This window comes from Akkermansia sp. JRP_AM1 (assembly GCF_049262625.1).
In the GTDB taxonomy this organism is placed as follows: domain Bacteria; phylum Verrucomicrobiota; class Verrucomicrobiia; order Verrucomicrobiales; family Akkermansiaceae; genus Akkermansia; species Akkermansia massiliensis.
The window spans coordinates 2,864,068-2,976,577 of the sequence record NZ_CP118234.1 but is presented as its reverse complement, the minus strand read 5'-3'; the positions used below and the strand labels follow the sequence as shown (position 1 = coordinate 2,976,577).

At 58.6% G+C, this 112,510-nt stretch carries 106 protein-coding genes, 1 tRNA gene, 1 other RNA gene, 3 pseudogenes and 1 riboswitch (1 of these 112 cut by a window edge); of the genes and pseudogenes, 41 read left to right on the top strand and 70 right to left on the bottom strand.

What is annotated here, in order from left to right; genetic code table 11:
- Together PVA48_RS14360 and PVA48_RS14355 are read right to left on the bottom strand one after the other, a co-directional pair.
- Positions 1–216, bottom strand: partial view of a PA14 domain-containing protein gene (locus PVA48_RS14360; protein ID WP_423231940.1) — the 5' portion only. 174 nt of this gene lie to the left of the window's left edge; 216 of the gene's 390 nt are visible here — the first part of the coding sequence; its start codon is at positions 214–216; its stop codon lies beyond the left edge, outside the window.
- A 72-nt stretch (positions 217–288) separates the two neighbouring features.
- Positions 289–561, bottom strand: coding sequence for a hypothetical protein (locus tag PVA48_RS14355; RefSeq protein ID WP_102728837.1), 273 nt, complete (start codon positions 559–561; stop codon positions 289–291).
- Between the two features lie 220 nt (positions 562–781).
- Here PVA48_RS14355 and PVA48_RS14350 point away from each other — a divergent pair.
- A tRNA-Ala gene (locus PVA48_RS14350) sits at positions 782–857 on the top strand.
- 223 nt (positions 858–1,080) lie between these two features.
- On the opposite strand, the gene PVA48_RS14345 is transcribed toward PVA48_RS14350, so the two are convergent.
- From PVA48_RS14345 to PVA48_RS14325, 5 genes are all read right to left on the bottom strand, one after another.
- Complete coding sequence (locus PVA48_RS14345; protein ID WP_102728836.1) at positions 1,081–1,587, bottom strand: hypothetical protein; 507 nt, start codon at positions 1,585–1,587, stop codon at positions 1,081–1,083.
- 420 nt (positions 1,588–2,007) lie between these two features.
- A complete protein-coding gene (locus PVA48_RS14340; RefSeq protein ID WP_102728835.1) occupies positions 2,008–2,445 on the bottom strand; it encodes a pyrimidine dimer DNA glycosylase/endonuclease V in 438 nt (145 codons plus the stop codon).
- 355 nt (positions 2,446–2,800) lie between these two features.
- Entirely contained in the window at positions 2,801–3,460 is a 660-nt protein-coding gene (locus PVA48_RS14335; RefSeq protein WP_249853088.1) for a GDSL-type esterase/lipase family protein, read from the bottom strand.
- 483 nt (positions 3,461–3,943) lie between these two features.
- Entirely contained in the window at positions 3,944–4,576 is a 633-nt protein-coding gene (locus PVA48_RS14330; RefSeq protein WP_423231939.1) for an AAA family ATPase, read from the bottom strand.
- Positions 4,573–5,364: a YczE/YyaS/YitT family protein gene (locus tag PVA48_RS14325; RefSeq protein WP_423231938.1), complete on the bottom strand. Its 792-nt coding sequence runs from the start codon at positions 5,362–5,364 to the stop codon at positions 4,573–4,575. The genes PVA48_RS14330 and PVA48_RS14325 overlap by 4 nt, the downstream gene beginning before the upstream one ends.
- A gap of 244 nt (positions 5,365–5,608) precedes the next feature.
- Between PVA48_RS14325 and PVA48_RS14320 the strand changes: the two genes are divergently transcribed.
- The 4 genes from PVA48_RS14320 to PVA48_RS14305 all read left to right on the top strand — a co-directional run bounded on the left by PVA48_RS14320 (position 5,609) and on the right by PVA48_RS14305 (position 8,115).
- A complete protein-coding gene (locus PVA48_RS14320) occupies positions 5,609–6,112 on the top strand; it encodes an aminoacyl-tRNA deacylase (RefSeq protein ID WP_102728833.1) in 504 nt (167 codons plus the stop codon).
- 96 nt (positions 6,113–6,208) lie between these two features.
- Positions 6,209–6,925 carry a glutamine amidotransferase gene (locus PVA48_RS14315; protein ID WP_102728847.1) on the top strand — a complete coding sequence of 239 codons (717 nt, stop codon included), beginning with the start codon at positions 6,209–6,211 and terminating at the stop codon, positions 6,923–6,925.
- Positions 6,922–7,413, top strand: coding sequence for a pyridoxamine 5'-phosphate oxidase family protein (locus PVA48_RS14310; protein ID WP_180975238.1), 492 nt, complete (start codon positions 6,922–6,924; stop codon positions 7,411–7,413). Before PVA48_RS14315 ends, PVA48_RS14310 begins: the two co-directional genes overlap by 4 nt.
- Before the next feature lie 123 nt (positions 7,414–7,536).
- On the top strand, positions 7,537–8,115 hold the full coding sequence (locus PVA48_RS14305; RefSeq protein WP_423231937.1) for a TIGR02206 family membrane protein: 579 nt from the start codon (positions 7,537–7,539) through the stop codon (positions 8,113–8,115).
- Positions 8,116–8,162: 47 nt separating this feature from the next.
- Here the strand turns inward: PVA48_RS14305 and PVA48_RS14300 are convergent, their stop codons facing one another.
- Positions 8,163–9,299: an NADH:flavin oxidoreductase gene (locus PVA48_RS14300; RefSeq protein ID WP_022398252.1), complete on the bottom strand. Its 1,137-nt coding sequence runs from the start codon at positions 9,297–9,299 to the stop codon at positions 8,163–8,165.
- An 84-nt stretch (positions 9,300–9,383) separates the two neighbouring features.
- The gene (locus PVA48_RS14295) at positions 9,384–10,034 is read right to left on the bottom strand and encodes an anthranilate synthase component II (RefSeq protein WP_022398253.1); all 651 of its coding nucleotides are present in this window, start codon (positions 10,032–10,034) and stop codon (positions 9,384–9,386) included.
- Positions 10,035–10,064: 30 nt separating this feature from the next.
- On the opposite strand from PVA48_RS14295, the gene PVA48_RS14290 reads away from it, so the two are divergent.
- From PVA48_RS14290 to PVA48_RS14280, 3 genes are read left to right on the top strand one after another with little or no spacing between them, the layout of a single operon-like run.
- On the top strand, positions 10,065–10,361 hold the full coding sequence (locus PVA48_RS14290) for a hypothetical protein (RefSeq protein WP_423231936.1): 297 nt from the start codon (positions 10,065–10,067) through the stop codon (positions 10,359–10,361).
- An 8-nt stretch (positions 10,362–10,369) separates the two neighbouring features.
- Positions 10,370–11,080: an aminodeoxychorismate synthase component I gene (locus PVA48_RS14285; protein WP_423231935.1), complete on the top strand. Its 711-nt coding sequence runs from the start codon at positions 10,370–10,372 to the stop codon at positions 11,078–11,080.
- Positions 11,061–11,675: an aminotransferase class IV gene (locus PVA48_RS14280; protein ID WP_180975236.1), complete on the top strand. Its 615-nt coding sequence runs from the start codon at positions 11,061–11,063 to the stop codon at positions 11,673–11,675. Before PVA48_RS14285 ends, PVA48_RS14280 begins: the two co-directional genes overlap by 20 nt.
- A gap of 36 nt (positions 11,676–11,711) precedes the next feature.
- Here the strand turns inward: PVA48_RS14280 and PVA48_RS14275 are convergent, their stop codons facing one another.
- The 10 genes from PVA48_RS14275 to PVA48_RS14230 form a co-directional block, all read right to left on the bottom strand.
- Positions 11,712–13,523, bottom strand: a complete 1,812-nt coding sequence (locus PVA48_RS14275) for a GmrSD restriction endonuclease domain-containing protein (protein ID WP_423231934.1) — start codon at positions 13,521–13,523, stop codon at positions 11,712–11,714.
- Positions 13,524–13,860: 337 nt separating this feature from the next.
- On the bottom strand, positions 13,861–15,042 hold the full coding sequence (locus tag PVA48_RS14270) for an AGE family epimerase/isomerase (RefSeq protein ID WP_022398257.1): 1,182 nt from the start codon (positions 15,040–15,042) through the stop codon (positions 13,861–13,863).
- Positions 15,043–15,057: 15 nt separating this feature from the next.
- Positions 15,058–15,975, bottom strand: coding sequence for a dihydrodipicolinate synthase family protein (locus PVA48_RS14265; protein ID WP_022398258.1), 918 nt, complete (start codon positions 15,973–15,975; stop codon positions 15,058–15,060).
- A gap of 154 nt (positions 15,976–16,129) precedes the next feature.
- Entirely contained in the window at positions 16,130–17,572 is a 1,443-nt protein-coding gene (locus PVA48_RS14260; protein ID WP_102722277.1) for a glycosyl hydrolase family 18 protein, read from the bottom strand.
- Between the two features lie 23 nt (positions 17,573–17,595).
- Positions 17,596–20,973 carry a beta strand repeat-containing protein gene (locus tag PVA48_RS14255; protein WP_102728828.1) on the bottom strand — a complete coding sequence of 1,126 codons (3,378 nt, stop codon included), beginning with the start codon at positions 20,971–20,973 and terminating at the stop codon, positions 17,596–17,598.
- Positions 20,974–21,057: 84 nt separating this feature from the next.
- Entirely contained in the window at positions 21,058–21,672 is a 615-nt protein-coding gene (locus tag PVA48_RS14250; protein ID WP_146019589.1) for a PEP-CTERM sorting domain-containing protein, read from the bottom strand.
- Between the two features lie 564 nt (positions 21,673–22,236).
- Entirely contained in the window at positions 22,237–23,787 is a 1,551-nt protein-coding gene (locus PVA48_RS14245) for a hypothetical protein (RefSeq protein WP_102728231.1), read from the bottom strand.
- 13 nt (positions 23,788–23,800) lie between these two features.
- Complete coding sequence (locus PVA48_RS14240; RefSeq protein ID WP_309557376.1) at positions 23,801–24,172, bottom strand: NAD-binding protein; 372 nt, start codon at positions 24,170–24,172, stop codon at positions 23,801–23,803.
- Positions 24,169–24,633 (bottom strand): NAD(P)-dependent oxidoreductase, encoded by a 465-nt coding sequence (locus PVA48_RS14235; RefSeq protein WP_309557099.1) that lies wholly within the window; start codon positions 24,631–24,633, stop codon positions 24,169–24,171. Before PVA48_RS14235 ends, PVA48_RS14240 begins: the two co-directional genes overlap by 4 nt.
- A gap of 36 nt (positions 24,634–24,669) precedes the next feature.
- Positions 24,670–27,426, bottom strand: coding sequence for a tetratricopeptide repeat protein (locus tag PVA48_RS14230; RefSeq protein WP_423231933.1), 2,757 nt, complete (start codon positions 27,424–27,426; stop codon positions 24,670–24,672).
- Between the two features lie 116 nt (positions 27,427–27,542).
- Between PVA48_RS14230 and pepT the strand changes: the two genes are divergently transcribed.
- The 5 genes from pepT (at position 27,543) to PVA48_RS14205 (ending at position 32,373) form a co-directional block, all read left to right on the top strand.
- The gene (gene pepT / locus PVA48_RS14225; protein ID WP_102722094.1) at positions 27,543–28,796 is read left to right on the top strand and encodes a peptidase T; all 1,254 of its coding nucleotides are present in this window, start codon (positions 27,543–27,545) and stop codon (positions 28,794–28,796) included.
- A gap of 338 nt (positions 28,797–29,134) precedes the next feature.
- The gene (gene purB / locus PVA48_RS14220) at positions 29,135–30,559 is read left to right on the top strand and encodes an adenylosuccinate lyase (protein ID WP_102728227.1); all 1,425 of its coding nucleotides are present in this window, start codon (positions 29,135–29,137) and stop codon (positions 30,557–30,559) included.
- A 222-nt stretch (positions 30,560–30,781) separates the two neighbouring features.
- Entirely contained in the window at positions 30,782–31,237 is a 456-nt protein-coding gene (locus PVA48_RS14215; RefSeq protein ID WP_022398267.1) for a YbjN domain-containing protein, read from the top strand.
- Between the two features lie 27 nt (positions 31,238–31,264).
- Complete coding sequence (locus tag PVA48_RS14210; protein ID WP_423231932.1) at positions 31,265–31,558, top strand: hypothetical protein; 294 nt, start codon at positions 31,265–31,267, stop codon at positions 31,556–31,558.
- Positions 31,522–32,373 (top strand): efflux RND transporter periplasmic adaptor subunit, encoded by an 852-nt coding sequence (locus PVA48_RS14205; protein ID WP_423231931.1) that lies wholly within the window; start codon positions 31,522–31,524, stop codon positions 32,371–32,373. The genes PVA48_RS14210 and PVA48_RS14205 overlap by 37 nt, the downstream gene beginning before the upstream one ends.
- 151 nt (positions 32,374–32,524) lie before the next feature.
- Here the strand turns inward: PVA48_RS14205 and PVA48_RS14200 are convergent, their stop codons facing one another.
- From PVA48_RS14200 to PVA48_RS14190, 3 genes are all read right to left on the bottom strand, one after another.
- Positions 32,525–34,567: an alpha-galactosidase gene (locus PVA48_RS14200; RefSeq protein WP_180975161.1), complete on the bottom strand. Its 2,043-nt coding sequence runs from the start codon at positions 34,565–34,567 to the stop codon at positions 32,525–32,527.
- Positions 34,568–34,660: 93 nt separating this feature from the next.
- Positions 34,661–36,568 carry a DNA polymerase gene (locus tag PVA48_RS14195; RefSeq protein WP_423231930.1) on the bottom strand — a complete coding sequence of 636 codons (1,908 nt, stop codon included), beginning with the start codon at positions 36,566–36,568 and terminating at the stop codon, positions 34,661–34,663.
- Positions 36,454–37,494, bottom strand: a complete 1,041-nt coding sequence (locus tag PVA48_RS14190; protein ID WP_423231929.1) for a 5'-3' exonuclease — start codon at positions 37,492–37,494, stop codon at positions 36,454–36,456. Before PVA48_RS14190 ends, PVA48_RS14195 begins: the two co-directional genes overlap by 115 nt.
- Positions 37,495–38,018: 524 nt before the next feature.
- Between PVA48_RS14190 and PVA48_RS14185 the strand changes: the two genes are divergently transcribed.
- On the top strand, positions 38,019–38,336 hold the full coding sequence (locus tag PVA48_RS14185; protein WP_423231928.1) for a hypothetical protein: 318 nt from the start codon (positions 38,019–38,021) through the stop codon (positions 38,334–38,336).
- Here PVA48_RS14185 and PVA48_RS14180 read toward each other — a convergent pair.
- Positions 38,293–38,859, bottom strand: coding sequence for a hypothetical protein (locus tag PVA48_RS14180; RefSeq protein ID WP_102728222.1), 567 nt, complete (start codon positions 38,857–38,859; stop codon positions 38,293–38,295). The genes PVA48_RS14185 and PVA48_RS14180 overlap by 44 nt on opposite strands.
- A gap of 96 nt (positions 38,860–38,955) precedes the next feature.
- Between PVA48_RS14180 and PVA48_RS14175 the strand changes: the two genes are divergently transcribed.
- The 6 genes from PVA48_RS14175 (at position 38,956) to PVA48_RS14150 (ending at position 43,129) form a co-directional block, all read left to right on the top strand.
- Positions 38,956–39,477 (top strand): phosphoribosyltransferase, encoded by a 522-nt coding sequence (locus PVA48_RS14175; protein ID WP_146018197.1) that lies wholly within the window; start codon positions 38,956–38,958, stop codon positions 39,475–39,477.
- A gap of 117 nt (positions 39,478–39,594) precedes the next feature.
- A complete protein-coding gene (locus tag PVA48_RS14170) occupies positions 39,595–40,026 on the top strand; it encodes a hypothetical protein (protein ID WP_022398274.1) in 432 nt (143 codons plus the stop codon).
- Between the two features lie 222 nt (positions 40,027–40,248).
- Entirely contained in the window at positions 40,249–40,716 is a 468-nt protein-coding gene (locus PVA48_RS14165) for a GyrI-like domain-containing protein (protein WP_102728221.1), read from the top strand.
- Between the two features lie 164 nt (positions 40,717–40,880).
- Positions 40,881–41,480 (top strand): GNAT family N-acetyltransferase, encoded by a 600-nt coding sequence (locus PVA48_RS14160; protein ID WP_102728220.1) that lies wholly within the window; start codon positions 40,881–40,883, stop codon positions 41,478–41,480.
- An 83-nt stretch (positions 41,481–41,563) separates the two neighbouring features.
- The gene (locus PVA48_RS14155) at positions 41,564–42,007 is read left to right on the top strand and encodes a GNAT family N-acetyltransferase (protein ID WP_102728219.1); all 444 of its coding nucleotides are present in this window, start codon (positions 41,564–41,566) and stop codon (positions 42,005–42,007) included.
- Positions 42,008–42,172: 165 nt separating this feature from the next.
- Positions 42,173–43,129 carry an acyltransferase family protein gene (locus PVA48_RS14150; protein ID WP_180975160.1) on the top strand — a complete coding sequence of 319 codons (957 nt, stop codon included), beginning with the start codon at positions 42,173–42,175 and terminating at the stop codon, positions 43,127–43,129.
- Between the two features lie 39 nt (positions 43,130–43,168).
- On the opposite strand, the gene PVA48_RS14145 is transcribed toward PVA48_RS14150, so the two are convergent.
- The 5 genes from PVA48_RS14145 to PVA48_RS14125 form a co-directional block, all read right to left on the bottom strand.
- Positions 43,169–45,217 carry a sulfatase-like hydrolase/transferase gene (locus tag PVA48_RS14145; RefSeq protein WP_102728217.1) on the bottom strand — a complete coding sequence of 683 codons (2,049 nt, stop codon included), beginning with the start codon at positions 45,215–45,217 and terminating at the stop codon, positions 43,169–43,171.
- Between the two features lie 19 nt (positions 45,218–45,236).
- The gene (locus PVA48_RS14140) at positions 45,237–47,165 is read right to left on the bottom strand and encodes a family 20 glycosylhydrolase (protein ID WP_215709535.1); all 1,929 of its coding nucleotides are present in this window, start codon (positions 47,163–47,165) and stop codon (positions 45,237–45,239) included.
- A gap of 133 nt (positions 47,166–47,298) precedes the next feature.
- Positions 47,299–48,051, bottom strand: coding sequence for a PEP-CTERM sorting domain-containing protein (locus PVA48_RS14135; protein WP_102726304.1), 753 nt, complete (start codon positions 48,049–48,051; stop codon positions 47,299–47,301).
- 350 nt (positions 48,052–48,401) lie between these two features.
- The gene (locus PVA48_RS14130; RefSeq protein ID WP_102728215.1) at positions 48,402–48,845 is read right to left on the bottom strand and encodes a DciA family protein; all 444 of its coding nucleotides are present in this window, start codon (positions 48,843–48,845) and stop codon (positions 48,402–48,404) included.
- 73 nt (positions 48,846–48,918) lie between these two features.
- The gene (locus PVA48_RS14125) at positions 48,919–49,152 is read right to left on the bottom strand and encodes a ferredoxin (RefSeq protein WP_022398284.1); all 234 of its coding nucleotides are present in this window, start codon (positions 49,150–49,152) and stop codon (positions 48,919–48,921) included.
- A 76-nt stretch (positions 49,153–49,228) separates the two neighbouring features.
- On the opposite strand from PVA48_RS14125, the pseudogene PVA48_RS14120 reads away from it, so the two are divergent.
- Both PVA48_RS14120 and lnt read left to right on the top strand, forming a co-directional pair.
- Positions 49,229–49,624, top strand: a pseudogene (locus tag PVA48_RS14120) (hypothetical protein); the annotation flags it as partial.
- Positions 49,625–49,781: 157 nt separating this feature from the next.
- Positions 49,782–51,170 (top strand): apolipoprotein N-acyltransferase, encoded by a 1,389-nt coding sequence (gene lnt / locus PVA48_RS14115; protein ID WP_423231927.1) that lies wholly within the window; start codon positions 49,782–49,784, stop codon positions 51,168–51,170.
- On the opposite strand, the gene PVA48_RS14110 is transcribed toward lnt, so the two are convergent.
- Together PVA48_RS14110 and PVA48_RS14105 are read right to left on the bottom strand one after the other, a co-directional pair.
- Positions 51,143–51,886 carry a phosphodiester glycosidase family protein gene (locus tag PVA48_RS14110; RefSeq protein ID WP_102728213.1) on the bottom strand — a complete coding sequence of 248 codons (744 nt, stop codon included), beginning with the start codon at positions 51,884–51,886 and terminating at the stop codon, positions 51,143–51,145. The two genes, lnt and PVA48_RS14110, sit on opposite strands and share 28 nt — an antisense overlap.
- Positions 51,887–51,895: 9 nt before the next feature.
- Complete coding sequence (locus PVA48_RS14105) at positions 51,896–52,798, bottom strand: nucleotidyltransferase family protein (RefSeq protein ID WP_102728212.1); 903 nt, start codon at positions 52,796–52,798, stop codon at positions 51,896–51,898.
- Positions 52,799–52,954: 156 nt separating this feature from the next.
- Between PVA48_RS14105 and PVA48_RS14100 the strand changes: the two genes are divergently transcribed.
- Entirely contained in the window at positions 52,955–54,271 is a 1,317-nt protein-coding gene (locus PVA48_RS14100; protein ID WP_022398288.1) for a bifunctional UDP-3-O-[3-hydroxymyristoyl] N-acetylglucosamine deacetylase/3-hydroxyacyl-ACP dehydratase, read from the top strand.
- 289 nt (positions 54,272–54,560) lie between these two features.
- Here the strand turns inward: PVA48_RS14100 and PVA48_RS14095 are convergent, their stop codons facing one another.
- Positions 54,561–55,505 carry a PfkB family carbohydrate kinase gene (locus PVA48_RS14095; protein WP_102728211.1) on the bottom strand — a complete coding sequence of 315 codons (945 nt, stop codon included), beginning with the start codon at positions 55,503–55,505 and terminating at the stop codon, positions 54,561–54,563.
- Positions 55,506–55,589: 84 nt separating this feature from the next.
- A riboswitch (Fluoride riboswitch) is annotated at positions 55,590–55,669 on the top strand.
- Between the two features lie 169 nt (positions 55,670–55,838).
- On the opposite strand from PVA48_RS14095, the gene crcB reads away from it, so the two are divergent.
- Both crcB and PVA48_RS14085 read left to right on the top strand, forming a co-directional pair.
- Positions 55,839–56,207, top strand: coding sequence for a fluoride efflux transporter CrcB (crcB, locus tag PVA48_RS14090; protein ID WP_102728250.1), 369 nt, complete (start codon positions 55,839–55,841; stop codon positions 56,205–56,207).
- A gap of 9 nt (positions 56,208–56,216) precedes the next feature.
- A complete protein-coding gene (locus PVA48_RS14085) occupies positions 56,217–56,567 on the top strand; it encodes a DUF190 domain-containing protein (RefSeq protein ID WP_102728210.1) in 351 nt (116 codons plus the stop codon).
- Here the strand turns inward: PVA48_RS14085 and PVA48_RS14080 are convergent.
- The 4 genes from PVA48_RS14080 to PVA48_RS14065 all read right to left on the bottom strand — a co-directional run bounded on the left by PVA48_RS14080 (position 56,564) and on the right by PVA48_RS14065 (position 61,775).
- Complete coding sequence (locus tag PVA48_RS14080) at positions 56,564–57,724, bottom strand: iron-containing alcohol dehydrogenase (RefSeq protein ID WP_102722066.1); 1,161 nt, start codon at positions 57,722–57,724, stop codon at positions 56,564–56,566. The genes PVA48_RS14085 and PVA48_RS14080 overlap by 4 nt on opposite strands.
- A 101-nt stretch (positions 57,725–57,825) precedes the next feature.
- Positions 57,826–59,121: a hypothetical protein gene (locus tag PVA48_RS14075; protein WP_022398293.1), complete on the bottom strand. Its 1,296-nt coding sequence runs from the start codon at positions 59,119–59,121 to the stop codon at positions 57,826–57,828.
- A 651-nt stretch (positions 59,122–59,772) separates the two neighbouring features.
- Entirely contained in the window at positions 59,773–60,660 is an 888-nt protein-coding gene (locus tag PVA48_RS14070; RefSeq protein WP_102726310.1) for a tyrosine recombinase, read from the bottom strand.
- A 20-nt stretch (positions 60,661–60,680) separates the two neighbouring features.
- Positions 60,681–61,775 (bottom strand): DNA adenine methylase, encoded by a 1,095-nt coding sequence (locus PVA48_RS14065; protein ID WP_102726311.1) that lies wholly within the window; start codon positions 61,773–61,775, stop codon positions 60,681–60,683.
- A 721-nt stretch (positions 61,776–62,496) separates the two neighbouring features.
- On the opposite strand from PVA48_RS14065, the gene PVA48_RS14060 reads away from it, so the two are divergent.
- Entirely contained in the window at positions 62,497–63,087 is a 591-nt protein-coding gene (locus tag PVA48_RS14060; RefSeq protein WP_102749299.1) for a hypothetical protein, read from the top strand.
- Between the two features lie 125 nt (positions 63,088–63,212).
- Here PVA48_RS14060 and PVA48_RS14055 read toward each other — a convergent pair whose 3' ends face one another.
- On the bottom strand, positions 63,213–64,220 hold the full coding sequence (locus PVA48_RS14055; protein WP_022398298.1) for a GGGtGRT protein: 1,008 nt from the start codon (positions 64,218–64,220) through the stop codon (positions 63,213–63,215).
- Between the two features lie 45 nt (positions 64,221–64,265).
- Positions 64,266–64,958 (bottom strand): iron-sulfur cluster assembly scaffold protein, encoded by a 693-nt coding sequence (locus PVA48_RS14050; RefSeq protein ID WP_022398299.1) that lies wholly within the window; start codon positions 64,956–64,958, stop codon positions 64,266–64,268.
- Between the two features lie 215 nt (positions 64,959–65,173).
- Here PVA48_RS14050 and PVA48_RS14045 point away from each other — a divergent pair, with 215 nt between their 5' ends.
- From PVA48_RS14045 to PVA48_RS14035, 3 genes are all read left to right on the top strand, one after another.
- Positions 65,174–65,968 (top strand): metallophosphoesterase, encoded by a 795-nt coding sequence (locus tag PVA48_RS14045; RefSeq protein ID WP_180972834.1) that lies wholly within the window; start codon positions 65,174–65,176, stop codon positions 65,966–65,968.
- A 32-nt stretch (positions 65,969–66,000) separates the two neighbouring features.
- The gene (locus PVA48_RS14040; protein WP_146021097.1) at positions 66,001–66,555 is read left to right on the top strand and encodes a hypothetical protein; all 555 of its coding nucleotides are present in this window, start codon (positions 66,001–66,003) and stop codon (positions 66,553–66,555) included.
- Positions 66,556–66,801: 246 nt separating this feature from the next.
- Positions 66,802–67,236, top strand: coding sequence for a flavodoxin domain-containing protein (locus PVA48_RS14035; protein ID WP_102728207.1), 435 nt, complete (start codon positions 66,802–66,804; stop codon positions 67,234–67,236).
- Between the two features lie 305 nt (positions 67,237–67,541).
- On the opposite strand, the gene PVA48_RS14030 is transcribed toward PVA48_RS14035, so the two are convergent.
- From PVA48_RS14030 to PVA48_RS14000, 7 genes and pseudogenes are all read right to left on the bottom strand, one after another.
- Complete coding sequence (locus PVA48_RS14030) at positions 67,542–69,566, bottom strand: tetratricopeptide repeat protein (RefSeq protein ID WP_102728206.1); 2,025 nt, start codon at positions 69,564–69,566, stop codon at positions 67,542–67,544.
- Positions 69,567–69,668: 102 nt separating this feature from the next.
- Positions 69,669–70,271 carry a hypothetical protein gene (locus PVA48_RS14025; RefSeq protein WP_309557106.1) on the bottom strand — a complete coding sequence of 201 codons (603 nt, stop codon included), beginning with the start codon at positions 70,269–70,271 and terminating at the stop codon, positions 69,669–69,671.
- Between the two features lie 314 nt (positions 70,272–70,585).
- Positions 70,586–71,671, bottom strand: a complete 1,086-nt coding sequence (gene aroC / locus PVA48_RS14020) for a chorismate synthase (RefSeq protein ID WP_102728204.1) — start codon at positions 71,669–71,671, stop codon at positions 70,586–70,588.
- A gap of 131 nt (positions 71,672–71,802) precedes the next feature.
- Complete coding sequence (locus PVA48_RS14015; RefSeq protein WP_022398307.1) at positions 71,803–72,072, bottom strand: HU family DNA-binding protein; 270 nt, start codon at positions 72,070–72,072, stop codon at positions 71,803–71,805.
- A gap of 82 nt (positions 72,073–72,154) precedes the next feature.
- Positions 72,155–73,431: pseudogene (murA, locus tag PVA48_RS14010) on the bottom strand (UDP-N-acetylglucosamine 1-carboxyvinyltransferase).
- A gap of 139 nt (positions 73,432–73,570) precedes the next feature.
- Positions 73,571–73,988: RNase P RNA component class A (gene rnpB / locus PVA48_RS14005), an RNA gene on the bottom strand.
- A 91-nt stretch (positions 73,989–74,079) separates the two neighbouring features.
- Positions 74,080–74,532: a hypothetical protein gene (locus PVA48_RS14000; protein WP_102728203.1), complete on the bottom strand. Its 453-nt coding sequence runs from the start codon at positions 74,530–74,532 to the stop codon at positions 74,080–74,082.
- A gap of 332 nt (positions 74,533–74,864) precedes the next feature.
- Between PVA48_RS14000 and aroA the strand changes: the two genes are divergently transcribed.
- Positions 74,865–76,172, top strand: coding sequence for a 3-phosphoshikimate 1-carboxyvinyltransferase (aroA, locus tag PVA48_RS13995; protein ID WP_102728202.1), 1,308 nt, complete (start codon positions 74,865–74,867; stop codon positions 76,170–76,172).
- Positions 76,173–76,199: 27 nt separating this feature from the next.
- Here aroA and PVA48_RS13990 read toward each other — a convergent pair whose 3' ends face one another.
- On the bottom strand, positions 76,200–76,538 hold the full coding sequence (locus PVA48_RS13990) for a YkgJ family cysteine cluster protein (protein ID WP_102728201.1): 339 nt from the start codon (positions 76,536–76,538) through the stop codon (positions 76,200–76,202).
- A gap of 6 nt (positions 76,539–76,544) precedes the next feature.
- Positions 76,545–77,381, bottom strand: a complete 837-nt coding sequence (locus PVA48_RS13985) for a hypothetical protein (protein ID WP_146017785.1) — start codon at positions 77,379–77,381, stop codon at positions 76,545–76,547.
- A gap of 127 nt (positions 77,382–77,508) precedes the next feature.
- Here PVA48_RS13985 and PVA48_RS13980 point away from each other — a divergent pair, with 127 nt between their 5' ends.
- Entirely contained in the window at positions 77,509–78,414 is a 906-nt protein-coding gene (locus PVA48_RS13980; protein WP_146019543.1) for a hypothetical protein, read from the top strand.
- Between the two features lie 284 nt (positions 78,415–78,698).
- On the opposite strand, the gene PVA48_RS13975 is transcribed toward PVA48_RS13980, so the two are convergent.
- The 9 genes from PVA48_RS13975 to tatC all read right to left on the bottom strand — a co-directional run bounded on the left by PVA48_RS13975 (position 78,699) and on the right by tatC (position 88,334).
- The gene (locus PVA48_RS13975) at positions 78,699–78,974 is read right to left on the bottom strand and encodes a zinc ribbon domain-containing protein (RefSeq protein ID WP_102728199.1); all 276 of its coding nucleotides are present in this window, start codon (positions 78,972–78,974) and stop codon (positions 78,699–78,701) included.
- 97 nt (positions 78,975–79,071) lie between these two features.
- Positions 79,072–79,467: a sensor histidine kinase gene (locus PVA48_RS13970; protein WP_423231926.1), complete on the bottom strand. Its 396-nt coding sequence runs from the start codon at positions 79,465–79,467 to the stop codon at positions 79,072–79,074.
- The gene (locus PVA48_RS13965) at positions 79,419–81,140 is read right to left on the bottom strand and encodes a sensor histidine kinase (RefSeq protein ID WP_423231925.1); all 1,722 of its coding nucleotides are present in this window, start codon (positions 81,138–81,140) and stop codon (positions 79,419–79,421) included. Before PVA48_RS13965 ends, PVA48_RS13970 begins: the two co-directional genes overlap by 49 nt.
- Positions 81,137–81,826 carry a response regulator transcription factor gene (locus PVA48_RS13960; RefSeq protein WP_022398317.1) on the bottom strand — a complete coding sequence of 230 codons (690 nt, stop codon included), beginning with the start codon at positions 81,824–81,826 and terminating at the stop codon, positions 81,137–81,139. The genes PVA48_RS13965 and PVA48_RS13960 overlap by 4 nt, the downstream gene beginning before the upstream one ends.
- Before the next feature lie 104 nt (positions 81,827–81,930).
- A complete protein-coding gene (locus PVA48_RS13955) occupies positions 81,931–83,868 on the bottom strand; it encodes a vWA domain-containing protein (protein ID WP_146021096.1) in 1,938 nt (645 codons plus the stop codon).
- 24 nt (positions 83,869–83,892) lie between these two features.
- Positions 83,893–84,366: a hypothetical protein gene (locus tag PVA48_RS13950; protein ID WP_423231924.1), complete on the bottom strand. Its 474-nt coding sequence runs from the start codon at positions 84,364–84,366 to the stop codon at positions 83,893–83,895.
- Between the two features lie 65 nt (positions 84,367–84,431).
- A complete protein-coding gene (locus PVA48_RS13945; protein ID WP_423231923.1) occupies positions 84,432–86,177 on the bottom strand; it encodes a VIT and vWA domain-containing protein in 1,746 nt (581 codons plus the stop codon).
- Positions 86,178–86,324: 147 nt separating this feature from the next.
- The gene (locus PVA48_RS13940; protein ID WP_022398320.1) at positions 86,325–87,161 is read right to left on the bottom strand and encodes an undecaprenyl-diphosphate phosphatase; all 837 of its coding nucleotides are present in this window, start codon (positions 87,159–87,161) and stop codon (positions 86,325–86,327) included.
- A gap of 24 nt (positions 87,162–87,185) precedes the next feature.
- The gene (gene tatC / locus PVA48_RS13935) at positions 87,186–88,334 is read right to left on the bottom strand and encodes a twin-arginine translocase subunit TatC (protein ID WP_022398321.1); all 1,149 of its coding nucleotides are present in this window, start codon (positions 88,332–88,334) and stop codon (positions 87,186–87,188) included.
- A 106-nt stretch (positions 88,335–88,440) separates the two neighbouring features.
- Between tatC and PVA48_RS13930 the strand changes: the two are divergent.
- Positions 88,441–89,405: pseudogene (locus tag PVA48_RS13930) on the top strand (glutamate--tRNA ligase).
- Entirely contained in the window at positions 89,318–89,797 is a 480-nt protein-coding gene (locus PVA48_RS13925; protein ID WP_423232536.1) for a hypothetical protein, read from the top strand. The pseudogene PVA48_RS13930 and the gene PVA48_RS13925 overlap by 88 nt, the downstream one beginning before the upstream one ends.
- Positions 89,798–89,863: 66 nt before the next feature.
- Here the strand turns inward: PVA48_RS13925 and PVA48_RS13920 are convergent, their stop codons facing one another.
- Positions 89,864–91,186, bottom strand: coding sequence for an amidohydrolase family protein (locus tag PVA48_RS13920; protein ID WP_102728195.1), 1,323 nt, complete (start codon positions 91,184–91,186; stop codon positions 89,864–89,866).
- A 210-nt stretch (positions 91,187–91,396) separates the two neighbouring features.
- Between PVA48_RS13920 and PVA48_RS13915 the strand changes: the two genes are divergently transcribed.
- From PVA48_RS13915 to queC, 3 genes are read left to right on the top strand one after another with little or no spacing between them, the layout of a single operon-like run.
- On the top strand, positions 91,397–93,853 hold the full coding sequence (locus PVA48_RS13915) for a mechanosensitive ion channel family protein (protein WP_102728194.1): 2,457 nt from the start codon (positions 91,397–91,399) through the stop codon (positions 93,851–93,853).
- A 30-nt stretch (positions 93,854–93,883) separates the two neighbouring features.
- On the top strand, positions 93,884–94,249 hold the full coding sequence (gene queF / locus PVA48_RS13910; RefSeq protein ID WP_423231922.1) for a preQ(1) synthase: 366 nt from the start codon (positions 93,884–93,886) through the stop codon (positions 94,247–94,249).
- A 49-nt stretch (positions 94,250–94,298) separates the two neighbouring features.
- Positions 94,299–94,991 carry a 7-cyano-7-deazaguanine synthase QueC gene (gene queC / locus PVA48_RS13905; RefSeq protein ID WP_102722039.1) on the top strand — a complete coding sequence of 231 codons (693 nt, stop codon included), beginning with the start codon at positions 94,299–94,301 and terminating at the stop codon, positions 94,989–94,991.
- A gap of 42 nt (positions 94,992–95,033) precedes the next feature.
- Here queC and tmk read toward each other — a convergent pair whose 3' ends face one another.
- The 5 genes from tmk to PVA48_RS13880 form a co-directional block, all read right to left on the bottom strand.
- Positions 95,034–95,654 (bottom strand): dTMP kinase, encoded by a 621-nt coding sequence (gene tmk / locus PVA48_RS13900; protein WP_022398327.1) that lies wholly within the window; start codon positions 95,652–95,654, stop codon positions 95,034–95,036.
- On the bottom strand, positions 95,651–96,034 hold the full coding sequence (locus tag PVA48_RS13895; RefSeq protein ID WP_423231921.1) for an MBL fold metallo-hydrolase RNA specificity domain-containing protein: 384 nt from the start codon (positions 96,032–96,034) through the stop codon (positions 95,651–95,653). The genes tmk and PVA48_RS13895 overlap by 4 nt, the downstream gene beginning before the upstream one ends.
- Positions 96,031–97,020 (bottom strand): MBL fold metallo-hydrolase, encoded by a 990-nt coding sequence (locus PVA48_RS13890; protein WP_423231920.1) that lies wholly within the window; start codon positions 97,018–97,020, stop codon positions 96,031–96,033. Before PVA48_RS13890 ends, PVA48_RS13895 begins: the two co-directional genes overlap by 4 nt.
- Positions 97,021–97,203: 183 nt before the next feature.
- On the bottom strand, positions 97,204–97,647 hold the full coding sequence (locus tag PVA48_RS13885; protein ID WP_215709532.1) for a GNAT family N-acetyltransferase: 444 nt from the start codon (positions 97,645–97,647) through the stop codon (positions 97,204–97,206).
- Positions 97,648–97,712: 65 nt separating this feature from the next.
- On the bottom strand, positions 97,713–98,960 hold the full coding sequence (locus PVA48_RS13880) for a hypothetical protein (RefSeq protein ID WP_146021095.1): 1,248 nt from the start codon (positions 98,958–98,960) through the stop codon (positions 97,713–97,715).
- Positions 98,961–99,027: 67 nt separating this feature from the next.
- Here PVA48_RS13880 and PVA48_RS13875 point away from each other — a divergent pair, with 67 nt between their 5' ends.
- From PVA48_RS13875 to PVA48_RS13860, 4 genes are all read left to right on the top strand, one after another.
- Positions 99,028–99,315 carry a YkvA family protein gene (locus tag PVA48_RS13875; protein ID WP_102728190.1) on the top strand — a complete coding sequence of 96 codons (288 nt, stop codon included), beginning with the start codon at positions 99,028–99,030 and terminating at the stop codon, positions 99,313–99,315.
- Between the two features lie 23 nt (positions 99,316–99,338).
- The gene (locus PVA48_RS13870) at positions 99,339–100,034 is read left to right on the top strand and encodes a DUF4230 domain-containing protein (RefSeq protein ID WP_102722036.1); all 696 of its coding nucleotides are present in this window, start codon (positions 99,339–99,341) and stop codon (positions 100,032–100,034) included.
- A 112-nt stretch (positions 100,035–100,146) separates the two neighbouring features.
- Complete coding sequence (gene icd / locus PVA48_RS13865; RefSeq protein WP_102726408.1) at positions 100,147–101,394, top strand: NADP-dependent isocitrate dehydrogenase; 1,248 nt, start codon at positions 100,147–100,149, stop codon at positions 101,392–101,394.
- Positions 101,395–101,526: 132 nt separating this feature from the next.
- Positions 101,527–101,958, top strand: coding sequence for a VOC family protein (locus tag PVA48_RS13860; protein WP_102722034.1), 432 nt, complete (start codon positions 101,527–101,529; stop codon positions 101,956–101,958).
- Between the two features lie 105 nt (positions 101,959–102,063).
- Here PVA48_RS13860 and PVA48_RS13855 read toward each other — a convergent pair whose 3' ends face one another.
- The 8 genes from PVA48_RS13855 to nrfD form a co-directional block, all read right to left on the bottom strand.
- Entirely contained in the window at positions 102,064–102,216 is a 153-nt protein-coding gene (locus PVA48_RS13855; RefSeq protein ID WP_180975158.1) for a hypothetical protein, read from the bottom strand.
- A 372-nt stretch (positions 102,217–102,588) separates the two neighbouring features.
- Entirely contained in the window at positions 102,589–104,208 is a 1,620-nt protein-coding gene (locus PVA48_RS13850) for a c-type cytochrome (RefSeq protein WP_423231919.1), read from the bottom strand.
- Positions 104,142–104,906: a hypothetical protein gene (locus PVA48_RS13845; RefSeq protein WP_423231918.1), complete on the bottom strand. Its 765-nt coding sequence runs from the start codon at positions 104,904–104,906 to the stop codon at positions 104,142–104,144. The genes PVA48_RS13850 and PVA48_RS13845 overlap by 67 nt, the downstream gene beginning before the upstream one ends.
- On the bottom strand, positions 104,903–106,132 hold the full coding sequence (locus tag PVA48_RS13840) for a hypothetical protein (protein ID WP_102728188.1): 1,230 nt from the start codon (positions 106,130–106,132) through the stop codon (positions 104,903–104,905). The genes PVA48_RS13845 and PVA48_RS13840 overlap by 4 nt, the downstream gene beginning before the upstream one ends.
- On the bottom strand, positions 106,129–106,488 hold the full coding sequence (locus PVA48_RS13835) for a c-type cytochrome (RefSeq protein WP_215841918.1): 360 nt from the start codon (positions 106,486–106,488) through the stop codon (positions 106,129–106,131). Before PVA48_RS13835 ends, PVA48_RS13840 begins: the two co-directional genes overlap by 4 nt.
- Positions 106,451–106,792 carry a hypothetical protein gene (locus PVA48_RS13830; RefSeq protein ID WP_423231917.1) on the bottom strand — a complete coding sequence of 114 codons (342 nt, stop codon included), beginning with the start codon at positions 106,790–106,792 and terminating at the stop codon, positions 106,451–106,453. Before PVA48_RS13830 ends, PVA48_RS13835 begins: the two co-directional genes overlap by 38 nt.
- 210 nt (positions 106,793–107,002) lie before the next feature.
- Positions 107,003–107,359 (bottom strand): quinol:electron acceptor oxidoreductase subunit ActD, encoded by a 357-nt coding sequence (locus PVA48_RS13825; RefSeq protein WP_423231916.1) that lies wholly within the window; start codon positions 107,357–107,359, stop codon positions 107,003–107,005.
- A complete protein-coding gene (gene nrfD, locus PVA48_RS13820; RefSeq protein ID WP_180975157.1) occupies positions 107,356–108,696 on the bottom strand; it encodes an NrfD/PsrC family molybdoenzyme membrane anchor subunit in 1,341 nt (446 codons plus the stop codon). Before nrfD ends, PVA48_RS13825 begins: the two co-directional genes overlap by 4 nt.
- A gap of 156 nt (positions 108,697–108,852) precedes the next feature.
- Here nrfD and PVA48_RS13815 point away from each other — a divergent pair, with 156 nt between their 5' ends.
- Positions 108,853–110,007, top strand: a complete 1,155-nt coding sequence (locus PVA48_RS13815; protein ID WP_423231915.1) for a chorismate-binding protein — start codon at positions 108,853–108,855, stop codon at positions 110,005–110,007.
- Between the two features lie 12 nt (positions 110,008–110,019).
- Here the strand turns inward: PVA48_RS13815 and PVA48_RS13810 are convergent, their stop codons facing one another.
- Positions 110,020–112,419 (bottom strand): glycoside hydrolase family 31 protein, encoded by a 2,400-nt coding sequence (locus tag PVA48_RS13810; RefSeq protein WP_102726338.1) that lies wholly within the window; start codon positions 112,417–112,419, stop codon positions 110,020–110,022.
- Between the last annotated feature and the right edge of the window lie 91 nt (positions 112,420–112,510).

Genomic DNA, 112,510 nt, shown 5'->3' with positions numbered 1-112,510 from the left:
ATTAGTTACATCCAGGCTGCTTATCCTGTGAACGGCTGATGCCGCTGTTTCAAAAACCTTCCCGTGCGTTAAATCTCTTACTGAGCTTCCCGGAATACCGAACCATAACTCCTGCGCTACGCCCGGGGAAGGCTCCCCGGCATCGGACGGGCCGGAAGCGGCTTCCGTCAGCAAGGCGCCGCACAGAAGGCTCAGGATGGGTAAAAAAACGTTCATGGATGAATGGGGCAGAGGGATACTCTCTGCAACGACTACGGACAGGATAGGGGCAACCTTTCAAAAACGGCGTCATTCCCGGGGTTCGGTGTCATGGGGGCTCTCCTGCTCCTGGCTGCCGTCCTTCTGGCGGCGGGAACCGCTTCTCCAGATCATCCAGCCGATCAGGAATGCCAGAACGCCCAGTCCGGCGACCCTCCGGGGAGTGGAAATGCCGCTGTCTTCCGTTTGGGCCGGTTGCCCCGTGTTTGCGGGAGGCTCCTGGGCATGCAGGGAACCGGCCAGGAAAAAAGCCGCCAGAGCGGCGGCGGAAAGCATGCGATGCTGAAAAAGGAGGCGTTTCATCGTTTATGAAAAGGTAAAATAGGAGTGAACCTTATTCAAACACATTTGTTCCGGCTGTTCCTGTTTCCGGGCATGCGCGGCTTGGAACTTCTTCCCGGTCCGGTATTTCCCGGAAAAAATCGTCCATGGTCATCTTTTTTGCAGAAAAAGCTTGCGTGTCTGCTGCTGTCATGATACTTTTTCCCCGTCCTCAACGGGACGCACCAAGACGAAAGTCAAGGGGGTATTAGCTCAGTTGGTAGAGCGCCTCAATGGCATTGAGGAGGTCAGCGGTTCGAACCCGCTATGCTCCACCAAATAAAGGCCTTAAAGCATGAACGCTTTAAGGCCTTTTCCGTTTTATCAACCGCATTGAAAGTCTGGCGGTCAGTGTTTGGTGGAAGGAAGAGAAGTGGAACAAAAGATATCATTTCAACATTTGTTGTTTGAGGAGACAATCTTGTTCCATTTCTTGTATGAACGTATGATATTAAGAAAATAAAAAACAGGTTTGAAACGTTGATTCTGTTTTGTTGTCCTTTACTTATTGGCGCGGAGCTGGTCAATCAGTGCCTTTCGGTCTTGGTATGCCTGCGAAGGAATTGTTAGCTTGCCATAATGATCGTCTGCTTTTTTCCAAGCCGCTTCCCACATAGCATCAGATAACGCAGGCAGAGCGGAATCTGGAAGCAATTCTTCCGAATAAGCCGTGAATTCCAGTTCATCCGGGGTCTTTGTTCTGAATTCCCCTTTGATTAATTGTGTTACATGCATCCTTTCATGACGCAGGGTGGAAATGCACTTGGCAAAAACTTCCTCCTCGTTAGTAGGGCTTGTCAGTATACGACGCAAATATGCAGGTTTGAACGTGATGCAGGGAGAGCTTTCCGTTCCTCCCGTTTTGGCATGCGCGTGGTCTCCTCCAAAATCTTTCACTTTGAGTTGGTAGGTTTTGTCCCCTTGAAAATAGGTATTGTTCAGAAAGTTGATAGCTTCATCATTTTGATTATTAGTGAGGTATGTTTTAAATGTATCCAGATTGCTCATGATAATTGGTTAGTGTTGACCAGGAATGGGAGGCGGTTGATTCTGCCATGGGAACGCTCAGCCTACAGATTCCGGTAATGTTGTTCCTACTCTTTTATTAGTTGGCTTTTCGGATTCTGCCATGTTGTCTGTCGACACCACGACTTTATCTTTGTTCAGGTCTCGTCCAAGTTTACCCGTTTCGAACGGCATTCTCCTTTTTTTAAAATAACGGCGAACTTTTCAAAAGATGGATGCATCGCAAGAATAACGTCATGGAAATAAACGATTCCATCACTCTTAGAGGCAGAAACAGTTCTCTCGTACATGATGACGTTGCAAAAATGCCGCTAGGGTGGGGCGACATGGACAATGATGCATCATCATTTGCTTGTTGGGCCAACCATTTTATCAAGATATATTTTAATCGTGATGTTGGGGTTAAGTGTACTTTTCCCAAGTACAAATATCGCCCGGAACCACTTGAAAAAGGGGATGGGGGAGAATGGATGTGGTTTGTTGTAGCAGGGAATATTGCTGAGGGGACCTTTTCCGGAGTTTGTTCAGTAGATGATGGAATTCGTATTCGAGCTGTTTATCCGGGAGAAGGAGGCGGGAAGAGGGCTGGCACGCACAAGGAGAAATTTTGCTTAAATCAAAGCTGTAGCCTCTGCGAATGGATTCTTCATGGACGGCTTTCAGGTAGAGGTCCATGGTTTGTAGGGGATTTCCCGTTTCCCGGAAACGGATGAGCTGGGGATGGCGGGTGTAGCCTTTTGTTTGTCCCAGCAGGACTTTCCGGGCGAGCAAGCCTTCCCTCCACAGGGCAATCAGGCCGATGGCATCCAGATAGGAAGGGTGGAGTGACCAAAGTCTCATGGTTTTTTGGACTGTGAAAGGTCACACAACGTTGATTCTCCCTGTGCAGCACACGAAAGGCTGCAGAGGAGGGTATGGATTTCAGGCTGTTCTGTGAGAAAGCCGCCGTTTCAGTTCAAGAGATTTTTCCAGAATTCTTTAGTTGCAGGCAATGGCTATTGAGAAATGCGCGGAACCCTGAACTTCCTGAAAATGCCTGTTCTTTGTTATGGTCAAGGGAGACGTTTTGTCATCCCTGGGCTGTCAATGGTTCCGTGTCCATGAAGGTTTTTCCGGACGGCAGAGGATAAATTTTCTTTGTTCCACGGGCAGACAAACGCTTTATGGCAAACAAGCTGCATCACTGGCTCATGCCTCATTCCGGAAGGGAGAACGGGAAAATGCTCCGTGATTCCTGTTTGGAATGCTTTTTCATCAGCCGTGCCAGGGTTGGCTGAATGGCTTCCGCCATGAGGCGCTGCCCTTCCGTGTTGGGGTGCAGGGGGCCGGCTTTTTTCCCGTTGATGACGACGACTGACGGGTCACAGAATAATTCCTCCCGCACCTTGCCGTTTCCATCCAGAAAGACGTCGCGAATGTCCAGAAATGTAACAAACGGATTTTTGGCATAGAGGCGTGCCAGCCTGTCATTGACGGCCATATCCCTTTTGAATTTTTTATCCGGGTAGGCTGCCGCGGCTACGTGCCAGTTGTAAATGTCGCTGGGCAGAATGCCGACCAGGAGAATGGAGGCATGGGGGAGTTTGGAATGGACTTTGTTCACCACGCGGCAGATGCCGTTGAAAGTTTCTTCCTCCGTATTGCCGCGTCCCGTGTCATTGGTGCCGATCATGATCTGGACCACTTTGGGGGAGACATGGTCCAGGATTCCCTTGCCCCCGATTCTTGCCAGGACGTCATCCGTCGTATTGCCGTTGAAGCCTGCATTGAAGGCATTGTAGGGAGCATAGTATTTTTTCCAGATGGGCAGAAAGTCCTGGCAGGGAAGGTTGTCCTTACGGTAGTTGTCCGTGATGGAGTCTCCGATGAAGACGTATTCCGGCTTGATGTTCCGGTGGCGTTCCTTAACGGCTTCATGGCGCGTTTCCCAGGTGTAAGCATGGTCCCGGTGCTAGGCTTCCGGTTTCAGGGTGGGCGGCAGGGACTCCGCTGCTTCCGATACAGCCGGAATCAGGAGAAACAACAAACAGAGAAGGAGTTTTTTCATGGAAACGGAGCTTTCAACTTGTTTTGTGTAAACAAGAGCGTCCCGGTTTGCGCCTTTCTATCTTCTTTTTCCATTCCGCGCCGTTAACGGTAAAAAACGGTATCATGCTCCATGGCCGTGAATTGCTCAAGTTATCCTGTTTTCCCCGGAGGAAGACCGCCCGGAGAGTGGAAAACTGTTGGAAAAGGAGCGGCGGAAACTGTCTTTCTGCCTTACGCTTGCCGGAAGGCCCGGGAAATATATGGCAGGAGAGGGCATGCCCAAGGCTTCACATCCCTGTTGCAGGTCTTGTCAGGCCAGGGAGATTTCTCCCTGGATGTCCTCGGCCTCCGGTTCCGGGAGCGCGGGTTCCCGGACGGGGGCCGTTTCCGAGGCGGGGGATTGCTCCGTTCTGGTGTTGATGGCTTCCAGAATCAGTTCCACCGTGCGTTCCAGGCCGTAGTCGGACGTGTTGACGCACAAGTCGTAGAGGCGGGCGTTGCCCAGCTCCTGCCCGGTATAGTGCAGGCAGTGGGTACGGCGGCGGGAATCCATGAGGTCCATGGCTTTGGCTGCTCCGCCAGGCTTCACCCCGTAGTTTTCAGTGACGCGCTGCATGCGCGTGGCCCGGTCCGCATGAAGGAATACGCTGAACAGGTTGGGCCTCCCTTTCAGGATGAAATTGGCGCAGCGCCCCACAATGACGCAGGCCTGCCGGGCCGTGATGTCCCGGATAACTTTGCTCTGGGCCAGGAAGGTGGCGTCTTCCGGTGGCAGTTCCTCCGCCGTGTAAGCGTAGTTCTGCGCATAGAGTTCATGCAGGAAGCGGCTGGAAAGCTGCTGTTCGTGCTTGCGGATGTAGTCCGGAGTAAGGCCGCTTTGGGAGGCGGTCAGGTAGACCAGTTCCGAGTCGTAGAATTGAAGGCCCAGCCGCTCCGCAATCATTTTGCCGATGGCATGGCCGCCGGAGCCGTATTCCCGGTCAATGGAGATGACCGGGGGGCGTCCGGCGCGTAAGCGGCTGTTTGCGCCAGCGGAAGGACTTCTCCTGCGGCTCCGGGGCGTGCCAGCCGTTCCAGCAGCCTGTCCGGCCAGAAGACGTGCCTGTTGAAAAAACGGACAATCATGCCCACCAGAACGGCGGCCACCATGGTTCCTTCCCGTATGCCCGTCAATCCGGGCAGGAACATGAAGGAGCAGGCTAGGCCGATGCAGACGAGCGTGCAGTCCACACTGGTTTTAACGGCTCCGAATTCCCATTTGAAGAGTTTGACGAAGGCCAGGCTCATGCCTTCCGCCGCTAGCAGAACGGCATCCGCCTTGACTTGCAGAAAGACGCCGAATCCAATGACGGCGCAGCTGAACAGGCAGAGGATTACGGACCAGAGGTATCCGGACGGTTCCAGGGGAGCCATCAGCCACATGGAGAAGTCCGTCAAGGCGCCGAAGATAAAGACGACGGGAATCTGGAGCAGATGCGCCGGACGGAATTGCCTTTTCAGCAGGGCCGCCTGCACGGCGACAAAGCTCAGATGCATCAGGATGGTGACGGTTCCCATCGTCAGCGGGAGCGCCAGGCTGAGCACATACGGCGTGCAGGAGATGGGGGAGACGCCCAGGTTAGCCTTGGCGGACAGGGCGATGCCCAGGGACATGATGAAGAGCGCCACGATCAGGACGAAGCAGCGCAGGATGTGTTCTCCAATGCTTCTCCGGACGTGATGATCTGCCATGATACCGGATGTTAGCTTTTCTGTCAGCGTCAAGTCAAGGGTTCAGGGAGAATGAGGCGGTTTTTTCCTTTTCCCCCTCCTCCGTTGTTTGCCGTTCCTGAGGTTGCCCGCCATAAGCAGGTGGGTATAGCCTGATGAACGGCCTCATGGCTGCGCCGTACTTTCCAGCAGGGAAGGAAAGAGAACCGGTCTTGTAAAAGGGAGCCGTTTTATCTATGCTGCAGGGGGATTCCGGTTCAAGCTTATGTCCAAAAAGAAGGAGAAGGAGGCGAAGACGAACGCCATGCGCCTGCTGGATATGCTGCATGTCCCTTACAGGCATTATTCCTATGGGTGCCGCGAGTTTGTGGACGCGTGGCATACGGCGCAGGCTCTGGGGCTGCCGGCGGAAAAGATGTACAAGACGCTGGTGACGGAGGGCGCGCCGCGGCAGTATTACGTGTTCGTGATTCCCATCGGCGCGGAGCTTTCCTTGAAGAAGGCGGCGCGTGCCGTGGGAGCCAAGGCTCTTTCCATGCTTCCTGTGAAGGATATTACCACCGTAACGGGGTACGTGCGCGGAGGCTGCACCGCTCTGGGAATGAAGAGGAAGTATCCCGCCGTGATTGATTCCAGCGCGGAGGCTCTGCCGGAGATGGTGGTGAGCGGCGGACGCCTGGGATGCCAGATTGAATTGAGCCCTGTGGATTTATGCCGTGCGGCGGAGGGCTCTTTTGCTGATGTGGCGGAGATTCCCTCCTCGTTGTGATTTCCATTGTCCCGGAAATGCGGACGGAACGCGGTAAAAAGCTTTTCCCGGAGGATTTTTTTCTATATTCCTGTTGCGGTCCATTCCTCCGTTGCCATGAGTAGCCGTTCCCACTCCCGTACCTGCCTGGCCCTTTGCCATGTGGCTTTTGAAGATCTTGGCACGCTGGAGCCCCTTTTCAGGAGCAGGGGTTTTCAAATCCGGTACGTCCAGGCAGGCGCTCCGTATCCTTCCGTTCAGGAGTGGCTGGGGGCTGATTGTTGCGTAGTGCTGGGCGGTCCCGTGGGGGTGGGGGATGTGGAACGGTATCCCTATCTGAAGACGGAGCTGGATTTGGTCCGCATGCGTCTGGAGCGTCAACTGCCTTTGCTGGGCGTCTGCCTTGGCGCTCAAATGATGGCCCATGCCCTCGGCGCCCGGGTTTATCCCGGTACGGCCAGGGAAATAGGGTGGGGGCGCATATCCCTGACGGAGGCCGGGCGCCTGTCTCCTCTCCGCCATTTGGAGGGAACACCCGTTCTGCATTGGCATGGGGATACGTTTGACGTGCCTTCCGGAGCGCGTCTGCTGGCGTCTACGGAGATTACCCCGCATCAGGCCTTTTGCGCAGGGAAGCATGCGCTGGCTCTCCAGTTTCATGTGGAGGCGGACGTTTCCCGGATGGAGGAGTGGCTGACCGGGCATGCCTGTGAATTGATGGCCGCCGGGACGGATATTTGCGGGCTCCGGGCGGCTTCCGTACGTAACGGAACCCTGCTGGCCGGGCGCGCCGCGCTTTGCATGAATGAATGGATGGAGGCTGCCGGCTTATGAGAAGAAAAGACAGGGAAGTAATCCGTCACGCGGATTTGCTGGATATGGTCGCCCGGTTCAAGGTGTGCCGCCTGGGATTGTGGGACGGCAGGGAGGTGTACGTAGTGCCCCTCAATTTCGGTTATGAAGAACGGGATGGTTCCCTGAATCTGTTTTTCCACTGCGCCCGGGAAGGGAGGAAGCTGGATATCCTGCAAACCCGCCCGGAGGTCTCTTTTGAGATGGACGGGGACCATGTGCTGATGGAGGGGGATACCCCGTGCCGGTACAGTTATGCCTACGGCTGCGTCATGGGCCGGGGCGTCGTCGAGTTCCTGCGGGAAGATGAGGAAAAAATCCATGCCTTGAGCCGCATCATGCTGCACCAGACGGGGCGAGAGGCGGCTTTTACCCCCGGCATGGTCTGTGCCGTATATGTTCTGCGTCTCAGGGTGGAATCCATCAGCGGCAAGCTTCATGCGTGTCCGGAACCTCCTCCTGCCTGTTGACGGATTTTGTATGTCTGGAGAAATCGCACCCCTGTTTATCCGCTGGAGCCTGCCGCACTGGGCGGCCTTGGGCGTCGTGGCTCTGGCCGCGGGGGGCTCCTGTGGGGCTGCCGGAGGCTCAGGATGGAAAAACGCGTGCTGATCGGGAAGGCGCTGGGCGCCGTCTTCCTGCTGACTTTCCTGATTGAAACGTTCGGGCGCATTGTTAGGGAACACTGGGAGCCCTGGCAGGACAGGCTTCCGCTGCACTTTTGCAGCCTGATGACGCTGGTGTGCTTTATCGCCCTGTGGTTTCGCAAGCCCTGGGCGTGCGCCGTGGCGTATTTCGGCGTGCTGACGGCGAGCGTCCAGGGGCTGATTACCCCCATGCTTTACGACGGCTTTCCCTCCGCCGCGTTCTTCGCCTTCTTTGTGGGGCACGGGCTTTTATTGATTTCCGCCCTTTATCTTCCCGTCGTCTTGGGATGGCGCGCGCGTCCGTGGGATGACGTGAAAACGCTGGGCTTGTGCGACGCCTACCTGCTTCTGATTATTCCGGTGAACGTGTGGCTCGGAACGAATTACGGTTTTACCCGGTATGCTCCGGCCGGGACCGTGCTGGAATATTTCGGCCCCGCTCCGTGGTATCTGCTGACGCTTCAGCTTCCGGCCCTGGCCATTCTGCGGCTGCTGTACCTGACTGTCCGCATCAGGGAAAAGTAGGCAGGGCGTGGGCACAGCGTTTCCCATATCCGGAGCCCCATCGGTTCCTATTTCAGCGTTTTCAGGTCTTCCTTCGTGAACAGGTGGATGTCCTTTTCACGGGCATGGCGTATCTTTTCCGCCCATTCCGCATCCGCCAGCAGGGCGCGCCCTACGGCAATGAGGTCGAACTCCCCGGCTTTCAGCCGTTCCACCAGTGGTTCCACACTGGCGGCCTCCGCTTCCGGGCCGCCGTCAAAGGCATTCGTAAAATCCCCCTTGAGTCCCACGGAACCGACGGAGATGGAGGGCTTTCCAGTAAGCTTCTTGGTCCAGCCGGCCAGGTTGAGGCGGGAACCTTCAAACTCCGGTTCCCAGAACCGGCGCGTGGAACAGTCAAAAATGTCCACGCCCGCTTCCGTCAGGGGTGTCAGAAAATCTTCCAGTTCCACGGGGGTGTGCGCCAGCTTGGCATCGTAATGGCCGGTTTTCCATTGGGAGAAGCGGAAGATGATGGGGAACTGGCTGCCGACCGCCTTGCGTACGGCATGGACAATGCTGCTGGCAAAACGGGTGCGGCCCACCAGGTCTCCGCCGTATTCGTCCGTGCGCCTGTTGGTCTCCTTCCAGAAAAACTGGTCGATCAGGTAGCCGTGCGCTCCATGCAGTTCCACACCGTCAAAGCCCAGCCGTTTGGCATCCGCCGCGGCGCGCGCGAAAGCGTCGATGACTTCTTCAATCTTGGCGATGCTCATGGGCTCCGCCGTTTGTTCCAGCGTGTTCACGTCAATTCCGGATGGTCCGATGGGAGGCAGTTCCGGATTGGGCAGGTTCTCTCCCTTGAAGGGCCGGGCCATGCCCACGTGCCAAAGCTGGGGGGCTATTTTGCAATCCGTGGTATGAACGGCTTCCAACACCTTTTTCCATCCCCGCAGGGAGGCCCCGCCGAAGAAATTGGGGTAATTGGAGGAAGGGGAGGCGCTGGGTTCGTCAATAAAGGTGCCCTCCGTGATGATGAGCCCTACTTCATGTTTTGCCCGGCTCTTGTAATAGGCGGCCACCTGGTCCGTAGGAACCCCGCTGGGAGAAAATCCCCGGGTCATGGCCGGGAGAACGATGCGGGTGGGAGTGTCGAGCTTGCGTGAATGAAAAGGCTGGAACAGAATTTCCATGTCCCTGATCTTGAGTTCGTCCTGTGCGTTCATGAGAATAAAAGGCGTTATATCTGAAGCGGCCCGGATATGGGCCGGGATGATACAGGTATGAGACACTTTCCGGCCTCCTCCCGTTCATCCCTGATGCTGGCTGTGGATCATTGATTCGTTTGAGGCAGGACTCCCCTCAACCGCATTTGCCGGAAGAGACAGGAAATTCCGGAGCAGGGACTTCCCGTCCGGCGTCAGGATGGATTCCGGATGAAACTGGATGCCGTAAAGGGGGCGGGACCTGTGGCGAATGGCCTGGATGTTTCCCCCGGAATCCCTTGCGGTGACGACCAGTTCCTCCGGCCAGGGAGTGGCGGCAAGACGCCAGGAATGGTACAGGCCTGCGGGGAATTCCTCCGGCAGCCCCTCCAGAAGGGGGCAGCTCTCCGTCCGGCGTATGGGTTCACGGACCCCGTGAAGCGGCTGGGAGAGATGTTCCAGCCGGGCCCCGAAGCGTATGCCCAGGATCTGGTGCCCCAGGCATACGCCCAGCACCGGAGTGCAGGGGGGCAGGCGGTCCAGAAGGCGGAAGGTTGCCTGGTGGCATTCGTCCTCCACCGTTCCGGGCCCGGGGGACAGGATGAGTTTTTCTGCCGCCTGAACCGCCTGTTCCAGTTCCGGCGAAAGGTTGGAGACCACGCGCGGAACGGCCATTCCCGTCACTCTGACGAGTTCCGCGAGATTCCAGGTAAAGGAATCCCGGTGGTCGATGATCCAGACGTTCGGTTGACTCATGGCGCGCACATGATAGAATAATTCCCGCCAATGTACACACGGGAAGAAACCATCCTCCGCATGAATGCCCTGGGCCGTGCGGAACGTCCGTTCTTCTTTGTGATCTCCCATGATCTGGAGCACAACCTCCTGTTTGAGCTTCCGGAAACGGGGCACGAACGTATGGCGGCTTTTTCCCTGCCGCTGGGAGGCATGGGGGAGCAGGGCAACTGGCCGCCGCTTCCGGAACGGCTGCGGTTCATCCCTTCCCCCTGTTCCATGGCCCGGTATGCGGCGTCCTTCGCCTCCGTCCGGAACCATCTGATGAGGGGGACTCCTACCTGCTGAATTTATGCGTGGCGACCCCCGTGGAAACCAACCTGACGCTGCGCCATCTGTTCCGGTTCGCACGGGCTCCCTACCGGATGCTGCTGGGGCCGGACGCCCGTGTTCCCGGCGTGCATGGCCGCAGCTGCGTCTGCTTCTCTCCGGAACCGTTTGTCACGGTACGCGGGCGGTCCATTTCCACGTTTCCGATGAAGGGAACGGCTCCTGCCGCCACGCCGGAAGCCCGCGACTGGCTGGAGACGGATGAAAAGGAAAACCGGGAATCCGCCACCATTGTGGACCTGATGCGCAATGATCTCTCCATGGTGGCGGCAGATGTGCAAGTCAGGCGCTACCGCTACATCAGCCCGGTAAAAACGCGCGGAAGAACCATCCTGCAATGCAGTTCCGAGATTTCAGGCCGCCTGCCGGAAGACTGGCGTTCCCGCCTGGGGGAAATCCTGCTGAAGCTGCTGCCCGCCGGGAGTGTGACCGGAGCGCCCAAGGAGGCCACCTGCCGGGCCATTGCGGAGGCGGAGGACATGGAGCGGGGGTTTTACACCGGGATTTTCGGTTTCTTCAACGGGCGGGATTTGGATTCCGCCGTCGCCATCCGCTTCATGGAAGAGGATGAAAAGGGAATGGTGTACAAAAGCGGAGGCGGCATCACCGTCATGAGCCGCATGGAAGATGAATACCGGGAAGCTATTGCCAAAGTTTATGTGCCGTTTGATTTTTGAAACCGTCAAATGGGAGGATGGCGCTCCCTGCCTGCTCCCCTGGCATCAGCGGAGGGTGGAAGCCGCCATGAACCTTCACGGAGCGGAAGGCTCCGCCGTTCCCGATCTGGCCTCCGTGCTGGCGGCCTGTCCGGGGCCGGAAGGCCGCGGCATTTACAAATGCCATATCACGTATGATACGCAGGGAAAGGCGTGCCGTCCCGTCTTTGAACCTTACCGTCCCCGGCTGGTGAAAAGGTTGGCATGCGTGGAAATTCCACGGCTGGATTACTTCTGCAAGTGGGAGGACCGGACGGAGCTTCAGGCGGCAGGGCTGGGGTTGGGAGAGGATGAAGAAGTGCTGATCCTCCGGCACGGGCAGGTGACGGATACGCGGTACAGCAACGTCGTGTTCGGGGACGGCTCCTCCTGGGTGACTCCGGAAACTTTTCTGCTTCCCGGCACCAAGCGCGCATTCCTGCTGGCATGCGGAGCCATTGAAGAGCTTTCCATCAAAGCGGAGGATATAAAAAAATTCCGCTTCTGTTCCCTGATTAACGCCATGCTGGACCCCGGCGACGTGGTGGTGCGGACGGAGGATATCGTCTATCCTTAACCGGTTTTATAAATTTATATATTACAGGAGCATGATTTACAATTCCTGATAATACCGTTGCATCAGCTTCGCCATCAGTTTGCGGCGTTCTTGAAGGAATGATTCGTAATCACTTATATCCATGCTGACAATATTTTGAGGGATACTGTTTTCCTCCAGATTGCGGTAAAGCATTTCTTCGTCGGAAATATTTCCGAGTGTAATGGCTTTAGTCCCGCATTGCTCTTGTACTTTGGCAAAATAGACAGAGGGAGGATTGTCTCCAATGGCTTTATTTACCTGCGTATCAAGATAGATATAATTGGCTACCTGATTATATTTTGTCTTATTATCAATGCCGTTCTTTTTCAGATAATTGCGCGGAAAAATATGGTGCACGTCTCCTGAAATGGTAATGAGATCGGAGACTTTAGTCCCTTTCATCAGCAGGGAATTGCAGTTCAGGTTAATTTGAGCAGCAAGGAAGGTATTGAAGGCGGGACTGTTTACAGAAGACGTTTCCAGGTTCTGAGGCAGCGTAACCGTCCAAAATGTTTCCGATAGGGCAGAGGCCTCCACTTCTGTTTTGAAATTCAGGAAGCCTTTTTCTTCGATATTGCGCATATCACGGTCCATCTGCGTCTCCGGAGATCCGATGTATCTTGAAGTTAGGGTGGAGAGGACGAACCATTTTTGAACATGCCGTTTGATTTGTTCGTTTGGAATGGTTGGATCACTCCGCAGCATCAGATACAAAGTGTAAGCAAAATCCAACGTCATTTGTGAATTCAACTGTTTGCTGGAGACAAAGCCCGCACCCTTAAGGGCCATTACAAATTGTGTAAAATTGTGCTGGTTGATAAATTGTACAATGCCGGCATCCAGTTTCCGGTAGGATTCCGCTACGATATCATCCCGGTATTCCTTGGTTTCGAAATCCCTCCCGGACAATAAGCTGACCAAATCAGCAAGTTTTCCTCTGCGGAACTGGTGCATGAATGATACCCGTAGCATATCGCCGTAATCGGGATCGTAAATGTCATCATAATCATGAGCCAGCCACTTGATTTTATCCGCATACTTGGAATTCTGGAATTCCTCATCACGTACCAATAAGGAGTAAAAATCAGGTTTCACGGCCAGATGGCAGAAATAGTCCACTGTTTTACGCATCATACTGCCTTCATGTTCCATGTCCGCGGCCATCTTGGACATGACAAAGTCTGATTGGCTGAGAGACGTTCCTTTGGAATTGATACGAATGAAAATTTCAGTTACTTCATCAATATCCAATGTAGCATCCAGCTCAATCACGCCAATTTGCCTGTTGGCGATTCCTTTTAGAGAGGCAATGGATTTATTGATTATGTTGGGTTTGATTCCTTCATTGATGGTACAATATTCAACGGAGAACTCGAACGCATCGAAATCGGCATCAAATACGATGGAAATATCCGGTATCCATCGTTTGTCTTTTAAATGAGAAGCGTCTTGAACCGCAAAACGCTTGCTCGGATCATCAGCAAGAGGATTGAAGGCGATTTTGACGCGGTCTTTATTAAAATCTTCATCCAGGACTTCTTTGCCGGCGATAGCGGCCATCAGGGCGGTTACACGTTGCTGTCCGTCGATAAGTACTTTTTTTCCGTTGGCTTTTCCTCCATCCTTGGTTTTCACGTCAGGATTCTTCCAAGTAATGATATAGCCCGTAGGGTAGCCGTTATATAAGGAATCAATTAAATCCCGTACTTGGCTTCGTTTCCAGACAAAGGGGCGCTGAATTTCTGGTATAACGAAATCTTCCGCTTCTATCAGCCCCAAGACGGCGCTGACGGAATATTGCATCAACGTGAATTTTTCACCGGTCATGATATTTCTCTTTTATTGCTTCATCCACTATTGAGCTTATTTAGCATGAGGAGTGCTTTTCATGGATATTAGAAGTTGGGTTCACGCTTGAAATATATGATTTCATGAAAAAAGATGTGCAGATCTTTTCCCAGCATGTTAGCGGCATCATAAAACACCGCAGAAGGAGGAGCAATTGTTTTTGATCCTCTGAAAATAAAAACAGACTGGATTTTTTTGGAATGCCTTTTCAGCAGAGATTTCCTATTATCTTCATTTTAAAGATAGATAAAAAGTAAAAGCCGTTTGTCATATTTGGCAAACGGCTTTTAGTAAGAGTAATATGTTTTGTTTTTCCTTAAATGGCGCCGCAGTAGTGGGCGCAGAACCACATGGCGCGGGGATGGTGGAAGAAGGACTTCCAGAGGCTGCCCTTGAGGGTGTTTGCCCTGGAGCCGTCCTTGTTCAGGTAGCCGAACCAGTCGCCGTGCTGCACGTCCTGGAAGTGGGAGAAGGCCCAGTTGTGCACCATGTCGTGGCAGATGGCGTAGCGTTCCTCTCCAGTGAGCTTGTAGGCGAGCGTCATGGCAATGAGCGCCTCGTCGTGCGGCCACCAGAATTTCATGTTGTGCCAGTATTCCTGGACGGGCTTGCCGTACACGTCCGTAAAGTAGAGCAGGCCGCCGTTTTCCTTGTCCCACCCGCGCGCGAAAGCCCAGTCGATCATGTCGCAGCCCACCTTGATGAGTTCCGGATCATTGCCGCGGAAGCGGGCTTCCTCCAGCACGAACCAGCCCCCCTCAATGGTATGGCCGGGATTGAGCGTGCGTTCGTCAAAGTGGTCGATGATGGCGCCGTCAGGGCTCACCACTTCCATCACGGCCTTGAGCTCCGGCTTCATGAACAGGGTGCGGAGGTCGTTGATGCAGCGGTCAATCCATCCGGTGTAGAAGCCGTCCTCGTCACCCAGGTACTTGCGCAGTTCCTGGGCGGTCGCCAGCGTAATCATGCGTGTTCCCAGTCCCGTCGTGGGACGGTTCCCGGTGAATTTGGGAACCATCTTGCCGGGGGTGAAGCAGATGTCCGTAAAGACGTCGAACCAGTGGCGCGCGGCTTTTGCGGATTCTTCATTTCCTGCAGCTTTCGCATGGGCGGCAAAGGCGATGGCGGCAAAGGATTCGCTGTACGCATAGCGGCGCTTGCGGATGGGGGTGCCGTCCGCCTCCACATGGAAGTACATGCGGCCGTCGGCAGGGTCCACGCATTTCGCCGTCAGGAAGTTCAGGGCGCTTTCCGCCCATTTGAGCCAGTCCGGGTTTTTCTCAATGCTGTTGTACATGGTCAGCAGCATCCAGGCCATGCGGCCCTGGGCCCACACGGATTTGTCCGTGTCCACCAGGGTGCCGTCCGCGTCAAAGCAGTGGTAGAGGCCCCCGTTCTTTTCGTCGTAAGCGCGCGGGAACCAGAACGGCAGAACGTCTTCCAGAAGCTGGCGGCGGTAGAATGCGCCCAGGGTGGTCAGGTCAAGTGTTGCAGCCATAAGAGGGAAAGCGGTTTAGTTCATGGACCACTGGAAGAAGCCGATGGCTTCCAGCTCGGAGCGGAGTTCCTTGAGCTGTTCCGCGGTGGGGTTGCCCTGCGGCAGGCGGGCGGGACCCAGGTCAACGCCCAGCCAGCCCATCAGGGCCTTGGCGCAGCCCATGTAGCCCTTGGAGGCCAGGATGTTGATCATCTGCACGGATTTCCACTGGCAGTCGCGCGCCGTTTCCACGTCGCCTTCTGCAAAGGATTTCATGAGTTTCTGGTACAGGGCCGGGGCAAAGTTGAAGGAGCTTCCCACAGCGCCCTTGGCGCCTACGGAGAGGGCTCCCGTGAACCATTCGTCCACGCCCCAGGGGATGTCCACGTTTTCGTCGTAGTTCAACGTGGTCTGGTACAGGGCCAGGTCCGGATTGGTGAATTTGATGCCCGCAAAGTTCGGGATCTGTTCCTTGGCCAGCTTGATGAAGTCTACCGGATTGAAACGCACGCCCGTCAGCACGGGAATGTCGTAGTAGTAATAGGGCAGGTCGGGAGCGCCGGAAGCGGCGAAGGCGCAGCATTCCACCAGACGCTGGACAGTGCCTGGCTTGTAGTAGGAGGGGGCAAGGGAGCTGGTCGCCACGAATCCGCATTCCTGGGCAAAGGCGGCCAGTTCGCGGGCGTCCCAGACGCTGTTGGAACCGGTATGGGCGATGACGTCCACGCCGTACTTGGCGGAAGCTTCCTTCCAGGCGGAGTAGATTTCCTTTCGTTCTTCAAGCTGCATGGAGGAGGATTCACCAGTGCTTCCGGTAATGAAAGCCAGCTTGATGCCCTGGGAGGCAAGCAGCCTGGCCTGGGCGTCAACGCTGGAAGGATTCAGGGAACCGTCCGCCTTGAACGGAGTGTGTACGGCGGCCACCAGGCCGTGGAGTTTCAATGACGTGTTCATATTGTGTAGTGATATGAAAATAATTCGGGGAAATGATTACAAATCATCTTGGGAAAGACAACCCCTGAATCCTTTTGAATCAAAAAAGACCACATAAAAAAACGCGCGTTCTCCAAAAAAGAATGCGCGCCGGAGCAAGAGATGCTTCAAAACATTAGCGGACAGCCTGTTGCTTGATGATGGAATACATGGCTTTTGCCAGGGATTTCGCGTGCGTCAGCAGCAAATCTCCATCATAACACCAGATCATCACGCCGCCCAGCTTCTGGGTTTTTACGTACTGGCATTTTTTCTTAATCGTGGTGATGCCGTTAAAGTAGTGCTGCTGGCCGTCGATGGCGCAGAGGTCCGTGCCGGGGGCGATGTTGGGGTAGAGCTGGACGACGTTGGAATAGCCTTTCTGGGCGTCCCAGTTGCGGTTGGAGCGCGTCTCGTTGGTGTAGAACGGCAGGCCGACGACGATTTTGCAGTCCGGAATGTTTTTCCTGCGGATGGTTTGGATGTCGATGAGCATGTCCGGATAGGTGGAGTGCTGTCCGGCGCGGTCATAGCTCATGACGTTGACGAAGTCCAGCAGGTCCATCATTTCACTGGTGGGCGCCAGGTAGTACGGATTGATCGCCGCGCTCAGGGACATGCCGCTGGCTCCCATGGCGGAGCGCACTTCTCCCAGCAGCAGGCAGAAGTTGTACCACTCCGTGCCGTTGTCCGGGTATTCCCAGTCAATGTCTATTCCGTCAAATCCCTTTTCCCTGGCGAAGGAAACGAGCTGGTACGCGAACTGCCGCCTTTTTTCCGCATTTCCCGTGAAAGCCGTCAACCCTCCGTCACAGTGGGCCACGCCCAGAATGATTTTGCTGCCCGCCGTTCCGCGAAGGTTTTTAAGCTTGTCCAGGCCATTCAGGAACTGGGCGTTGTTCTGCCCCGTCAGGTTTCCTTCCGTGTCACATCCCACGTTGAAGTAAATGAGGTCCGTGAATGATTTGAAGTGCTGGGCGGTCAGGTGGTTGGGGTTCCACTGCATCAGGTTGGTGTTGCGGTAGTAGGGCACCACGCGGAATTGGTAGGGATACACCTCCGCGCAGCCTTCCGGGGAAGGATTGGCGACCGCTACATTGGAGTCCTCCAGCAGGGCCACGCCCGTGCAGGAGGCGTCCACCTTGTTCAACCCTCGCGCGCGGGGGTTGAGGTCCACGCACAGCCAGAAGTAGTTGTCTCCTGCGGAGAGCGCGTGGCTTCCCTCGAATTGGAAGGTTTTGGCCCCCTTGGAGATGGTGTTGAGGACGGGGATGGCCCTCCGGTTGGCCTGCTCCGCGTTCGGGGAGAAGTAGGGAGTGGCGCCGGAGTAGAAAATCCGGGCCTTCGCGATGTCGGAGACGGAGGTGGTTCCGGCCATGGAGAAGGTCATTCCCTTCAGGATCTGGCTGGTTTCCGTAACGGTCACCTTGATCTTCATGATGGCCTGGCTGTCCGCGCCCGCATAAAGGATGGAGTGCGTTTGTTCACAGGCTGCTGTGGCGGAAGCCGCGTACAGGGGGGCAGCGCCGGACAGGCCCAGGGCCAGGGCGCACATGCAGGTTTTAAAGGTACTGTTCATGTTTTATTAAGAGATGGCGGTTGTTAGATAGTGCGCTTCCTGACGGCGAGCAGGCCGCCTGCCGCCAGGAGAAGCAGAAGGGAGGTAGCGGGTTCCGGGACTACCAGGCCATTGGAAATCCAGTCCAGATGGAGGGCGTTTCCTTCGTCCCAGCGCAGTTCCCAGCGCCCCAGTTCCAGAGAGGGGTCATAGCCTTCCAGCCCCAGATTCCCCACCGTGATGGTAGCGGAGTCGGAGAGGGAGGAGAGGATTTCAGAGAAAGTCCCGTCCATGTTCGTGACGCCGGATGCATCCATGACCAGGTAGGACTGGTCCCTCTGCCAGATGGAGGAGGTGTAGTCCACTTGGTCGTCGCCCAGGGCCAGCGTCCCTCCCAGCGTCAGGGTGTCCGCATGCAGTTCCAGGCTGATCATGGAGCCGCGGGAGAGGTCAATCGTGATTCCGTTGGAAATATCAATGGCATTGGCAGTGATGGAGAAGCTGCCTTCGCCCGTTCCGAGGATGGAGACGTTGTTTCCCAGCGTCAGCGTGTCTGCATTCAGGCTGCCGGTTCCCATGACGGACAGCTCCGTTCCGTCCTCCAGCCTCACGTCCGCCGCATTCAGGGCGGCCTGTTCGCCAATGTGGAGGCTTCCTCCGCTTACGGTGAAGGAGGTTCGCGCTTCTTCCGTGCTCCAGTCTGCGGAATGGTAGCCGTAGGTTGCCCCGCTGCTGACGGAAAAGGTGCCTCCGTACACGGTCGTATTGGCCCGGATGCCGGACTGGCTGTTTGCGCCGGACATGGCGACCGTGCCTCCGGCCCCGGCGGCGTCATTGACGCTGATGTCCACGACGGATTCGTCCTGGGAGCTGAGGCCGTCTTCAAAGAGGATCCGGCGGTTGTTCGCCGCATTGAAGGAAGCCATGGCGCCGTCGTTGAAATGGATAGCGTTGTAAACGCTTCCGTCCTGGACTGTGTTTCCGCGGAAGATGATGTCCGCCTGGTCCGCCGTCAGGGAAATGGAGCCTCCTCCCTGCAGGTTGATGGCGCCTCCGGCGTTTTCCGCACTGTTGTTTTCAAACAGCACCGTCCCGGTGTTGCCGGAAATGGCAACGTTGTAGGCGTCCAGGGCTCCCCCTTCATAAGCTGTGTTGCCGGAGAAGGAGGCGGCGCCGGAATCGGAGATGGTGATGTCCCCGTAGGCTCCGATGGCGCCCCCGTAGGTGGATGCGTGGTTGTCGGAGAAGGTCAGGGCCCCCACTCCGGAGAAGGTGACGTTTCCATCCGAATAGATGGCGCCCCCGCCGCCGTCCCGGGCCTCGTTGCCCGTCATGCTGAAGGAGGCGGCGGTATTGGCCGTTACGTCCCCGCCGGACCAGATGGCGCCTCCCGCGCCCGCCTCCGCCAGGTTGCCGGAGAAGGCCACGTGGCCCACGCTGGACCATTCCACGGTTTCATAATCGTTATTGATGGCGCCGCCGTTTTCTCCGGCCGTATTTCCGGTGAAGGAGATGTTTTCCGCGATGTCGGAGAAGGTGAGGCTGCCCGTGGTGCCTCCCGTATGGATGGCGCCCCCGTGGGTCATGGCGGAGTTGCCGGAGAAGCTGATGGCGCCCGTGCTGGTGAAGGAGGCTCCTCCGGAGGCGTAAATGGCTCCGCCGGAAGCGCCGGAATCCGCGCTCACGCTGTTGTTGCTGAACGTAAGGGCTCCGGTGTTGCTGAAGGCGACCGTATCATTGGCGGCAATGGCCCCCGCGCCGTAAAGGGCCTCTGTATTGGACATGTCGGCGGCATTATTGGAGAAGGTCAGGCTGCCGATGTCCTGGAAGGTGACGTTTTCCGAGAGAATGACGGCCCACTTGGCTCCGTAGTTGTCAATGTTGATTCCGTGGCCGCCCGTGAAGGTGATGCTCTGGAGGGTGTTGTTATACCCGCGGCCGCCTGTCCAGCAGTTGACGTTTGCTCCCAGGGCTCCCAGATTCTGGTCCGCCGTGAGCGTAAAAACGGTATCCGTATCCGTCAGCACGCTTCCCGCCCAGGCCTTGGAGCCCAGTTCCAGGGCGGCGCGGGTCATGATGTTGAGCGTGCCCTTGTTGTTTTCCGTGTTCAGGAGGATGCCGCCTTCATGCCAGTTGACCATGCTGGCATAGGAGCTGCCGCCCATGTCCAGAGTGGCTCCGTCCTGGACGTCAATGACATTGGCAAGAGTGTGGCCGTTCATGGAGAACAGGGCTCCGGAAGCGATGCTTACATTGCCCAGATTGCTGCCGGCGCCGAAGGCGTTGTCCACCTCCAGCGTCAGCTTGCCCGCATCCACGCGGACCGTGCGGCCGGAGGAAATCGTATTGGCCCTCTGGATGACCAGCTCTCCGGCGCCGGATTTAATGAGGCTCAGGCCGGAGAAGTTGGCGGTGGTGGGGTCTCCGTATTCGCCGGACGTGTTTTTATTGGCAAAGACCTGGTTGAAGTAGAGTACGGAATTTTCTCCGATGGCGAGCGCCAGCGCACTGCCGGCTCCGGTTTCGCAGACAATGGCATCCTGGTTCTGCGCATTGGAGGAAGTCCATGTAAGGGTCTGGTTGGCTCCCAGTTCAATGGTGGCCGTCGTGCCCCAGCCGGCGATGTAAATGCCGCGGCTGGCCGTGCCTCCGGATTCATAGCCCTGGGAAATGACGATGCGGCTGGAGGTTCCGGAAGCGAATTTAAGGGCGTAAAAATTGTTGTGCAGCTTGCCCAGGGAGGCGGAGTCATACCCGAACTGGTTCAGTTTGAGCGTTCCTCCGTTCAGCGTAATGGTGGGGGACTGGAAATTGGCTGTATAAACGCCGTTATGAAACAAGCGGCCATTGCTGGCATCCAGCACGGCTCCGGAGGCAATGTTGATTTTTCCGTTAATCCGGTTGTTGTCACTGGCGGTGATGTTTCTTTCCCCGGTGAAAACCAGGGTGCCCGCGTTGATGTTCCAGACGCCGCTGGCCGTATGCGCTCCATCCAGGGTAACCGTTCCGGCGCCTGTCTTGGCGAGCGTGGCGGAGCCGGTGAGGCTGGTATCCCGGACTTCATAGGAGTCTTCCGCATTGGGGGCGTCCAGAATCAGCCCGGTATTGGAAAGAGTGGCGGAACCTCCGTTGTTCCCGGCAGCCGCGCCCGTCAGGGTAAGGGAACCTCCGTTCAGCGTGATGGCCGCACCGTTGTAAAGCATTCCGGACGCAGAGATTCCGCTTCCTACTGTGATGGAGGAATCCGTCTGGAATTGGGCCGTATTTCCATTGCTCCAGTCGGCGGAGGAATCATCCAGCCGCCACGCTCCGGAATCCGTCCAGGAGCCGTTTCCTCCATTCCAGAGGTAGTCCGCCGCATGGGCCGGGATGCAGGAGAGACAGCCGGCGAACACGCCGAAGAACAGTGCGGTAATTTTCATGTAGGTTCTAACAGATAGAGTGATAGTGAATAAAAAAGGGAAAACAAGAACGAACTTGTTTTCCCTTAAAAAAAATCAGGGGACTTAACCCCGGCGGCGGCGCATGCACGATAGGGAAACCAGCCCCAGCAGGCTCAGTGTGGCCGTGGCGGGTTCCGGAACGGGAAGGGCGGGGTTGGCCGCCAGCGCGGCTATTTCCCCGTCATTCAGGACACCGGCATATAATTGGAGGTCATCCATGGTCGTATTGGCGGTGGACGCCAGCTTGAGTGACTGCACGTCTCCGGTGAAATTGACTCCGGAGGCCGTGATTTTCTTCTGCCCGTCCAGATAAATGTTCAATTCCCCGTTCTGGAAGGTGATGATGATGTTGGAAAAGGAATCCCTGGAAATCGTCAGGTTGGCCCAGTTGCCCACGTTTCCGCCGCAATAGGCCGCCCATGCCCCGGCGGTGGAGGCGTCGCCGGAATCCTTCTGGAGGTACATGTTCTGGCTGTTGCCGGATGTGAAGGTCAGAATGCTTTTCCATATAGCCGAGGACGATGTATTGCCGGGGGAGTAGTCCTTGACGGCAATGGAAAGGCTGAAACCTTCCGTAGCATTCAGCCCCAGTCCCGTACTGGAGGAGCCCAGCGTCAATTGTCCGCCGTTCGTGCGGCTGTCATAGCCCCGGCCTTCATAGCCATCGGTATAATTCATCCAGCCTGATCCGCTGAACGTGGCGCTGCCCGCATTTGGGCCGGCCAAGTTATTATCATTTAAAGATGACAGGTTTCCGTCAAGCTTGTTGAAATCATAAAAATATTTCAATGTGGCGGCCTGGGCTCCCAACCCTGAGCAAAGCAGGAACATCGTAAGATACAGAGAGGATTTCATGAAATTATTAAAAAAATTACTGAATGGAGCCAGTATCGGATTTACAATCCGGAAGACCGCTTCAAATTCAATAACTTCTTATAAATAAATAAGGTTTCCGTATTAGGCGTTGTTTATTATTCCTACTTTATATGTGGGAATATTTGCCGTTACTTTTTTGAACTCAAAAAAAAAGTTGACTTCCGGATTGTAAATCCGCGGCGGAATTATTCTGTTATGCATGATTAACTTATGAAAAATAAAGCAATCATGGTTGAATCAGGTATAGATCAAAATACCGCGAAATCTCCCGTCTTTTAATAGAAATGCGTGAATGCCTATTGCCCCTGGAGGGCGGAGATTCATCTGGAAAGAAATGGCCGTTCCAGGCAGCGGAACGGGTTTCCTTCAATTCTTTCCATGCAGGGAAGGAACGGGAGCCTTCGCCGGGAGGGTGTATAGTTTTTCAATATCGTCCAGATACCGGGAAATGGGGGTATTGGCAGGCTGTTCCTGTTCACGGAGCAGTTTGACGGCTGCCGCGTAGGAGGCGAATGTCTTGCCGGTTCCGGACCGCGTATTGATTTCATACCAGTCCATGTAGTCCCGGACGCGCCGGGCGGTTTTCATGGATAGCTCCCTGATTTCCCGAAGCTGCCTGATTTTCGGGGCGGCTTCCCGGCCGTTGATTTTTCCGGTCTGCATCAGGGCCACAAGCTTGGCGTATTCCACAATGACGGGCCGGTAGGCGGGGAAGGAGCGCCGGCTGAGGTTGAGCAGGCTGCCGGATATGTTGGAAAGCTGCCTGTTCAGGTCCGTCAGGGAATTGGCCTGGTCCAGATTGTCCAGGGGGAAGGTGACGGTCGTCCGGGTGTCCGGATCGTATTTGACCAGGGTGAGGGCTTCCTGCAGGTGACGTTCCGTTTCCGTGATCGTGAGGGTTTCCGTCAGGGGAGGAGTCGCCATGCGGGAAAGCTGGAGCGTCCACCATTTATGAAGGGAGGAGGGGGTCAGGTTGAGCTGCGGAAAATGGCGCTTGATGAGATTCCTGGGATCGTCATTGCCCAGAATGGCCTGGTCCAGAAGCTGTTTCATCCCTTCCGGACCGTTTTCCTGGTTCAGCAGGCTGAGCACCAGCGCGCCGCAGGAGGTTTGATAGGCGGCGTAGGAGGTGGCGTCCAGTTCCTTTTCCGGTTCCGGGCAGTTCAGGATTTCTTCCGGGGTCATGATGCCGGATTGCTGGAACAGGGTGGAGTACATGGCCCGGTCCGCTTCATTGGTGTGCCACAGGACGGCCTGCTCCAGCCCGGCAATCAGCCAGGGGGGCAGCGTTACTTCGTCCGGCAGTCCTTCCGGGTCCACCGTGCGCAGCATCATCTCATAAAGCAGGGTGGAGACGATGGCGTGGCGCAGCCTGTCCTGGTTGATGCCGCGTCCCAGGTGAATGAAGATGTTGTAGGAGAGGGTATTCCCCACAATCACGGTCTGCATGCGGATGGGGTTGGCCGGAACCGGGCTTCCCGGCTCCCCTACCAGACGGATGATGATGTTGTTTTTCCATTCGTCAGGCTGCTTGAGGATTTTCACCAGGGCCGTGCGTATGGAGTCCGCCCGCGTGGCAATGGCCCCGGCCAACAGGGAATCCATCCCTGTAACGTGAAATTGCTTGGAAGCGGAAACGCTGGTGAACGGCTGCCGTTTGACGGACTGTCCTTCCGTTCCGGCAGGGGCCGCGGCCGGATGCTGGGGAGCGGGGGGTACGGCGCTCACGTTGGAGCTGCCCTGCAATACCGGACGGTCAGAAGCGTCATCGATCAGGGCGGTGTCCGGAACGGGAACGGGGGAAGCGGCCTGCGCTTCCGCGGAAGGGGCGTTCCCTGCCTCCTTCTGTTCCTGCGCCCGAACGCAGGGGGGCAGGAGAAGGGCCAGCAGAAGGGCGCATGTTCCTCTGAATTTCATCAATGGGAAAAGCTTAGTCGAATTGTTCCGCCAGACAGCCGAAGTCTTCTTCCGCGTGCCCTTCACGGCACAGTTTCCCCATGATGGAGGAGACCAGCGCGGCAGCGGGCGGGTGGATTCCCTTTTCAGCGGCCAGTTCCTGGGCGTAGATGCTGTCTTTCCGCATATTGTCCAGGGAGAAGTGGGTGGAAAAGTCGCGTTCCGCCATCAGGGGCAGCTTGAAGGACGCCAGGGGGGAGGCGATGACGTTCCGGGAAATGGCCTGCCCCAGCAGTTGAGGGGAAATGCCGTATGCCTGGGTGATGGCCAGGGCTTCGCTCAGGCTCTGCACCATGGTGGCGGAGACCATGTTGGTGACCAGTTTGACGACGGTTCCGGCCCCTATCCCCCCAGGTGCAGGATGTCACGGGAACTGTGTTCCAGTACTGGCCGCACGCGGTCCAGGGTGGAGGAGTCCGTTCCCGCATAATAGACCAGCTCCCCTTTTTCCGCCGGCAGGCGGGATCCGGTGAACGGACAGTCCACATACGTGCAGCCGATGGCGGAGCACATCAGGGAGAGCTTGCCGACGGTGGCCAGGTCAATCGTGGAGTGGTTCAGGATGACATGTTCCGGGGTCAGCGCGCCCCTCATCTGTTCAAATACTTCCAGACAGGCATTCCTGTCTTTCAGATAGAGCTGGATGATTTTGGAGGCGCGGGCCGCGTCCGCCGGGGAGGGAACGGCTTCCGGAAAGTCTTCCCGGGGCGTCCGGTTCCAGACGGTGACCTTGTCACCCAGTCCGGTCATGTGGCGTGCAATCCGTGAGCCGATGAGGCCCAGTCCTAAAATGGAGACTTGATACATGGCGTTTTTCAGGAGAAAAAGGAAGGGGCGGATCCGTCAGGAACCGATGCGGAAGCGGCTTCTCCTGCGGGGTGCTTCCTGTTTTTCCGGCTTGGGCGGTTCCGCTGCGGCGGTGGCGGTTTCCGCAGGAGGCTGTGCGGCAGGCGCCGCGGAGGCCGTTTCCCTCATCTGGTCCGCCAGGGAGACGGGCCCGGCTTCCGGACGGTGGCTGACCACGACCTGCTTGGGCCCGGCAGAGGGCCTTTCCAGGGCATTGGGGTCCTCCGCCACATGGGCGGGCACCTCATAGGCATCGTGGGGAATGGCGGATGGATTGCTTACTGCTGCGGCCAGGCGCATTTCATCCTCGTTCGCGGCAGGCGAGGGAGCTTTGTCCGGAGCCTGTTTTTTGCGGGGAAGGGTGGTGGTCCCGGTGATGGCGAGTTCCAGGTCGGAATCCGGCAGGCCGCCGCTGCGGATGGCGGCGTCATAACTCTTGCGTGCCTGCGCCGTACGGCCCAGCCGGGAATAGGTCCAGGCCAGGTTGAAGTGGGCGTCCGGTGATTCCGGCTGGATTTTCAAGGCGTTTTCAAAGTGGCCCACCGCTTTTTCATAGTTGCCTGCGCTGGTTTCCAGGTTGCCCAGGTAAAGCAGGGCCGGAGCGTTGGCCGGGTCCAGCCGGACCGTTTCCGTCAGGGAGGCGATGGCGTGCTGGTCCTGCCCGGCGCGGTACTGGGCCACGCCCATCATGAACCATGCGGGGGAGGAGGCTGCATCCAGTTCCGTGGCCTTTTTCAGGTATTCGATGGCTTCCTCCGCCTTGTTGCGCTGGAGCAGGATGGTGCCCAGGTTGACCAGGGCCGGAACGTGGGCCGGCTGGAAGTCCAGCAGGGTGCGGTACAATTGTTCCGCAGCGGCGTAGCGTTTTTTGGCGAAGGCCTCCGCGGCTCCCTGTCCCAGGGCTTCCGCTTCCAGCTTCCGGCGCACCGTGGCTTCCATACTCCTGTTCAGAGCTTTTTCCTGCTCCGGCGTAATGGCTCCGGCGGAAATGGCGGCCAGGCGCGCCTGTTCGGCGGAACGGGCTTTCAGTTCATCCATCTGCCGGGTTAGCTCCTCCACTTGAAGGTTTTTCTGTTCCAGGGCCTTCTGGGTCCGGGCCAGGGCTTCCGCATGGCTCTTGTCATTCCTGGCGGATTTGGCCGCTTTTGTCTTCGTCTGGCTGCGCGCCAGTTCCAGTTCCCTGGCAAGCTGGGCGGCCTTGTCGCGTTCCGCGGAAAGGGCCTGGGCCAGCTTGTTGATCTTTTCCTTCTGCTGGTCCGTCAGGGGGATGTTTATCTTGTTGTCTCTGGCGATGACGTTGACAATCTGCTTTTCCGCCGGGGTGAGCTTGATGGCTTCTTCATTGTCCATCAGGGAGGCGATTTCCGAAGTGTCCGCGTTTTCCTGGAGCAGGCGCTTGTAAGTGCTGATGAGCAGGGAACGGCTCTGGTCCTGCACGGAAAGGATGCGGAGCTGCTTGGCGATTGTGGAGCGCAGCAACTGGTTTTCCTCCAGCAGGAGAGGGCTTTTTTCCGGATTGGCTTCCAGCTTGGACAGCTCCACATCCGCATTGATGAGCTTGGTATTCAGCTCCGTAATGCGCTTGCGGTAGCCGATGTTTTCATCCCGGATGGCAATCAGTTTCTGCTTCAGGTCCGCGGATTCCTCCCGCGCCTCTTCCAGGGCTTTCAGGTTGGCCTTCCGCTGTTCTTCGGAGTCGGACTTGGCCGTTTCCAGGGCGGCGATTTTATCCTGAGCGTCCTTGAGCTGGGCCGCCAGCGTCAGGTTGCGGTCCAGCAGGTTTTTGGTTTTGTCCGGGCTGTTGAGTTCCACCAGGGCGGCCAACTGGTCGCGGTCTTTCTGGAGGGCGTTTTTCTCATCCGTGACCTTGGCCAGCTTGTCCTGGTGCTCCTTGAGCTGAATTTGGAGATCGGCAATCTGCGCCAGATACTGGACTTTTTCCTGTTCCAGCGTGGTGACTTTCTGTTCCAGCTCCTCCACCCGCTTGGTGAGGGTCTGGAGGAGCTTGTTGCTGGTCTTTCTCTCATCCTCCATCTGCTTCTTGACCTTGAGCAGTTCGTCCCGGTAAACGGATTCTCCGGCGGACGCTATGGCCAGTTTTGCCAGAATGTCCTCCTGTTCCTTGCGGGTGCGCTTGAGCGCCTGGATCAGGGCCTTGTTTTCAATGGTGGTTTTGTCCAGCAGCCTGCGGATGCGCTCGTAATTGCTTTCCACCACTTCCGGGGCCGCTCCGGGGGAAACGGACGGGGACGGGATGGTGTTGACGAGGGATTCTCCGGGGCGGGAAGGAAACTCCACTCCCTTGTAGCCCGGAGGAAGGACGATGTTGGGCTTGGGCCTGGGTCGCTTGGGCACGGCGGCCGGACGTTCCAATTCCAGGCCGGGGTCTGATGAAACGGCGGCGGCCTGCTGCTGCGCCAGCTTCTGCCACTGGTCCAGCTTCTCCCTGTTGAGCTGGCGGCGTGTTTGAAGAAGGTTGGGCCGCCATTGCGGATAGGCCTTCACCAGGCGTCCCAACTTTTCTTCCGCCTGTTGCGTCAGGCGGATGGCTCCTATGTAGTCGCGTTTTTCCACCAGTTCGGCAGACCTGGTTACCAGCTTTAACGCTTCCAGGTACATGTCCGTGGGGTCCTGCCTTGTCCCGGCGGAAACGGGCATGGGACCCGGCACATAGGTGCCCTGGGCCAGAAGGGGCAGGGCGCCGCAGGTCAGGGATAAGGCAACGGCAATGCCAAGAGGTAGAGGAGTCATCATGGGGAGAAGCTTTGTTTACATACTGTAAACCATCTTGAATCGCAAGGATAAACCGTGTCTTGTGCTTGTGTTCGCGGGGCCCGGTGCTAGACTCTCCTCAATCCTTGATTTTTCTGATGAATATCTCCGTTTTAGACCGTTTTTTAAAGTATGTTTCCGTGGGTTCCCAGTCTGATGCGGATTCCCGCAGCGTTCCGTCCACTCCCGGTCAGACGGAACTGGCCCGGCTGCTGGCCGGGGAGCTGAAGGCGCTGGGAGCCCAGGCGGAGCTGGATGAAGCCTCCGGCATCGTGTACGCCTCCATCCCGTCCAACGTGGAGAGGGAGGTTCCCGTCATCGGCTGGGTGGCTCATGTGGACACGGCCCCGGGCGTCTCCGGCAGCGGCGTGAAGCCCCGCATCGTGCGCTCCTACGACGGCGGAGACATCGTCCTGAACCGGGAACAGGGCATCGTGCTTTCCCCCGCCGTTTTCCCCGAACTGGCGGACTATGCGGGCCAGGACCTGGTCGTGACGGACGGAACCACCCTGCTTGGCGCGGACGACAAGGCCGGAGTGGCGGAAATCATGGATATGGCCGCCTCCTTCCTGCTGCATCCCGAACGGCCCCACGGCGAGATACGCATCGCCTTCACGCCGGACGAGGAAATAGGCCGTGGGGCGGATGCCTTTGACGTGGAGCGCTTCGGCGCGGACTTCGCCTATACTGTGGACGGAGGAGCCCTGGGGGAAATCGAATATGAAAATTTCAATGCGGCCTCTGCCGTGGCGACGGTGCGCGGCACCGGCATTCACCCCGGCAGCGCGAAGGGCAGGATGCTGAACGCGTGCCTGGTCCTCATGGAATTCCAGGGAATGCTTCCCGCGTTCCAGAATCCCGCCTTTACGGAAGGATACGAAGGCTTCTACCATTTGGACTCGTTCCGGGGGGATGTGGAACGGGCGGTCGGGGAGTACCTCATCAGGGACCACGACACGGCGGAATTTGAGCGCAAGAAGGAATTCATGCAGGAGTGCGCCGCCCTGCTGAACCGGAAGTACGGGGAAGGAACCGTGCAGGTGGAGGTAAAGGACTCCTATTACAACATGAAGGAAAAAATCCTCCCGCACATGCACCTGGTGGAACATGCCCGCAGGGCGATGGCGGCCGTGGGCGTGGAGCCGGAAATCATCCCGGTGCGCGGCGGTACGGATGGAGCCCGTCTTTCCTTCATGGGGCTGCCGTGTCCCAACCTGTGCGCCGGAGGCCACAACTTCCACGGAAGGTATGAATACGTTCCTGTCCGTTCCCTGGAAAAAATTTCCGCCATTCTCCAGGAAATCGTTTCCGGCTACGCCCGGTACGGTTTGGAACCTCCCGCCGGAAACTAGCGGAACGGCGATGGAGGGCGGCTTTGCGGCTCCGTCTCCTGGGAGCGGCAGGCTCCTGCCTTTCGTGGGTGAAACCATCGCGAGCCGCCAGGGCAGGGAGGCTCTGGCTCCCAGCGTGGTGTGCGGCTGTGAAAAGGGAATGGCGGGAATGTTAATCGGGCGTCTATTGGGGGCCTGTCAGCCATCCCTGAACATTGGAAAGGACCTCTTTTCCGGACCGTGGAATCCCGTGGGATTCCTAATCCGTGAAGCTGCGGGAAAGTGCTTGCTTTTTTCCCTCCCGTCATGATCATGGCGGCTCACCGTTTTTGATAACCCCCGCATACACACATTTTGATATGAGCGTGATTCCCAATGTCCTGGCTGAAAGGTACGCCTCCGCCGCCATGAAATCCATCTGGTCCGCAGAGGGCCGCATCGTCCTGGAACGCGAATTCTGGATCGCCGTGATGAAGGCCCAGAAGGATTTGGGGCTGGATATTCCGGACGGCGTGATTGAAGCTTACGAACGGGTGAAGGACCAGGTGAACCTTCCCGCCATTGACGCCCGCGAACGCGTCACGCGCCACGACGTGAAGGCGCGCATTGAAGAGTTCTGCGAGCTGGCCGGCTGCGAGCACATCCACAAGGGCATGACCTCCCGCGACCTGACGGAAAACGTGGAACAGCTCCAGATCTGGAAGTCCATGCAGATCATCCGGGACAAGGCCGTGGCCGTGCTGAACCGCATGAGCGCCCTTGCCGGACAATGGAAGCACGTGACCATCGCCGGCCGCACGCACAATGTAGCCGCGCAGACCACCACCATGGGCAAGCGCGTCGCCATGTTCGGGGAAGACATCGTGCACGGCCTGGGTTCCTGGATTTCCCTGATGGACCGCTACAGCGTGCGCGGGCTGAAAGGCGCCGTGGGCACCCAGCTTGACCAGCTCTCCCTCTTCGGGCAGGACGCGGGCCGCGTGCTGGAGCTGGAAGACCGCGTGTGCGCCCACCTGGGCATTCCCTCCAAGTGGATGAACGTGGGGCAGGTGTATCCCCGTTCCCTGGACTTTTCCGTGGTTTCCGGCCTGGTGGAGCTCACCTCCGGCTGTTCCTCCTTCGCCAAGACCCTGCGCCTGATGGCCGGCCATGAACTGGCTACGGAAGGCTTCGCCAAGGGGCAGACCGGCTCCAGCGCCATGCCGCACAAGATGAACGCCCGCTCCTGCGAACGTGTCAACGGCTTCCACGTCATCCTGAAGGGCTTCCTGATGATGATCTCCGGACTGGCCGGGGACCAGTGGAACGAAGGGGACGTATCCTGCTCCGTGGTGCGCCGCGTAGTCATGCCGGATTCCTTCTATGCCGCGGACGGCCTGTTTGAAACCTTCCTGACCGTCCTGAACCAGATGGGGGTGTATGAAGCCGTGGTGGCCGCGGAACTGCGCCGCTACCTGCCTTTCCTGATGACTACCACCATCCTGATGGAAGCCGTCAAGCGCGGCATTGGCCGGGAAACCGCCCATGAGGTGATCAAGGAACACGCCGTGGCCGTCTCCAACGACCTGAGGGCCGGAAAAATCATGGAAAACAACCTGCTGGACCGCCTGGCGGAAGACGGTCGCCTGGGTATTGACCGGGCGGACCTCCAGGCCATCTTTGACTCCAACTCCTCCGCCACGGGCATGGCGGACGCCCAGGTGGAAGCGTTCCGCTCCATGGTGCAGGAGCTGACGGACAGGTTCCCGAACGGCGCGGGCTACCAGCCCGGAGACATCCTGTAAGGGCGCCGTACCCTCCGGTACGCACTTTATTCCCAGACTTCCCAGACGCCGTCCATCCGGGCGGCGTCCGTTTTTATGCCGGATGCGTACATGCTTTTTCAATTTCTTTACGTCAGGAGAGCTTGACGAATCAGAAGGATGCCAGTAAGCTTGAATCCAGTAAACGGGCGCGTACGTTGCATGCGCCTTCGCAAGCAACCCTCCTGTTAAACAATTTTCAATATGGAAAACCAGCAGCTCAGCCTTTTGGACCGTGTGTACACCGTTCTCAGAAAGAGAGGGGAAGAAACGGAATGGATTACTTCCGCGGACAACCACAACCTCAGAACGGGCATCGCGTTCGTCCCCTGTGATACGTTCACGCCCGTGAGCCTCCTGTACACGATGATTGATCGTCCGGAGACGCTGGTGATTGACGTGCTTTTTGCCGCCAAGGTGCCTGAAAACCGCCGTGTGGAAGTCAGCATCATCCTCAGTGAGCTGAATGCGGACCAGACGGCCGGCGCCTTCCAGCTGGACCCCAACAGCGGATACGTCTACTACCGCCAGTCCTTCGTTCTGGAAGGCATGGACCTCACGGAAGCCCAGTTTGCCCAGTTGATGAAGAACATTGAAACCGTGGCTGTGGAAACGGCGGAAGCCTACTCCCACATCATGGAGACGGAATATCCCAAATAACGGGCCGCGTTCCCCCCGGAGCTGTTCATGAGCGAGGCCCCTCAAAAAAAGGGAACATCCTGGTCCATAGGCATTGGCCTGGGGATCGCGGCGCTTTTGATAGGAACGGCCATTTTAACGGACCCGTCCGTCTCGGGCTCTGCCGGAGAAAAGGACAAGGCGGCCGCAGGAACGGTGGAGCCGCTGCATTTGCAGACGAACACTCTTGCCATTTCCGCGCCCGGCATCGTGAAGGCCTCCCACCTGACGATGCTTTCCCCGGCGTTTCCGGGAAGGTGGACAAGGTGCACCCCCTCTTCAGCGCGGGGGAAATCGTCCTGAAGGGAACGCCCCTGCTGGAGCTGGAAAAATTTGAATACCGTGCACGCCTGGCGAACGCGCAGGCTGGGCTGGAACAGGCTCGCCTGGATGTATCCACGGAACAGGCGGAAGCCCTGAAAGCCATCAAGAAGACGTACAGCTCCGTCTCCAAAAGCGGAAAAGAGTCGGAACTGGTGCTCCGGGTGCCGCAGCGACGGGCCGTGAACGCGCGGCTGAACGCCGCGGAGGCGTATGTGGCGGAAGCGGAACAGGCCCTCCGGGACACGGTGCTGGAAGCTCCCTATACCTGCCAGGTGGTGGAATGCTCCGTGGGAGCCGGGGCCCGCGTGGTTGCCGGGCAGCCGGTGGGGAAGGTGATTCCCCTCCAGGAGCGGATGATACGGGTTCCCGTGCCGCTGGAAGAATTTTCCGCATTGCCCAGGGATGAACAGGGCAGGGTAAGCACGGCGCTGACCGCCTCCTGCGTGCTGAACAATGGAAAACGGCTGCAATGGCTGGGCCGCGTTACGGCGGTGGACGCCGCACTGGATACCGAGCGCAATTCCGCCGTGCTGATAGCCTCCCTGGAGCCGAACGCCTCCCATGTTTCCGAATGGCAGGTGGCCCCCGTCAACATGGCCCTTCAGGTGAACATCAGCGTGCAGGTCCCTGCCTCCGCGTGGATTCCCGCCTCTGCCGTCCGGGATGGAAGCTCCATTCAGGTAAAAACCGCGGAAGGGATGCAGGAGCGCAAGGTGCGCGTGGTGGCGTTGAAAGACGGGAAAGCCCTGGTAACCGTTCCGGAATTACGGGACGGGGACGCTTTGGCTCTTTGATATTCCGGATTTCTTCTTCCCCTATTTTTTCCGAGGGCTTGTCCCTTTCAAAAGGCGCTCCGGAAATCAGGCTCCGGAGAGGCCATAAAAAAACCATGCCGCCCGGAAGGGGGAGGCATGGCGTTGCGCTCAATGGCCGGCGGCCCATGGGTCAGTGTCCGTTCGTTCTCATGTCGAACACCAGCACCTCAAAAGGTTGAAGTTCCAGGCTCACCGGCTTGCCCTGTTCCAAATTCAGCGTTTTGACGCGCTGGTCCGGGTAGGAGGCCTTCATGGGGAAAACGGCGGGCACTCCCTTGACGGGTTCAAAGACGGTTGACGCATCCAGATCAATCGTCCGCGGCCGGTCGTCCGGATTGCGGAGGGCCAGCGTGCAGCCCCGCGGGCTCCATGCCGCATAGCCGTACGGTTCCAGCTGGTTCGGGTTGCCGCCCACCCAGTGCACGTCGGCCAGGACGTCCTGGAAGCGCCGGGCCCAGCGGGCCCCGGCCGCCACGTCGTCCCACGCCTTTTTGTCCATCATGGACGGCGTGAGATAAAGTTCCTGGAGATTGGCTCCGGAACCGAAATAAATGCGGGCGTCGTTCTTCAGGTCCCTGTTGTCCTGCTTCCCGTCCTCTCCCTTGCTGACGCGCGCGGCCTGGAACTTGGTGCCCAGCACCATGCCGTGGTGCATGATGGAGTTCAGGGGATAAAGCGGGCCGGGCTTGACGATGACGTTATAGCAGGCCCCGTCGCGGAACGTGATCCACTGTTCGCGGTCGTCTCCCTTGCCCGTCCAGCCTACGTCCGCCGTACCGCTGCGCCAGGTGGAATCCACATGGTTGAGCCAGAAGGGGGAGGGCCAGGTGCCTACCGTCGTGTTGATGAACAGGCGGGGATTCTCCCGGCGAAGGTCGTTGGCGATGGAAAGAAGGGCCATGAAATGGGGGCTGATGCCGTCTCCGGCCTTGTCCCACTTGAAATAGGTCACCTTGTCCTTCTGCATCAAGTCGGAGCAGCGTTTTTTGAACCACTTGTAATACTGGGGGCAGGAAAGGTCGAATCCCGCGGCGTCAGCCGGGAGAATGCCTTTGTCCTTGGCATGCTGAACCCTCTTTTCCGGGCCGAAATACCCTCCCAGCGGAGAAATCCAGATGCCGAAGCCGGAAGGAATCTTCCCGACCGCCTTGACTACAGGTTCAAACCCGTGCGGGAATTTTTTGGTGGAGGGCTGCCAGAGGTCTTCATTAACGTCGTCCCAGCCGTCATCCAGCACGAAGCCGTCCAGCCTGACGTGGCGGGAACCCAGTTCCTTCCTGTATTCCCCGGCTGTCTTGACGAGCGTCTTTTCCGTGGGGTCCAGGCCGTCGTCATACCAGCCGTTGTAATGCAGAAACTGACGGTAGGGCGCAGCCCGTTCCCGTTCCAGATAATAAAGGAACCCGCGGCGAAGCTGGTTCTCCGGCCATACGCCCAGCACCGTGGTGAACGTCTGGGCGTTACCGCTGCCCATGGGAAGGTTGCAGTCAAACCCGACGGTTCCCGTTCCTCCGGCGGCCTGGGCCCTGGCTACGGGAAGTTCAATGCCGGCAAACGTGCCTTCCCGCTCGCTGACCAGTGGGCTGCCCGGTACGGTGCCCTTCACGGCCAGGGTGGGATCCTGCAAATCAATCAACTGGACTTTCTTCAAATCCACCTCCTTGGACGCTTCAATCCGGTAGGTTTCCTTGACGTAGGAGGAACCCTCCCTCAATTCCGCCTTCCAGTGAACCGTCAGCCCGCTGTTTTTGTCCCGGAAAACGGCGGAAATAACGGCCCCTTCCAGCCGTTCCCCCAGGCGGAGGCCGGCGGAATGCCCTTTCAATGCGCTGATGGCGGGAACTCCTTCCATCACAAACCGGGAGGAGGGGAGATTGTAGGCGTCCTTCTCCGTGGAAAGGCGGAACAATTCCGGAGCCTGGGCGCCGGTGGCGGCCTTTTCGTCCTTGGCACCCCGCTCCTTGTTCACGATTCCCAGGGGAATCAGCCTGCTGCCGTCCACCTTCCATGAGGCGCTCAGAATATTGTTGCTTAACGTATAAACATCCCCTTCCCGGTGGGCGGCGGGGGCTCCCGGTGTTGTTCCCGGATAGGTTACGGACGCAGCGGCTGTCTGAAAGCAAACGCAGGAACAGGCAGCCAGGGCAATTGCTGGCAGGGATGATGAGTGCATAATCCGGAAGAATCCGCAATCGGGAGGCATCCGTCAATTCAAAAATACGGGGGACGGGAGGGGCGGTCCGCGCCCCTGGTCCGCCGCAAAATCCTAGTGGGCTTCCAGCCAGTTATTCCCCGTTCTGGCTTCTACCAGAATGGGAACGCCGTTGGGAAGGGGAAGGGCGCCGATCATGGCTTCCTCAATCTTTGGAATGAGCTCCGTCTCGTCCTTGTGGAGGTCCACCAGCAGCTCGTCGTGAATTTGCAGGATAAGGCGGGACCTGGTGCCTTCCAGTAGCTTGTCCACATGGATCATGGCTATCTTGATCATATCCGCCGCGGTGCCCTGGATGGGGGTATTGATGGCGGTGCGCTCCGCGGCGGACTTGATGGTCTTGTTGGCGGAATTGATCTCCGGAATCATTCTCCTGCGGCCCAGCAGCGTTTCCGCGTAACCGGCCTGTTCCGCCTTGTGCACCAGGTCCTCCATGAAGGACTTGACCACGGGGAACTGGATGAAGTAATTTTCAATCAGCGTGGCGGCCTCACTGCGGGGGCAGCCCAGCCGCTGGGAAAGGCCGAAGGCGGAAATGCCGTAAATGATGCCGAAGTTCACCGTCTTGGCCGCACGGCGCATGACGGCGTCCACCTGGTCGCGGGGAATGCCGTACACCCTGGCCGCCGTCTCCGTATGGATGTCCCGGCCTTCCCGGAAGGCCTCGCACATGGCGGGGTCTCCGGAAAGCGCCGCCATGATGCGCAGCTCAATCTGGGAATAATCCGCGGAAAGCATGGTGTACTCCCCGGAGGCGGGGACGAAGGCCGTGCGGATCAGGCGCCCCTGTTCCGTTCTTACCGGAATATTCTGGAGATTGGGGTCCTGGGAAGCCAGCCGCCCGGTAGCGGTCAGCATCTGGTGGAACTGGGTGTGGATGCGGCCGTCCCGCGGGCAGATGTACCTGGGCAGCGCGTCCAGGTACGTGCTCTTCAGCTTCATGTTCTCCCGGTAGGCCAGGATATCCGCCACAATGGGATGCTGGGGAGCCAGGGCGGAGAGGGTATCTTCATCCGTCACGAACTGGCCCGTCTTCGTCTTCTTGGGCTTCTTCACCAGCTCCAGCTCCCCGAACAGGAAATCGCCGAGCTGCTTGGGGGAATTCAGGTTCAGGGGATGGCCGGCGGCCTCTTCAATCTTCTCCCGCAGGCCGTCAATAATGGCTCCCACCTTGACGGAAGCCTCTTCCAGGGATTCCGGAAGCACGCGGATGCCGGTGAACTCCATGTCCGCCAGCACGGGGAGAAGAGGCAGTTCCACCGTGCGGAACAGCTCCTCCATGCCGCTCTCCTTCACCTGCTTTTTCAGGATGGCGGAAAGCTGGAGGGTAATATCCGCATCCTCCGCCGAATATTTGCCCATGACCTCCACGGGAATGCCGCTGGTATCCAGCTCGCGCTTCCTGGCTCCCGGCGCGGCAATGTCCTTCAGCTTGATGGTGGAATATTGCAGCAGGTTCTCCGCCAGAAGGTCCATGCCGTGCTTCATGCCGGGGGCGATCAGGGCGTGCGCCAGCAGCGTGTCAAAAAAGGGGCCTTTAACCCGTATGCCGTTGGCGCGCAAAACTTCCAGATCAAACTTCAGATGGTGCCCGGTCTTCTCCGCAGGGCCTTCCAAAAGCGGCCTGACCGCTTCCAGGTCCGCCGGACCGGAGACAGGCATGTACCATGCCTTGTGCGGTTCCGCGCAGAAGGCGACGCCCAGCAGCTTGTCCGTGAGGGGATTCAGGCCTGTCGTCTCCGTGTCGAAGCACCAGGAATCATGCTTTTCCAGCTCGGCAACCATGGCGGAACGGGCTTCCTCCGTATCCGCAATGATATACTCGTGCTTGAAATCATCCACCGTTTTCAGATGGCGTTCCTCAAACAAATCCATTTGGCCGGAACCGTTCTGCCGCGCGTCCGCCGCCGGGGCGGCGGGAGCCTCCGCCGGGGGCTGTTCCGCCTGGGCCGGAGCAAACAAATCGTCCGCAGGGAGGGGGGCTTCCTGGCTTCCGGCGCTTTTTTCCCGAACAGCTTGGCCTGCATGGAACGGAACTCAAGCTCCTGAAGGAGGGCCAGCAGCTCTTCCGGACTGGGGTCTCTTTTGACCAGTTCAGGCAGGGTCACGGTCAGGGGAACGTCCCGGTCAATGGTGGCCAGTTGTTTGGAAAGGGTCGCCATGGCTCCGTTTTCCTCCACGATCTGCCTGCGCTTTCCCTTCAGCTTGTCCGCATTCGCCAGCAGGTTCTCCACGGTGCCGAACTCCCCGATTAGCAGTTTGGCCGTCTTTTCACCCACGCCGGGAAGCCCCGGAATATTGTCCGAGCTATCGCCCATGAGGGCCAGGATGTCGATCACCTGGTCCGCGCGTTCAATGCCCCATTGTTCCTTGAGCTTTTCCAGGTCAACCACCTCGTGGTCGTTGCCCCGCTTGCCGGGTTTCCACAAATAGCAGGTGGGGGAAATGAGCTGGCCCAGGTCCTTGTCCTGGGAAACCATGTAGGTCTGGAACTCCTTCGTGCCGTCCGCGATGCGGGCCAGCGTGCCTATCGTATCGTCCGCCTCATACCCCTCATAGCGCAGGATGGGAATGTTCATGGCCTCCAGAAGCCTGAAAATCAGAGGCATCTGGTAGCTCAAATCTTCCGGCATGGACTCCCTGTTGGCCTTATAGGCAGGGTAAAGCTCATGGCGCGCCGTGGGGGCGGAAGTATCAAAGCAGGCCGCGATGTGCGTGGGGTGTTCATGCTCCAGAATGCCCAGCAGCGTATTGGCGAAGCCGTACACGGCGGACGTGTTGACGCCCTTGGAATTACGGATGGGGTTGGAGAAAAAGGCAAAATGGGCTCTATAGGCCAGAGCCATTCCATCCAGAATAAAAAGGCGCTTGGAAGGGGAATCAGTCATTTCTGCCCTACTTTACCATGCGGCCCAGCGGTAGGCTACCGTTAAATGCGCCTCCGCGCCCTCTGCCGGATGAAGCGCCGCAAGCCCCTGGAGGCCATTGAACGGCACGCGTCCGCAGGGACGTAACGGATTTCAGGAAAAAGTTTGCCGACGCTCATTTCAATACTACGCCGTTGCTGATTGGCATTTCCCGGAACAAAAGGAGTGCAAGCCGCCTTTCCGTCTGGTATAGAGGCGGAAACGGAGAGGATAAACATGCAGGAATTGTTGACACGGGAGGAACGTGACAGACTGGCCGAACGCCTGCTGCCGGGAGAAAAAATTCTGTGGCAGGGAAAATCCCGCTGCGGATGGTGGAGAAGGGCCGCGAAGGAATGGAAGGGAATGCTGTTTTCGGTTTTCTTTGCCGCGGCATGGGGCTGGGGATGTTGCATAGCGGCGTCCGCTCCGGTCTGGACGGGTGAGGTCATGTGCGCGCTGGCGGTCATGGGAATATGCTGTTTTTTGGTATTGCCCTCCTCGGCATGCTTTTGATCAACGCGGTTTTGGAAACGCGCCGGGCCAACGCCGTCCTGCACGCCCTGACGAATATGCGCCTGTTGTCCCTGGGGCCGTCCGCGGACGGCAACGGCGTCCTGTTCCGGCAGTGGAACGGGGCGGAACTGCGGAAAATCCGCCTTGTTGCCCATCGAGCCGGGCCGGAAGATCTGGTATTCCGCTACCGGTTCCCGCCAAACGGAAAACCGGAGCCGCAAGGCTGGCCCGCGCTTCCCGGGGCGGAAGCGGTCTGTGAGCAAATCACGCGCCTCTTTCCCGGCGTGTCCGTATCACGGCTGCCATGAACTCCGCTAGACGGTCGGCAGGTTCCCGTGAAGGCGCCGCCAGCAGGAAGAGAACCTGGCCGTCGTAAACGAGGCGGCAGACCCAGCAGGGAGCCGGATATTGCTGCCCCCTTCTTCCCCTGCGGCAGATAGTGGCGCCTGCATGCCTCAGCCGTTCCAGTTCTTCCCCGCTCAACGGTGTATGCTCGTCCACATGAAGCACGGAGCATTCCGACAAAAGCTCCGGATCATAGTCAAAAGCATCCCGGCGCAGGCCGAACAGCCTTTTTTCCGCATGCACCCAGCCGTTCCTGGCTTCATAAATCCTCTTGCCGAACCAGATGTCCAGCAGAACCGCCAGGATTCCCACGCTTAAAAACGGGGCGAAAAGGGAGAAAACGGCTCTCATGCTCTCTCCCATAACTTCCGGCTGGGGAGGAATGGAAAGGAAAACCCATGTAAAAGCGCATGCGCCCAGCCACAGCAGCGGAAGAATCACCAGGAGAAACCCTGAAAACATGCGGTAGTTCGGGATGCCGATCATCTCAGCCGCAACATACCGGAAGCATTTTCCGCCGTCAACCGTTCTCCTTCAAGGATTGATTTCCTTGTGGGAGAACGCTATCATGCTTCCGTTTCCATGACTTACACCATCACACCCCTGATTGGAGAGGAAGCCATCCGCGCGCGCGTCAAGGAACTGGCCGCCTCCATTGACGCGGCCATGGCAGGCAGGCCCTATATTCTGCTGTTGCTGCTGAACGGCGCCCTCCCTTTCGCCACGATGCTGAAAGGGCATTTGAAATCCCGGCCCGTGGTGAAAACCGTCAAGATCACCAGCTACGCCGGAATGGAACATTCCGGCTCCGTGGCATGGGATGGGGACTGCGGGCCGTTCCGGCCTGACGTGCCCGTTCTGGTGGTGGATGACGTGCTGGATACGGGCGCTACTCTGGCTGAAGTTTGCCGGGAATTGAAAAGGCAGGGGGTGCGGCAGGTTCTCACCGCCGTGGCCGTGGACAAGCACTGCTGCCGGAAAGTGCCTTTTGAAGCTGACTACGTAGGTTTTACGCAGGGAGATGAATTTCTTGTAGGCTTCGGCATGGACCTGGATGAGCGTTACCGGGAATTGCCCTACATCGGGAAAGTGGACATGGGCTGACAAATTCCCGAATTCATATTGAACAACCTGTTGAAAAAAAGTGTCCAAGCTAGTTGGAGCGGCAGAGCCATCCGCCGTCCCCGCTCAACAAGGGAAACCGGAAAGGAGAACCAAGACATGAAAATCAACAGGGCAAGACAACAGGAAAGCGTGGCCGTCTTCGGCCATGAAACGTCCCTCATCCGGGATGTTCTGGACAATCTGGAACTGGAACACGCGCTGACGTGGCTGCTGGAGGCCATCAGCCAGCACCAGTCCGGAGAATTGGAAAGCGAACCGTGGCATCTGTACCAGACCACGCTGTTTGCCATGTACGTGGACTATGACAACGGGAAGGTGCGCCTGTCCGCCGCCCTGGCATGCCACGATGCAGACCTGGAAATATCTCTGAAGGACTTTGTGGAGATACTGGGCCGGGAAGCCGCCAAGGAGGCGGACCCGCTCCACTATACTCCCGGCGCCCCCAGCAAGTGCATCCACCGCTACCGCAACCCGTATTTCAAGCGCAGGCGGCAGGAACGTGAGCCGGACATCGGGTTTTATTCCTGAGCCGGGGAGCGGCACGATGCCGTATCCTTTCCAATGGCCGGGTTCCGCGGGGAATCCGGCCTTTTTGCGGGCGTTCGTTCTACCGGGGAAACGTAGGGGAAGGGCCGTGAAAAACCCGGTTTATACTGTTGCCGCAATGGATGCAGGGCAGCATGTTCATTACTGGGCGCACTGGTTCAAGCGGGCAGGGAAAAACGGAACTTTATTAGGAGAAAAAACGGCATGTCAAAACCGGCAGTGGAAATAGTGAACCTGGGGGAACAGGCCATCTGGGGAATAGGGAGGCAATCCGGCGATCAAACGATCTCCGCGGATATCCATGCCCTTTCAGCGGCTTATCATTCCCTGGCTTCCGTGCCGCGGGGAAGCGTGCTTCCCTTCTTTGTTCTGTCCAGAAACTATGATGGCCGGAATGGTTCCTTTGAACTATTTGTGGGCGGCACACTTGAAAAAGACGGGCTGGAGCAGGCGTTTCTTCCCCCCGGGGAATATGCCGGAATGACGGTCAGGCCCCGGCTGGGATTTTTATGGGGCGCGGCCATTGGGGCCGCCAAAAGGTACTTTTACCAAAAATGGCTCCCGCAGAGCCCATACGGGACCCTGAACATGGAGTACGAACTCCATACGGAAAAAAGTATTCGCAGCCATCCTTCCATGGACATCTTTTTTGCCGTTAAAAGGAAGGAATAACGGAAGAACCGGCGGCTGGAAGCTGGCGAGGCACATTATCCGGCTTTCTTGTCGCCGGGCCGTGTTTTCCCTGCCGGAGGCGCCAACATTGACAGTTGCCTGTGAAATAATTAGAATGGCGGCATTGGGCCCAGGGAGATCAATCGGAAAAGACGGGGAGCAGGATGAAAAATCATCATACCATCAGGATTGCGACAAGGCGGGACGCGGCAAAGCTGCTTGAAATTTATGCTCCGTATGTGGAAAAAACAGCCGTCACGTTTGAATATGAAGTACCGGAGGTACAGGAATTTGAGGAAAGAATCGGCCATGTGCTGGAAAAATACCCCTTCCTGATTTGCGAAAGGGAAGGGGAAATTGCCGGTTATGCCTATGCCGGCGTTTTCAAGAACCGTGCCGCGTACCGCTGGGCCGTGGAAACGACGGTTTACGTCCGGGAAGACCGGAAAAAAATGGGCATAGGGCGGGAATTGTACGCAGCGCTGGAAAAGATTCTTTCCTTGCAGAATATCCTGAATCTAAACGCCTGCATTGCCTGTCCGGAGGCGGAAGACCCCTGGCTTGGGCGGGACAGCGTGCAGTTCCACGAACGTTTGGGATATCAATTCGCAGGAAAGTTTCATCAGTGCGGGTACAAGTTCGGCCGCTGGTACCATATGGTGTGGATGGAAAAACATCTGGGAGCCCACCCGGACAATCCTCCCGCAGTGAAAACCTTTGATGAAATAAGGGGCCTAGTTGCGGAGCAGTACGGGATTTTGTAAAGGTCCGGTCAGGTAGGAGTGCTGCCAATGCGCAAGCACGCCAAGGTATGGCCGGTATTAATGAAGACAGCTTTTAGTGGAATATGAGAATCATTGAAATCCAGGAAGGAACTACGTTGCTGATACGGCAGCTCATGGAACTGTGGGAAAAATCTGTCAGGGAGACGCACCTGTTTTTGCCGGACAGCGAAATAGAAAATATTAAGGAATACATTCCGCAAGCATTAAGAGAGATACCTCATCTGATCGTTGCGGAGAACGAAAACGAATTTCCTGTCGGCCTGATGGGGATTGGCGGCCAGAAACTTGAAATGCTGTTCATTGCAAGCGAAGAACGGGGGAATGGCCTCGGTAAGAAGTTGGTGGAATATGGAATCGAAGCTTATTCCATCAATGAATTGGCCGTGAACGAGCAAAATCCGCTCGCCAGAGGTTTTTATGAATACATGGGCTTTCAAGTCCATAAAAGAACGGCCCATGACGAGCAGGGAAACCCTTACCCGCTCTTGTACATGAGATTGAATTGACACGCCGCCAGCTTCCCCTTCGGCATAAGAAAGCAGGTATGGGAAAACGCCTGTTTCATGCGTGCCTGTTGTGAAAGCATTTGAAAGCCTTGCGAACGACAGGCCGGTTATTCACATAATAAAAATAGTGCTTTTTCAGAGCGATCATCCAGAATGGGCACCGTCATGACCATCTCCCCCTTATCCGGCGCAGAAGTCCGCCCCCGTTTGCCCTGGGTGGAGACTGCGCGGCTGCTGGCAACGCTGGTCGTCGTCATGCAGCATGTGCCTTCCGGCCCCTTTCTTCCCAACGAATGGCTGATCGGTCCGGCGCTGGCGACGTTTTTCCTGCTGGCGGGATATTTTTCCGCCTCCCGCCTGGAGGGGAGCGGGGCTGGAAAATGGACGGGCGGGCGCCTGCTGTCCCTGCTGTGGCCGTACCTCTTCTGGTGTGCGGCCTACTGGCTGGTAGCGGGCATGTCCCTTTCCCCTGGTTCGCTGGCTTCCGTGTTCGGGGCGGGAACGTGTCCCCTGCTGACCCCGATGTGGTTCCTGCGGGACCTGATGATTTTTACCCTGGCGGCGTTCCTGCTGCACCGCTGGCGTCCCGCGCTTTACGCGCTCGGCCTGTTCTGCCTGTTCCTGCACCGGTGGGATGACACCCTGGCGTGGCCCAGTCCCTATATGTTCGGGGACTTCGTGCTCGGCATCATGCTGGCGTCTTCCGCACCGGGTTGCCTGGACCGCTGGGGGAAGATGCCCCTGGCCGTGCACGCGTCCATTATTCTGGCCTCTGCGGCCCTTGTCTGGGCAAGCTGTGCGGATACCTTCCTGGTTCCGGACGTCGCTTTTTCCGGACTGATTGTTCTGGCCTTCCTGAGCTTCGGAATAGTGGCCAGGGCCGTCAGCCCCGCGCTGTCGGAACGGCTGGCGCGGTGGTCGTCCGGCAGCTTTTTCGTGTACTGTTCCCACATCTTCGTGCTGATTGCCCTGACAGGGGTGGAAACGTGCTTCCCGTCCCCGTGGGCACCCTGGGTTTGGTGGTGTCTGGTGCCTGTCGTGTACATGCTGGCACGGGGCGTTTACCTGTTCCTCAAACGGTATTTCCCGCGTGTCCTCGTCCTGGTGACCGGGGGAAAATGAACGTAGGGGCGGCGGCGCGGATGTCTCCGCCCCATCCGTTCAGGGAGCTGCCATGCGGAAGGCCTGGACCGGAATGGCCTCTTTCCTGCCGCCTTCCCTCTGCCAGAATAGTTCGGGAAGCCCGGGGAAGCCTTCCGTTTCCACCAGCAGGGGATGCCAGCCCTTTTCCAGCGGGATGGGCTTCAGCCCAGTTTTTCCTGCATCTCCTTCCGTCGTTCCTTCCCCCATGGAGGAGGATACCTCCGCGCCGGGCTTGTAGCCGTATTCCGCATCCAGCAGATGCGCGTCGTGCAGCCTGACGAACGCTTTAGCTCCCTTTTTCGCCGGGGTTTTCATGAAGAAGACGTATTTCCCGGTTTCCGGAACGTTCAGATAAAGCTCTCTTTTCATGCTGCCGTCCTTCCGGCGGACGCCCTGGGAGGACTGCGCCGTCAGGGGAACCAGGTTGCCGGGCATTTCCTCCTTCCGGAGGGCCGGAACAGGTTCTGCATCATAGGGCCGCTGGGCAAAGGTGCCGCGCACCGGGTGGGTATAATCGTAAACGCGCCTCATTCTCAGCACCTTGTCGTGCATGATGGGTTGCATCTTTTTCCCTTCCGGCGTGTCCTTTAGGTCATGGCGTTCCGCCGGGTCCTTCGCGGTATCGTAAATTTCAAACGGATCCGCATGGGACTGGATGTTGGTACGCACCCCCTTGTATTTGCCGAGGTAGACCATCTGCTGGTCGCCCCGGACGGCGTTCCTCCTGGACGGGAGAAAATCCTGGTAGCCGGGCGTCGTCGTCTTGTTCCGGGACATCTTGGCGCTGTATTCCATGTACAGGCGGCTGTCCGGCTGGGTTCCCTTGTTCAGCAGGGTGGGGAGCAGGGAAACGCCGTCACTCCGGAAGGGAGCCCTGACGCCGCCGATGGCGGCCAGCGTAGCCATCCAGTCGTGGAACTGGGATGGATGGTCGCTGACGGAACCGGTCGGAACGCGGCCGGGCCAGCGGACGATGGTGGGAACGCGGAAGCCGCCTTCCCATGCGTCCTGTTTGATGCCGTCAAAAGGCCCGTAATTGCGGAAGAACTGCGGATTCTGGCCGCCTTCGTCATGCGGGCCGTTGTCCGACGTCATAATGATGACGGTGTTCCTGTCAATGTTCAGGTCCTTGAGAGTCTGGATGAGGTCTTCAAAGGAATCGCTCAGCCGCGCGATCATGGTGGCGTACTTCTTCTGCGCCATGGGCCATTTCTTGTCCGCATACCGCGGATAGATGTAGGAGTTGATCTTGCCCTCCGCGGTATTCACCAGCTTGTGGGGCTTCCCGATCCATTGCACGCCGCCCTTTACGCCGCGGCCTTCCGGATAGGGGCCGGTGGGGATCTGGAGCTGGGAGTGGGGGGCTACGTGGGTCAGCGCCAGGAAGAAGGGCTGGCGGGGATTCTGGCGGTGCGTATCTATAATCCATTTTTTGGCGCGGGCCGTCAGCAGGTCCACGGAGTACGCCTTGTCGCAATCCGCCGTGACGCACTTGTCCCCGTCCCAGATGCCGCTTCTCTTGGTGGGGGAAATGGGATTGGGGTCTTCCTTGGGATAATGGTGGTGGCCGCTGACGTGGTCCAGGTAGCCGAAGTAGTAGTCAAAGCCGCGTTTGGTGGGGTAGGCCGTGGATTCCTGCGGAGTGCCCGCGTGTTCCGTTCCTCCGCCTATCCCCCATTTGCCGATGAGGGCCGTCCTGTACCCGGCGGACTGCATGACGGTGCCGAGCGTTGGGGCCTGTTCGATGGGCAGGTCAAAGGACCTGTCCCGGATCACCTTGGCATGCCCCTGGTGCACCCCCGTGAACAGGGAGCTGCGGGCCGGGGCGCAAAGCGGGGCGGAGGAATAATGGCGCGTCAGCGTCATTCCTTCGCTGGCCAGTGTTCTCAGTCCGGGATTGTCCATGGCGGGCAATCCCTCCTTCATGCGCTGGTCCTGGTAGGAAGGCAGATCCCCCCAGCCCATGTCGTCCATCAGGATCAGGATGACGTTGGGCCGCTGGGCGGCTGCGGTGAAAGGAATTGCCAGAAGGACGGCCAGCAGGGGAAGCAGGCGTTTTTCTTTCATTTCAGCAAAAAATGGAATCTTACTTTGCAGGCCCGGTCTTGACGGAATAGCCTGGATCGGCAATCCAGCGTTCTCCCGATTTTTTCACCGGAATAAAGCTGATGCCCCAGGACTGGAAGCTGCCCGTATACGGCTGTTCAATCAGGATTTTGTTTTCTCCGGCCTTCACCTGGAAGGGAACGGGGGGACGTGCCCACCAGAATTCCTCATTGTCAAAGGGTATTTCATTGGCGGGGGAATTCCAGGTGTGCTTTTCATAACGCCGCTGTCCTGCCAGCTTGTAGGTCTGGGGATTTTTCACTTCCTTTCCGTTCACCCATATTCTGGTGCCGCACTGGGACCATTCCCCGGCTGCCGGGACTCCGGAACAGCGCCGCGTGGAGCGGGCCGGAGCGTCGAACCCCACCATGGCGTACATGGTGCCCGCCCTGGGCGCGTAAAAAGTCGTCTCCGCCCAGGCGGTGTTACCGGGCTTTGCTTTGGAGAACAGGCCTTCCGCTCCCGCACGGGAGCGGAAGTACAGATTGCCGCCGCGCGCCTGGACCGGCTCCAGCCCCGCAGGGGATTTCCCCGCCAGCAGGCCGTTCCTCACTTCCTCCTGCCTGTCCTTCTGAACGGGGCCGAACACGGTCCATTCCACAAAGGAATCACGCCAGTAGGGGAAGGGCTTGTTTCCGGCCAGGGCTTCCATGCGTTTCTCAAACAGGGAGAAAGCCTGGTAGGCCTCCGTATCCTTCTCCGGCAGTTTGCCGGCAAAGCGGGAGCCATCCTCCGGAAGGCCCTTCCAGCTGCGTTCAGCCATGGCGAACATGGCGGGCCACTGGGGGCTCTGGATGGGGATGTTCTTCTTGTCCTCCACCCGGGTATCCGGCCACAGGCACTGGATGACGCCCAGGGAGTGGTCGTCGCTCTTTGCCGTTCCACAGGGCTGGCGGAAGAAATTCCTGCGCACCAGAATGCCGGGGTCAAAGGAATTGATGTAGCCTGCCGTGGAATCAAAATAGGGATTCTTCTGCTTGGCGGGGTCCGGCAGTCCTACGGAATTCTCGTCATTCCACAACTGGGCGTAGCTGTCTCCGGAAACGGGCAGGTCATTGTTGCCCGCCCACTGGATGGGCTGGCGGCCCAGAGATTTGACCTTGGCCGCCATCCGGTCCGCAAACTGCTTCCCGTTGGGGATGCGGATTTCATCCGCGCCGATGTGCAGGTAGGGGGACATCTCCACCGGAATTTCCCGGCAGAACTCTTCCAGCAGTTCCTCCAGAATCTTGATGCCCCTGGGATCGTGCATCGGGAAGCCGAAGCAGTTCTTGAAATAGGTGCTGTGCCCCGGCATGTCGATTTCCGGGATGATCTGGATGTGGCGCTTCCTGGCGTAGCGGAACAGGTCCCTGATCTGGTCGTAAGTGTAGGTGTCGTTGACGTCCCGGCCCTTGATCCTCTTGGAAGGGTCATTCAGCACAGGGTACTTCTTGCACTGGATGCGCCATGCGGGGTAATCCGTCAGGTGCCAGTGGAAGGCATTCAGCTTCAGCCGGGCCATTTCATCAATGTCCGCCTTGAGCGTCTCAATGGACCGGAAATTGCGGCCTACGTCATGCATGAAGCAGCGGATGGCGAACGCCGGGCTGTCTTTGATGTCGCAGCATGGATAATCCCCCCCGGCTCCCAGCTGGTCCAGCGTCCTGCGGGCATAAAAAACGCCTGCGTCCGTGGCGGCCCTGATCAGGATGCCGCCGGGGCGGACCTGGAGCTCGTAGCCTTCCTTGCCCAGCGTCTTGGCCAGAGCCGCGTTCTTTTTCACGGAAACAGGAGCCTTTTTGGGGCATGTCCCCGTCTTCCAGTCAACATGGGCCGGGAAGGGAATGAGGGCTGCCGGAGCGGCTTCTTCCTGCTGGAGTGGATGCGGGGAAGTCCAGTCTCCATAGGAAGAGGGGGAACAGAGCATTAAGCCTGATACCAGCAAAAGGAGGGAAGGGGATAATCGCATAATATTACTACACTTAAACGAGGAACTGTCTTTCATCAAACTTAAAATGAAGCAAAATTCCGGACTTAGGGATGTTCCGGTTTCTGCCGCATTATCTCCTCTTTCTCCTCAGGCACAGGCTTCCCAGCCCGAGCAATGCGGCAGCAGCCGAGGAAGGCTCCGGAACCGTGAGGCCCTCCATGCGGAAATTTTTTACGGCAAGCTCGTTGTAAGCGTAGCTGTTGTCGAGAACGTCGGTATTCATCACCAGATAAAAAGTGGCTCCCTGGTCAAACAAATTGCTGTAATCGTCTTTGGAAATTGTCCAGCTATAGGATTTGTTGCTGACGTCTCCCGCCGAACCGGAAATCGTAGACCCAACCTGGAGAAGAGAATCTCCCTCTCCTCCCAGACTGTACCACAGGCTGAAATTTTGAGGCTGGCCCGTCCTGTTGGTTTCGAAAAGGCCGCCTGTATCAAAGGAAATCCTCAGCGCTTCATATCCGGATATGGCGTTGGAGGACAATTCATGAAATTTGACGGCCGTAAATCCGCCTCCTGCGCCGTTGGCGGAAATCAGATTGGTAGCGCCATCCGCCGTCACGGAGGCAAGCGTACCGGTATCTCTATTCTTATTGCCGGAATACCATCCCGCATCCAGAGAGCCAAGGACGGATTGAACGGCGCTTGCGGAAGGCCCTCCGTTCGTGATCAGGGCGCCTCCGGAGGAATAATCGATGCGGGTGATGGAGGTTTTCCCCATCTTCAGCTCCGGAATAATTCCGTCAAGGGAACTCCACGCCTCCGCTCCGTGTGCCGATAGAACTGCCGCTGCGGGTAATGCCAGGAAAAAGGACGTTTTCATTTGTATGTAATTTCTGTTGGAAAGCGGAAAGGCCGCTCCGCACTGGCGCGAATTCCGCTTTATTCGCCATGAAACTACAGAATTTGCAATCCGCTAAAGAAACAGCAACAGTAAAAAACGGGCAATATTCTGACAATAAATGAATGATAAATATATCTAACATTTTGTTTCCCGCTATTTCCCCGCTGGAAAAACAAGAGGCGGTGCCCGGGAAGGTCCTGACCATGAATCAAGCGAGGGAAAAAACCGGTTGACAGCGGATTGCAAATCCCTGAAACGTATTCCAATACCTGTTAGTGCGATGAAAATCAGGTGATTGGCAGCAAGAGAAAGCCTTGCTTCACGCGGAATTACCCTATCCGGATGCGGATGGAATGAACGGCATCCTTGCCGAACTGGTCCTTCAATTTTCCCAGCAGGGCGCCCTGCCACTGCTGGAGGTGGTAGCGCATGGCCGGCTGAAGCACCTGGATGGTGGCAACTCCCTTGACGATGGAAAGCAGGTTGGATTGCTGGCCCAGGAATGGCCCCGCGGCTTTCAGCCAGCCTTCCCGGAGCAGCTCGGGGTCCATGCCTTCTCCATCCAGGGGGAGCTTGGACAGGATGTCTCCCAGCAGGGACTCCGCCGTATGGAGATTCCGTGTTTCATTGGTGGAGGGAGGAACCTGGAACCAGTCCGCCAGCGCCTGCCTCACCTCCTGTTCGTCACGGGAAAGGTATTCATACCGGGGCGGGGAGGCGTTGGGGTCCGGACGGTCCCTGTCCGGCATGTAGGGAGACCAGGGAGAAGCCATGAGTGGAAAATAAAAGCCCGGAGTGTTGGATGTCAACAGCCCCGGGCGGTTAAAAAATAATATGGAGAATATATTATTCGCCGTCGTCGCCGATAGCTTCCACGGGGCAGCCTTCCATGGCTTCCACGCAGGCTTCCTGTTCGGTTTCGTTGTCCGGCTGCTTCTTGACGTAGGAGACGCCTTCGTCGTCATCCCGTCCAAAGTTTTCCGGAGCCGTTTCGCGGCAAAGGTCGCAATCAATGCAGGAGCTGTCCACGTAAAACTTGCCGGGGACGTTTAGAGGTGTTTTTTCGTCGATGTCTGCCATTATGTATATGGGTTGTATGAACTGCGCCCACTATTTCCGCATTTGAGCAAATTTTGCAATCTTTTTTGTTGCAGGAATGAGTCAGCATGAGGAACAATGCCGCCATTCCCGTTCCTGGAATAAAAGGCTTTTTACGATGAATCCCGTTTCCCCTCCCACTCCCCGTCTCCTGCCCGTCTGGGCGGGCCTGCTGCTGGCTGCGTTTTCCGGCGTTCTGATGGCCTGCGCCTTCATTCCCGTGGACTGGGGAGGCTGTGTCTGGATAGGTTTTCTGCCGTTGCTGACGGCGCTGTGGTACGGCCGCCGCCGGGAGGGGAAAAAGGGAATCCTGGCGTATGCCCTGTACGGCTGGATGTTCGGCGTGGTGTTTTACGGCATCTCCTTCTGGTGGGTCAATGAAGTCAGCACGCTGGGCTATATTCCCCTGATGATATTTTACGGCGGCCTGTTTCCCGGCATCTGGGCGCTGGTCATGGGCGTGTTTTTCCGTCCGGACGCCCGGCCGCTGCCCGGGGCGCGGCAGACGGTGAAGGAACGCAGGGCGGCGTGGAAATCCTGGGCTGTGGGGGACATGCTGCCCAGCGCTTCCGCCGCGCTGGGGGGCGGCCCTGTGGGTGTGCCTGGAATGGGTGAGGGGCTGGCTCATACCGGGCTTCGGCTGGAACAACCTGGGCGTGGCCCTTTACGGAAATCCGCTGGCCCAGTGGGCGGAATATGCGGGGGTAACGGCCCTGGCCTTCCTCCCTGCCGTCTTTTCCGTCTGGCTCTGGCGCGTCTGCCGCCGGGCCGGAACCATGGTGGTCCGTGAAGGCAGGCGCACCGTTCCGTGGGACTTTTTCACGCTGGTGGCGGTTCTCTTAATCATGTTCGTCACCGGCGTGCTCTGGACGGCGCGCTACTCCCCGCAATCCGCCGCAGCCACGGGGAACGGCAAATTCACCGTTCCCGTCATGACCGTGCAGCTTAACCTGAGCCAGAAGGAGAAATGGGACGCGGCCAACCGGGGCGCCATTTACCGGGCTCTGCTGGACACGACGGAGCAGGGGATGCTGGACCTCCAGAACAGCGTCCTGGAACAGGCCGCCAAAAACGGGACGGAAGCCTCCCTGAACATGCCGGCCTGGGTAATCTGGCCGGAGAGTTCCTTCCCCATTTCCACGTTTTACCGCGATTCCACGGGGGAACGCTTTCCGAACCAGGACAACGTCAACTTCCTGAGCGTGGAGGAGGACTACGTCCAGGCCCTCCGGAACGGGATATGCAATTTCATCCTGCTGACGGGCACGGATGACATTTACCTGTCCGATGAAGGCCGCGTGGCGCGGGCCTACAACTGCCTCACCGTCTTTGAAGGGGACTACTCCACGGCCAGGCCGCACGCCAAGGCCATGCTGGTCCCCTTCGGCGAATACATCCCCATGCGGGAAACCTTCCCGTTCCTGGAAAAGGCCTTTGAAGCCTCCGCCGGAACGGCAATGGGGATGAACTACACGCCGGGAGCCTCCTCCAGCCCCGTGCCCGTGCCCATGCGCCCGGGGAGCTCCGCCACGGTAGGAGTCATTCCGCTGGTTTGCTTTGAGGACGTAGTGGGAAGCTGGGTGCGCCGCTTCGTGCGGCAGGAACCCCAGTTGATGGTGAACGTCACCAATGACGGGTGGTTCAACCGCTCCTGCGCCAATGAACAGCATTGGCGCAACGCGGCGTTCCGGTGCATTGAGCTGCGCCGTTCCATGGTCCGGGCCGCCAACACCGGCGTCAGCGTGGCGCTGGCTCCCAACGGCGCGGTTATCGCGGATTTGAGGGATTCCTCCGGTTCCCCGTTCACCAGGGGGGTAATGAACGCCACGCTGCCCGTGGGCTGTACGGAAATGACCCTGTACGCCCTGTTCGGGGACTGGGCCATCCTGGCCTGTTTCCTGCTGTTTGCGGCTCTTCTCCTGCGCAGGATGAATGAGGGAAAGAGAAACGCCGGACCCGTGAAGGACGGCGTTTACCGGCGCGGCGCTACGCCCAGGTAATTCCTGACCTGCTTGAACGCGGGGTAGGAAATGCCGGACTCATGGCACCAGAAGGCAGAGGAAGAGCCTCCGTCCAGATTCAGGGCCGTCTTTACCCGGAAATTCCCCAGTGCGCCGGGGGTCGCCAGCCACTCCGCCAGTTCCCTCAGGGTGACGGAGGAGGATACGCCGATGCACCACCGCTTGCCTCCGTCCGTGGCGATGAAGGTGCGGTAGGTGGATTTCCGGGCGTTGAGCCCCTTGACGGCTGTGCCGTTCTCCACCAGGAAAGGCCCTCCCTGAATGGCCGCCTGCATGGCGGGCAGTTTTTTCATGCGCTTTAGCGCGGAGCTGCGGATGAGGAACAAGCCGTTCTTTCCGTTGTCATACACCACTCCGGACACGGCGAAGGAGCCCGTGGCCAGCGGAGAGAGGCGCTTGCCGTCCTGAACGACGAGGCCCAGGGGAGTTCCCTCCGCATCCGCGCCGAAGAATCCGCCGTTGACGCCTGCCGAACAGGGGCTCTTGCGCATGGCCTTGTCCAGGGAGCCGTACCGGGGCGCCCGGACGCTCCCCTCATCCCGCACCAGAAGGCGGTGCGTGTCAGACTGGAAAAAATAGACGTTCAGCTTGTCCCGCATGGACAGGAAGCCGTCTTTTCTGGTGAACACGCGGTGCTCCGCCTGGACGGAGCCGCAGAAAAATAAAAGGAGAAGGAGAAAACGCAGAAAAGGCATGGTTGACAGTCAAAGGGATAGATGAAAAATCCGCCGTTCCGCACAGGTGCCTGCGGGCACGCGGGCGCCGGGCCAGACGACGCACTCCCTGAGGCGGCAGCCTTCCTCCACGATGGCGCGGGGGCCGATTACGCTGGCAGCGTCCACGGAGGCTCCGGAAGACACTTCCGCCCCGGGATGGATGCGCGGAGCAGGGGAGGGAAAGTCCAGATGGGCCTGGATATAGGCCTCCGGCGTGCCCATGTCCATCCACAGGCCGTCGTCCGCCAGCACGCCGCGCAGGCGCCCCTGCCGGATGTAATCCAGAAACACGGGGATGATGGAAACGATCTCGCGGGGAGGGATGCGGCCGAACACCTCCGGCTCCATGCAATAGGCTCCGGTAAACTGGCAGGCGCCCGGATCGCGCCCCAGGGCGTGCCGCATATCCGTCACCTGGCCGGAGGAAAAATCAAAACCCACGTTCCTCTTGTCCCCGGAGGTCCGCAGGGCCAGCGTCACGGCGGGGCGGTGCCTGACATGGTCCTCCATCACCCGGCGCAGGTCGAAGGTGGCTGCCATGTCCCCGTTAATCACCAGCAGGGGTTCTTCCGCGGAGGCCAGGGGTTCGATCTTCTTCACCCCGCCTCCGGAATCCAGCAGCACGGGTTCATGGCTGAAATGGACGGGGCAGCCGTTCCAGGAGCGTTCCGGGAACGCCTGGTCCCAGGCTTCCGCCAGATGGTGGGTATTGATGATGAACTCCCGGATGCCGCAGTCGTAGCAGCGGCGCATGGAATGCAGCACGAGAGGCTCATGGAAAAAGGGAATCAGCGGCTTGGGCAGCACGTGGGTAAGGGGCCGCAGGCGGGTGCCCAGCCCGGCGCCGAGGATGAATGCGCGGGAAATGCCGGGACCTGCTGTGATGTGCATGCAACATGACTAACGGGAGAAAGGCGTTTTTTCAAGCGCCCTTTCTCCGCTCCCTCTCCGGATGACACGCCGGAATGCCCTCCTTTCCCTGAATTTACAGGAAAATCCGTGATTTCGTGCTTTCCAAACGGGAGCTCATTCACTAGCATTCCCCGCATGGCATGTGGAAACCAAAGAACTGTCGGCTCTCCGGCCTCTCTGGCCGGTACCTCTTTGCATACGGGACAGCCCGTTACCCTGACCCTGAAGCCGGCCCCCGCCGACTTCGGCATTAAATTCCGCCGGGTGGATATTCCGGACCAGCCCTTCATCAACGCGGACGTGGAGAAGGTGCAGACCGTGGAGCGCGCCACCAGCCTGGCGGAAGGCTCCGTCAAGGTACACACCGTGGAACACATTCTTTCCGCCCTCACGGGCATGGGCATTGACAACGCCGTCATTGAAATGGACGCCAACGAACCGCCCATCGGGGACGGTTCCTCCGCTCCCTACGTGGAACTGATCAAGAGCGCCGGCATTGTGGAACAGGAAGTGCCGCGGCGCTATCTGGAAGTGCGCGAGGCCGTCACCATTGAAACCAAGGGCGGTTCCATCCTGACCATTCTCCCCTCCAAGCAATTCCGCGTCTCCGTCACCTGCGTGGGACCGGAAAACCGCATCACCCAGTACTTTGACGCGGTCATCACGCCGGAAACGTATGAAAAGGAACTGGCCCCGGCCCGCACCTTCACGTTCTACGAGGACATCAAGCCCCTGCTGGAAAAGGGCCTCATCAAGGGCGGCAGCCTGGAAAACGCCGTGGTCATCCGCGGGGAGGAGCTCATGAGCAAGGAGCCCATGCGCTTCATCAATGAATTCGCCCGCCACAAGGCCATGGACCTCATCGGCGACCTCAGCCTGTGCGGCAAGCCCATCCTGGGCCACGTGATCGCCATCAAGCCGGGCCACGGCCCGAACACCGAGCTGACCGCCAAGCTGAAGAAGGAACACCGCCGCAACCAGCAGATGGCGCCCAATCCCGTCAACGTGCCGTACGGAGACGCCGTGCTGGACATCAATGAAGTGATGAGCCTCCTGCCGCACCGCTATCCCTTCCTGATGGTGGACCGCATCATCGGCTTTGAAGGGGAAACCAAGTGCCGCGGCCTGAAGAACCTGACGATGAACGAGCTCTTCTTCCAGGGCCACTTCCCGGGCCATCCGGTCATGCCGGGCGTCCTGCAGCTGGAAGCCATGGCCCAGGTCGCCTCCATCGTCATGCTGCGCCAGCCCGGCAATGCCACCAAGCTCGGCTACTTCATGAGCGCGGACAAGATCAAATTCCGCCGTCCCGTAGTCCCCGGCGATACGCTCATCATTGAGGCGGAGCTGACCAAGATGCGCGGCAACATCGGCCAGGCCCTCGGCCGCTGCCTGGTGAACGGCCAGGTGGTATCGGAAGCCGAACTCAAATTCGGCCTCCAGGACATCTGAACCGGCTGATACCGGCCCCTGTCTTTATGGAACCCCCGGCCCGTGCTCGTCACGCCGGGGTTTTCCATGTCCTGCATCCCGCTTGGCCGTTTTTCTCCTGGCCCCTCTTGGAAATAAGGGCCTCCCGGCCCTTATGAAAAAGGCTGCTACGCGCATGCAACAGGGAAAGCAGAAAAGCCAGAGCCGGCTTCACTACGGAGACCGGAACCAAACCCCGGCAATTTGACGAATCATGAGGGGAAGGAGTTCCTCATTCCCAGGGGCGGCGGAGGCACCTCTATCTGCCGCATCAGCAAGACACGCCGGGCAGACGGCACATCTCCGCATACTCTTCAAGGCGCCGGCGGAAGGTTTCCTCCGTCATGGAAAGGAGGGCGTCCGCGGAAAAGGACTCGCAGGTGAAGGAGGCCGCCACCGTGCCGTACACAATCCCCCTCTTCACTTCCTCAAAGGATGGAAGGACGGGGGGCAGGGTGGCCAGGTAGCCGGCCAGCGCCCCCAGGAACGTATCTCCCGCCCCGGTGGGGTCCACCAATGTTTTCAGGGGATAGGCGGGACAGCGGAAAATTTGCAGATTGCCTGCGGAATCCCGCCCCAGAAGCGTGGCGCCGTATTCCCCCTGTTTCACCACGGCATATGCGGCGCCCTTGGAAAGCAGGAATTCCCCGGCTTCCAGCACGGTGGACGCCTGGGCGTACTCCTTCGCCTCGTCCTCGTTCATCATGGTGATATGGGAGCGGCTGATGACGGCGTCCAGCAATTCCGGCTGGCGGCGCAGCCACTTGTCCATGGAATCGGAAAGCACCAGTGCCGCGTCCGGGCACTGTTCCATGCACTTGAGCTGCTGGGCCGGAACCATGCAGCAGCACACCAGGACGGGATGGTTACGCAAGGACTCCGGAACGTGCACGTTCCATTCCAGCATCACGGCATCATTGGCGCAGACGGTCCTGCGCTTGTTCATGTTGTCAAAATATTCCCCGGTCCAGGAAAAGGAAGGACCCTTCTTGCGTTCCACGCCGTCCATGCACAGCCCCTTGGCCGCAAGGGCTTCTTCATAATGGGAGGGGAAATCCTCTCCGATGATGCTGACGGCGTCCACCCGGTCCGCAAAAAGCAGGGCGGCCACCGCCGCAAAGGACACCGAGCCGCCCAGAACTCCCTCCGCCCGGTTGCGGGGAGTGAGGATGGTGTCTATTCCAATGGTTCCGGTGACAAGGAGGGGCTGGGACATGGAAAAAAGGAAATACGTATTCAAACGCCGGGATCAAGAATAAAAGGCTGGAGATATGGAAAAAACGGGTTATTTTACCTGTACGCGCTTAAAGGAAATGAGGCTCTTCCCTGGGAACGCACCCTAAACCGCCTGCACGGCAGGCTGATGGCTTCTGTATCACACCGGATGCAGAAGCTTTGTATTCGGTGAAGGACATCCCCATACGAACATGAACGCCTTTACACCAATTTCCTCCGCCTTCTGCCGCCTTTCCCGGCAGCATCCGGCAACGGCATCCCTGGAATCTCGCCCGGAGTCTTATTCCCGTTCAACCGGAGAAAAGCCGCTATGATGAAAATACTGCTGATGGTCGGGCTGGGAAGCTTTGCGGGCGGCGTGCTGCGCTTCCTGCTGACCCGTTTTGTCCAAATCAACTCCATGAGTTCCTTTCCATGGGGAACGACGGCGGTCAACTTGCTGGGATGCCTGGTCCTTGGCGTTCTCTACGGGCTGTTCAGCCGGGGTCTGCTGCTGCATACGGAAACGCGGCTTTTTCTTACCGTAGGCCTGTGCGGCGGCTTCACCACCTTTTCCACGCTGATGAATGAATCCTTCCTCCTGTTGAAGGAGGGGAACTTTCCCGCCTTCTTTCTTTACACCCTCCTCAGCTTTGCCGGAGGGCTCATTGCCATTGGCCTGGGATACCTGGCCGCCAGATAAGAGACAATCATGAACACTCCGGAAGAAAACCTCATGCTGCGCATCTACGTCAGCAGCACCGACACCGTCAGACACGTACCCGTCCACGAGGCCGTAGCCTACGCTACCCGCCGCTACGGCATGGCGGGCTGCACCGTGTACAAGGGACTAATGGGGGCCGGGCGGCATACGCGCCTGATGAGCCCCACATTCTGGGAAATTGTCGAGAAGGTGCCCGTCATCATTGAAATCGTAGACACCTCAGAACGCATTGAAACGTTCCTGGGCAAAATCTCCTGCTGGCTGGACAGGCTGCCGCACGGCTGCCTGGTGTGCACGCAGCCTGTCCGCGTTTATCCTGTCGGCGGTACCCGCTCCTAGGAATAGGACTTTTCCAGGATGCTGACGACGTCCGCCGGAGTGAACTTGCAGCGGTCCAGCTCAAACAGGTTGCCCATGGTGGAAAAGGCCGTTCTGGCGTATTCGTCAAACAAATCCGGGGTAATGCCGAACTCGGACATCTTCAGCTTGTCCACGCCGCAGGCCTCCTTCAGCTTGTTCAGGCCGTTCAGGAAGCCGTCCACGGAAGCTTCCTGCCCCATGGCGGCGGCTACCCTGGCGTAACGTTCCGGGCAGGCGGGGGCATAGGCTTCATGATAGGCCCAGGAAATCATGATCAGGCCCGCGCCGTGCGGGAGAGCGGGATGGAACGCGCTGAGGGCGTGTTCAATGGAGTGTTCCGACGTACAGCAGGAAATGGTCTCCACAAAGCCGGAATAGGTATTGGCCAGGGCGACGTAGGCGCGCGCTTCCAGATCGTCCCCGTTGCTCACGGCGCGGGGAAGGTATTTGGCGATGTATTCAATGGCCTGTAGCGCGAACATGTCCCCCATGGGAGAGGCAATCGTGGCCATGTACCCCTCCACGGCGTGGAACAGGGCGTCAAAGCCCTGGTAGGCCGTCAATTTGGGCGGTACGGAAAGCATCAGCTCCGGATCCACGATGGACATGGTGGGGAAGGTGCCCTTGAAGCCGAAGCCAATCTTCTCCTGCGTATCCTCCTTCGTGATGACGGTCCACGGATCCGCTTCCGTTCCAGTCCCTGCCGTGGTGGTGATGCAAACGATGGGAAGGGGCTTGTTGGGAATGGGAAGGCCCTTGCCGGAACCGCCCTGGATGTAATCCCAGTAGGTTCCCGGATTGGCAGCCATCACGGCGATGCTCTTGGCGGAATCCATGCTGCTGCCTCCGCCCAGGCCGACGACGAAATCACAACCTGTCTCCCTGGCAAGCGCGGCGGCCTCCATCACGTGCTCCACCACGGGGTTGGGCTGCACCTTGTCGAAAACGACGCTCTCCACTCCCTGGTTCTTCAACAAAGCCTGCACCCGGTCCAGATACCCGAGCCGCCTGACGGACGTGCCGCCGATGACAATCAGGGCCTTGGCGCCGGGCAGGGGAGCGGAACCAAGATTGTCCAAAGAACCCGCGCCAAAGAAAATTTGCGCGGGCATGAAAAATTGAAATGGCTGATACATGGCCCTACTGTATAAAACAGCGGCTCCGGACGTCAAGGATGCTCTGTGCATTCCATCAACTCCGGAGCCGCCGTGCAGGCAACAGCCTTTACTGAAAAGCGTTATGCGTCTTCAAAAAAATCGTCGCTCCGGGTGGGGTCCGGCTTGGGCGGCTTCGGCACATCCGTGCCGATGGCTCCGGGATCGTCCATTTCACGGCTGGTCGTGATCGTGGTGGGCGGCGTCTTCCTTCTGGGAGGCCGCACCGCGGGACGAGGGGAGGCTGAAGAGGAGGAGGAAGAACCGTCCGCCATGGTTTCATCTTCCGAGGAAGCGATCATACTCTTCATGCTCTGGACCAGCTTGTCCCGGAGGGTGCGGATACCTTGTTCCCGGCGCACCGGGTCTACCGTCGTCCGGATCAGCGTCATCATGTTCCGCGTGGCGTTCGCCTGGTCGCCCAGGTCAAAGCAATCCAGTTCGCAGCGCCAGCGCAGGCGGTCCAGGACGGAGGAATCCTGTTCGTCAAACTCGTCTTCGGACGCATTGGCAATGCGTCCCTGCATGCCGGACTTCTTGCCGGTGGAAATGGCATGGCTTACCTTGCCGAGAGCCACTTCCATGGAAATTCTCTTGCCCCATGCCTGCCGGAGGGCGGGAAGATTGCGCGTCTTGCGGTATCCCGTGAAGAAAAGCTTGTCGAAAATCTCGTCCCGGTTTTTCATGGAATCCGGAAAGGCCTTGGAAGACATGCTGCCGATGCCCAGGGCCTCCCCGACCTCCGTATTCAAAACGGATTGTTCCGCAATGCGGGCTCCGGCTTTCCCGGCTCCCCCTCCATTGTTATTTTTGGAAGAAGTGGAAGAGGGATCGACAAAATCAGGGTCGGAGCAGGCGGCCAGGTAGGCGTTCAGCAAATCCATGGCCGGCTTCTGGAACTCCGTAACGTCCAGAGTCTCCTCCTCCGTTCCGCCGGTGGAGCTTGACGTGGCGTTCATCAGGTTTTCCTTGAGGCGGGCCTTGAGGACGAGCACGCCCCACTGGTATTGAAGCATCAATCCCTTACGGGCATTCTTGTCCTGGTATTTCTTGGCCTCGCGGTCCATCCAGTCCTTCAGGGAATTGGAGGCAATCTTGGCGCTCTTGCCCTGGCTCTTGTCCTTCTCCTTTTCCGCTTCCATCAGGAACTTTTTGGACTGGATCAGCAGGTCGTACGCGGCGCTGGGATCCCTGCCGGCGGAATTCAGCTTGCTGATGGCGGCATTGATCACCTTGGTTTCCGCAGACCTGTTCAGGGCGAGCAGGTTATCCAAATCCTTGATCACCTTCTTCTTGGCATCGTTATCCATGTGCTGCGCATAACAGAGGGAGCCCAGGCTGAGGCCTCCGATCACGCAAAGAGAGACGAAAGTATTCATGCTTTTTTTATTATGACGGATGAATGACGGTCTGGCAAGAGAGAAGCGAGGGGAAGGGGTATCCGGATGAACTTTTAAGGAGGGAAAAGGAATTTTCCCGTTTCTGCCGCGTTATAATAGGTTAGTCAGTGAAAGACTTTTTATTTTTATGGAGAATACTTCAAAGCAGGAGAGGACGGCTAGACGGGGTTTTCAGCGACGGATGGGGATGGAAGAAAGGTTGGCAATACTGAAAACCCCTTTGAATGGAGAATATTTAATCAGGACGGGAGGCTCTGGTTCCCAGAAGTGAAGCCCACTGGAAAATACAGGGTGCATGGAATGTTCCCATGTTTTTGACAGGAAGCAGTCCCCCTGGAGAACGGAGGTTTGGTTCGTGCCTCTTTCAGGCTTCAAGCCTTCCGCTTTCCGTCCAACTGCAAAGCGGTTTCCCGGCCTTCGTACAGACGCGTGGACGGACAGCAGGAAGCGACGCATGAAAATCCCAGCAATGCTCTTATAGAAGAAGGAAAAACGGGCGGAGATTCACCCTGATTTAATACTTCGCATAATATATGTAATGCAAAATATGGAACTAGTGAAATAAACGCACTGGACTTTGATTTTAAAAGATATATGCCCGCAGAAGGCACATGGATGAGAATAGCTTTATTATCCCCTGGGATGGAAGCGGTGATGAATGGCATTCAGCCGCTGCTGTTCCAGATGCGTATAAATCTGGGTGGTGGAAATATCGGCATGCCCCAGCATTTCCTGAATGATGCGGAGGTCGGCGCCGTTCTCCAGCAGATGCGTGGCGAAGGAATGCCGGAGGATATGCGGGAAGACATGCTGTTCTATTCCCGCGGCCCTGGCGCGTTCCCGGAGAATCTGGCGTACCCGTTCCCTGGTCAGCGGCCGTCCGCGCACCGTCAGGAAAATATGGCTTTTCGTCCCCGGCTTGACCAGCCTGGGCCTCCCTTTCTCCAGATACGTCCTCAACGCCTCCAAGGCGGACCTACCCACAGGCACCAGCCGCGTTTTCTCTCCCTTCCCCAGCACGCGGACAAAGGCATCATTCATATCCAAACTCTCTAATTTGCAACTGATTACCTCACTTACGCGCATGCCGCAGGCGTAAATCATCTCCAGCAGGGCCCTGTCTCTACAGCCGAGAGGAATATCCTGAACGTCAACACTTTCAAGCAGTGTTGAAACGGTTTGCTGATCCAGCACATGGGGGAGCGACAGCCCCTGCCGGGGCATTTCCAGAAAGGCGGAGGGGTCTTTTTCCAGCATCCCCATCCCGGCCAGCCAGCGGAAAAAGATGCGCAAATGCACCATTTCCACCCGCATGGAGCTGCGGGCCATGCCGCGGGCCTGCAAATGCCGGAGGAACTCCGTAAGCGTGCCGATGTCCACACGGGAAAGATCAGCGTCTTCCGTACCCAGAAACCGGGCGAATTCCTCCAGCGTCTGCCTCACGGAAAGCTGGTAGGCGGCGCTCAAGCCTTTCTCTGCGGCCAGAAAACGGATGAAGCGTTCCAGATGGGCTTTCATGGTGTTACCTCCCCTGCCCGTTAAAACCGTTCCACCAGGAACAGGAACTCTGTCACGTTCTGCGGGCGGTTCCTCAAATTCCGGCTGCCGCGGAATGTGGCGTATGGCGTTTCCAGCGTGACGATATGTCCCAGACGGCCAAGGAAATTCGTCATTTCCTCATAACTGATGAAGCCCTCCGAACTGTACGAAAGGAGAATGAACTTGGCCGGGCAGTCCTCCAGCAGCCGGAACAGGGCCGCTGGGGCATGCTGCCGGCTGTTGTACGTGGAGCGTTTCCAATCCGCGGGAATGCCGGAAACACGGCTGGTTTCCGCCGGCTTCTCATAGGAGGACAGCAGGTTCAGCATGAAATAGTTGGAACCGTACGGATGCTGATTGTAGGGAGGGTCCAGGTACACCACATCCATCTCCGGCAATTCCGCGGCCAGTTCATTGGCGTCACGGCAGTGGATGGAAAACCGGCAGTTAAACCGGGAAAACACGGGGAACGGCAGTAAAATATCCCCCAGGATGCGGGAAAGAGCGTTGCCGGCCGTTCCGCCGAACTTGCCGACGCCGTGCCTGTCCTTGTAAAATCCCTTGAACACGCCGGATGTGTTCGTATGCACGGAAGCCTCCGCCAGAAGGGGGGCGATGAAATAGGGCCTTACCTCTTCCGGAAGCAAATCGATGGTCTGCCGGGCCGTATCCAGGTACACGGCGTTGCGGCGCGTATAAAAAACGCGGTCTTCCGGCGTGATGCTGTCCGGATTTTTGGGCGCGTACAACTCCGTGATGAACCCCGGGGACTCATGCGTCTCCATATACCGCAGCAGACGCCGGTAATGCCTCTCCAGCTCCAGATTCTCCACTTCCTCCGGATTGCTCAGGTAGCAGGTGTTGACGATGCGGCTATACTCTTCCAGATCATTGACAATCAACTCTTCCGAATGCTTTTTCAGGAAACGGGCTACAATGCCGCTGCCGGAAAACAGGTCCCCGGCCTTCAGCCTGTCCTTCCCCAGGCGGCTTTTCACCTGTTCCAGCCCCATCCCCAGGAAGTGCAGCAGGGAACGCTTGTTGCCCAGATACGTCACAATCTGTTCCGTCAGGTATCTGGGATCTTCCTCCATCTGCGACGCTGGGAGGGATGATGGCTCGTTCCGGGTCATATACAGGTCTCAACCAGCATACGGCACTCCGGCCTTTCCGTCAAGTTGTGCCGGATACGGAAATGGAAGATATGCCCTTGGAATAAGGAAGAAACCCACACCTGCTGAAAGAGACGGGAGGGAAATATATGGAAGGGAAATACATTTTGAAAATTTCCCTGAATAGTGAGGGTGCATTTCACGCACGTCTCATGAATAGAAAATAAAATCATGAATAATTCATCTATGGATCAATTCTGCTCAGAGCTGGTAGCTAAGTCCGAATCCAAGCGGTTTCCGTCCGCGTTGCGGGAATTGGGGGAACACGTGGAAACATTTTTGCAGGAGGAAGAAGGTACATGCATTTGCGGGCACGCTATTAGAGAGCACTATATCATTCAAAACGTGATCAATAGTAAAAAATTGATCGCTGGGAATTACTGTGTGAAAAAATTCATGCACATCGGCACCTCAAAACACTTTGATGCCATGGATACGATTGGATCAGGAAGCCTGACCGTACCTCGCAGGAGGTTTTTCAAATGCCTAGCCGCAAATTTGATAGACTTCCTTCGTAAAAAAAGAAGAAGGCCGCCCGCTTCCTTTCCGGAACCTCTATGTAGCGTCCCTCCCCTGCTCCATGCGGACATGCCGGAAGAAAGGCCTTTCCAAAACAGCCGTGCATGTTATAGTGCCAACAATCATGAAAAGGCATCTTCTACCCTGCTCCCTGCTCTGCATGCTCCTGGCGGCAACAACGGCCCTGGGCGGTCCCGGAGACACATTTTACGAAGCCAACCTTTCCCTGACGCGCGCCGCGCGCCTGGAGAAGGAAGGCGATTACAAGGCAGCCCTGGAAAGCGGCAAAAAAGCCGCGGAGCTGCTTCAGTCCCTGAAAAGTTCAACTCCGGAATGGAATCCGGAGTGGGTGGCCGGGAAGCTGGACGCCGCCGCGCAGTTGCAGCAGCGTGTGGAGCCTCTGGCCCAAAAGGCCGGGGAGAGCAAGAAGGCGGATTATTCCCTGAAACCCGGAGAACGGAGGGACTTTACCCTGCAACGCGCCTACAAGGCCCATGAACAGCAAAAACTGATTGTCGGCGCCGTTCCTGCTCCCGCCCCCGTTCACGGTGCGGAACCCGGGAAATCTGCCGCTCCCGCAGCTTCCGGCCGCACGGAAATCCGCGTTGTCACGCCAGCCGTGGCCAGACCGACGGTTGTTTCCAGAAGATCCGCGCCTTCTCGCGGCCTGCCTCCCCGCACGGACCGGGACGGAAGGTTCCGCATCGGGAGCTGATATGAACAAAAGCGGAAGCTTCCGGAACAGTTCCGGTTTTGCTTTTCGCCTTTTCCTTTCAACCATAAAAAAGAGCCGCTTCCCCATTCATCGGGAAAGCGGCTCTGTGAATTTTAACAGCGTTCTCAGGCGTTCTGCCTGGCGGCTTCTTCAACAGCCACGGCCACCGCTACGGAAGCGCCGACCATCGGGTTGTTGCCCATGCCGATAAGGCCCATCATTTCCACGTGGGCGGGCACGGAGGAGGAGCCGGCGAACTGGGCGTCCGAGTGCATGCGGCCCATGGTATCGGTCATGCCGTAGGAGGCGGGACCGGCAGCCATGTTGTCCGGGTGCAGGGTGCGGCCCGTACCGCCGCCGGAAGCCACGGAGAAGTACTTCTTGCCCTTCTCGTTGCATTCCTTCTTGTAGGTGCCGGCTACCGGGTGCTGGAAGCGGGTGGGGTTGGTGGAGTTCCCGGTGATGGAGACGTCCACGCCTTCATTCCACATGACGGCCACGCCTTCGCGCACGTCGTCGCAGCCGTACACGCGCACAGCGGCCTTCGGGCCCTTGGAGAAAGCCTTCTCCTGGACGATGTTCAGCTTGCCCGTGGCATAGTCGAACTTGGTCTGCACGTACGTGAAGCCATTGATGCGGGAGATGATGTACGCGGCATCCTTGCCGAGGCCGTTCAGGCAGACGCGCAGGTCCTGCTTGCGGACGCGGTTGGCGGATTTGGCAATGCCGATGGCGCCTTCAGCGGCGGCAAAGGATTCATGGCCGGCCAGGAAGCAGAAGCATTCCGTTTCATCGCGCAGGAGCATGGCGGCCAGGTTGCCGTGGCCCAGGCCCACCTTGCGGTCGTCCGCAACGGAACCGGGAATGCAGAAGGACTGGAGGCCTTCACCAATGGCTTCGGCGGCGTCCGCAGCCTTCGTGCAGCCCTTCTTGATGGCGATGGCGGCGCCCACCACGTAGGCCCAGCCGGCGTTTTCAAACGCGATGGGCTGGATGCCGTTCACGATTTCGCGAACGTTGATGCCCTTGGAAAGGCAGAGTTGTTCCGCTTCTTCAATGGAGCCGATGCCGTATTTGGCCAGGGCTTCATTGATCTGCTTGATGCGGCGGTCGTAGGATTCGAAAAGAGGCATGATGGTAATAGTGCTTGAAGTTGATATACTCTTTTTAATTCAATCTCATTCGTGACGAGGATCGATGTACTTGGCGGCCTCGTCGAAACGACCGTAGTTGCCCGTGCACTTGGCGACGGCTTCGTTGGCGTCCACGCCCTTCTTGATCATTTCCATCATCGGGCCCATGCGCACGAACTCATAGCCGATGATTTCGCCGTCTTCGTCCAGAGCCAGCTTGGTGATGTAGCCTTCGGCCATTTCCAGATAGCGGGGGCCCTTGGCGCGGGTGCCGTACAGGGTGCCGATCTGGGAGCGGAGGCCCTTGCCGAGGTCTTCAAGACCGGCGCCGATGGGCAGGCCGCCTTCGGAGAAAGCGCTCTGGGTGCGGCCGTACACGATCTGCAGGAACAGTTCGCGCATGGCGGTGTTGATGGCGTCGCACACGAGGTCCGTGTTCATCGCTTCCAGCACGGTCTTGCCGGGCAGGATTTCCGCGGCCATGGCGGCGGAGTGGGTCATGCCGGAGCAGCCGCTGGTTTCTACAAGGGCTTCCTCAACGATGCCGTTCTTGACGTTCAGCGTCAGCTTGCAGGTGCCCTGCTGGGGAGCGCACCAGCCCACGCCGTGGGTCAGGCCGGAAATATCCGTGATCTCCTTGGATTGCGTCCAGTTGCCTTCCTGCGGGATGGGGGCCGGACCATGGTTGCAGCCTTTCTTGACGCAACACATTTGTTCGATTTCGTGTGTAAACTGCATGGTATTAGGATGTTAATATGAAGATGGGCCTGCAGTCATCGGACAGCCCCACCTTGAGCGGGACGGATCATACCAGCAAAATCCCGATTGGCAAACACGAATGATTGAAAACCGGGCGAAATGCTTCATCATCAGTCCGGAGCCCGCCCCGCATGAAGTCACGCCCGCGTCATCCCCTTCTCAACAAACTTGCAATCATCTCTGTCTCAATACTGATGATCGGCTTTTCCTTATTCATGTGGGCGTGGCAGGTGGAACCCAGGCGCGTGGAAACCGTCACGACCGCGCTGGAAGTGCCGCAGTGGAAGGAAAAAGGCGGCTCCCCGCTCCGGATCGTGATCGCCGGAGACTTCCACCTGCGCCCGAACGGCGGCGACCAGGCGCGCCGGTACATGGAAAAAATCATGGAGGCCCAGCCGGACATGATCTTCCTGCTGGGGGACTACGCCAACGGCCACACCCGGGAGAGCAGCATGAGTCCGGAAACAGCCAGGGAATACTTCAAGATGCTGAAGGCCCCCCTGGGCATCTTCGCCGTACAGGGCAACCATGACCAGTACTACGGCTGGGACCTGTGGCGGAACATGTTTTCCGAGCTGGGCATCCTGCCCATGTGGAACGATTCCCTGCTGCTGCACCTCCCCGGAGGCAGAGATTTGCAGCTTTCCTCCGTTCGGGACGACTACCACCTGAGAATCAGGCCGGAGGAACTGCCGCTGCGTTTTTCCCCGGACATTCCCCACATCCTGCTCTCCCACGTGCCGGACATCTTTCCCCTGCTGGCTCCCGGCACGGCGGACGCCGTCATCAGCGCCCATACCCACGGCGGGCAGATCTGCCTGCCCGGCGGCAAGCCCCTGGCGAACATCTCCCGGGAGAAGGCCAAATTCTCCTATCCCTGGTCCCAGCTGAACGGAACCCCCTTCCTCATCACCCGCGGGCTGGGATGCAGCGTTCTTCCCCTGCGCTTCTGCTGCCCTCCGGAAATCATCGTGCTGGAAATCCAATAAAAACAATCGTTCGGAACACTCCCTGCCCTCCTATGCCCTCTCCTTTTTATTCACATGATATTTACCTGTTATTAACAGTGACGTGCATGGCCGTGGCGCTGGAATCGTGCTCCGTCCCCGTCAAGGCTCCGGAAGCCGTGGCCGGATGGTATGAAGGAACCCTCTACGAAGACAAACCCTTCTACATCACTAAAAACGCCATCAGCTGGACCAGCGGTAGGAAAAAGGCGGACTTCGGCCACTGGACCGCCGTCAGCGTGTATGACCCCACCATCCGCCTGAAAGCGGAGGGCGGTACATTCACCATCTCACCCGGCTACGGCTGGGACGGCGTCACCTGGGGAACCACCCCGCCGGACATGCTGTTCCCTTCCCTGTTTCACGACGCCATGCTGCACGCTAAAATGAATGGCGCGCCCATCGCCAGAAACCAGATTGACCTGGCCTTCTACGACCTCATGACCAGCCAGCACGCCAGCCGCAAGGGGCTTTACTACCGCTTTGTGCGCCTCTTCGGCTGGTGCTTTACCCTTCCCCAGCACCCGCACACATTGACAATCCGCCGGGAGGAATCCGGGGTAGAATAATTTCCCTGCACACATGCCGCTCCGTTTGCTGCCCTGCGGCTTGCTCGTCTCCGGCTTCAGATCTTTTCTCATGATTACTCTCCTTTCTCTGGAAGGATTTAAGCCATGGAACATGAACGGACTGAAAAAACTGACGCCCGGAAAGCCCGCAGAAGGAGGGAAAATTTGACCAGACGCATCCTGTTTTGCCTTGCCTGATTAGTTAGTTTAATCTAACTTCTGGCGTCGTAACAACAACCAGCACACATGGAAATCACCATTATCTACGGAACGGAAACAGGAAATTCGGAAAGCCTGGCCCGGGAGGCCCGGGAAAAACTGACAAAGCTCGGCCATCAGGCAACAGTGGTTGATATGGAGGATATGACGGTGGAACAGTTGAAAAATGCGGGAACGCTGCTGGTCGTCACCAGCACGTGGGGAGACGGCGAACCTCCCTCCAATGCAGAGGCGCTGTACCAGGCATTGAAGGACTCCTCGGAAGACCTTTCTACAGTCAATTATGCCGTCTTCGCCCTTGGGGATGAATTTTATGAAAACTTCTGCCAGGCAGGCAAGGACTTCGATGCCTTCCTGGAACGTTTGAAGGCGCAAAGGCTGCTGCCGGTAGCCCTGTCCGATGGGGATTATGACGCCACCTTCCCGGAATGGGTAGATGCCCTCGCGGAAAAACTTTCCTGACGTTTCTTCCTTTTTTATTTTTAAGGTGTGTAAAACGCCTCATCTTCAAATCGGACACTCCTTTAAAAAAACGCTTCTTCCGGCATCAGGGCTGGGAGAGGCGCTCTTTTTCCTGAAAAACAGGTCCCCAGTAAAACCATTTGCCGCTCCTGGGAATAAGGGACTCCGGCCCCCTTATCAACTTGCTCCCTCCGAAGCAAGGCGAAGGCTTTCAAAATTAAAATACCCTCCTTTCCTCATTATCTTGCCGCCTCAGATAAAAAGTTACAAATTCCTATCCCTCCCCTTCCGAATTCCCGTCAAGTTCAACTCAAAGGCGCCCGCGACTGGCAAAACTCCACTTTCTTCTTTCCGCCCAACCGATGAAGCCTGAATTTGGCCACATCCACCAAGTTGGCAAAATCTCTCAATTTGGGCCCGGCAATCACCTTCTCCAGATATTCCTCCCCCTCATGAATAACCGGCAAATAGCCGACCGACAGGCAGTTTTTTCCCTCCAGTACCTTGAGAGGGGAACTCTGGTCATTATAAGGATGCAAAGAAAGAATCCTCAATTCCTTTTCATCCTTGAAGGCGGCATCCTTCACCAGATGCCTCAGGTAAATGAGCATCTCCAGGGCAGCTTTTTGAGCCTTTTCGCTGATACACTCAAAAAGCATCCGAATATTCTTCAATGATTTGCCTATCTCCTGCAATTTCTTTCTTTCAGACTCTTTCAATGCGTCTTCGCAAACATTAAAATCCCTGTTTAACGAGTATTCAGAACATGCAGGGGTATAATGCACCCGACCGGAAGAGCAATCATAATACAATACCCAGTAAAGAGGGAGCTTGCGGCGCATGTCAGTCTCTTTTCCGGAGGAGGAGTCGTCCTCTTTCTGGACGGCAATCATGGACGTTTCTCCCGGTTTGGCAAAAAAGGATCGGTTAAATACCAGGCACAGCCCGGTTCCTTCCTCTCCCTTGTTTTTTCCGTAAAGGCGGAACTGGTTCAAGGAATCAATGGCAGAAGAAAAGGAAGCCTGCAATACGGCAAGATGGCTCTGAATTCTCTGGGAAGGCAGACAATCCTGTTTTAGAAATGCCTGAAAAACGGTGCCTTCCGTAGGATCATTAGCCGCAGCCAGGCTACATAACGACAGGGGATTTGCGTGACCGTCCGTTTCCGTCTGCTTTTGGAGCAAGGTTTCAAAAACCATAGAGGAAGTGTAATGCCCTACCTGCTCAAGGTCAGCGCTAAGCAAATAAAGAAGCCTATATTGTTCCACCCACAGACGGTGAATACAGGATAAATCTTTGCCGGAGCATCCACCCAGTTTTTCCCTGCTTGCCAGGACATTGAAATCTTCGTCTCCACTCCATAAATCCACCTGACTATTTTCTGACAGGCCATCCCAGAATTCCTTGCTTCCCACTAACGACCTCCGGTTTCGTTTGGCTATTTCATTACCGGCATTGATTTGAATGGCTTGAATATAACAAGCCAATGCCTCTTCCTTTTTGCCGAGATTGGATAATAAAAGCCCTTTATTGTTCAGGGCTGCATCATGATGAGGGTTGATTTCCAGCGCCTTGTTATAACAGGCCAGAGCTTCCTCCTTCCGTCCCAGGTCATCCATGACATTTCCCATGTTGTAACAGGCCGCCCCATAACCAGGATTGATTTCCAATGCCTTACTATAGCTGGCCAGAGCTTCCTCCTTTCTTCCCAGGTCATCCAGGACATTTCCCTTGTTATAATGGGCCGCATCGTAACCGGGATTGATCTCCAGCGCCTTGTTGTAGCTGGCAAGGGCCTCTTCCTTTTGTCCTAAACTTTTCAGGATAATGCCCCTGTTGCAATAAGCCTTATCATAATCAGGTCTGATTTCCAGAGCCTTGTTATAGCTGTCCAACGCTTCCTTCTTCCGGCCGAGATCGTTCAGGATATTTCCTTTATTGTAGTAGGCCGCATGGTCCCCAGGATTAATTTCCAGCGCTTTGTCATAGCTCTGCAACGCCTCCTCCTTCCTCCCGAGATCGTCCAGAATATGTCCTCTGTTGTAATGGGTTGCATCATTTCCTGGGTTGATTTCCAACGCTTTATCGTAACTGGATAAAGCTTCCTCCTTCCTTTCTAATTTTTTCAATACAATGCCCCTGTTGCAATAGGCTTTATCGTAAGCAGGGTTGATTTCCAGAGCCCTGTTATAGCTGTCCAGCGCTTCCTCGCTGCGTCCCAGGTCATCCAGGACATTCCCTTTCTTCACATAAGCCGTGAAATTTTCAGGATCAAGAGCGATCTCTCGTTCCCATTTTTCCAATTCCCCCTTCAATTTTTCTTTGTCCATGCCAAATCAATCTTGAATATATCCAATACTACCCAGCGGGAAAACCTTTGGAAAGAGGATAATAGGAATGAAAACAATTCAGGGAAGAAAAGAATCCCCGCTTTATTCCTCAATCGGCGTGGCTTCGGGAATGTATTCATTCCCGGCGGGGGCCGTCTGGCGGGTTTCCGTGACGAAGCCAAGGACGCGGTCCACATCCAGCTGGGACAGCACGGTGCGCACGTCCTGGTCTTCCAGGAAGCGGGTGAGCTTGACGTCGTTGTAAAGGCCCTGCATGTCCCCCTTCTCTACCAGCAGGCGGATGGCGGGGTCTTCGCTCAGGCTTTTCAGGCTCAGCACGCGGCTGGTGATGCGGGAGCGGGGCATGTAGCAATCCAGCTGGGTGCGGCGCTGGTCGGAGAGTTCCGGGCTGAGCGTCACCAGGTAGGCAATCATTTTTGCCAGGGAGAGGCGTTCCGGGTCGTGTTCCGGGGAGATGGCCACCAGCCAGTTCAGGTGGGGATTGTCCGTGATGGACTTCTTGACGGAGTAAATGGCGGGCAGGGAAATGGTGCGGCTGGGATCCATGTGGTACAGCGCCAGTTCGCGGGCGCGGGTCATTTCCGCCATGGAGCCGTAGTAGAAGATGCACATGACGCCCACCCAGCAGACAACCACCGCCATCAGGATGGTGGTGACGATGCCCTTGGCCCCGCCGAAGCCCATGCGCCCCCCCAGGAGAAGACGTCACTGAACCAGAACAGGCCGTGCATGAAGATGAAGAAGACTGCCGCAGCCCCCCGACGGACAGCACGGTGACCATCCATTCCCGCGGGTCGCTGGTGATGAAGGAGAGATAGGTAAAGCCGTATTTGGACAGCCAGAAGTACGCTGCCACGGCGGAGAGCACCGCCGCGCCGAACAGGAGCATCTTGATCATCCCCTTCAGCATGCCGAGCACGATGAAGCCGACCAGCAGCGCGCCCAGAACCAGGTAGAATGTGAGGGAGGAGTCCATGAATGACGGGAAAGAAGCCGCGTTACAATGCCCGCTGGCAGCGCTGGCGCAGATAGTGGTCGCACAGGCAGAGCCAGGCCATGGCTTCCACAATGGGCACGGCGCGCGGCAGCACGCAGGCGTCATGCCGTCCCCTGCCCTTGAGCCGGGCGTCCTCCCCTGCCTGGTTGACCGTCTGCTGGTCAACCATCAAGGTGGCGGTGGGCTTGAAGCCGATGCGCATCAGGATGTCTTCTCCGTTGGAGATGCCGCCCTGGATGCCGCCGGAGTGGTTGGTGACGGTATGCACATGGCCGTCCCGCATGTAAAAAGGGTCGTTGTGTTCCAGTCCGGTCATGTCCGCCGCTTCAAAGCCGGAGCCCACGGCAAAGGCCTTGGTGGCGGGAATGCTCATCATGGCGTGGGCCAGCGTGGCGTCCAGCTTGTCAAAGACGGGGTCCCCCAGTCCGGGAGGGCAGCCGCGCACCACGCATTTGACCACGCCGCCCAGGGAGTTGCCGGCGTCCCGCGCCTCCTTGATGGCGGCAATCATGGCCTCCACCACGGAGGGGTCCGCCGTGCGGACGATGTTGCTTTCAATGACGGAGGCCGTGACGGCCTCCCAGTCCACGGAGGCTTTCACATGATGCACCTGGTCCACCCAGGCTATGATCTCCATGCCGGGAAAGGCCTGCTTGAGCACGGCCCTGGCCACGGCCCCGGCGGCGACGCGCCCGATGGTTTCCCGTGCGGAGGCCCTGCCGCCGCCCGCCCAGGCGCGGATGCCGTATTTGGCGTCGTACGTGTAGTCCGCATGGGAGGGGCGGTACGTGTGGGCCATTTCATCATAGGCGGAGGAACGGTGGTCCTTGTTCCGCACGCTGACGGCGATGGGCGTTCCCAGGGTTTTGCCGTCCAGCACGCCGGAGAGTATTTCCGCGCGGTCTTCCTCCTTGCGGGGCGTCACGATGTCGCTCTGCCCCGGCCTGCGCCGGTCCAGCTCCCGCTGAATGGCTTCTTCCGTCACCGGGACGAGGGACGGACAGCCGTCAATCACCACGCCTACCCCGGCTCCATGGGATTCACCCCAGGTGGAGATTCTGAACACCTGACCAAAACTGCTGGACATGGCGGCATTCTAGACGGCGGCGTCCATCCGGTCAAGCCGTGGACTTCCGCAGCGGGACATAAAAAAACACCCCGGTCCGCAGAGGACGGGGTGCTGAAAGAAAAGTGCTCTTTTGGGAAGCAGCTGCCGTCTTAGTCCTTCAGGGCGGAAGAGGCCTTGAAAGCAACCGTCTTGGAGGCGGGAATGTTGATTGCCTTGCCGGTCTTCGGGTTGCGGCCGGTACGGGCTTCACGGGTCTTGGTAGCAAACGTACCAAAGCCGATGATCTGCACCTTGCCGGATTCCTGCACGCCTTCCTTGATGGATTCCAGCACAGCGGCCAGAGCTTCTTCAGCGTGCTTCTTGGTCGTATCGGCACCCAGCTTGTTTTGAATCAATTCGATCAGTTGAGCCTTGTTCATAGGACTTCGGTGAATAGCATATGGAGCCCTGACAGTAAAGAAAAAATGCGGTACACCGGCAAATCAGGACCCAAAAACGGCGTTAATTGTCGTCATCCGGCTGTCTTTCCACCGCGGCTCCGATCGCCAGGAGCTTTTCGTCAATCATTTCATAGCCCCGGTCAATGTGGTACAGGCGGTGGATTTCCGTGGTGCCTTCCGCCTTCAGGGCGGCCAGCACCAGCGCGGCGGATGCGCGCAGATCGGACGCCATGACGGGCGCGCCGCTCAGGCTTTCCACGCCGGAGATGACGGCGGTGCCGTTGTCCACCTTGATATCCGCGCCCATGCGCTTGAGCTCGGAGCAGTGCATGAAGCGCTGCGGAAAAATGGTATCCTTCACCACGGAGATGCCCGGCGTGGTGGCAAAGAGGGCCGTCATCTGGGCCTGCATGTCCGTGGGATAGCCGGGATAGGGGGCCGTCTTGATTTCCCCGCATTTGGGCGTATTCCCGGCAATGATGGTGACCGTGTCCCCCCGTTCGTTGAATTCCACGTGGTGGCCGCATTTCCGGAGCAGGTCCGTCACCACGGTCATGTGCTCCTCACAGACGCGCCGCAGGGTTACGCCGTCCCCCATCATGGCCGCGGCCACCATGAAGGTGCCGGCCTCAATGCGGTCCGGAATGACGGTATGGTTGCAGCCGCGGAGTTTTTCAACCCCTTCAATGACAATCCGGCGCGTTCCGGCGCCCTGGATATGGGCGCCCATCTTGATCAGGAAGTTCGCCAAGTCCACCACTTCCGGCTCGGATGCGGCGGATTCAATGACGGTGGTTCCTTCCGCCAGCACGGCGGCCATCATCAGGTTGTCCGTTCCCAGAACGGTGGGGCCGTGATCGCCCCTCAAATCTATGGTGGCTCCCTTCAACCCCGGGGCGCTTCGATAACCAGGTTGCCGCGTTCAATCTGCACCTGGGCGCCCAGAGCCTGAATGGCCCGGATGTGCAGGTCCACGGGACGGTCGCCGATCACGCAGCCGCCCGGCAGCGGAATCACGCACCGCTGCATGCGGGCCATCAGGGGGCCCATCAGGCAGATGGAGGCGCGCATCTTGCGCACCTGTTCATAGGCGGCTTCGGAATGCAGGTTCCTGGCCTCCACGCGCACGTTGCCGCTGGACCTCTCCACGGAGGCGCCCAGCTGGCCCATGATCTGGACCATGAAATTGGTATCGGAGACATCCGGCACACGGCGCACCACCACAGGCTCATCCGTCAGCAGGGATGCGGCCAGAATGGGCAGGGACGCATTTTTGGACCCGCTGATATTGACGGCTCCCCTCAGCGTAAAACCTCCGTGTACAACAAGCTTCTCCATAGTGGGTGGCAATTAGGTGACGGATTCTACACATTTGAGACGCCCATGCAACCCCAAAGAGCCCCCGGAACCGGACAATTTCCCGGACGTTTCCCTTCACGGAAAAGGAGGCGGAAAACATCCCGGCAAAAAAGACAGGGGCCGATCAGGTTCTGTAAGCCAGATTTTGTCCACCGGCCAAAGCCGGCTGTGCGGTCATTTTTCTCACGCGGTCTGCGGTGAAGCATTCCGCGCGCCCGTTCGTCTTACGGAACGGATGCGACTAATACCCGGGGATCCGGCGGGCAGGCAACCCTTCCCCTGTTTGTCTTGCATCGCGCGGGGTTTACCATGCCTCCTCGGTCGCCCTCGGAGCGGTGAGCTCTTACCTCCCCTTTTCACCCTTGCCCGCATGGGGATGAACCCCATCCGGGCGGTTTGTTTTCTGTGGCACTTTCCGTCCGGGAACCCTTGGGAGGTTCCCGTCTCCCGCTTTCACGGGACACGCTGCCTTGTGATGTCCGGACTTTCCTCTACCCCGGTCCGAAGACCGGAACAGCGACCACCCGAACCTGATCGGCACGGACTACATACGCTTTCAGCGGCGCGCGGTAAAGCCCAAAGCAGGACGGAGGGCATTTTTGTTCCCTTGCTTGTTCTCATCCGGGCTTAGGAAATCCCAGGCTCCTTCAGGCACGCCTCATAGCACGCTTTGTTAAGTGCCTTGCAAACGGCGGTATTGCCGCTCGCGGCAGGTACCGGATGAAATTTCTTTTCTCCTGGGGCATGCAGAAAAACGGCCGCCTCTTCCGGCTGAAGAGAGGCGCCTTTAGCCCATCCTTCCTTTAAGAGGATTTTGGCCAGGGATTCCACCTTGTAGGCGTCGCCTTTCAGAAATACCTTTTTAACAGGGTACTGCTTCCCCAGCGCATTCGCATATAAGGCGAACGGCCTTCTCTCCACCTCCACTCCGTCATCTTTCAACGTGACGTCGTACACAAGAGCACCGATGCTGACATGTACGGCCGCTTCCGCAACGGGCTGCACGGATTGGCGCTGGGAACAGGCGGCCACGACGTTCAGCGCGGTACAGAGAAAGACAGTCCGGACAATAAAGCTCATCAGCCTTTTTTATTCCATACTGCATTGAATGTCAATATCGAATAATCCTTTGAAACAAAGTAAAGCGGCCACAGGATCACTCCCGTGGCCGCTCCAACTTACTACCTATGAAAACCAGCTTGATCCATTGATCCTGAAAAGCTCTCTCCTTCCTTTCAGGCGGATGCAGCCGATAACGCGCCTTAATATACGTCACCGTTCCGGAAAATCAACCCCATTCTGGACCGCCGCCCAGCGCCTTACCGGAGTCCCGGCGCTATCCTCTCCCCTCCCGCCCGTCTCGTAATTGGCTTGATTCAGCGGCCAATACAGGGTAGTTCTTCCGGACGTCCATGAACCTTCGCTCCCATTCCATTTCTTCCCTGCAAGGGGTACTGACCGTACCCGGAGACAAAAGCATTTCCCACCGCGCCGCCATCCTGGGCGGCCTGGCGAAGGGAGTGACGGAAGTGGATAATTTCCTGTGCAGTGAAGACTGCCTGAATACCCTGCGCGCCATGGAGCAGTTGGGGGCCAAGGTGGAAGTGCTGGAAGAACGGGAGGGGTATGGCCCCGTCCGCTTCCGCATAACGGGCGTCGCCATGAAGCCCGCGGCTCCGGAACGGCCCATCGACTGCGGCAATTCCGGCACGGGCATGAGGCTGCTGGCCGGCATGCTGGCTGCCTGCCCCTTTGATTCGGAAATGTTCGGGGACGCCTCCCTGAGTTCCCGCCCCATGGGCCGCATCATGCAGCCTCTGGAACAGATGGGCGCTCGGATTGAAGCCCGCGGCGCCAAGCCGGGCTGCGCTCCGCTGTTTATCCACGGCGGCCGGGTGCGCCCCATTTCCTACACGCTTCCCATGGCGAGCGCCCAGGTGAAGAGCGCCATCCTGCTGGCCGCCATGTTTGCCGACGGCGCCACCACCGTGCATCAGCCCGCCGTCACCCGCGACCACACGGAGCGCCTGTTCCGCCATTTCAGCGTGCCCTGCACGGTAGACGGCCTCGCCGTCAGTACCCAGGGTCCGGCGCTCCCAGCCGCCCATGACCTGACGGTTCCCGCAGACATCTCTTCCGCCGCCTTCTGGATGGTGGCCGCCGCCAGCCGTCCCGGCTCCCGCCTGACGCTGCGCCAGGTGGGCCTGAACAACACGCGGAACGCCGTCATCAGCGCACTGAAACGGATGGGGGTGCGGATGGACATTGTGACCACTTCTCCGGAGGATGCGGGCGAACCGTACGGGGATATTACCGTGTACGGTTCGGATTCCCTGCACGGCACCAGCCTGCTTCCGGAAGAAATCCCCAACCTGATTGATGAAATCCCCATCCTGGCCGTGGCCGGAGCCCTGGGCCAGGGAGACTTCATCGTCCGCAACGCCCGCGAACTGCGCGTCAAGGAAACGGACCGCATCGCCACCACGGCGGCCAATCTCCGGCTCATGGGGGTGGACGTGGAGGAATTTGACGACGGAATGGTCGTCCACGGAGGCGCTCCCCTGAAAGGCGCGGAATTGCCCAGCTACGGAGACCACCGCATCGCCATGAGCTTCCTGGTGGCCGGATTCAGCGCACAGGGAGATACCGTGCTGGCGGATGCGGAATGCATCAATACCTCCTATCCCGGCTTTGAACGGGATCTGGCGCAGTTCCTGTAAACAATCCTGAAGAAGCGCCGGAGGCTTTTATTCCTTTTCCACTTCCCTGGCACGGCACAAGTCCCGCCAGCCGGGGAAGTTCCATTTGTTGGGGAAGTCCCGGCACTGGCGCGGTTTGACGGGATTGATCCGGCAGCCGCCTTCCGCCAGCATCATGCAGGCGCCGTCCTCCGCATCCCGGATGGACAATCCGCGCCGGTTGGCCCTCAGGCGGCAGCATTCGTCAATGAAGGCCTGCTCGTCCATGTGGAGGAAACGGGAGATTTCCCGGACTTCATCCTCCTCAATGCACACGTCTCCGGCCCAGCGGCAGCATGCGCCGCACCTAGTGCATTCATACCGCACCGCCTTTCCGCTTTCCGCCATGCGCCTTTAAGTGAAAATTCCCCTGATGACGCCTATGTTCATGTGGGCGTCCCTCCACCGCGGGTTGTTGACGGCGGTTTCAAAGTCCTGCGGCAGTTTTCCGATGGTGCCGGGAGCCTGCGCCAGCCCGGTCAGAATCTGCCTGATTCTGGAGCGGGCGATGAGGGTGGGCTGGTTGGTCCATTGGAAAACCTCACTGTCAATGATGTAGCCTTCATCAATCTTGGTAATGTATTCGGGAAAGCGCAGATGGGGATTTTGTTCCACATAAACGCATCGGCCGATGGAACGCTTGGAGCGGAAAGGATGGAAGAAGCGCCGGATGCTCTTGATCCAGTCCGGTGCTTCCGACAGGCCTTCCGCATGCACCCACATGGTGGCCAGCTGCTCCACGGGATAAAAGTAGGAATACGTATAGGCGGCCTTGTAGCGCGTGCAGCCGCGCCAGGCATGACGCAGGCGCACCATGTCCGCCTGGCCGGAAATCAGCAGCTCCACCGCTCGTTTCAACTGGTTTTCCAGAGTTTCCCCGCGCAGGTGCTCCCAGATCATGCAGTCATCCTCAGCCAGCAGCACGTAATCCGTATCCAGCGCGTTGACCGCCGTATGGAGCGCCCCTATGAAGCCGCCCTCCGCCGGAGAAGACTCCGCGGAAAGTCCGTATGAAAGCGCCGTTTCACATACTTTGCCAGCGCTTTCCGGAAAAACGACGCAGGCCTCGTCAAAATAATTCAGAAGCCCGGACCTCTCATAGGACGCCAGCGTCATGGCCAGCGTATACGGGGCATTATCACACAACAGGGCCAGGCCGATTTTTTTATCTTGAAAGAGAATTCCCATCACGTAGAACGTTTTTGCAGTCTAAGACAATAGGAAGCCCGTTTCCAAGCAAAATAATTTTAAACAAATGTACTTTTATCCCGCCGCTTTTCAAGCAAAGGGAAAAAACACCCCACCCCGTTTCAACATCATGAAAGCATACGTTATTTTAAAAAACTCGCTGCTGGCAGCCGCCCTCGGATGCGCCCTGTCCAGTTGCTATGATCCTTATTATGACAGTTTCAGCGTATCAGGCTCCTACAGCAGCGGCGGCTCCGGCATGTCCTACATGTATGACAACTCCGGCTATCCCATTTACGGATATTACGGAGGCAGGCCCATCTATGCCTATGACACGTTCGGCAGCCCTATTTATTCCATCAGCCTGATCCGCCCGAATTACTACATCCCCACGTGGGGACCGGCCCCCTATTACCGCGGGCACTACATCCGCCCACATTACTGCCGCCCCATGGCGCGTCCGCCGATGAAGCCCCAGTACAGGCCGGATCATTTCCGTCCGGACCACCGCCCGGGCAACAACAGGCCGGTTCCGCAGCCCGGCAGGCCCAACCACCGCCCGGACTTCGGAAAACCCGGCAATTCCCACCGTCCGCCCGTAAGTAATCCGGGCGGCAGCCATAACCGGCCGGGAATAGGCCAGCCCGGCGGCAGCCACGGCAGGCCGGACTTCGGAAAGCCGGGACAGCCCTCCCGCCCGTCCGTCAACAATCCCCACCGCCCCGGCTCCGGCAATTCCGGGAGCACGCATCGTCCGGGCATCAGCCGTCCGGAGGGGAACCGGCCCTCCAGGCCTGACTTCGGGCGTCCCAGCCGTCCATCCACGCCCTCCTCCAGGCCATCCGCCTCCCGTCCGGGTCATTCGGGCATGAACCGTCCCAGCAGCCCTCCATCCGTTTCCAGGCCTTCTTCCCCGCCGCCGTCCGCCAGCGCGCCCAGCAGGCCGTCTTCGCCTCCTGCGGCTGCGCCGTCCCGTCCGTCTCCCTCACCACGGCCTTCCGGCCCCGGAGGCTCCCATGGACCGCAGAGGAGATAATCCACCCCTGAAACCCTGAAAGGTTCTCCCCATGGGGCTGTTTTGAGCAAGGCGGGCAAACCGGAGGAAGACAAGCCCCGGATCATGTTATGAACCGGGCCTCCGGCCAGCAGGAGAGCCGAAAGCGGACAAGGAAAAAGGGTACTTTAAACAATATGCGTCCGCCTTCCTGGGGTTTTTAAACATTCCAGGACATCCCGTACCGCAGGGAGAAGGCGGCCAGCGAACAAAGGAGAAAAGGACAGGCCCTTCCCTGTGAATAAGGGATGGAACGAAAAGACGTTCTATTGTTTTTTCCAGCGTTTCAGCGTGGGAAAAAACAGGGTCATTTGGGCAATGGCTTCCTCTTTCGTGTAGGAGGAACCATTCTCCTTGTTGAATTCCTCCACAAACCGGGCGCAATGTTCAATCATCTGCTCCATGGTGCATTCTGACGTAAATGCGCCGTCCTGAAAGCAATAATGGCAATATTCCTCACTGGAGGTTCCGTCATGGTTGGTGCCGCAGTCTTCCCTGCTTCCCAGAGGCATGCCGCAGCTTTGGCAGAATGGAGTATTCATAAAAGGAAATGGTTCTTGAAAAATAAAGAGGGTGAGGAAAGGATTAAAACCTGAATGACGGCTGATTTAAAGAATTTTGTTTTTCCGGAACAGGCCCTCATGCCCTGGAAAGGGGAATCCTGAGGGCAAAGCGGCATCCGTGGGAACTTTCTTCCAGGCACAAGTCTCCGCCCATGCTTCTCGCCAGTTCCCGGGATAAAGCCAGCCCCAGCCCCACGCCCGGCTGTTTTCCGGCGGCCTCCTCCGCGGATCTGGAAAAGGGACGGAACAGCTTCCCTTTCAGGGAATCGGAAATGCCTTTCCCTTCATCCTCCACACGGATGACCAGAAAACGCTTTTCCCGTGCCAGTTCCACCTTCAGGACGCTGCCGTCAAAACATGCGTATTTGGCGGCGTTGTCCGCCAGATTGTACACGATCTGCTCCACGGCGGTCATGTCCGCAGTCACGGCCTCCGCTTGCAGCTCCGGAGCCACGTAAAGCTGGGAGTCCATGCCCGCGGCGGCCAGCCGGGGGAGATGCGGGCAATGACGGCGGAGGCGAGGTCCGTCACCGGAATTTTTTCCGGCTGGAGGGAGACCGAATTTTTCTCCACCCGCGCGTAGCTCAATACGTTGTCCACCAGGTGCGTCAGCCTGCCCGCCTCATTTTTCAGAATATCCACATAGGCCATTTCCCTGCCCTTGGGAACCAGTCCGGAAGAAAGCATTTCCGTGTACATGTTGAACGTAGTCAGAGGCGTCCTTAGTTCATGCGTCACGGCGGAAACGAATACGGCGCGGCGTTCGCTCAGGCGGATGAGGCCGATCATGAAGCCAATGACCCCGCACAGGGCCAGAAGCCCGCAAAACCACGCCATCGCCATGGAATTCCAGACCGTCCGCAGGGAATTGGCGGGCATGGAGGGAAGATTGCCCGGATTCAGCATGGCGGGAATTCCGGCCAGGGTCAGATAGCTTTCCTCCCGCCCGTCGGCGGGAGACAGGGTGGCCTCCGGCAAAATATCGGCTACGGACTCCAGCAGGTAGGCGGATAACTTGCCCCAGTCCAGCCAGATTCCCTGCACCCATACCTGGCCGTGGTCCGAGATGCGGCGCGTCAGGAAACATTCCTTCCCCTGCTGCCATCTGGGCTGGAGGGAGGAAATGGAGAACTCCCTGTAACTTTCCGGAGTTTTGGCGAACCCGTCACGGCGGGTGACGGACATTTCCGCCAGGCTTTCCTTTACCGGAACCGGATTCGCCTTTTGTTCATGAACCTCAAACTGGACCATCTTCCCGTCCAGAGTCAATGCCGCGGCACCCATATCCAGGAGAGCCGCAATATCGCCGGCCCCGCTTTCCAATTTTTTCCCGGTCCTTTTCAAGGAACCAGCCACATCCAGGCAATCCCCTTCCCCTTCCGGACTTTCCATGCCATTCACCTCCCCTGAAACGACCAGCCGTCCCGAATCCGCAATCTCCTTCTTTGCCCGCCGGGGAGGCTCCATGGCTTTCTTTTTCACCTTGACGCTGACATTGTACTCCTGCTGGCTGTTGGAAAGGTTTTTACGCATGTTGTAGTCTTCCATTCCCTGCTGGAAAGCCTTCCTGCTTTCCACTGCCAGCTCCTGCTGCAAGCCGTTCTTCTGCTGCTCCCTTCCATCCATGATGGCGACGGAAGTCACCTGTACCGCTTCTTCCGCAGGGGGGGCGGTCTCCGGCTGCACGGCATTCCCCGCGGAGATGGAGGCAGGCCTCGGCAAATTCTTCATGGCATCCACCACACGGCTGCCCCAGCCGGATCTTCCCAGTTGCAGGACATATTCCAGCCGTTCCCTGTCCTTCTGGGGAGAGGAAACGTTTCCCCGCGGGTCTATCTGGAAATACAGCTTGGCAAAGCCGGACAAATCCGGCATCGCACCTTCCTCCTTGCGGACTTCCGCCAGCGCGTTCCCCTGGAAATATTCTCCGGGAGAACGGTTGTTCTCCCCTGCGATCATGGAGGCCAGCAGGGAATCCATGCGCCACAGGGCCAGGCGGCTCTGCTCCACCAGGCGGATCTGGTGCGTTTCCGCCAGCCTGCGCTTCTCCGCATCCAGCATGGAATGGCTGAGCCATCCCATCACCCCCAGCAGAATCAGCAGGCAGGACCACAACAGCAAATGGAAGGAAAAACGGCTGCTCATGCTCCGTCCTCCCAAACATATCCCCGCCCTCTCAGGGTGCGGATGACGGCGGAGTTCCTTTTCCCCATTTTTTCCCGCAGGCGGGCGATCGTGGTGTCAATGCTCCGCGTTTCCACCAGCCGGGGGTCCATCTTCCAGACCCTCGCCAGGATTTCCTCACGGGTGATGATTCTTCCGGCATTGGCCGCCAGATGGCGCGCCAGGTCAAATTCCTTGGTGGTCAGCACCACCCGCTCCTCCCCCAGAACCAGGGCGCGGGCGGCAAAATCCAGATGCCCCTCCGGCAGCATGACGCGGTTGACGGCGCTAGGCCTTTCCGGGGACCGCCTCAGCACGGCCTCTATCCTGGCCAGCACTTCCAGCAGGCTGAAGGGCTTCACCACATAATCGTCCGCCCCCAGCTTCAGCCCCTTCACCTTGTCCGCCTCCGCGCCCTTGGCGGTGAGCATCAGCACCGGAACGGTGGAGCGGTCTTCCCTGATGCGTTTCAGCAGTTCAAAACCGTTCGCTCCGGGCAGGACTACATCCAGCAGGGCCAGGTCATACTCCTCTGCATGAATCATCTCCATGGCCTCATAACCGTCCCTGGCGGACAAAACGTCATAGCCGGACACCGCCAGGGCGTCCGCCAGGCCGTTTCTAATGGCATGATCGTCTTCTACGACCAGAATGCGGTAGCGGTGCATGTGCGGAATAATCTATCAAATAGGAACGTTGCGGTAAAACAGGTTTTTTCAGAAGAAAAATTCTGCGGGGCCGCCGGCACTCCCGGACAGCCCCGCAGGAGCACTCATTTCTTCACTCTATCATTCATAGGGGAATCTTTTCCTTCCGTTTCGTTCTCTTCAACAAAGGAAAACTGCTTTTTGGAGGCCTGCTGCCGGACAGCCTGGATAATGGCGTCCTCCAGGGTGTTCGGTTTGGCGTCCCTGGAAGCGCTCTGCTGCTTCCATTTGGCCAGCCATTCATTGCGCCGGGCGTCCAGCTCCTTTACCTTCTTCTGCAGGGCTCCGCGCTCCTCCGCCTTCTTTTTCACGATGGCTTCCACTTCCTCCGCGGTTTTACCTTCCAGTTCCTTGGGGAGCTGCCCGGCAGTCCCCAAATCTCCCAGCGCCTGGACTCCGTTCCGGTCATAAAAATCCACCAGGTCCCATGAAGTATTGGAGTACGCCGCCTTGTTCGCCTTGGCGCTGGCCCGCCCTACGGCAGCCGCAGGCGACAGTTTCAGCGCCAGCGTATCCTGGCGTTCCTGCTTGCTCAGCCTTTCAGCCTGAACTTCCGGTGAACCGTAAGCCAGGTAAGTCGCATTCAGGGAGGAACTCAACTTGGCAAGTTCTCCGTCAAAGGGCGTTTCCGGGTCCGGGGGAGCCGCGTTGTGGTCAATGTTGAGAAAGCTGCCGTCCCCCTTTTTAGCTCCGTCCTTCCACAGGCGCGTATCCGAGTCTCCGGCATTGCCGCAATGAATGGTATTGACGGTAATGCCCCTCTCCAGCCCGCGCGCAATCGCTTCCGCATACGGCACGCTGCCCTGGTTGAAGGGTTCATTGCCGGCGATGAAGACCAGCTTCAGCGCATGGGGATCATCCGTATTCCATTTTAACTCCTTCACGGCCCGGTCAATGACGGCTCCGCAGCATTCCGTGCCGCCGTAGGTTTTCAGCTTGAACAATTCCTCGGAGACCTTGTCCAGGTCATCCGTGAACGGAAGCACCCGGCGTATCCAGGCGTCCCTGGAGGACAGCCCGTCGTTTCCATACTCATACAGGGCAAGCTGGATATCGGGCAATTTGCCGTTCTGGCGCGCCAGCGTCATGTCATTGACAATCTTCCACAAATAAGTGCGCGCCTGGTCGATGAGGCCGTTCATGCTGCTGGAGGTATCCAGCAACAGGGCAATCTGAACGACGGCGCGGTCATCTTTTTCCGCGGCGCCCTGGACGGGAGCCGCAGGAGTTCCGGAGGAAGCCTCCTCCTGCTTCGGCGTTACGCTGATCTCCGCCTCTCCGGGAGCCGTTCTGTCCGCAACAGTGACGGAATAGGCGGCGTCTTTCACCCCTTTGACATTCCCCGTCACGACAGCCCGGGTAACGACCACATCCCCTTTTGCAGGAACGGCCGCCCCTCCGGAAGAAGTTTTTTCCAGACCGGGAGCCACGCTTATGGTCAGCTTTTCGGAGCCGCTCCCTTCCGTTTTGATGGAATAGGCCGCTTCCCTGACCGGTTCAACCGCGCTTGGCTTGATACGGAAAATACCTTCCTTCCCGGAACCGCCGGGAAGGCTTGCCGCCTTCCTGGTGATGAACACCCCTTTCTGCGGCGGAACGGCTGAAATTCCGGAAGAAGCTCCCTCCGCACGCGGCGTCACACGGATTTCCATTTCCCCCGGAGCGGTTCCTTTCACCGTAGTGACGGAATAGGCGGCATTCCGCGCTCCCATGGCTTTCTCCGGACCGGCGTTCACGGCCTTCGTCAGGACAACCCCGTTTCCGGTGGTGGTCACGGTCACGGCTGATGCGGATTTTTCCGCGTCCACGCTTTTCACCGTAACCAGGACGGTTCCGGTTTTAGCGTCCTGTTTTTCCCCCTCCGGTCCCGGAGTGACGGAGTATCTGGCCTTTCCTTCCGGAACAGGCTTGCCGTCCGTTGGAACGGGAGTGGGTTCGGCCTGGGCGCAGAATGATCCTGCGCCCAGCAACCCTAATGCAGTACATGCGATGATACGGTTCATGATTGTTGATTACTAGTTGTTTGTTTATGGAAAACTGTTTTGCATCAGTACGGTTTCTCCATCCAGGAGAATCATGACGGAGCCATCCAGAGCCAACAGCCCCTGGCGGTTGGACTGAATGAGCCTGTTCGCCACGTCGGCATATTCCGGCGTGCCCACCTGGACCGTCTTCACGGCGCGGCCCGCGTCCGACATGGCAAGAACCGTGCTTTCCATCCAGACTCCATTTCTGTTGAAATATCCGTTCTGGGCAATCTGGGCCGTATTGTCAAAGGCCACGGCACGGCCCTCCCGGTCCATCTGGATGTTGTACTTGTTGAGGGTCAGTTCCCGCTTCTTGGCTACGGCATTTTCCTGCAGGGCAATGGCGCCCAGCCCTTCGCGCAATTCCTCCATCACCTTCCCCTCCAGGTTCCCCCTGCTCCCCATGGAGGCATGATCCCGCCGCCATGGGCCGGAACTGCCGTCATCGGCAAAAAAGGAGGCTGCCGAGCTCATGATCCCGAAGTCCCGTGAAAGCCGCATGATTTCCTCCACCAATTCCGCCGTTTTGGAATTGGACCTCAGCGCTTCCGTGCCGGGGAGCTGCCGCCCATATCCATCAGAGCGGTTTCCAGACTGCCTATCTTGCGCGCGGCCCACAGCCGGGCTACAAAATCATCCTTCATGCTGGCGATGCGCTGCGGATCCACGGTAATGGCAAAAACCTGCTCCCTGTTATCCCGGTCCAGGCAGGTACCCTTAATCAGGAAAGGTTCCGTCCCTATGTACCTCCCGGCCAGAACGGCGGGATTGCCGGAATAAATGTCCGGAAGAACCCCGGAGGGTATGGCGTCCTGCACCCTTCCCGGCTGTTCCCTGCCGTCCGGGGAGCAGACGGTATAGCGCACCTTCCGGAAGACGGGGCCGTATAACTGCCGGAATACCTGCGAGAGCTTGACCTCCAGATTCTCCCCGGAAAGGATGTAGCACGGTAGCCCCCCGGAAATCTCCGCCATGCGCCTCAGCAGGGGGGCGTTGACGTCCTCCCCCACCCCGATGGTGAAAATGCGCCTTTCCGCCCTGTTTCCTTCCCCCGCCAGGGCCGCAATGGATTTTTCCGAAGTGCGGCCGATCGTGGGAAGGCCGTCCGTCAGGAAAAGCACCACGGGGAGCATCCCCTCGTGGGAAGGCTGGCTCAAGGCGGCGGCCAGCGCCTCGTGCATGTTGGTGCCCCCACGCGCCACGACGGCATCCAGCCATGCATGGGCCGCTTTTTCCGACGCGCCATTTTTTTCCACCGGGGCCGCTTCAAATAAATTGACGCCTTCATTATAAGTGATGATATTGAACCTTTCTCCGGGATTCAGGCCGGAAACGATCTGCTTGGCCGCCTCCTTCACGCTGGCGAGCTTGTTCCCGCGCATGCTCCCGGACCTGTCCAGCACCAGCGTGACTTCCCGGAGAATGGAGTGTTCACCGGGGCGGACATCCTTGCCCACCATCGCCAGAAAATAGCCGTTTTTCCCGCCGGAGGCGTCAGGAGAGGCGTAAACGCTGGCTTCCGGCCCGGAAGAAGCTTCCCCTTTCTTCCCGCGCGCCTCCAGCCATGACAGGCGGAAAGGGCCCGGGTTCATCCTTTCCTCCGCCAGGGTCAGAACCACGGTTCCATTCTCCAGCTGATGGCGCTCCATCTGATGGGAGGGAGTGAAGAGGTTGCCCGGACCGTCCTTTCCGGAAGCGAGCTCCACCCTCACCGTCCACGGAGCATCCCCGGAAAGAGCTTCCGTTCTGGGGAGCACGTAATCCAGACGCCCCTCCACAGGGGTCAGCAGTTGTTCGTAAACAATCCCCAGCTTTACGGAAGACCTGGGCGGAACCGGAAACACGCTGGACCGGATGGCCCCGAACCCCGCAAATTCCAGCAGGGCCGGATCCTTTCTGCGCGCCACAATGCGGTCATACAGGCGCCGCGCCTCGTCCGCTGGCATCAGGGAGGCCTTCCACTCCGCTTTTCCGTCCCCATAATAAAAACCTTTCACCACCACGCCCTCCGGAACGGGCAGCAGCAGCTCAGCCTCCGCGGGGGAAGAACCGTTATTCCGCACATCCAGCTCCAGGGTGGTCACGGCGGAGCGTCCATTCACCAGGATGCGGGCATTCACCTTTTCCATCGTGACCGGCTGCCGGACCGTCCGGTCCGCCGGAAGAATCACGCGCCTCTGCGGCAGAATGATATTCCGGGCGCCCAGCTCGTCGCGGATTTCCTGGGAATGCGCCAGTCCGGCTATTCCCGCCCATACGGCTATCAGGCACCACGTGATGTTCATGTCCCCATGATGCCTGAAAAATCAATCCCGTGTGTTACAATCAGGTTACATTTTCAAAGAACCTTTCCCTGCCGCGGAAAATAATAAAAAAGGCCGCCTGCCCGGAGGGGAGGCGGCCTCCGGCATTCAACTGCCGGAGAACGTTTTTTAATGCATCAGCCCCATGGACAGGAGCACCAGGGTCACGATGCCTATGGCGATGCGGTACCAGCCAAATACGGCAAAACTGTGCTTTTGCAGGTAGGAAACCATCCACTTCACAGCCAGCCATGCGGACAGCCAGCTCACAACCGTTCCCACGGCCAGGGCTTCCCACCCGAAGGATTCCAGCATCAGCGCCCCGTCCTTGTACGCATCATGGACGGTGGCCGCGCCCAGGGTAATCAGCCCCAGCAGGAAGCTGAATTCCACGGCCGCCTCCACGCTCAGCCCCACGAACATGCCGCCCAGCATGGTCATCAGGCTCCGGCTGGTGCCGGGAATCATGGCGACGCACTGGAGAGCGCCCACCGTCAGCGCCCTGGCCGGGGTCAGGCTCTCAATGGAGGCTCCGGAGTTCCCTTCATTGGAACGGCCTTCCCTGGCGCGCCAGGCGCAGTACGCCAGAATCACGCCGCCGCCCACAATCCAGGAATAAGCCACCGTGTAGGTGTTGAACAGGTATTCCTTGATCAGGGAGGCGCAGCACAGGCCCACCACGGCGGCGGGGAGGAAGGCCAGAATGAGGTTGACCAGCAGTTTCAGCCCGGCGGGATTATTGCCGCGCACGCCCTGCGCCATGGCCTTCACCCGGGGAAAATACAGGCTCAGCACCGCCAGGATGGCCCCTCCCTGGATGCAGACGGCCAGGGCGTCCAGAGCTTCCTTGCTCTGGGACATGTTCAGCAGGGATTCCGTCAGGAGCAGGTGCCCCGTGGAGCTGACCGGCAGGTACTCGGTCAGGCCTTCCACAATGCCCAGGATGATGATTTCCAGGAGATTCATGATAATGGCGCGGGTTGGATGTATTTACTGGTTGTAGGGAGAATTGTTGTTGTCAAAGTCTTCTTCAAACCGGGCGACTTCCTCCCGTGCGCGTGCGGCCTCCTTGCGCTCATGCATCCAGGCCAGGATGATGCATATTTCATACAGCGCATACATGGGAACGGCCATCAGCATCATGGTGGCCACGTCCGGCGTGGGGGTGATGACCGCGGCCAGGATGGCGATCGCCACAATGGCGTAGCGGCGCGTGGCCTTCATCATGTCGTAGGTCAGCACGCCCAGCTTGACGAAAGGCATCACCACCACGGGCAGTTCAAACGCCAGGCCGAACATCAGGATCATCTGCGTAGCGAAGGACAGGTAGTAGCCGATGCGCCATTCATTGGAAATGCCGAATTCCAGGGAATACGTGTAGAAGAACGTCAGCACCCTGGGAAGCACGATGAAGTAGCAGAACAGCGTACCCGCCAGGAACAGCCCGAAGCCGATCGCCATGCACTTGTACAGCAGCCTGCGTTCATGCTCCAGCAGTCCGGGAATAATGAATTGCAGCAGGAAGTACAGCAACAGCGGGAAGGAGATCACCACCCCGGCATACAGGGAAAGCTTGATGGTCAGCATGAACGCCTCCCCCGGCTGGAACGCGCTCATCATCTTAAGGGCGCCCCGCCCGGTGCCGTCCGTCAGAATGGCTTCCTTGGCATCCAGGGCCTCCGCCAGCTCCCGCACGGAGGAGGTGGGGCTGCCGTCCCTGATAAAAATCTTCTTCCTGTCCTCCGGCAGGGGCTGCGCGCCGCGGAGCACCAGGGCGGCCTCCGTCAAATCCCCCTGGGACGGGGAAACCTGCCGCAGAAGCAATTTCTTCTGGGAGTCGTCCAGGCTCGTCATGGCCGTAGCCATTTCCTTGGCCTTCCCCCATGCCTCCAGGCCTATTCCCGCGGGCAGGTGGGATTCCTCAAACATGTCCCACACCTGGTTGACGGGACGCCTCAGGATGTCCATCAGATTGGACGCAAACCCGGCGCACAGAATCGTGCTGACGGTCAGGCACAGCGCCATCCTCAGCAGCATGGTCCGCAGGTCATCCAGATGCTCCAGAAAGGGCTTTTCCTCATCATCCCTCTGAATCTGCCACTTCTCCCGCAGACGGAATATGTGCTTTAAAAAGAACACGGCGTTAAATGAAGCCTAAAAGTCCCTTCCAGGCAAGCCGCAAGGCCGACAACGCGCTAAAAAAAGCCCGTTGCCCCTCCCCGCCGCCGCAGCCCCGTTTTTTGGCATGCACCCCCTGTATCTGCTTGACGCGGGCAGGCTGGCCCTTACTCTCTTACCCATCATGAGTCACGTCAGAACAAGATTCGCACCTTCCCCCACGGGCTACCTCCACATCGGCGGCGCCCGCACCGCCCTGTTCAACTGGCTGTTCGCCCGCAAGATGGGGGCACCTTCATTCTCCGCATTGAGGATACGGACAACGCCCGCAACACGGAGGAAGCCACCCGCGCAATCTTCACCGGCATGGAATGGCTGGGCCTGGACTGGGATGAAGGCCCCATGAAGGGCGGCGACTGCGGCCCCTACTTCCAGAGCCAGCGCAACGATATTTACGACGCCTATTTCAAGAAGCTTCAGGATGCCGGACGCGTGTACGAGGACGACGGCGCATGGCGCTTCCGCTTTGACCGCTCCAAGCCCGTCACCTTCCATGACCTGATCTGCGGAGACATCACCATTGACTACCGGGACGCTTCCAACACGCCGGACATGGCCATCCGCCGGGCGGACGGCTCCTACATCTTCCACTTCGTCAACGTGGTGGACGACATTGAAATGAAGATGACCCACGTCATCCGCGGGAAAGACCACATCATGAACACGCCCAAGCACATCCAACTGTTTGAGGCCTTCGGCGTCACTCCCCCGGTCTTCGCCCACATGCCGCTGATCCTGAACCAGGACGGTTCCAAGATGTCCAAGCGCGACGTAGGCGCGGCCCTGGGCGCGTATCCGGAAGAAGGCTTCCTGCCGAAAGGCGTGATGAACTTCCTGGCCCTGCTGGGCTGGTCCCCCAAGGACGACACGGAAATCTTCTCCCCGCAGAACTCATTGAGCGCTTCTCCCTGGAAGCCGTCAACCACTCCGCCGCCAAATTTGACATCACCAAGTGCCGCTGGGTCAACCAGCAGCATATCATTGCGCTGGCTCCGGAGGAATTCACGGCCAGGGCGCGCCCCTTCTGCCTGAATGCCGGACTGCCGGACTCCCCGATTCTGGACGCCGCCATCGCCACCGTGCAGACGAAGGTGCAGACGCTGGCGGAGGTGCCGGACAAAATCCGCTTCTTCTTTGACCTGGGCATGGACCCGGAAGCCGTTGCCAAGGTCCAGCCGGAAGCCCTGGAACTGCTTTCCAAACTGGCGGACAGGCTGGAGCGGGAACCGGAATGGGACGGCCATGAACTCATCGGCGTGCTGAAAGCCTTTGCCAAGGAAAACGGCATGAAAATGGGAGCCGTCATGTTCCCCGCCCGCGTGGCCCTCACCGGGCTGAGCGGCGGACCGGACCTTTCCTCCGTCTTCTCCCTGCTGGGCCGGGAGGAATCCGTGCGGAGAATCCGTGCGTTCTCCCTGAACTGATTCCCGCCGGGAACGGTCCTTCTTTCAAACGCTCCGGACATCCCTCCGGAGCGTTTCCTGTTTCCGTCAGGACAATCCCAGGAATGCGGAGGGATTGGCCGTCATCAGCTCCTGCCTTTCCTGCTCCGTAAACGTATTCCGGAAGTTCTCCATGTACTCCTTCATCCCGTCCAGAAAAAGAAGGTTCAGATAAAAATCGCTCCCGAACAGGAATTTGCGGCGCACCTGTTCCGGGGCCTTGAGAAAGTACTCCCGCATCTCCCTGAGCTTCGCCGTCTCCGTGATGCAGGACAAATCCGTATGAAGTCCGGGAAACTTCTCCATCATGCCGTAAATCAGCTCCGTCCATTCCATGCCTTCGTCCTGGCAGCCGAAGTGGGCCAGGTTCAGCCGGAGGCGCGGAAAAGCCTCCATCACCTTCTCCCACAGCCGGGGATGGTTCAGGAGTTCCGCCTTCTCCTTCACCCGCAGCTTGTCCGTCAGGCGGTAGTGCCTGAACTCCAGAACGCCGTCATGCGGAACAACCTCTCCATTCCGGTAAACATGCCCGTGCACCGTGATGGAAGTGGAAAAACTGGCAAAGCCGCCGCCGGAGCAATGGGCCGTCAGCGGCGCCCCGTGCCGTTCGCAATACTCATACAGGGCCATCAGCGCCGGGTCCGTAGGGGAATAGCCGTTGGGGCAATACAGCTTGAAGCCGTAAAAACCGCCCTTCCCTCCCAATTCCGGAACCAGCCTGTCCGTCATGGGGGAAATGTCTATCGTCCCGTCCGGACCATGCAGCCAGTTGCCGGGGCGGCGGGGGTCCACCACGTAAAACGGAAGCACGCGGCCGGGATGCGCCGCCGCCAGTTTGAGCAGTTCTTCTTCCTGCATCCGGAACGCATCCCGTTTCCCCAGGGGAAGCCGTTCCGTCTTTCTGGACAGGCGGCGGAGCGCCTGCTTCATCTCCCCGATTTCCCTCCTGTCCCCCCTCCCGGCCTGTTCCGCCAGCTCATCAAGCTCCTTCCGGAGCACGGCCCATTCCTTCCGCGCCTCCCTTTTTACATTCCTCTTGCAGGCCTTCCGCCGCCGGAGCCCGTCAGCCCCATCGGCGCCCTTCATGCAGTAATCCAGGTCAAACATCAGCGGCACGACGGTATTGCAGCCGCCCTCCGCCAGCAGCTTGCCGTAAATGTTCTCCGTATCCATCAAGCCCGTCTTGAAAAAACGGATGATCCTCTTCAACTCGCTGATGCCTCCCGCCGTTTCCAGACGCGCCCGCGTTCCCCGTGGACGCATGCGGGAAAGAATGAAATCCACCAGGAGCCTCCAGGAAAGGACCTCGTGGTTGAACAAATGGCAGTGGGCGTCTATGGTTAAAATTTCCGGCTCCTTCATACAATTCATGAAATTATTTATATATTACCCAATATTCCGTTAAAAAATCAATCATGAAATCAATAAGGGCCACCCGCCGGGCAGGGAATGCCGGTTTCTGAAAAAAGTGGCCGGACGAGGCTCCGGAAAGCGCGCGCCTTCCCCCGCAAAGCCGTCTCAGGCAGCGGGGGAATATAACCTTGACCGTGATGCCCCCAGCCCCTAGAACTGGAACCGTTCATGAGCATCCCTGATTACCGGACGTTTTTCCGCTGCTGCGCCGCCTTCCTCCTGGCAGGTGTGCTGGCCGCGGGCCATGCTGCGGCACAGCAGGAGGGCGCGCCTGCCGCCGTTCCGGAACAGGTGCAGGAACCAGACCCCGAGCAGCCCCAGGCAGAGCCTGACCACTCGGAAATGGACACCGTCATCATGGCCCTGTGCCATGAAATCACCATCCTGAAAAAGAATGAGGAAAAAAGGATGGCCATCCGGGAGGCGCTGGTGAAGGAGGCGGACGCCACCTACAATTACTTTGACACCAGGGTGTATGAAATGTCCGCCGTGCTTTACGCCCTGGACGATCAGAAAATCTTCACGCTGGCCTTTTACTGCAAAGCCGCCACCAGCCTGGTCAAGACGTATTACGCCCAAAGGCCGGACTTCCAGGGACAGGAGGAACGGCTGGACAAGGAAATAGGGCGCATCAAAAAACTGGCGGAATCCCTGGAGGAAGTCAACACGGACAACCTGTCGGAACCCTCCCTGGTGCAGAGGGACGAGGCCCTGTACACCTGCCGCACCCTGGAAGAATCCCTGCTCAAGGAAAAGGAGCAGATCAGCTACCTCAAGGAGCTCTTCAACAGCCTGGGCGGCAAGATAGACGCCCTGAACCATGAAAGCGGCAAGCTGTTCACCTCCCTCTTCAACCGGGTATTCTACACGCCGTCCAACGCGGCCCGGTACATCTTCCTCAAGCCGCTCAAGACGTATGAAATTTGCATGGGGGCCTGGGAAACGTCCGCAGACAGCAAGCTCCAGCTCCCGTCGGACCCGGAAACGCTCAAGCACTACGGGCTCATCCTGCTGGGCATCGTCCTGTGCTCCTACTGCCTTTCCCGCCTCATCGTCTTCCTGGGCTTCAAGAAAACGCTGGAAAAGACGGGCCACTACAACAAGCGCCACGCCTTCACCAACGTCACCACCATCCTCATCGTAGCGATCGTCCTCGTCATCGCCTCCATGCGCACGCCGGACTACCTGCTGAAAAGCGCGGCCTCCCTGGGAGCGGAATTCCTCCTGCTGGTCAGCGCCATCCTGTTCTCCCTGGTGACGCGCCTCCCCTACGGCACCATTAACTCCGGCATTCGCATCTACATGCCCTACCTGCTCCTGGGCGGCTTCTTCATGCTGCTGCGCATGTTCATGGCCCCCAACATCATCGTGGACATTTCCATGCCCGTCCTGTTCACGCTGGTTTCCCTCTTCTCCCTGCTGACCTGGGTGCGGCAGCGGCACAAGCTTCCCCGTCTGGACCGCTTCTTCGCCACCGTCTCCCTGGTGCTCACCATCCTGGGCAGCGGCCTGTGCTGGGCCGGGTTCAGCTTCATGGCCTTCCTGGTGCTGATGACGTGGATCATGCTGATGACCAGCATCCTGCTCCTGGTGGGGCTGTGGAACCTGCTCCACCACTATGAAAACCGCCGGAAGGAACGGAACAAGCAGGCGATCCTGTGGTTCCGCCCCTTCGTCTCCAAGCTGGTGCTCCCCTGCCTGACCATCTTCCTCATCCTGTTCAGCATCATCTGGCCCGCCGCCACCTTCGACATGGGGGACCTCATCATCAACAAAATCTTCGCCACCACGGAAATCAAGGACCTGCTCACCTTCAGCTGGAGCCACGTCATCACGGTCATCCTGATTGCCATTGTGCTCAACTACCTGATCTTCATCGGTAAAAACACCCTGCATGAAGTCTATGGGGAAGACTATGAAGTGGGCATCATCCCCACCTTCGTGACGCTTTCCTCCCTGTTCCTGTGGGGGCTCTTCGTCTTCACGGCCCTCATCATCATGAACGCCAACTACAACGGGCTGCTGATGGTCATGGGCGGCTTGAGCATGGGCATCGGCTTCGCCCTGAAAGACACTATTGAAAACATCATCAGCGGCCTGTCCCTGATGCTGGGGCGCCTGCGGCAGGGGGACATGATCGAATGCGACGGCTACCGGGGCCGCGTCTCCTCCCTGGGCTACCGCTCCACCATGATTGAAACGCTGGACGGCTCCATCATCGCCTTCCAGAACTCCCAGCTCTTCAACAAGAACTTCCGCAACATGACCCGCAACCACAAGTTCGAATGCTCCAAGGTGGAAGTGGGCATCTCCTACGGAACGGACGTGGAGCGGGCGCGCCAAATCGTTCTGGAAACGCTGTCCTCCCTGCCCTTCCTTTCCAAGGTGAAAAAAACCAGCGTGGTGCTGGACAGCTTCGGGGACAGCTCCGTCAATCTGGGCGTATGGGTCTGGGTTCCCGTCATGACGAAGGCCTCCAGCCTTTCCTCCGTGCGGGAACACATCTATAATGCGTTCAACGAGCACGGCATCTCCATCCCCTTCCCCCAGCAGGACCTGTACGTGAAAGAATTCCCCGGCAGGGAACCCGTTCAGGAAAAAGACGCCGCCGCGCAGGAAAACTGAATTTCCACTACAACACAACATCAACCATCCATGTCCGAACCTCTGACTCTACTCGGCTCACAAAGCTCCTTCTTCACCAGCCCTGACGACGCCAAGCTGGAATCCTTCCCCAACCGCGGCACGCGTCCCTACACCATCACGCTGGACACCCATGAATTCTCCTCCCTCTGCCCCGTCACCGGGCAGCCGGACTCCTGCCACCTGACGATCACCTACGTTCCGGATGAAAAGTGCGTGGAAACCAAATCCCTCAAATACTACCTGGCCTCCTACCGCAACTACCCGGCCTTCAACGAACAGATCGTCAACCGCATCACGGATGACCTGGCAGCCGCCATCTCCCCGCGGTGGCTGAAAGTAGAAGGCCGTTTCTCCCCCGCGGCGGCATCCAGCTGACCGCCATGGCGGAGCACAACCCGGAAAACCGCCCCCTCTGACGCGCGCCATGGATAAGACGGAAACCGCCGTACTGCTCAGCGGGGGGCTGGACTCCAGCGTAGCCCTGCACTGGGCGCACCGGAACCACCGCGTGCGGGTGGCCCTCAGCTTTGACTACGCCTCCAACCACGCGGAACGGGAGCTGGAATGCGCCGCCTGGCAGGCCGCCAGCCTGGGCATAGAGCACCGCGTGATTGACATCTCCCCCATCTCCGCCCATTTGAAATCCGCCCTCCTCTCCGGCGCGGACGACATCCCGGACGGCTCCTATGACGAGGAGCTGATGAAGCAGACCGTCGTCCCCTTCCGCAACGGCATCTTCCTGTCCATCGCGGCCGGGGTGGCGGAAAGCTGCGGAGCGCAGCAGCTTGTCATTGCCGCCCATTCCGGGGACCACAGCATTTACCCGGACTGCCGGGAGGAATTCATGGCCGCCATGACGGAGGCCGTCCGCCTGGGGACCTATGCCGGGCTGGGCATCCTGCGTCCCTTCATCCGCACGTCCAAGGGCGGCATCGCCGCCATGGGCCATGAACTGGGCGTGGACTTCTCCCGCACCTACTCCTGCTACAAGGGAGGTCCCGTCCACTGCGGCGCCTGCTCCACCTGCGTGGAGCGCCGGGAAGCCTTCAGGGAAGCCGGAATCCCGGACCCGACGGTTTATGCGCCTGCGGCGCAGCGACCAAATACCGGGGATTAAATATTAAGGGAAAATTCCCGGCCTCCGGCCAGTGGAATACGCCTATTCACTAATCACTTCGGGAAAATTCCCGGAAAGGGCCTTCCGCACTCTTGCCGCCACTTCCTCCTTCCCGGCGTCCGCGTCCACGCGGAGCATCCAGGGTTCATGGATGGAGGCGAACACGTTGCGGCAGGCCGTCAGGCCCGCTTCCGTCTCAAAGGCATCGCGTTCTCCGCGGCTCCCGATGCGTTCCAGAGCCACGGAAACGGGAATATCCAGCCAGACCACGGCGTCCGGCACCGGGGCAAACTCTTCATTGGCAGCGCGGATGACGGAAGTATCCACCCCACGCGCGCCCTGGTAAGCCATCATGGAAAGGTAATAGCGGTCCAGCAACACCCACGCGCCGCGCGCCAGCGCAGGGGCGATCAGCGTCTCCACATGCTCCCGCCTGTCTTTCAGGAATAATTCTACCTCATCCTCTACGGAAAGGCGCCCCGTCACGGCGGAATCCCGCAACATCCGGCCCCACGGCCCGCGCGTGGGCTCAAAGCTCTGCACCACTTCCAGCCCCTTCCCCTCCAGATACTTCCGCAACTGGCCGATGTGGGTGGACTTGCCCGTGCCGTCTATGCCTTCAAAGACAATCAGGCGGCCTTTTCTCTCTCCGGTAAAACTCATGACTCAAACGTATAACGCTGGCCCGGAACGGGAGCGATGATGGTGGAACCCGGCATTCTGGCGGACAGCGTATCATGCATCCACTCCACGGCATCCGGATCACCGTGCACCAGAACCACCTGCCTGGGATTCAGCTTCACGGCATAATTGACAAGGGCGTCACGGGTAGCGTGCCCGGAAAAGTCAAAACAATCCACCGTACAGTTGCGGCGCACGGGCTGCCCGTTGGGCCGCATCTTCACCAGATCCCCCTCCTGCGCGGCCCGCAGCCGGCCCGCGGGGGAATCCGGGTCCGCATACCCTACAAAAAGAATGGCGTTTTTCTCATGCGGAAGAACCTGCTCCGCCATCACGTTGGAGAGCGTATTCTCCGTCATCATGCCGCTGGAAACCACGTAAATATTCCCGGGGAACACACCAGCGGGGCTTTTCCCTTGCGCGGCAGGGGCACGGTCTTTATTTCCTCCTTCAGCTTGAACTCATGGTCGTGCCTGCGGGTCAGCCCGGCAAAGCGGTCGTACAGCAGGGAAACCTTGGCGCTCAACCCGCCGAAGTACACGGGCGTATTGGCGGGGATCACCCCCTGCTGCTTGAAACGGTGGATATTGAACAGCATCTCCTGGCTCTTGCCGATGGCGAATACCGGAATCAGCACGGCGCCGCCGCGTTCCAGCGTCTCCGCAATCGCCTTCCCGAACCGCACCATCTCCTCCGGGCGGGAATAATGGGCGCTGCGCTGGAAGCCGCCGCGCGTGCACTCCATAATCAGCGTATCCACGCCGGATTCCGGGAAATCCGCTCCGGGAATCATGCTCTGGTCCTCAAACTGCACGTCCCCCGTATAAAACACCGTATGGCCGCTCTCTCCTTCCAGCATCACGCCCGCGGACCCCAGAATGTGGCCGGCATCGTAAAACGTGGCCAGCACGTTCTGGCGGAAGCCCACGCGGAACACCTCGTTGCAGGACTTGGCATGCCAGGCGTCGCTCAGCCTGTCCAGGTCGTTATGGGTGAAAAAGGGATACTCCACAATGCCCAGGTCCAGCCTCTTGGCGCTCATCACATTCACGGAATTGTGCAGCATCACTTCAGACAGGGCGGCTGCGGCGGGCGTCATGAATACTTCCGCCGCGGGCTGCTTCTCCTGAAGCACGGGCAGCGTTCCCAGGTGGTCCAGGTGGGAATGGCTTAAAAAAACGGCTTCCACGGAATTGGGCTCCATGGAATCAAAATCCGGCATGGCCGCCATCCCCTCCCTCTTGGGGTGCATCCCGCTGTCAAGCACGATCCGGGTGCCGTCCATTTCAAGCAAATAGCAATTGGCTCCAATCTCCTCGGCCCCGCTGATATTCGTAAAACTGATCATTATATGCCGCAGGAGAGTACCCCGTGCCCTCCGCCGTGTCAATGCCGCCTTCATGTTTGCGGGAGCGGGACGGCCCCGTTCCCGGGAATGGCCGCGAATCAAGGGAAAACCGCCCTGTTTCATCTTCCACGGGATCATTCAGCCCCCGGAATCCGTTTGGCTGGCAGTTCCGCACAAACGTCCTTAGGGCAGCATCATTTCATAATCAATGTAGTCCCCGAAAAAGGCGGTATGGCTTTCGTTCCTCCTTTTCCCGCAAACCTTGAAACCTGCGCCTTCATACATCCGCCGGGCGGGAACCGAGCGGCCATTCGTGGTCACAATGATTCTTTTCGCCCCCCTTTTCACGATTCTTTGAAGCGCCTCCCGGAGCTGCATCCTGCCATACCCATGGCCCTTGCAGGAGGTGATGATGCAGTTGTGGCCTATCTCCACATATTCGGGCATCTTCCTCGGGTCCCACGACGCCAGCCCGGCGGCCTTGCCATTCAAGACGGTTATAAAACCGTATCGGTCCGCAATCTGCGGGTTATCAAAGAAAAAATCATCAAACTCCTTCCAGTCTGCACCGCAACAATCTTCCCATCTCCCGTCAAAGGAATAGGCGTCCGACAGTAATTCAAACAACGTTCCCCGCTTAAAGCCGCTTACTTTCCTGAATTCAATGTTTCCGTGGTTCATGAACAAAATAATTAGGGATTAAGGCAACTGGGAGTCCCCGCCGGAAGATTCTCCTTTTTATCCTGCAACAGGCGCAATTTGCCGCTCCACGGCTTGTTCCGGAGAATGCGAACCCTTTCACAATAGGTATCCGACTCCTTCTGCGATTGCTTCAGGACGTCCGGATTACGTTGGACATAAGCCATTCTTGCATCGAAGGGAACGCTTCCCTCCAGCAATATCCAGAAAGTATAATCTATAATTTCATAAGCCCAGCTCTTTTCCAGTGCCAGCGCCTGGTTTTCATCCGTCATCCGTTCAAGGATGCCGATGGACATTTTTATGGATTTAATAATTTGATGCTGGTAGCTTTGTAAAACTGATTCCTGCAAAAGGGAAAGAGCCTGGGGGGTGTTTTCCTTCACCAGAGAGGGAGAAGCTCCCGCATCACGCCACCGCCGGGGTTCTTCTTCCGCTCCGGAGGGGATCAGGAGGGGAATAATCCCGCAGCAGGGCGTGCCTCCTGCAGAAGAAGTGAACCCCGCAGGCTTCTTTTCCAAAGCCACGGTCATCGGTTCCGGCAATTCATGACTGTTGAGGGAAATAATATCGATTTCCCACCTGCTCCGCTTGTGCATGACTCCTGTAAAATAAACGGGAGCCAAATGGGGTGATTCATCATTGATCCAGACGGAAGAATCAACCTGCTCCCTGCCGCTATCAGGGGGAGAACTCTCGGCTTCACCTGCCAGCAAAGGCGAAAGCACTGCACCGAACAACATGTACAGAGAAAACAAAAACCACTTGTTCATCAGACGATTCCAGCACATCGCAAAAGGAAGTGCAACAAGATTCGGAGAAACGGAAGCAATTCCCCATGGAGCCCTTTCCTTTCCCTGCCGCGTTCTCTTGTCGGCACGCCATACCGTTTCTTCCTTCCGGCATCTATTTGGTGCCTGATTCTCTTTCCCCTCTGCCGGTTTGAATGTCATGAAGGGATATTCTGGAAAGAAGGTTCTCCCATATAACGTATTTGCCGTAAACGTTCCACTCTCTTTTAAACGGCAGGACACATACTCCCAGCGGCATCCGGGAATTGCTCTGGACGCAGCCGGAAGCGCATGAGATAATTTCAGAAAAGCTCCCTGATGAAAGAAAAGCCACCCATCAAAGACGATTACAGGCGGTCCCTGCTCTATGTTGCTTCCCAGACAAATAGCCGGGAGGCCATGATTGTGGCGCTCGTTATCATAGGCGGTATCATCTTCTCCTGCCTGCATTCATGCCTTTTCTCCCCGTAACGGAGCGTTCCTTTTCCATTTCCCGCAACTTCACCCTTGCAGCCCCATGAAAAACAAGCTTCCCATTCCACCCAACGGGCCCAGGCAGCAATTCCTGACCAGGGCCATCAATTATTTCCGCAGCCGGGAAGGAGAACCGCGCCTTTTCACTAAACGCAAGCTTGTTCTCCTGGTGCTGACGGCTCTTTATGCCTTTTCCCCCATTGACCTGATTCCGGATTTCATTCCCGGAGTAGGCCAGATAGACGACCTGACCGTCATCGCCTTCACATTCCTGGCCCTGTTCATGCCTCCCCTCAAGAAGGACGGTTCCCATGAAGACCCGGAACCCTGAGTTCCCGTCCCGTACAACGTTTCATGAGTGATACCCCACCATCCTCCTTCCTGCATTCCCCTGCTGTCGTCGTTCTGGTTAAAGGCGCCGTCCTGATCGGGGCCCTGGCCATGCTGTTCTGGGGCGTGCGGTCCTGCATCACCGCCCCGGTGGAAAAACCGATGGAGGTGGCGGAAAAGTTGATTGAAGCAGGCAGGGAGGTAGGCCTCACCCTGATCAACAAGGGGTTTTCCTCCGACCACGGCGGCGTGGCCCTGATTGTGCAGAAGGACGAGAAGGTAGCCAACCTGGTGACCGTGGAACGGACGTTCGAGTATGAATACCGGTATTCCACCACGTGGTGGTGGAGTAAAAAGACGCTGATCCTGAAAGCGGCCTACCGCGCCCACGGAGGCATTGACCTGGAGGGACCCGAGCCGCTCCGGGTTATCATTCCCGCAGGGAACAAAGGACCCATTACCGCGGAGGGGCTTCACGGAAAGCTGGTTTCCTGCGAGATGGTGGAGGGCTCCCTCAGAATCGTGAGGGATGACGCCGGCATCTGGAACAGGCTGACTTCCGAAGACGCCGCCATTGCCGTCAACCAGTTGAACGAAAGCGCCCGGAAGCACATCATGGAGAGCGGCTTGATACGCCAGGCGGAAGAAAATTTCCTGCGCCGCCTCCGGGAAGAAGCCGGACAGCCGGAAGAACCGCCCGGAAAGGACCGCTGGTTCTGATACTGCCCGTACAAGAGGCTTGGCGGCCATCAAGAGCTCCATGATGCGCACTTCCCCATTCCGTTCTTTTATCTTGCCAAAACGGGCTGGCTCCTATAAAGGAACGCACGTCATGGCCAATTTAACATTCACCCCTCCCACGGACGGCGCAGCCGTCACCATGCAGAACGGCAGGCTTTGCGTTCCGGACAGGCCCATCATTCCCTTCATCATCGGTGACGGAACCGGGCCTGAAATCTGGGCGGCGGCTTCCCGGGTGATTGACGCGGCCGTGAAGAAAGCTTACCAGGGCAAGCGTTCCATTGCCTGGTATGAAGTTTTTGCCGGGCAGAAGTCCTTTGACAACCTGGGTACATGGCTCCCGAATGAGACGGTGGAAGCCTTCCGGACCTACCTGGTCGGCATCAAGGGCCCCCTCACCACCCCCGTGGGCGGCGGCATCCGCAGCCTGAACGTTACGCTGCGTCAGGATCTGGACCTGTTCGTCTGCCTGCGCCCGGTGCGCTATTTCAACGGCATTGAAACTCCCGTGAAGGCTCCGGAAAAGGTGGACATGGTCGTTTTCCGCGAGAATACGGAAGACATTTACGCCGGCATCGAATTCAAGGAAGGGTCCGAGGACGCCAAACTGTTTTTCGACACCATGAGCCGCATCTTCCCGGAGCGCATGAAGAAGGTGCGCTTCCCGGAGAGCTCCGGCTTCGGCATCAAGCCCGTTTCCCGTGAAGGCACGGAGCGCCTGGTGCGCGCCGCCATTGATTACGCCGTGGAGAACGGCCGCAAGAGCGTCACGCTGGTTCACAAGGGCAATATCATGAAGTTCACGGAAGGCGGCTTCCGCGACTGGGGGTACGACGTCGCGCGCCGGGAATACGGCGCCCAGCCCATCGGAGACGGCCCCTGGCTGAAGCTTCCCAACGGAATCGTGATCAAGGATTGCATTGCGGACGCCTTCCTTCAGGAAATCCTGCTTCATCCGGAGAATTTCGACGTGGTTGCCACGCTAAACCTGAACGGGGACTATATTTCCGACGCCCTGGCGGCGCAGGTAGGCGGCATCGGCATCGCGCCCGGCGGCAACATCAATTACCTGACGGGCCATTCCATTTTTGAAGCCACGCACGGCACCGGGCCCAAACTGGCCGGACTGGACAAGGCCAACCCCAGCTCCGTCATCCTGTCCGCGGAAATGATGCTGCGCTACATGGGCTGGACGGAAGCGGCAGACCTGCTGATTCAGGCCATTGACCAAGTGATTTCCGCAAAAACGGTCACGTTCGACCTCGCGGAAATGATTCCCGGTTCCACGGAGCTTTCCTGCTCCGCCTACGGCGACAAGCTGGTGGAAGCCCTGAGCTGACCTTTTCCCCGGCCACTTTCATCCGGCTGCCTTCCCGGTACACGGTGCGGAGGGCAGCCTTTTTTTTGCAGAGGAACCGATACCCGGGCCATCTCCATCAAACATTTCAAATACCATCCCATGAAGAAGAACATGAACAGAATGAACATCGTCTGCCTTGGAGTCAGGGACATGAAGAAGGCGCTGCAATTTTACCGTGACGGACTCGGTTTTAAAACGGATGAGACGGGCGACCATCCGGACGTCGTCTTTTTCAGCACTCCCGGCACCAAACTGGAGCTGTATCCGCTGGATTTGCTGGCAAAGGACATCAACGGAGAGAATCCTCCGCCCATCGGCGCCGGGTTCGGAGGAATTACGCTTGCCTATAATGCAAAAACGAAGGAGGAGGTAGTTGAAGTCATTGAACTGGCGCGGAACGCGGGAGCCAGGATCGTCAAGGAACCCCAGGATGTTTTCTGGGGCGGCTTCCATGGCTATTTTGCGGACCCGGACGGCTATTACTGGGAAGTTGCCTGGGGACCGAACGATGAATTTGACGACCGGGACATGCTCGTCCTGTAAGCCGGAACTATTTAAATAAAAGGGCTGCCGCACTTGGATATGGTGCGGCAGCCCCGTCATGTTTCCTGGGAAACGGCGTCAGTCCGTCACGGAAACTCTTTTCATTCAGACGCTCCCTTTTTCCGTCAGTTCGCAGGGTTCCGACGGAACGGTCCGTTCAGGCGCCGCTTCCCGGGATTTCCGGGAAGGCAAAGCGGCGGGGGAAAGTTCCGCGGAGCCTCCGGCAAGTTCTTCCACTAGGGCGGCAACCATGTCCATGGGCCGTATTGGACCAGGAGCCTACGGAAACACAGGAGTTCCCTACCTTGATATGATCCCCAGGGCGGCTCCGACGGACATGGAGCCCGCAATGGTGCCCCGGTCATCCCTGGTGGAAGATTGATAACCTATCACGACATTGTCAGTGCCATTGTCGACGCTGGCATTTGTCCCGATAACAACGTTTTTGTCCGAAGCAATGGCGGACGTATTTTCCAAATTCATGGAATGGCATTTGCCTCTGTTTCCGCCGCGTATTCAAGAAGCGTAAAGCGTGGAATTTTTCTGCAACCGCCCTCCTGCATTGCTTGAAACCGTGCAGAAAAAACATGCCGCGCGGAGAGCGGCCGGCAACCGTAATGACATGTGCCGTTACAGCTCCCGGCGGATGGCGTCCATCTGTTCCGGCGTGTAGGCCGCCTTTTCCACTCCGCCGAACTGGCGGCGAAGGAACGTGAGCAGGTTCGCCAGGTCACGGGAATTCGTCACGCCGGGCGGCAGCATGGTGGAATTCCATTCCTTCCCGTTCACCGTGATCGGCCCGGTCAGCCCCTGGAGGATGATTTTGACGATTTCCGCATCAGGCTTTTCCTTCAGCCATTCGGACCCGGCCAGGGGCGGATAGGTCACCTTGTCCCCCATGCCGTCGTTGCCGTGGCAAATGGCGCATTTGGAAAGGTACACGCCCCTTCCTTTTTCCATGACGGCGGCCGCACGGGCTCTTTTCAGGCGTTCCATGTCCACCGTGGGAGGATGGGCGGCATAGTCCGGATGAATGTGGGACAGGCCAGGAAAAGAATGAATCCGGTCGCGTTTCCGGGAGGGTTCCACTCTCCTGAGGGAAGCAAGATAGTTCAACAGCCGTTCCCCGCGCCCGGAAGGCACCAGTTCCCGGCCCTGCTCCATCCGGACAGGCAGGGCATCCAGGGAAGGGGCATTCCCCTCCACCGGGCGTTCTTCAAACATGCCGGGCATGGAGGGGCACACGGTCCAGGGCTTTTTAAACTGCGGTTCCCGCGGGTTGTAAAGATGAAGGGCCAGCCATTCCCTTACCTGCGCGGCGCGGCGCGTGCCGCCGGATACCGCGTCTTCATATTCCAGCCTGCCTGCGGCGTATTCCGCCGCATTGCTCAAATCCGGCCCTACCGCCGCCACGCCCGCCTGCGGAGCGCCCTCCCCGTTGAATTCGGCATCCATGTCTTCCGGCTCGCTGACCCGGTAAGGGAAATCCGGGTCCGTGCCGCGGTCGATTGCCGTCTGCCAGTCCTTCCCGGACATGGAACGCCGGATGATCTGGGTGTGGCACAGGGCGCACCCCTCAGCGGCATAAATCCTGGCTCCTGCCGCATCCTGGACGGGCCGCCTGACCTCCAGTGAGTCCGGCGCGGGAGCATGCAGCAGGACAGCCGCCGCCGTAGCCAGCAACAGAACAGCCGCAACGGCGGCAATGAAGAAAAGACGCTGCGGAACCGGAGTTTCCATTTCCGGGTTCCCGGCATCCGCCGGACGCCACAGGCAAAGGCTTCCCGCCAGGCACAGAGCCATGGCAACGGCATGGACGCAGGCCGCCATGCCCACCCAGCCGCTCATCAGTTCCGCGCGCCGGGCTTCCGGAAAAGCCTGAACATCCACCGCGGCAACCACGCCCACGGCATAAGCCAGAAGCACGCCGCAAACGCCGGCGCCCAACAGCCACCATGCCGCAGGAAACCGCACGGGCCCCTTCCTTCCGGCCATCATCAGCGCTCCGGCTCCCAGCAGGATCCACAATTCCGCCTCATGCCACGCGGACAGGGAAAACTGCATCAGCTCCGGCCACGCCCCGGCAAACACGTCCCACACTGCCAGCAAGGCAAGCAGGGAAACCGCGGCTTTCAGCCACGTCCCGGTCTCCGGACCGGATTTCATCCAAAGATACACCGCCATCAGCACGGCGGGAACCGCGGCGCACCACGACCAGACGGCCCCGGCTTCCGCCAGCGCCCAGGGCACGGGAAAACCCCGGAGCCCCCCAGACCGCCTACCACCGGAGCCGCCGCCAGCACGGCGGCCATCCAGACGGCCAGTATTCCAAAACCGCGGCCTTTGGCCATGTTCAAGCGGAACGCCGCCGCTCCCAGCGCGGCAAACATCAGCCCGCAGGACAGGCTGCCTTCCAGGGAGGAGGCGTCCAGCAGGCCGTTCATGGACAAAGCCTGCGTATAACCCAGCGCCAGAAGGGCCGCCGCCGTGCATCCCGCGGAGGAACTGAACAGCAGCCGCACGGGCCACGGGAACGGCCGGAACCACGCAGCGCACGCCTTGCCGGCGGCAAGGATGGCAAACACCGGGCAAACCCACCAGTCAAAGGGCATCAGGAGCAGGCCGCTTCCGTCTCCCGTCATAATCGTGGCCATCCCCAGCACAACGCAGAGGTGCCAGAGCCATTCCGCGGGTTTCAGCCGCCTGCATCCGTTCTCCGCCATGAAAGAAAACAGGACGGGGAGGGCCCATCCGTACACCAGCGCACCGTAAAAGGAGAACATGAGGCGCCCAGCCGGCCACGGCAGCGGAACACCCGCCACCAGTCCGGAGGCATGGACCAGGGACCACACCAGCCCCAGCACGCAGGCCGCCGCCAGCCAGAACAGGGGCAGCCACTCGTCCGGACGGCGGCGGAACAGGGAAGAAACGGCGGCGGGAACATTCATCGTGATTCGGGAAATACCCTGCGGACGCTCAAGGCCCCCAGGAAGGAAAAACAGCAGACCAGGCCCATCGCCACCAGGAGCAGGACGAGGGGGAGCCACGTGCCCCACGCAGCCGGTTCCAGCCCAAAGCCGGGGCAGAACATCCAGCACGCTTCCAGCAGGGAGCCAAGCAGGATGCAGACGCAGACCGCGCCCAGCGCAGACGGGCGGCGTCTCAACGCGGGAAAGAGCAAAACGAGGAAAGGCACCAGAAGCTGGAGCGCCAGAGCCGCGGACAGGAGCCCGGACCAGGAGAAGGCGGCGTCATAAAAAGACATTTCAGCCGGAAGGGAGGCATACCATGTAATCATGTACTGGGAGTACGTGATGTATGCTTTCACCAGCACCATGGCCGTCAGCATGCCGCCCAGGCGCGGCCACGGCAATCCCTTCCCTCCGTCCAGCTTCCTCAGGCACGCCGCGGCCAGCACCGCTAATGCCAGAGACGCCAGCAGGGCATACGCAACCATGTACACGGGGAACATGGAAAGAACGGCCCTTCCCGTCCCTGCCAGCATGTCAATCCCCAGCACGCCCAGCATCATCACCGTCACAATCATGCAGAAAGCGGCGCTCCCCCGGCGGAAGGAAGGCTGCCAGACGTTTTTTTCCGCCGCCAGCGTCTCCCATACCTGGGCCATGCTCCAGGCCAGCACTACGATGATTCCCATGCGCACATACAGCCACGCCGGATTCCACCACGCGGGATCAGCCAGGTCCAGCACGCCGAAGGCCTGGACGGCGGGAGAGGAAATATCCGCCACGCCCCAGTAGCGGGCCGCCTCCGGAAAGATGACGGTAGTCAGGCAGCCGACCGTTCCCGCCAGCACCAGAACGCCGGGTAAAAAGCCCCAGCAGGCCGCCGCCAGCACCCGCCTCAGCGTGATACCCCACCCGGCTCCCGTCAGGGAAGACAGGCAGAGCCAGAACAGGCACCCCAGGCAAACGCCCGTACCGATGACGCCCACCGCCATTCCGGCGGCGGCAAACGGTTTTCTCCATTCATGCAGCCGGGTTCCGGCCACCGTCATCTCATCCCACGGCATGGCGTTAAAAGACTGGCGCATCAGCACGCACCACAGCAGCACGGAAATGATCCACAGGGCAAGGGCGGCGGAACGTCCGGCCCAGCCGAATCCCGGCCTGTCCCGGCGTTCCCTTCCGGTTGATGATGTATTGCTGTTCATGGACGGTGTTCCCCCTGTCTAGTAACGGGTCGCTCTTCCTGCGGGGGCGCCGGGAGCGCCTGAAGCCGGCGGACGAACGCCACCAGGCACCAGATTTCCCGGGCCGTGAGAATGTTTCCGAAAGCGGGCATGTTCCCCTGCCCCAGCCGAATGCTCCTGAACATTTTTCCGGGAGAATAGGCCGCATACTTTTCATCCCGGAAGGAGCCTATCTGAGGGTAGGTGTCATAAGCGGCCATGCTGCCGCGTCCGTTTCCATCCGCACCGTGGCAGACGGCGCAATGCGCCAGATACAGCGTGCGCCCCTCCGCCAGCACGTCACGGCTGCGGGAAACCCCGCCCAATTCCAGGGGCATGATATCCTCCTCCCCCCTGCATGCGGCCGGAGGAAAAATAGGAGCCCTCCGCGGCAAAGGAATCCCGGTCATTCCCCCGTTCACGGACTGCCTCCCCCGTTCCCAGGGATTGCGCGACGGCATGGGGCGGCGTCAGGCGGACCTTCCGGCCTGCGGGAGTGAAGGGCTCCCGCACCTGCTGGGCGTCCGCCAGCGGACGCTCGTTCATATTGTCAAACAAATGGGGCGCGGCATTCCTGCCCCCGTCATCCCTCACCATGAACCAGAGCGCCCCCAGCAGAACCAGGGCGGCTATCGCCGTCATGCCGCCTCTCATGAACGGCCCCCTTCCTCATGGATGTATTCGCTCGCGTCCGGATGCAGTGCCGCAGCAAGAGCGGCGGCACGATCTTCACGGCCGCCTTCCAGCAGAATGAAATAACCGTCCCCGTGTTCATCCGTCCTGAAGAAATCACACTCGAACGCCCAGTCGTTCCACCGGGGAGAACGGCCCCTTTCAGGAACCCGGCGGCAGTCAGAAGTCCGGCCCCGAGCAAGGTCCCTTCAAACAGGGGGGAACGTACGCGGGCCAGTTGTCCCAGCCCTGCACCCTGCCCTGGGTCATGAGAGGATCCGCACAGAACTGCGTCCAGTAAAGCCACAGGGCCACGGCCAGGAATCCGCACACTCCGCCAGCCGCGGCCCACAGCCGCACGCCTGCGCCTACGGCCCTCCCGGCATGACGGTTGGCAAACCGGACGGCGGCGCAGGGATAAGGCGCACAGACCTCCCAGAAGACGCCCTCCTCCTTCACCAGCGTCCGGACGGCCTGAAGGAGCGCTTCTTCCGAAGAAAAGGAAAGCACCCAGCCGGAAGTGACGCGCTTCTTCATGCCCCGCCCTCCTTGTTCAGGGATTGCTGTTCCCGCACGTCGCACAGGGAAAAAAACGGAGTCACGCGCACCAGCACCATGTACAGCGCCGTGAACAGCCCCACGCTCCCGGCCATCATGGCCAGGTCCGTCAGGCTGGGGGAATAATCCCCGATATTGGCGGCCAGCAGGGAGGCTTTCAGGGAATTCACGACGATCCAGAAGCGTTCCATCCACATGCCGGCAAGCACGCCCAAGGCCACGACCGCAATCACCCACCGGTTGGTGCGCAGGGAGCGGAACCAGAACAACTGGGGCAGCAGCACGTTCCCGGCGACCATGGCGCCCAGGAACACGGCATTCACGGGATTCCTGCCCGGGAACAACGCCGGAGAGCCTCCATTCAGCACCACGGCCAGGTGCTCCCACAGATACATGGCCCCCATCACCAGGGCCAGGGCCAGCACGAAGCGGGAGCTCAAATCCAGAATGGCCGGCGTAATGGCCTGCCGGACGCCGCTGCCGGACATCAGGCGGCGCACCCCCAGAAGAATCAACTGGACCATCGCCATGCCGCTCAAAATGGCGCCCCCCACGAAATAGGGCGGAAAAATGCTCTGGTGCCACCCCGGCACCTGCGTCACGGAAAAGTCAAAGCTCACCACGGAATGGACGGATACCACCAGGGGAGTCAGGATGGCCGCAAAAAGCAGGCTGGCCTTTTCATAGGCGCGCCACTGGCGCCCCGTCCCCTGCCAGCCCAGAGCCAGCCATCCGTACCGCCGCCTCAAATGCCCCGCGCAGCAATCCCGCAGCAGCGCGAAATCCGGCACCAGCCCGATGTACCAGTACAACAGGGAAAGCAGGAAATACGTGCTGACGGCCATGACGTCCCACATCAGGGGGGAGGCCATGTCCGGCCAGATGCCGCTCACCTCCGGCAGGGGGGAGGCCATCCACGCCATCCAGACACGCCCCACGTGCACCACGGGAAAGACGGCGGCGCAGACCACCGCGCACAGGGTCATCTGTTCCGCCCCGCGGGCAATCGGGCTTCTCCATGACTGGCGGGTCAGCAGCAGGACGGCCGAAATCAGGGTGCCCGCATGTCCCAGGCCTATCCAGAAGACAAAATGCACGATGTCCAGCCCCCACACCACGTTATTGTTCAGCCCCAGCACTCCCACACCCTCCGCGGCAATGCGCCAGGAACTCCACCCCACACCCCACGCCGCCAGCAGCACGCTGGCGAGAAACACGCTCCACCATACGGGGCCGAGCGGCTTCCGCACCTCCGCCAGCATGGTCTTCACCGGAACGGCGGAGGAAGAAAGGGCTGGCGCTGGTCTGGTCATCATCTGCATATTGGGCGGAAGCTCGTTAGAGCTTACTTGAGTGCTTTTTCCCGTCAATTCAAAAGGGGAAGGCACGTGACATGACGCGAGGTTCTGTTTTTCCGGGGACATATTCCCGGGAGTAAGGGGCTCCGGCCCCTTACAAACTCCGGACAGGAAATGGAAAAAGGAAAAATCCCCTGCGCTATGCTGCGGAAGAGGTTTCACGCACGAAGGCCGGAGGCCTTCGCTCCCGGGAGAAGCTCCACAAACATTCAAATAGCTGGAATTCCCTGCCACAGCATTTTAACATGGCCCCCGCATGGACATAAACACGCTGACTTCCGGAGCCCTGATCAGACACCCTTCCCGCGGCCTTCTTCTCGGGACCGGGCCCTTCCGGGAATCGGCCGCCCCCCGGATTCCGGCCCCGCCTTCTATGTCAACACGTTCCGCCTGGATGACCCGCAGCCGTGGAAAATACCGTCCGCCCTGCATCCCATTCCGGAACCGGAAAGCCCCACGCCGCCCGCTCCGGAAATCCTGTGGACGGAACCGTCCCCGGACGCGTATGCCCAGGTATTCGCGGAAATGATTGAACAAATCGCCTCCGGACATCTGGTGAAAAGCGTTCCGGCAACGCCCCAGTTTGGAGAGATGCAGCCTCCCCACGTTCCCCGTGAACTCATCCTGCGGGCCGTCAACGGTTCCCCGCTTCATTACCCCTATGCCTGGTGGACGGAGCAGGAAGGCTTCTGCGGAGCCACCCCGGAAACCCTGTTCCACCAGCAGGGACGACGCCTGACGACCATGGCCCTGGCCGGAACGGCGCGGCCGGAAGACGAGGGCGTCTTCATCAATGACGACAAGGAAATCCGCGAACATGAAATCGTGGCCGGCAGCATCCTTTCCCGCCTGTCCCCCTACGGCAGCGTCACCAGAACGGCCCGCAGCGTGCTGAACCTGGATACCCTGATCCACTTTGCCACCTACCTCACCCTGGAAGCGGACGAACTGCTGCCGCCGGACCACTGGATACGGCTGCTCCACCCCACTCCGGCCCTGGGATCCCAGCCCCGGACGGAGAAGACACTCGCCCAGTTGGACGACTGGCGTTCGCGCCTCCGCTGTCCGTCCCATTTCGGCGCTCCGTTCGGATTTCTGGAAGACGGAGACTTCTTCTGCCTGGTGGGCATCCGGTCCATGTACTGGCAGGGGCGGCGGCTCGCGCTCTGCACCGGGGGCGGGGTGGTGGCCTCCTCCACCCTGACGCATGAATGGCGGGAGCTGAAATTAAAGCGGGATACGGTCAGGCGCAGTTTCCTGCTTCCCTGACATTCCCGCCTGTTATTCCTCCGTCCAGCAGGCGGAAAGCGTCTCAAACTTGCCCTCTACCGGGATTCTCCATACCCGGCCATCCCTCGCCACGCCACGGCAGGGAACGCCGTCCATGTGCGCGCTGAGGGCAATCCCGGCAGGCAGGCCGTGCAGAACAACCTCCGCGGACTCATGGAACGCGCAGGGGTCCCCTTCGCACTTCCACGCCAGTTCCAGGGAATGGGAACCGGTGCCGCGGTAAAGGAACTCATGAACGGCGCATTCCCCGTTCCGGTACGCATAGCCGTCCCCCGCATCCTCATACAGGTGGGAGGCCACTTCCTCATCCGGCGCCCACCAGACGTCCAGTGTCAGCGGGGGCCGCGGCAGTTCGCCTGCGTGCTGCTGCACCGGCCAATGGGGAATGACCGCCCCGCCGCGCACGTACACGGGCAGGAAGGAAAGCGGGCATTTCACCCAGACATCCTTTCCGGTATCCTCCATCAGGCTGTCCGTGTGGTAGGAATACCAGACGCCTTCCGGGATGTAGAGGAAGCGGCCGCCTTCCTGCGGCTCATGGATGGGAATGACGTACAGATGGTCGCCGAAGAAATATTCCGCCCCCCGCCAGTAGGTGTCCCTGTTCCTGAAGCATTGAAGGGCCAGGGAGCGCAGCACGGGCATCCCCGTCTCCGCGTAACGGCGGAACTGCGTGTAAATGTAGGGAAGCAGGCGGTAGCGGCCCTCAATGGCGGCTTTCACGTATGCGGTGGCCTCCTGTCCGAACACCCAGGGCTCCTGGCCTCCGAATTCCCCGGAGGAATGATTGCGGAAAAGCCCGTGGAACGCGGCCATCTGCATCCAGCGGCAAAACAGCTCCGGCGTGGGATGCCCCATGAAGCCCCCCGCATCCGCCCCCGCGAAGGAGATGCCCGAGGCGGCAAGCCGCTGGCACTGGAAATTGGCCAGCTTCAAATGCTCCCAGCTGGACCGGTTGTCCCCCGTCCAGGTGGCGGCAAAGCGCTGCAATCCGGCAAAACCGGACCGGGACAGCAGGAAGGGACGCCTGTCCGGAGCGTGGCGCTTCATGCCCAGCCAGGAGGCTTCCGCCATGCACTGCCCGTAAATGTTATGGGCCTTTTCATGGGAACAGGGCATGCCGTCGTACTCATGCCGCGTATCCATCGGGAACGTGCGGTCCGGAAAGACGACAGGCTCGTTCATGTCGTTCCAGAGGCCGCGCACGCCCACCTCTTCCAGATCATGCCTGAACAGGTCCGCCCACCAGCTGCGGACGGCCGGGGCCGTGAAATCCGGAAAATTGCAGAGTCCCGGCCAGACTTCCTCCGACAAAAGATTGCCCTCCGACCGCCGGCAGAAATAATTCCGTTCCAAACCCTCCGCCCAAACAGGATTGGCGGGGTTGATCTTCACGCCGGGATTCACGATCAGGACCGTCTTCACGCCGTCCTCCTCCAGAGAGCGGACCATCCCCGCCGCATCGGGGAAATTGTGCCTGTCCCACGTAAACCCCTCCTTCTGCTCCATGTAATGGTGGTCCAGATGGACGGCGTCGCACGGGATGCCCAGGTCCCGGAACCGCTCCACCAGGTTATACACGGCCTTGTCCGGATAATAGCTCCATTTGGACTGGTGGTAGCCCAGCGCCCACAGCGGCGGCAGTTCGGGCGTGCCGGTAAGGCGCGTGTAGGCGGCTACGATGTCCAGAGGGCTGCGGTCATAAATGAAGTAATAATTCATCAGGCCGCCGAACGACCCGAAAGCCAGCACCTTTTCATCCGAGGCGCCGAAGTCGAAGTACGAGCGGCACGTATTGTCAAACAGCAGGCCGTACGCCTTCCCTTCCCGCAGGCTGAGGAAAAACGGAACGCTCTTGTAGAGAGGATCCGATTCCTCGTGAAAATCATAATGGTCCGCCCCCCACATGGAGAAATACTTGCCCCTCAGGTTCAGGGCGCAGGGCTTGTCCCCCAGCCCGAAAAAATGCTCCGTGTCCTGAAGCCTTTTCCGTATCCACACGCGGGCGTCCCCCGTCCAGTCCTTGGACTCCCGGCCAAAGCCGCCTTCATCCGCCAGCAGGGGTTCGTCCGTGACAATATCGTAAAAATCCACCTTTTGCTCCTCCGTACGGATGCGAATCCGCAGCAGGGACGTTTCAATGACATGCACTTCGGCTTCGTCATACTCCCGGACCTCCGCGCCGGGGGCGGAATACCCGGGGCTGACGGCATAGCTGGGCTCATCTTCCGGCACCGGTCCGGTGAAATACGTCACGCGGACAATTCCATCGTCCGCAAGGCACACGCTGAGAGTTATTTTAGAAACCGCATTGGTGTATTCCCATTTGACGAGACGCCCCCGGAGAGGGGGCGTTTTTCGTCTTTCAGGGATGTTGGGAGAGGTGCACATTGAAGCCAAACAGAAGAGAGAATCAAAAGCGTTCGATTCAGATTAAATTAATTTCATGACGAACGCAAGATTGAACTAAACCACCATTTTT

What these genes read in the sequence shown, in the direction of transcription:
- PVA48_RS14355 (WP_102728837.1), bottom strand. Translation starts at nt 561, where the DNA reads ATGAAACGCCTCCTTTTTCAGCATCGCATGCTTTCCGCCGCCGCTCTG.
- PVA48_RS14345 (WP_102728836.1), bottom strand. Translation starts at nt 1,587, where the DNA reads ATGAGCAATCTGGATACATTTAAAACATACCTCACTAATAATCAAAAT.
- PVA48_RS14340 (WP_102728835.1), bottom strand. Translation starts at nt 2,445, where the DNA reads ATGAGACTTTGGTCACTCCACCCTTCCTATCTGGATGCCATCGGCCTG.
- PVA48_RS14330 (WP_423231939.1), bottom strand. Translation starts at nt 4,576, where the DNA reads ATGATTGCGGAGCGGCTGGGCCTTCAATTCTACGACTCGGAACTGGTC.
- PVA48_RS14325 (WP_423231938.1), bottom strand. Translation starts at nt 5,364, where the DNA reads ATGGCAGATCATCACGTCCGGAGAAGCATTGGAGAACACATCCTGCGC.
- PVA48_RS14320 (WP_102728833.1), top strand. Translation starts at nt 5,609, where the DNA reads ATGTCCAAAAAGAAGGAGAAGGAGGCGAAGACGAACGCCATGCGCCTG.
- PVA48_RS14315 (WP_102728847.1), top strand. Translation starts at nt 6,209, where the DNA reads ATGAGTAGCCGTTCCCACTCCCGTACCTGCCTGGCCCTTTGCCATGTG.
- PVA48_RS14310 (WP_180975238.1), top strand. Translation starts at nt 6,922, where the DNA reads ATGAGAAGAAAAGACAGGGAAGTAATCCGTCACGCGGATTTGCTGGAT.
- PVA48_RS14305 (WP_423231937.1), top strand. Translation starts at nt 7,537, where the DNA reads ATGGAAAAACGCGTGCTGATCGGGAAGGCGCTGGGCGCCGTCTTCCTG.
- PVA48_RS14300 (WP_022398252.1), bottom strand. Translation starts at nt 9,299, where the DNA reads ATGAACGCACAGGACGAACTCAAGATCAGGGACATGGAAATTCTGTTC.
- PVA48_RS14295 (WP_022398253.1), bottom strand. Translation starts at nt 10,034, where the DNA reads ATGAGTCAACCGAACGTCTGGATCATCGACCACCGGGATTCCTTTACC.
- PVA48_RS14290 (WP_423231936.1), top strand. Translation starts at nt 10,065, where the DNA reads ATGTACACACGGGAAGAAACCATCCTCCGCATGAATGCCCTGGGCCGT.
- PVA48_RS14280 (WP_180975236.1), top strand. Translation starts at nt 11,061, where the DNA reads ATGTGCCGTTTGATTTTTGAAACCGTCAAATGGGAGGATGGCGCTCCC.
- PVA48_RS14275 (WP_423231934.1), bottom strand. Translation starts at nt 13,523, where the DNA reads ATGACCGGTGAAAAATTCACGTTGATGCAATATTCCGTCAGCGCCGTC.
- PVA48_RS14270 (WP_022398257.1), bottom strand. Translation starts at nt 15,042, where the DNA reads ATGGCTGCAACACTTGACCTGACCACCCTGGGCGCATTCTACCGCCGC.
- PVA48_RS14265 (WP_022398258.1), bottom strand. Translation starts at nt 15,975, where the DNA reads ATGAACACGTCATTGAAACTCCACGGCCTGGTGGCCGCCGTACACACT.
- PVA48_RS14260 (WP_102722277.1), bottom strand. Translation starts at nt 17,572, where the DNA reads ATGAACAGTACCTTTAAAACCTGCATGTGCGCCCTGGCCCTGGGCCTG.
- PVA48_RS14255 (WP_102728828.1), bottom strand. Translation starts at nt 20,973, where the DNA reads ATGAAAATTACCGCACTGTTCTTCGGCGTGTTCGCCGGCTGTCTCTCC.
- PVA48_RS14250 (WP_146019589.1), bottom strand. Translation starts at nt 21,672, where the DNA reads ATGAATTATACCGATGGCTATGAAGGCCGGGGCTATGACAGCCGCACG.
- PVA48_RS14245 (WP_102728231.1), bottom strand. Translation starts at nt 23,787, where the DNA reads ATGAAATTCAGAGGAACATGCGCCCTTCTGCTGGCCCTTCTCCTGCCC.
- PVA48_RS14235 (WP_309557099.1), bottom strand. Translation starts at nt 24,633, where the DNA reads ATGTATCAAGTCTCCATTTTAGGACTGGGCCTCATCGGCTCACGGATT.
- PVA48_RS14230 (WP_423231933.1), bottom strand. Translation starts at nt 27,426, where the DNA reads ATGATGACTCCTCTACCTCTTGGCATTGCCGTTGCCTTATCCCTGACC.
- pepT (WP_102722094.1), top strand. Translation starts at nt 27,543, where the DNA reads ATGAATATCTCCGTTTTAGACCGTTTTTTAAAGTATGTTTCCGTGGGT.
- purB (WP_102728227.1), top strand. Translation starts at nt 29,135, where the DNA reads ATGAGCGTGATTCCCAATGTCCTGGCTGAAAGGTACGCCTCCGCCGCC.
- PVA48_RS14215 (WP_022398267.1), top strand. Translation starts at nt 30,782, where the DNA reads ATGGAAAACCAGCAGCTCAGCCTTTTGGACCGTGTGTACACCGTTCTC.
- PVA48_RS14210 (WP_423231932.1), top strand. Translation starts at nt 31,265, where the DNA reads ATGAGCGAGGCCCCTCAAAAAAAGGGAACATCCTGGTCCATAGGCATT.
- PVA48_RS14200 (WP_180975161.1), bottom strand. Translation starts at nt 34,567, where the DNA reads ATGCACTCATCATCCCTGCCAGCAATTGCCCTGGCTGCCTGTTCCTGC.
- PVA48_RS14190 (WP_423231929.1), bottom strand. Translation starts at nt 37,494, where the DNA reads ATGACTGATTCCCCTTCCAAGCGCCTTTTTATTCTGGATGGAATGGCT.
- PVA48_RS14185 (WP_423231928.1), top strand. Translation starts at nt 38,019, where the DNA reads ATGCTTTTGATCAACGCGGTTTTGGAAACGCGCCGGGCCAACGCCGTC.
- PVA48_RS14180 (WP_102728222.1), bottom strand. Translation starts at nt 38,859, where the DNA reads ATGATCGGCATCCCGAACTACCGCATGTTTTCAGGGTTTCTCCTGGTG.
- PVA48_RS14175 (WP_146018197.1), top strand. Translation starts at nt 38,956, where the DNA reads ATGACTTACACCATCACACCCCTGATTGGAGAGGAAGCCATCCGCGCG.
- PVA48_RS14170 (WP_022398274.1), top strand. Translation starts at nt 39,595, where the DNA reads ATGAAAATCAACAGGGCAAGACAACAGGAAAGCGTGGCCGTCTTCGGC.
- PVA48_RS14165 (WP_102728221.1), top strand. Translation starts at nt 40,249, where the DNA reads ATGTCAAAACCGGCAGTGGAAATAGTGAACCTGGGGGAACAGGCCATC.
- PVA48_RS14160 (WP_102728220.1), top strand. Translation starts at nt 40,881, where the DNA reads ATGAAAAATCATCATACCATCAGGATTGCGACAAGGCGGGACGCGGCA.
- PVA48_RS14155 (WP_102728219.1), top strand. Translation starts at nt 41,564, where the DNA reads ATGAGAATCATTGAAATCCAGGAAGGAACTACGTTGCTGATACGGCAG.
- PVA48_RS14150 (WP_180975160.1), top strand. Translation starts at nt 42,173, where the DNA reads ATGACCATCTCCCCCTTATCCGGCGCAGAAGTCCGCCCCCGTTTGCCC.
- PVA48_RS14145 (WP_102728217.1), bottom strand. Translation starts at nt 45,217, where the DNA reads ATGAAAGAAAAACGCCTGCTTCCCCTGCTGGCCGTCCTTCTGGCAATT.
- PVA48_RS14140 (WP_215709535.1), bottom strand. Translation starts at nt 47,165, where the DNA reads ATGCTCTGTTCCCCCTCTTCCTATGGAGACTGGACTTCCCCGCATCCA.
- PVA48_RS14135 (WP_102726304.1), bottom strand. Translation starts at nt 48,051, where the DNA reads ATGAAAACGTCCTTTTTCCTGGCATTACCCGCAGCGGCAGTTCTATCG.
- PVA48_RS14130 (WP_102728215.1), bottom strand. Translation starts at nt 48,845, where the DNA reads ATGGCTTCTCCCTGGTCTCCCTACATGCCGGACAGGGACCGTCCGGAC.
- PVA48_RS14125 (WP_022398284.1), bottom strand. Translation starts at nt 49,152, where the DNA reads ATGGCAGACATCGACGAAAAAACACCTCTAAACGTCCCCGGCAAGTTT.
- PVA48_RS14110 (WP_102728213.1), bottom strand. Translation starts at nt 51,886, where the DNA reads ATGCCTTTTCTGCGTTTTCTCCTTCTCCTTTTATTTTTCTGCGGCTCC.
- PVA48_RS14105 (WP_102728212.1), bottom strand. Translation starts at nt 52,798, where the DNA reads ATGCACATCACAGCAGGTCCCGGCATTTCCCGCGCATTCATCCTCGGC.
- PVA48_RS14100 (WP_022398288.1), top strand. Translation starts at nt 52,955, where the DNA reads ATGGCATGTGGAAACCAAAGAACTGTCGGCTCTCCGGCCTCTCTGGCC.
- PVA48_RS14095 (WP_102728211.1), bottom strand. Translation starts at nt 55,505, where the DNA reads ATGTCCCAGCCCCTCCTTGTCACCGGAACCATTGGAATAGACACCATC.
- crcB (WP_102728250.1), top strand. Translation starts at nt 55,839, where the DNA reads ATGAAAATACTGCTGATGGTCGGGCTGGGAAGCTTTGCGGGCGGCGTG.
- PVA48_RS14085 (WP_102728210.1), top strand. Translation starts at nt 56,217, where the DNA reads ATGAACACTCCGGAAGAAAACCTCATGCTGCGCATCTACGTCAGCAGC.
- PVA48_RS14080 (WP_102722066.1), bottom strand. Translation starts at nt 57,724, where the DNA reads ATGTATCAGCCATTTCAATTTTTCATGCCCGCGCAAATTTTCTTTGGC.
- PVA48_RS14075 (WP_022398293.1), bottom strand. Translation starts at nt 59,121, where the DNA reads ATGAATACTTTCGTCTCTCTTTGCGTGATCGGAGGCCTCAGCCTGGGC.
- PVA48_RS14070 (WP_102726310.1), bottom strand. Translation starts at nt 60,660, where the DNA reads ATGAAAGCCCATCTGGAACGCTTCATCCGTTTTCTGGCCGCAGAGAAA.
- PVA48_RS14065 (WP_102726311.1), bottom strand. Translation starts at nt 61,775, where the DNA reads ATGGAGGAAGATCCCAGATACCTGACGGAACAGATTGTGACGTATCTG.
- PVA48_RS14060 (WP_102749299.1), top strand. Translation starts at nt 62,497, where the DNA reads ATGAAAAGGCATCTTCTACCCTGCTCCCTGCTCTGCATGCTCCTGGCG.
- PVA48_RS14055 (WP_022398298.1), bottom strand. Translation starts at nt 64,220, where the DNA reads ATGCCTCTTTTCGAATCCTACGACCGCCGCATCAAGCAGATCAATGAA.
- PVA48_RS14050 (WP_022398299.1), bottom strand. Translation starts at nt 64,958, where the DNA reads ATGCAGTTTACACACGAAATCGAACAAATGTGTTGCGTCAAGAAAGGC.
- PVA48_RS14045 (WP_180972834.1), top strand. Translation starts at nt 65,174, where the DNA reads ATGATCGGCTTTTCCTTATTCATGTGGGCGTGGCAGGTGGAACCCAGG.
- PVA48_RS14040 (WP_146021097.1), top strand. Translation starts at nt 66,001, where the DNA reads ATGCCCTCTCCTTTTTATTCACATGATATTTACCTGTTATTAACAGTG.
- PVA48_RS14035 (WP_102728207.1), top strand. Translation starts at nt 66,802, where the DNA reads ATGGAAATCACCATTATCTACGGAACGGAAACAGGAAATTCGGAAAGC.
- PVA48_RS14030 (WP_102728206.1), bottom strand. Translation starts at nt 69,566, where the DNA reads ATGGACAAAGAAAAATTGAAGGGGGAATTGGAAAAATGGGAACGAGAG.
- PVA48_RS14025 (WP_309557106.1), bottom strand. Translation starts at nt 70,271, where the DNA reads ATGGGCTTCGGCGGGGCCAAGGGCATCGTCACCACCATCCTGATGGCG.
- aroC (WP_102728204.1), bottom strand. Translation starts at nt 71,671, where the DNA reads ATGTCCAGCAGTTTTGGTCAGGTGTTCAGAATCTCCACCTGGGGTGAA.
- PVA48_RS14015 (WP_022398307.1), bottom strand. Translation starts at nt 72,072, where the DNA reads ATGAACAAGGCTCAACTGATCGAATTGATTCAAAACAAGCTGGGTGCC.
- PVA48_RS14000 (WP_102728203.1), bottom strand. Translation starts at nt 74,532, where the DNA reads ATGAGCTTTATTGTCCGGACTGTCTTTCTCTGTACCGCGCTGAACGTC.
- aroA (WP_102728202.1), top strand. Translation starts at nt 74,865, where the DNA reads ATGAACCTTCGCTCCCATTCCATTTCTTCCCTGCAAGGGGTACTGACC.
- PVA48_RS13990 (WP_102728201.1), bottom strand. Translation starts at nt 76,538, where the DNA reads ATGGCGGAAAGCGGAAAGGCGGTGCGGTATGAATGCACTAGGTGCGGC.
- PVA48_RS13980 (WP_146019543.1), top strand. Translation starts at nt 77,509, where the DNA reads ATGAAAGCATACGTTATTTTAAAAAACTCGCTGCTGGCAGCCGCCCTC.
- PVA48_RS13975 (WP_102728199.1), bottom strand. Translation starts at nt 78,974, where the DNA reads ATGAATACTCCATTCTGCCAAAGCTGCGGCATGCCTCTGGGAAGCAGG.
- PVA48_RS13970 (WP_423231926.1), bottom strand. Translation starts at nt 79,467, where the DNA reads ATGGACTCCCAGCTTTACGTGGCTCCGGAGCTGCAAGCGGAGGCCGTG.
- PVA48_RS13965 (WP_423231925.1), bottom strand. Translation starts at nt 81,140, where the DNA reads ATGAGCAGCCGTTTTTCCTTCCATTTGCTGTTGTGGTCCTGCCTGCTG.
- PVA48_RS13960 (WP_022398317.1), bottom strand. Translation starts at nt 81,826, where the DNA reads ATGCACCGCTACCGCATTCTGGTCGTAGAAGACGATCATGCCATTAGA.
- PVA48_RS13955 (WP_146021096.1), bottom strand. Translation starts at nt 83,868, where the DNA reads ATGAACCGTATCATCGCATGTACTGCATTAGGGTTGCTGGGCGCAGGA.
- PVA48_RS13950 (WP_423231924.1), bottom strand. Translation starts at nt 84,366, where the DNA reads ATGAGCTCGGCAGCCTCCTTTTTTGCCGATGACGGCAGTTCCGGCCCA.
- PVA48_RS13945 (WP_423231923.1), bottom strand. Translation starts at nt 86,177, where the DNA reads ATGAACATCACGTGGTGCCTGATAGCCGTATGGGCGGGAATAGCCGGA.
- PVA48_RS13940 (WP_022398320.1), bottom strand. Translation starts at nt 87,161, where the DNA reads ATGAATCTCCTGGAAATCATCATCCTGGGCATTGTGGAAGGCCTGACC.
- PVA48_RS13920 (WP_102728195.1), bottom strand. Translation starts at nt 91,186, where the DNA reads ATGAATTGTATGAAGGAGCCGGAAATTTTAACCATAGACGCCCACTGC.
- PVA48_RS13915 (WP_102728194.1), top strand. Translation starts at nt 91,397, where the DNA reads ATGAGCATCCCTGATTACCGGACGTTTTTCCGCTGCTGCGCCGCCTTC.
- queF (WP_423231922.1), top strand. Translation starts at nt 93,884, where the DNA reads ATGTCCGAACCTCTGACTCTACTCGGCTCACAAAGCTCCTTCTTCACC.
- queC (WP_102722039.1), top strand. Translation starts at nt 94,299, where the DNA reads ATGGATAAGACGGAAACCGCCGTACTGCTCAGCGGGGGGCTGGACTCC.
- tmk (WP_022398327.1), bottom strand. Translation starts at nt 95,654, where the DNA reads ATGAGTTTTACCGGAGAGAGAAAAGGCCGCCTGATTGTCTTTGAAGGC.
- PVA48_RS13895 (WP_423231921.1), bottom strand. Translation starts at nt 96,034, where the DNA reads ATGATGACGGAGAATACGCTCTCCAACGTGATGGCGGAGCAGGTTCTT.
- PVA48_RS13890 (WP_423231920.1), bottom strand. Translation starts at nt 97,020, where the DNA reads ATGATCAGTTTTACGAATATCAGCGGGGCCGAGGAGATTGGAGCCAAT.
- PVA48_RS13880 (WP_146021095.1), bottom strand. Translation starts at nt 98,960, where the DNA reads ATGCAGGCAGGAGAAGATGATACCGCCTATGATAACGAGCGCCACAAT.
- PVA48_RS13875 (WP_102728190.1), top strand. Translation starts at nt 99,028, where the DNA reads ATGAAAAACAAGCTTCCCATTCCACCCAACGGGCCCAGGCAGCAATTC.
- PVA48_RS13870 (WP_102722036.1), top strand. Translation starts at nt 99,339, where the DNA reads ATGAGTGATACCCCACCATCCTCCTTCCTGCATTCCCCTGCTGTCGTC.
- icd (WP_102726408.1), top strand. Translation starts at nt 100,147, where the DNA reads ATGGCCAATTTAACATTCACCCCTCCCACGGACGGCGCAGCCGTCACC.
- PVA48_RS13860 (WP_102722034.1), top strand. Translation starts at nt 101,527, where the DNA reads ATGAACAGAATGAACATCGTCTGCCTTGGAGTCAGGGACATGAAGAAG.
- PVA48_RS13855 (WP_180975158.1), bottom strand. Translation starts at nt 102,216, where the DNA reads ATGGACATGGTTGCCGCCCTAGTGGAAGAACTTGCCGGAGGCTCCGCG.
- PVA48_RS13845 (WP_423231918.1), bottom strand. Translation starts at nt 104,906, where the DNA reads ATGAATGTTCCCGCCGCCGTTTCTTCCCTGTTCCGCCGCCGTCCGGAC.
- PVA48_RS13840 (WP_102728188.1), bottom strand. Translation starts at nt 106,132, where the DNA reads ATGAACAGCAATACATCATCAACCGGAAGGGAACGCCGGGACAGGCCG.
- PVA48_RS13835 (WP_215841918.1), bottom strand. Translation starts at nt 106,488, where the DNA reads ATGCCCCTGGAATTGGGCGGGGTTTCCCGCAGCCGTGACGTGCTGGCG.
- PVA48_RS13830 (WP_423231917.1), bottom strand. Translation starts at nt 106,792, where the DNA reads ATGACGGCGATAGCCGCCCTGGTTCTGCTGGGGGCGCTCTGGTTCATG.
- PVA48_RS13825 (WP_423231916.1), bottom strand. Translation starts at nt 107,359, where the DNA reads ATGAAGAAGCGCGTCACTTCCGGCTGGGTGCTTTCCTTTTCTTCGGAA.
- nrfD (WP_180975157.1), bottom strand. Translation starts at nt 108,696, where the DNA reads ATGATGACCAGACCAGCGCCAGCCCTTTCTTCCTCCGCCGTTCCGGTG.
- PVA48_RS13815 (WP_423231915.1), top strand. Translation starts at nt 108,853, where the DNA reads ATGGAAAAAGGAAAAATCCCCTGCGCTATGCTGCGGAAGAGGTTTCAC.
- PVA48_RS13810 (WP_102726338.1), bottom strand. Translation starts at nt 112,419, where the DNA reads ATGTGCACCTCTCCCAACATCCCTGAAAGACGAAAAACGCCCCCTCTC.